General features: G+C 31.8%; 108 protein-coding genes (2 of these 108 cut by a window edge). 15 read left to right on the top strand and 93 right to left on the bottom strand.

Annotated features, from left to right (window positions below; genetic code table 11):
- The 16 genes from BN4220_RS15980 to BN4220_RS15905 form a co-directional block, all read right to left on the bottom strand.
- Positions 1–1,275, bottom strand: the 5' portion of a protein-coding gene (locus BN4220_RS15980) for an ABC transporter ATP-binding protein (RefSeq protein WP_066718682.1). 600 nt of this gene lie to the left of the window's left edge; the window shows 1,275 of its 1,875 coding nt (coding positions 1–1,275); its start codon is at positions 1,273–1,275; its stop codon lies off the left edge, out of view.
- 62 nt (positions 1,276–1,337) lie between these two features.
- Positions 1,338–3,143 carry an ABC transporter ATP-binding protein gene (locus BN4220_RS15975; protein WP_197467948.1) on the bottom strand — a complete coding sequence of 602 codons (1,806 nt, stop codon included), beginning with the start codon at positions 3,141–3,143 and terminating at the stop codon, positions 1,338–1,340.
- 94 nt (positions 3,144–3,237) lie between these two features.
- On the bottom strand, positions 3,238–4,167 hold the full coding sequence (locus BN4220_RS15970; protein WP_066718670.1) for a hypothetical protein: 930 nt from the start codon (positions 4,165–4,167) through the stop codon (positions 3,238–3,240).
- 260 nt (positions 4,168–4,427) lie between these two features.
- Entirely contained in the window at positions 4,428–4,937 is a 510-nt protein-coding gene (locus BN4220_RS15965) for an NUDIX hydrolase (protein WP_066718667.1), read from the bottom strand.
- Between the two features lie 118 nt (positions 4,938–5,055).
- Entirely contained in the window at positions 5,056–5,598 is a 543-nt protein-coding gene (locus BN4220_RS15960) for a DUF4332 domain-containing protein (protein WP_066718664.1), read from the bottom strand.
- Between the two features lie 573 nt (positions 5,599–6,171).
- A complete protein-coding gene (locus BN4220_RS15955) occupies positions 6,172–6,804 on the bottom strand; it encodes a hypothetical protein (RefSeq protein WP_066718659.1) in 633 nt (210 codons plus the stop codon).
- Between the two features lie 65 nt (positions 6,805–6,869).
- Positions 6,870–7,823 (bottom strand): methionyl-tRNA formyltransferase, encoded by a 954-nt coding sequence (gene fmt, locus BN4220_RS15950; RefSeq protein ID WP_066718656.1) that lies wholly within the window; start codon positions 7,821–7,823, stop codon positions 6,870–6,872.
- A 598-nt stretch (positions 7,824–8,421) separates the two neighbouring features.
- On the bottom strand, positions 8,422–8,805 hold the full coding sequence (locus tag BN4220_RS15945) for a VOC family protein (protein WP_066718653.1): 384 nt from the start codon (positions 8,803–8,805) through the stop codon (positions 8,422–8,424).
- A gap of 164 nt (positions 8,806–8,969) precedes the next feature.
- Complete coding sequence (locus tag BN4220_RS15940) at positions 8,970–9,443, bottom strand: hypothetical protein (RefSeq protein WP_066718649.1); 474 nt, start codon at positions 9,441–9,443, stop codon at positions 8,970–8,972.
- Between the two features lie 116 nt (positions 9,444–9,559).
- Positions 9,560–10,492: an alpha/beta hydrolase gene (locus BN4220_RS15935; RefSeq protein ID WP_066718646.1), complete on the bottom strand. Its 933-nt coding sequence runs from the start codon at positions 10,490–10,492 to the stop codon at positions 9,560–9,562.
- 435 nt (positions 10,493–10,927) lie between these two features.
- Entirely contained in the window at positions 10,928–11,326 is a 399-nt protein-coding gene (locus tag BN4220_RS15930) for a DUF3788 family protein (protein ID WP_066718643.1), read from the bottom strand.
- Between the two features lie 147 nt (positions 11,327–11,473).
- Positions 11,474–12,016 carry a hypothetical protein gene (locus tag BN4220_RS15925; RefSeq protein ID WP_066718641.1) on the bottom strand — a complete coding sequence of 181 codons (543 nt, stop codon included), beginning with the start codon at positions 12,014–12,016 and terminating at the stop codon, positions 11,474–11,476.
- Entirely contained in the window at positions 12,017–12,502 is a 486-nt protein-coding gene (locus BN4220_RS15920) for a pyridoxamine 5'-phosphate oxidase family protein (protein WP_066718638.1), read from the bottom strand.
- Between the two features lie 153 nt (positions 12,503–12,655).
- Positions 12,656–13,081, bottom strand: a complete 426-nt coding sequence (locus BN4220_RS15915; RefSeq protein WP_066718635.1) for a VOC family protein — start codon at positions 13,079–13,081, stop codon at positions 12,656–12,658.
- Between the two features lie 86 nt (positions 13,082–13,167).
- Positions 13,168–14,409, bottom strand: a complete 1,242-nt coding sequence (locus BN4220_RS15910) for a DNA glycosylase AlkZ-like family protein (protein ID WP_066718632.1) — start codon at positions 14,407–14,409, stop codon at positions 13,168–13,170.
- Between the two features lie 291 nt (positions 14,410–14,700).
- Positions 14,701–15,408 carry a hypothetical protein gene (locus BN4220_RS15905; RefSeq protein ID WP_066718629.1) on the bottom strand — a complete coding sequence of 236 codons (708 nt, stop codon included), beginning with the start codon at positions 15,406–15,408 and terminating at the stop codon, positions 14,701–14,703.
- 88 nt (positions 15,409–15,496) lie between these two features.
- Between BN4220_RS15905 and BN4220_RS15900 the strand changes: the two genes are divergently transcribed.
- Positions 15,497–16,006, top strand: coding sequence for a DUF3888 domain-containing protein (locus BN4220_RS15900; protein ID WP_148401754.1), 510 nt, complete (start codon positions 15,497–15,499; stop codon positions 16,004–16,006).
- 96 nt (positions 16,007–16,102) lie between these two features.
- On the opposite strand, the gene BN4220_RS15895 is transcribed toward BN4220_RS15900, so the two are convergent.
- The gene (locus BN4220_RS15895; RefSeq protein WP_347477118.1) at positions 16,103–16,432 is read right to left on the bottom strand and encodes a nucleotide pyrophosphohydrolase; all 330 of its coding nucleotides are present in this window, start codon (positions 16,430–16,432) and stop codon (positions 16,103–16,105) included.
- A gap of 378 nt (positions 16,433–16,810) precedes the next feature.
- Between BN4220_RS15895 and BN4220_RS15890 the strand changes: the two genes are divergently transcribed.
- Positions 16,811–17,179 (top strand): ArsR/SmtB family transcription factor, encoded by a 369-nt coding sequence (locus BN4220_RS15890; RefSeq protein WP_066718616.1) that lies wholly within the window; start codon positions 16,811–16,813, stop codon positions 17,177–17,179.
- A gap of 207 nt (positions 17,180–17,386) precedes the next feature.
- Positions 17,387–19,738 carry a heavy metal translocating P-type ATPase gene (locus tag BN4220_RS15885; protein ID WP_066718607.1) on the top strand — a complete coding sequence of 784 codons (2,352 nt, stop codon included), beginning with the start codon at positions 17,387–17,389 and terminating at the stop codon, positions 19,736–19,738.
- A 219-nt stretch (positions 19,739–19,957) separates the two neighbouring features.
- On the opposite strand, the gene BN4220_RS15880 is transcribed toward BN4220_RS15885, so the two are convergent.
- From BN4220_RS15880 to BN4220_RS15840, 9 genes are all read right to left on the bottom strand, one after another.
- Complete coding sequence (locus tag BN4220_RS15880; RefSeq protein WP_066718603.1) at positions 19,958–20,452, bottom strand: GNAT family N-acetyltransferase; 495 nt, start codon at positions 20,450–20,452, stop codon at positions 19,958–19,960.
- 223 nt (positions 20,453–20,675) lie between these two features.
- Positions 20,676–21,725, bottom strand: coding sequence for an ACR3 family arsenite efflux transporter (arsB, locus tag BN4220_RS15875; RefSeq protein WP_066718601.1), 1,050 nt, complete (start codon positions 21,723–21,725; stop codon positions 20,676–20,678).
- 15 nt (positions 21,726–21,740) lie between these two features.
- Positions 21,741–22,058 (bottom strand): ArsR/SmtB family transcription factor, encoded by a 318-nt coding sequence (locus BN4220_RS15870; RefSeq protein ID WP_242867842.1) that lies wholly within the window; start codon positions 22,056–22,058, stop codon positions 21,741–21,743.
- A 247-nt stretch (positions 22,059–22,305) separates the two neighbouring features.
- Positions 22,306–23,457: a metallophosphoesterase gene (locus BN4220_RS15865; protein ID WP_242867806.1), complete on the bottom strand. Its 1,152-nt coding sequence runs from the start codon at positions 23,455–23,457 to the stop codon at positions 22,306–22,308.
- Positions 23,458–23,663: 206 nt separating this feature from the next.
- Positions 23,664–24,182 carry a methyltransferase family protein gene (locus tag BN4220_RS15860; RefSeq protein WP_066718586.1) on the bottom strand — a complete coding sequence of 173 codons (519 nt, stop codon included), beginning with the start codon at positions 24,180–24,182 and terminating at the stop codon, positions 23,664–23,666.
- Between the two features lie 213 nt (positions 24,183–24,395).
- Positions 24,396–25,166, bottom strand: coding sequence for an aminoglycoside adenylyltransferase domain-containing protein (locus tag BN4220_RS15855; protein ID WP_066718584.1), 771 nt, complete (start codon positions 25,164–25,166; stop codon positions 24,396–24,398).
- A 100-nt stretch (positions 25,167–25,266) separates the two neighbouring features.
- Complete coding sequence (locus BN4220_RS15850; RefSeq protein ID WP_066718582.1) at positions 25,267–25,731, bottom strand: VOC family protein; 465 nt, start codon at positions 25,729–25,731, stop codon at positions 25,267–25,269.
- 152 nt (positions 25,732–25,883) lie between these two features.
- Positions 25,884–26,369 carry a GNAT family N-acetyltransferase gene (locus BN4220_RS15845; RefSeq protein ID WP_066718580.1) on the bottom strand — a complete coding sequence of 162 codons (486 nt, stop codon included), beginning with the start codon at positions 26,367–26,369 and terminating at the stop codon, positions 25,884–25,886.
- 231 nt (positions 26,370–26,600) lie between these two features.
- Positions 26,601–28,079: an L-fucose/L-arabinose isomerase family protein gene (locus BN4220_RS15840; RefSeq protein ID WP_066718577.1), complete on the bottom strand. Its 1,479-nt coding sequence runs from the start codon at positions 28,077–28,079 to the stop codon at positions 26,601–26,603.
- Positions 28,080–28,469: 390 nt separating this feature from the next.
- Between BN4220_RS15840 and BN4220_RS15835 the strand changes: the two genes are divergently transcribed.
- Entirely contained in the window at positions 28,470–28,976 is a 507-nt protein-coding gene (locus BN4220_RS15835) for a pyridoxamine 5'-phosphate oxidase family protein (RefSeq protein ID WP_066718574.1), read from the top strand.
- 347 nt (positions 28,977–29,323) lie between these two features.
- On the opposite strand, the gene BN4220_RS15830 is transcribed toward BN4220_RS15835, so the two are convergent.
- On the bottom strand, positions 29,324–30,304 hold the full coding sequence (locus BN4220_RS15830; RefSeq protein WP_242867805.1) for a phosphotransferase enzyme family protein: 981 nt from the start codon (positions 30,302–30,304) through the stop codon (positions 29,324–29,326).
- Positions 30,305–30,590: 286 nt separating this feature from the next.
- Between BN4220_RS15830 and BN4220_RS15825 the strand changes: the two genes are divergently transcribed.
- Positions 30,591–31,523, top strand: a complete 933-nt coding sequence (locus tag BN4220_RS15825; protein WP_066718571.1) for an aldose 1-epimerase — start codon at positions 30,591–30,593, stop codon at positions 31,521–31,523.
- Between the two features lie 106 nt (positions 31,524–31,629).
- Here the strand turns inward: BN4220_RS15825 and BN4220_RS15820 are convergent, their stop codons facing one another.
- The 17 genes from BN4220_RS15820 to BN4220_RS15745 form a co-directional block, all read right to left on the bottom strand.
- Positions 31,630–33,033 (bottom strand): M28 family peptidase, encoded by a 1,404-nt coding sequence (locus BN4220_RS15820; RefSeq protein WP_066718568.1) that lies wholly within the window; start codon positions 33,031–33,033, stop codon positions 31,630–31,632.
- Between the two features lie 130 nt (positions 33,034–33,163).
- Entirely contained in the window at positions 33,164–33,370 is a 207-nt protein-coding gene (locus tag BN4220_RS20525; RefSeq protein WP_242867804.1) for a hypothetical protein, read from the bottom strand.
- Between the two features lie 165 nt (positions 33,371–33,535).
- Positions 33,536–35,203, bottom strand: coding sequence for a M20/M25/M40 family metallo-hydrolase (locus BN4220_RS15815; RefSeq protein WP_066718561.1), 1,668 nt, complete (start codon positions 35,201–35,203; stop codon positions 33,536–33,538).
- A 349-nt stretch (positions 35,204–35,552) separates the two neighbouring features.
- On the bottom strand, positions 35,553–36,065 hold the full coding sequence (locus BN4220_RS15810) for a hypothetical protein (RefSeq protein ID WP_066718559.1): 513 nt from the start codon (positions 36,063–36,065) through the stop codon (positions 35,553–35,555).
- A 126-nt stretch (positions 36,066–36,191) separates the two neighbouring features.
- Complete coding sequence (locus BN4220_RS15805; protein ID WP_066718556.1) at positions 36,192–37,613, bottom strand: PQQ-dependent sugar dehydrogenase; 1,422 nt, start codon at positions 37,611–37,613, stop codon at positions 36,192–36,194.
- A 268-nt stretch (positions 37,614–37,881) separates the two neighbouring features.
- A complete protein-coding gene (locus BN4220_RS15800; protein ID WP_066718552.1) occupies positions 37,882–38,997 on the bottom strand; it encodes a cysteine desulfurase family protein in 1,116 nt (371 codons plus the stop codon).
- Between the two features lie 74 nt (positions 38,998–39,071).
- Complete coding sequence (locus tag BN4220_RS15795) at positions 39,072–39,761, bottom strand: hypothetical protein (protein ID WP_066718551.1); 690 nt, start codon at positions 39,759–39,761, stop codon at positions 39,072–39,074.
- Positions 39,762–39,843: 82 nt separating this feature from the next.
- Entirely contained in the window at positions 39,844–41,004 is a 1,161-nt protein-coding gene (locus BN4220_RS19900; RefSeq protein WP_082812342.1) for a helix-turn-helix transcriptional regulator, read from the bottom strand.
- Between the two features lie 422 nt (positions 41,005–41,426).
- Positions 41,427–43,244: an ABC transporter ATP-binding protein gene (locus BN4220_RS15785; protein WP_066718548.1), complete on the bottom strand. Its 1,818-nt coding sequence runs from the start codon at positions 43,242–43,244 to the stop codon at positions 41,427–41,429.
- On the bottom strand, positions 43,234–44,976 hold the full coding sequence (locus BN4220_RS15780; protein WP_066718546.1) for an ABC transporter ATP-binding protein: 1,743 nt from the start codon (positions 44,974–44,976) through the stop codon (positions 43,234–43,236). The genes BN4220_RS15785 and BN4220_RS15780 overlap by 11 nt, the downstream gene beginning before the upstream one ends.
- Positions 44,977–45,092: 116 nt before the next feature.
- Entirely contained in the window at positions 45,093–45,542 is a 450-nt protein-coding gene (locus BN4220_RS15775; protein WP_066718544.1) for a MarR family winged helix-turn-helix transcriptional regulator, read from the bottom strand.
- 461 nt (positions 45,543–46,003) lie between these two features.
- Positions 46,004–46,756, bottom strand: coding sequence for an amino acid ABC transporter ATP-binding protein (locus tag BN4220_RS15770; protein WP_066718542.1), 753 nt, complete (start codon positions 46,754–46,756; stop codon positions 46,004–46,006).
- A 2-nt stretch (positions 46,757–46,758) separates the two neighbouring features.
- Positions 46,759–47,481 carry an amino acid ABC transporter permease gene (locus BN4220_RS15765; RefSeq protein WP_066718541.1) on the bottom strand — a complete coding sequence of 241 codons (723 nt, stop codon included), beginning with the start codon at positions 47,479–47,481 and terminating at the stop codon, positions 46,759–46,761.
- A 20-nt stretch (positions 47,482–47,501) separates the two neighbouring features.
- Entirely contained in the window at positions 47,502–48,197 is a 696-nt protein-coding gene (locus BN4220_RS15760) for an amino acid ABC transporter permease (protein WP_066718538.1), read from the bottom strand.
- 24 nt (positions 48,198–48,221) lie between these two features.
- Positions 48,222–49,205: a transporter substrate-binding domain-containing protein gene (locus tag BN4220_RS15755; RefSeq protein WP_066718535.1), complete on the bottom strand. Its 984-nt coding sequence runs from the start codon at positions 49,203–49,205 to the stop codon at positions 48,222–48,224.
- Between the two features lie 187 nt (positions 49,206–49,392).
- Positions 49,393–50,409: a uroporphyrinogen decarboxylase family protein gene (locus BN4220_RS15750; protein WP_066718532.1), complete on the bottom strand. Its 1,017-nt coding sequence runs from the start codon at positions 50,407–50,409 to the stop codon at positions 49,393–49,395.
- A 559-nt stretch (positions 50,410–50,968) separates the two neighbouring features.
- Complete coding sequence (locus tag BN4220_RS15745; protein ID WP_066718530.1) at positions 50,969–51,493, bottom strand: TetR/AcrR family transcriptional regulator; 525 nt, start codon at positions 51,491–51,493, stop codon at positions 50,969–50,971.
- A gap of 249 nt (positions 51,494–51,742) precedes the next feature.
- Here BN4220_RS15745 and BN4220_RS15740 point away from each other — a divergent pair, with 249 nt between their 5' ends.
- The gene (locus BN4220_RS15740; RefSeq protein WP_197467947.1) at positions 51,743–52,600 is read left to right on the top strand and encodes a poly(ethylene terephthalate) hydrolase family protein; all 858 of its coding nucleotides are present in this window, start codon (positions 51,743–51,745) and stop codon (positions 52,598–52,600) included.
- A gap of 259 nt (positions 52,601–52,859) precedes the next feature.
- Here the strand turns inward: BN4220_RS15740 and BN4220_RS15735 are convergent, their stop codons facing one another.
- Entirely contained in the window at positions 52,860–53,042 is a 183-nt protein-coding gene (locus BN4220_RS15735) for an ATP-binding protein (protein ID WP_066718527.1), read from the bottom strand.
- A 595-nt stretch (positions 53,043–53,637) separates the two neighbouring features.
- Between BN4220_RS15735 and BN4220_RS15730 the strand changes: the two genes are divergently transcribed.
- Entirely contained in the window at positions 53,638–54,060 is a 423-nt protein-coding gene (locus tag BN4220_RS15730; protein WP_066718525.1) for a hypothetical protein, read from the top strand.
- Positions 54,061–54,303: 243 nt separating this feature from the next.
- Here the strand turns inward: BN4220_RS15730 and BN4220_RS15725 are convergent, their stop codons facing one another.
- From BN4220_RS15725 to BN4220_RS15705, 5 genes are all read right to left on the bottom strand, one after another.
- Complete coding sequence (locus BN4220_RS15725; protein WP_066718522.1) at positions 54,304–54,972, bottom strand: ABC transporter ATP-binding protein; 669 nt, start codon at positions 54,970–54,972, stop codon at positions 54,304–54,306.
- Between the two features lie 14 nt (positions 54,973–54,986).
- Positions 54,987–56,285, bottom strand: a complete 1,299-nt coding sequence (locus BN4220_RS15720; protein ID WP_066718519.1) for an FtsX-like permease family protein — start codon at positions 56,283–56,285, stop codon at positions 54,987–54,989.
- Complete coding sequence (locus BN4220_RS15715; protein ID WP_066718516.1) at positions 56,278–57,264, bottom strand: hypothetical protein; 987 nt, start codon at positions 57,262–57,264, stop codon at positions 56,278–56,280. The genes BN4220_RS15720 and BN4220_RS15715 overlap by 8 nt, the downstream gene beginning before the upstream one ends.
- A gap of 113 nt (positions 57,265–57,377) precedes the next feature.
- Entirely contained in the window at positions 57,378–57,620 is a 243-nt protein-coding gene (locus tag BN4220_RS15710; RefSeq protein ID WP_066718513.1) for a hypothetical protein, read from the bottom strand.
- A 333-nt stretch (positions 57,621–57,953) separates the two neighbouring features.
- Positions 57,954–58,580 (bottom strand): hypothetical protein, encoded by a 627-nt coding sequence (locus tag BN4220_RS15705; RefSeq protein ID WP_066718511.1) that lies wholly within the window; start codon positions 58,578–58,580, stop codon positions 57,954–57,956.
- A 517-nt stretch (positions 58,581–59,097) separates the two neighbouring features.
- Between BN4220_RS15705 and BN4220_RS15700 the strand changes: the two genes are divergently transcribed.
- On the top strand, positions 59,098–60,066 hold the full coding sequence (locus BN4220_RS15700) for a tyrosine recombinase XerC (protein ID WP_066721076.1): 969 nt from the start codon (positions 59,098–59,100) through the stop codon (positions 60,064–60,066).
- A gap of 70 nt (positions 60,067–60,136) precedes the next feature.
- Here BN4220_RS15700 and BN4220_RS15695 read toward each other — a convergent pair whose 3' ends face one another.
- The 3 genes from BN4220_RS15695 to BN4220_RS15685 all read right to left on the bottom strand — a co-directional run bounded on the left by BN4220_RS15695 (position 60,137) and on the right by BN4220_RS15685 (position 62,945).
- The gene (locus tag BN4220_RS15695; RefSeq protein WP_066718509.1) at positions 60,137–62,011 is read right to left on the bottom strand and encodes a heavy metal translocating P-type ATPase; all 1,875 of its coding nucleotides are present in this window, start codon (positions 62,009–62,011) and stop codon (positions 60,137–60,139) included.
- Positions 62,012–62,295: 284 nt separating this feature from the next.
- Complete coding sequence (locus BN4220_RS15690) at positions 62,296–62,568, bottom strand: metal-sensing transcriptional repressor (protein WP_066718507.1); 273 nt, start codon at positions 62,566–62,568, stop codon at positions 62,296–62,298.
- Positions 62,569–62,648: 80 nt separating this feature from the next.
- Positions 62,649–62,945: a metal-sensing transcriptional repressor gene (locus tag BN4220_RS15685; RefSeq protein ID WP_066718505.1), complete on the bottom strand. Its 297-nt coding sequence runs from the start codon at positions 62,943–62,945 to the stop codon at positions 62,649–62,651.
- Between the two features lie 251 nt (positions 62,946–63,196).
- Between BN4220_RS15685 and BN4220_RS15680 the strand changes: the two genes are divergently transcribed.
- Positions 63,197–64,525, top strand: coding sequence for an MATE family efflux transporter (locus BN4220_RS15680; protein WP_066718502.1), 1,329 nt, complete (start codon positions 63,197–63,199; stop codon positions 64,523–64,525).
- A 233-nt stretch (positions 64,526–64,758) separates the two neighbouring features.
- Here BN4220_RS15680 and BN4220_RS15675 read toward each other — a convergent pair whose 3' ends face one another.
- Positions 64,759–65,316: a TetR/AcrR family transcriptional regulator gene (locus BN4220_RS15675; RefSeq protein ID WP_197467946.1), complete on the bottom strand. Its 558-nt coding sequence runs from the start codon at positions 65,314–65,316 to the stop codon at positions 64,759–64,761.
- Positions 65,317–65,564: 248 nt separating this feature from the next.
- Between BN4220_RS15675 and BN4220_RS15670 the strand changes: the two genes are divergently transcribed.
- Positions 65,565–66,410, top strand: a complete 846-nt coding sequence (locus BN4220_RS15670; RefSeq protein WP_066718497.1) for a DegV family protein — start codon at positions 65,565–65,567, stop codon at positions 66,408–66,410.
- 112 nt (positions 66,411–66,522) lie between these two features.
- Here BN4220_RS15670 and ltrA read toward each other — a convergent pair whose 3' ends face one another.
- The 27 genes from ltrA to BN4220_RS15535 all read right to left on the bottom strand — a co-directional run bounded on the left by ltrA (position 66,523) and on the right by BN4220_RS15535 (position 95,436).
- Positions 66,523–67,935 (bottom strand): group II intron reverse transcriptase/maturase, encoded by a 1,413-nt coding sequence (gene ltrA / locus BN4220_RS15665; protein ID WP_066713335.1) that lies wholly within the window; start codon positions 67,933–67,935, stop codon positions 66,523–66,525.
- Between the two features lie 539 nt (positions 67,936–68,474).
- Positions 68,475–69,833 (bottom strand): MATE family efflux transporter, encoded by a 1,359-nt coding sequence (locus BN4220_RS15660; protein WP_066718492.1) that lies wholly within the window; start codon positions 69,831–69,833, stop codon positions 68,475–68,477.
- Between the two features lie 24 nt (positions 69,834–69,857).
- Positions 69,858–70,160 (bottom strand): ArsR/SmtB family transcription factor, encoded by a 303-nt coding sequence (locus BN4220_RS15655; RefSeq protein WP_066718490.1) that lies wholly within the window; start codon positions 70,158–70,160, stop codon positions 69,858–69,860.
- A 608-nt stretch (positions 70,161–70,768) separates the two neighbouring features.
- Positions 70,769–70,972 (bottom strand): hypothetical protein, encoded by a 204-nt coding sequence (locus tag BN4220_RS15650; protein WP_066718489.1) that lies wholly within the window; start codon positions 70,970–70,972, stop codon positions 70,769–70,771.
- 71 nt (positions 70,973–71,043) lie between these two features.
- The gene (locus BN4220_RS15645) at positions 71,044–72,057 is read right to left on the bottom strand and encodes a phosphotransferase (protein WP_066718488.1); all 1,014 of its coding nucleotides are present in this window, start codon (positions 72,055–72,057) and stop codon (positions 71,044–71,046) included.
- A gap of 394 nt (positions 72,058–72,451) precedes the next feature.
- Positions 72,452–73,357: a D-isomer specific 2-hydroxyacid dehydrogenase family protein gene (locus BN4220_RS15640; RefSeq protein WP_066718486.1), complete on the bottom strand. Its 906-nt coding sequence runs from the start codon at positions 73,355–73,357 to the stop codon at positions 72,452–72,454.
- 11 nt (positions 73,358–73,368) lie between these two features.
- A complete protein-coding gene (locus tag BN4220_RS15635) occupies positions 73,369–74,154 on the bottom strand; it encodes an aspartate dehydrogenase domain-containing protein (protein WP_066718484.1) in 786 nt (261 codons plus the stop codon).
- A gap of 215 nt (positions 74,155–74,369) precedes the next feature.
- Positions 74,370–74,972, bottom strand: coding sequence for a pentapeptide repeat-containing protein (locus BN4220_RS15630; RefSeq protein ID WP_066718482.1), 603 nt, complete (start codon positions 74,970–74,972; stop codon positions 74,370–74,372).
- A 118-nt stretch (positions 74,973–75,090) separates the two neighbouring features.
- The gene (locus tag BN4220_RS15625; RefSeq protein WP_066718479.1) at positions 75,091–75,705 is read right to left on the bottom strand and encodes a YdcF family protein; all 615 of its coding nucleotides are present in this window, start codon (positions 75,703–75,705) and stop codon (positions 75,091–75,093) included.
- A gap of 204 nt (positions 75,706–75,909) precedes the next feature.
- A complete protein-coding gene (locus BN4220_RS15620; protein ID WP_066718476.1) occupies positions 75,910–77,922 on the bottom strand; it encodes a glycosyl hydrolase 115 family protein in 2,013 nt (670 codons plus the stop codon).
- A gap of 363 nt (positions 77,923–78,285) precedes the next feature.
- Positions 78,286–78,498: a cysteine-rich CWC family protein gene (locus tag BN4220_RS15615; protein ID WP_066718473.1), complete on the bottom strand. Its 213-nt coding sequence runs from the start codon at positions 78,496–78,498 to the stop codon at positions 78,286–78,288.
- Between the two features lie 296 nt (positions 78,499–78,794).
- Positions 78,795–79,742 carry an alpha/beta hydrolase gene (locus tag BN4220_RS15610; protein WP_066718470.1) on the bottom strand — a complete coding sequence of 316 codons (948 nt, stop codon included), beginning with the start codon at positions 79,740–79,742 and terminating at the stop codon, positions 78,795–78,797.
- A gap of 44 nt (positions 79,743–79,786) precedes the next feature.
- Positions 79,787–80,383 (bottom strand): Crp/Fnr family transcriptional regulator, encoded by a 597-nt coding sequence (locus tag BN4220_RS15605; RefSeq protein ID WP_066718467.1) that lies wholly within the window; start codon positions 80,381–80,383, stop codon positions 79,787–79,789.
- A gap of 210 nt (positions 80,384–80,593) precedes the next feature.
- The gene (locus BN4220_RS15600; RefSeq protein WP_066718464.1) at positions 80,594–82,240 is read right to left on the bottom strand and encodes a putative polysaccharide biosynthesis protein; all 1,647 of its coding nucleotides are present in this window, start codon (positions 82,238–82,240) and stop codon (positions 80,594–80,596) included.
- Between the two features lie 218 nt (positions 82,241–82,458).
- Entirely contained in the window at positions 82,459–83,349 is an 891-nt protein-coding gene (locus tag BN4220_RS15595) for an HAD family hydrolase (RefSeq protein ID WP_066718462.1), read from the bottom strand.
- Positions 83,350–83,464: 115 nt separating this feature from the next.
- Positions 83,465–83,893, bottom strand: a complete 429-nt coding sequence (locus BN4220_RS15590; protein WP_066718460.1) for a hypothetical protein — start codon at positions 83,891–83,893, stop codon at positions 83,465–83,467.
- 104 nt (positions 83,894–83,997) lie between these two features.
- Positions 83,998–84,483: a DUF3888 domain-containing protein gene (locus BN4220_RS15585; protein ID WP_066718458.1), complete on the bottom strand. Its 486-nt coding sequence runs from the start codon at positions 84,481–84,483 to the stop codon at positions 83,998–84,000.
- A gap of 181 nt (positions 84,484–84,664) precedes the next feature.
- Positions 84,665–85,552 carry a hypothetical protein gene (locus BN4220_RS15580; protein ID WP_066718457.1) on the bottom strand — a complete coding sequence of 296 codons (888 nt, stop codon included), beginning with the start codon at positions 85,550–85,552 and terminating at the stop codon, positions 84,665–84,667.
- Positions 85,553–85,590: 38 nt separating this feature from the next.
- A complete protein-coding gene (locus BN4220_RS15575) occupies positions 85,591–86,601 on the bottom strand; it encodes a phosphotransferase (protein WP_066718455.1) in 1,011 nt (336 codons plus the stop codon).
- 125 nt (positions 86,602–86,726) lie between these two features.
- The gene (locus BN4220_RS15570; protein ID WP_066718453.1) at positions 86,727–87,302 is read right to left on the bottom strand and encodes a hypothetical protein; all 576 of its coding nucleotides are present in this window, start codon (positions 87,300–87,302) and stop codon (positions 86,727–86,729) included.
- Between the two features lie 39 nt (positions 87,303–87,341).
- Complete coding sequence (locus BN4220_RS15565) at positions 87,342–88,037, bottom strand: flavodoxin family protein (protein WP_066718451.1); 696 nt, start codon at positions 88,035–88,037, stop codon at positions 87,342–87,344.
- Between the two features lie 338 nt (positions 88,038–88,375).
- Positions 88,376–89,950 carry a H(+)/Cl(-) exchange transporter ClcA gene (gene clcA, locus BN4220_RS15560; protein WP_066718449.1) on the bottom strand — a complete coding sequence of 525 codons (1,575 nt, stop codon included), beginning with the start codon at positions 89,948–89,950 and terminating at the stop codon, positions 88,376–88,378.
- Between the two features lie 205 nt (positions 89,951–90,155).
- Positions 90,156–91,106 (bottom strand): glycoside hydrolase family 43 protein, encoded by a 951-nt coding sequence (locus tag BN4220_RS15555; protein WP_066718448.1) that lies wholly within the window; start codon positions 91,104–91,106, stop codon positions 90,156–90,158.
- 409 nt (positions 91,107–91,515) lie between these two features.
- Positions 91,516–92,361: a pirin family protein gene (locus tag BN4220_RS15550; RefSeq protein WP_066718446.1), complete on the bottom strand. Its 846-nt coding sequence runs from the start codon at positions 92,359–92,361 to the stop codon at positions 91,516–91,518.
- Between the two features lie 424 nt (positions 92,362–92,785).
- Positions 92,786–93,070, bottom strand: coding sequence for a YdeI/OmpD-associated family protein (locus tag BN4220_RS15545; RefSeq protein WP_066718444.1), 285 nt, complete (start codon positions 93,068–93,070; stop codon positions 92,786–92,788).
- Between the two features lie 180 nt (positions 93,071–93,250).
- The gene (locus BN4220_RS15540; protein WP_066718441.1) at positions 93,251–94,117 is read right to left on the bottom strand and encodes an aminoglycoside phosphotransferase family protein; all 867 of its coding nucleotides are present in this window, start codon (positions 94,115–94,117) and stop codon (positions 93,251–93,253) included.
- Positions 94,118–94,422: 305 nt separating this feature from the next.
- Entirely contained in the window at positions 94,423–95,436 is a 1,014-nt protein-coding gene (locus BN4220_RS15535; protein WP_242867803.1) for a right-handed parallel beta-helix repeat-containing protein, read from the bottom strand.
- Between the two features lie 407 nt (positions 95,437–95,843).
- Between BN4220_RS15535 and BN4220_RS15530 the strand changes: the two genes are divergently transcribed.
- The gene (locus tag BN4220_RS15530) at positions 95,844–96,788 is read left to right on the top strand and encodes a hypothetical protein (protein ID WP_066718437.1); all 945 of its coding nucleotides are present in this window, start codon (positions 95,844–95,846) and stop codon (positions 96,786–96,788) included.
- A gap of 208 nt (positions 96,789–96,996) precedes the next feature.
- Here the strand turns inward: BN4220_RS15530 and BN4220_RS15525 are convergent, their stop codons facing one another.
- From BN4220_RS15525 to BN4220_RS15510, 4 genes are all read right to left on the bottom strand, one after another.
- Entirely contained in the window at positions 96,997–97,695 is a 699-nt protein-coding gene (locus tag BN4220_RS15525) for a nucleotidyltransferase family protein (protein ID WP_066718433.1), read from the bottom strand.
- 161 nt (positions 97,696–97,856) lie between these two features.
- On the bottom strand, positions 97,857–98,168 hold the full coding sequence (locus BN4220_RS15520; RefSeq protein WP_148401753.1) for a hypothetical protein: 312 nt from the start codon (positions 98,166–98,168) through the stop codon (positions 97,857–97,859).
- Positions 98,165–98,974, bottom strand: a complete 810-nt coding sequence (locus tag BN4220_RS15515; protein ID WP_066718427.1) for a DNA (cytosine-5-)-methyltransferase — start codon at positions 98,972–98,974, stop codon at positions 98,165–98,167. Before BN4220_RS15515 ends, BN4220_RS15520 begins: the two co-directional genes overlap by 4 nt.
- Before the next feature lie 101 nt (positions 98,975–99,075).
- Positions 99,076–99,984: a GNAT family N-acetyltransferase gene (locus BN4220_RS15510; RefSeq protein WP_066718425.1), complete on the bottom strand. Its 909-nt coding sequence runs from the start codon at positions 99,982–99,984 to the stop codon at positions 99,076–99,078.
- Positions 99,985–100,182: 198 nt separating this feature from the next.
- Between BN4220_RS15510 and BN4220_RS15505 the strand changes: the two genes are divergently transcribed.
- Complete coding sequence (locus BN4220_RS15505; RefSeq protein WP_066718422.1) at positions 100,183–100,602, top strand: DUF4362 domain-containing protein; 420 nt, start codon at positions 100,183–100,185, stop codon at positions 100,600–100,602.
- 211 nt (positions 100,603–100,813) lie between these two features.
- Entirely contained in the window at positions 100,814–101,032 is a 219-nt protein-coding gene (locus tag BN4220_RS15500; RefSeq protein ID WP_066718419.1) for a heavy-metal-associated domain-containing protein, read from the top strand.
- 146 nt (positions 101,033–101,178) lie between these two features.
- On the opposite strand, the gene BN4220_RS15495 is transcribed toward BN4220_RS15500, so the two are convergent.
- The 5 genes from BN4220_RS15495 to isdE all read right to left on the bottom strand — a co-directional run bounded on the left by BN4220_RS15495 (position 101,179) and on the right by isdE (position 106,187).
- Positions 101,179–102,384 carry a coproporphyrinogen-III oxidase family protein gene (locus BN4220_RS15495; RefSeq protein WP_066718417.1) on the bottom strand — a complete coding sequence of 402 codons (1,206 nt, stop codon included), beginning with the start codon at positions 102,382–102,384 and terminating at the stop codon, positions 101,179–101,181.
- Positions 102,365–102,889, bottom strand: coding sequence for a flavodoxin family protein (locus BN4220_RS15490; RefSeq protein ID WP_066718415.1), 525 nt, complete (start codon positions 102,887–102,889; stop codon positions 102,365–102,367). Before BN4220_RS15490 ends, BN4220_RS15495 begins: the two co-directional genes overlap by 20 nt.
- A gap of 270 nt (positions 102,890–103,159) precedes the next feature.
- Positions 103,160–103,942 (bottom strand): ABC transporter ATP-binding protein, encoded by a 783-nt coding sequence (locus BN4220_RS15485; protein ID WP_066718413.1) that lies wholly within the window; start codon positions 103,940–103,942, stop codon positions 103,160–103,162.
- Positions 103,932–104,915 carry a FecCD family ABC transporter permease gene (locus BN4220_RS15480; protein ID WP_066721072.1) on the bottom strand — a complete coding sequence of 328 codons (984 nt, stop codon included), beginning with the start codon at positions 104,913–104,915 and terminating at the stop codon, positions 103,932–103,934. Before BN4220_RS15480 ends, BN4220_RS15485 begins: the two co-directional genes overlap by 11 nt.
- Before the next feature lie 258 nt (positions 104,916–105,173).
- Positions 105,174–106,187, bottom strand: coding sequence for a heme ABC transporter substrate-binding protein IsdE (isdE, locus tag BN4220_RS15475; protein ID WP_066718411.1), 1,014 nt, complete (start codon positions 106,185–106,187; stop codon positions 105,174–105,176).
- Between the two features lie 146 nt (positions 106,188–106,333).
- Here isdE and BN4220_RS15470 point away from each other — a divergent pair, with 146 nt between their 5' ends.
- Positions 106,334–106,960, top strand: a complete 627-nt coding sequence (locus BN4220_RS15470) for a helix-turn-helix transcriptional regulator (RefSeq protein ID WP_066718406.1) — start codon at positions 106,334–106,336, stop codon at positions 106,958–106,960.
- Between the two features lie 212 nt (positions 106,961–107,172).
- On the opposite strand, the gene BN4220_RS15465 is transcribed toward BN4220_RS15470, so the two are convergent.
- Positions 107,173–107,844, bottom strand: coding sequence for a YoaK family protein (locus BN4220_RS15465; protein WP_066718403.1), 672 nt, complete (start codon positions 107,842–107,844; stop codon positions 107,173–107,175).
- Between the two features lie 29 nt (positions 107,845–107,873).
- Positions 107,874–108,848: a D-2-hydroxyacid dehydrogenase gene (locus BN4220_RS15460; protein ID WP_066718400.1), complete on the bottom strand. Its 975-nt coding sequence runs from the start codon at positions 108,846–108,848 to the stop codon at positions 107,874–107,876.
- A gap of 230 nt (positions 108,849–109,078) precedes the next feature.
- Here BN4220_RS15460 and BN4220_RS15455 point away from each other — a divergent pair, with 230 nt between their 5' ends.
- Positions 109,079–109,750 (top strand): class I SAM-dependent methyltransferase, encoded by a 672-nt coding sequence (locus BN4220_RS15455; RefSeq protein ID WP_066718397.1) that lies wholly within the window; start codon positions 109,079–109,081, stop codon positions 109,748–109,750.
- Between the two features lie 208 nt (positions 109,751–109,958).
- On the opposite strand, the gene BN4220_RS15450 is transcribed toward BN4220_RS15455, so the two are convergent.
- A protein-coding gene (locus BN4220_RS15450; RefSeq protein ID WP_066718394.1) for a glycine rich domain-containing protein crosses the window boundary here: on the bottom strand, positions 109,959–115,343 show its 3' portion. The gene runs 3,306 nt beyond the window's last position; only the last 5,385 of its 8,691 coding nucleotides appear in the window; its start codon lies beyond the right edge, outside the window; the stop codon is at positions 109,959–109,961.

Here is a 115,343-nt window from a genome sequence, read left to right as displayed (position 1 = left end):
GCACAATAATTTAATTAAGGTTGTTTTACCTGCACCATTTTTTCCGACAATGGCAATTTTCTTTCTATCATGTATTTTACATGATATATTTTTCAGAGTATACTGTTCACTATTATTATACTTAAAGGATACGTGATGAAATTCAAACTGAAAACCTGCTAACTCCACATTTTTTATAGAGTATTTCTTGGTTAAACCCATATTTGCCTTGCTTTTCATGTGAAGAAGTTCATAAAAAGCCATTGTAAATTCATTTTGCAGCTTTATTTTCTGTCGTATTTTAACGATGTCTACCAGCGAAGCATGAAATAAACTGATAACTCCTATGTAACCTGATAGCTCTCCAATTGTAATAGCTCCGGATAGCATTTTAAATATAACAATAATATAAGAAAAAAAAGATTGAATAGAATCACTGAACTGGCTTAATGTGTCATAATTTATTTGCTTATCAACATAATACTTCTGATAAAAATCTTTTGCTATCTTCATATTTTTGTGATGATAATGAATTAACAAATCTGACATATGAAAGATACGAATGTCTTTTCCAGTAGAATAGTTGAGGAATACTTTGTCTGTAAAATAATTTAATCTTCTTTCTACTGTTGTTTTCTGTTTAAATACCTCTGAATCATTTCTTTTCATTTTCTTAGCCATCGATGCAGATAAATATAAATTTATAACAGTAAGACCGGTGAGAAAACCTATAGATACAGGAAAAGAAGCTATAAAGTCAACAAATGGGTTACCGCTAATGGATACAGAAAAGCACATGCCAATGATAACAGAAATAGATGTTACCACTCGTAAACTTGATTCAAGTAATTGAATATAATACATGATAAAAGAATAGTATCCGCCCATATACTCCATTGCATATTTCGCATCAGAGATTTTTTTTAACATATGAGGGTCTTCCATCATTTCAAAATCAATTTCCATAACTTTTTCTTGAATTACACCAATCATGTTCTTTTCCATTTTATTTGCTTTATATTGATTTATGGTTTTAACAAAATCAATGAATATACCCAAAACTAAGTTACTAATAATTAGCATTGCAATGAACGGTATCAGTTCGTTTAATTTGCCGGACAATACAAGATCTATTATTCTTGCAATAAAATATATCTCTACAAAGGGAAATGCTGTAGAGAGAATGGATTGTAAAATAGATAAAGGTATCATTGTTTTATCAAGGGTATGCAAGAACAATAAAGCTTTTATACTATTTTTATCAATTCCTAATATGTTTAATCGTTTATCAACCAATGGTATATACTCCTATGCTAGAAAAATAATGTTGCAAAAAATCATTATATTACAGTAATTTATTAAGCCTCTTTTTTATAATAGGATGCCTGCAAACTATATAGTTCTGCATATTTCCCCTTATTCTGCATTAATTCATTATGAGTCCCTTCTTCAATAATACGCCCTTGATCAAGCATTACAATTCTATCGCAAAATTTAGTTGAGTTCAGTCTGTGAGAAATAAATATGCTTGTCTTATCTTTTGTTAAGGAAGCATACTGTTCGTACAACTCATTTTCAGCTAAAGCATCTAATGCTGCTGTTGGTTCGTCTAAAATAATAATTTTTGCATCCTTATAAAGACATCGTGCTAACATCAGCTTTTGAGTTTCACCACCGGATAACACCACACCATCTTCATCCAGTTCTTTTAGCATCATACTGTCTAATCCATTTGCAAATTCATTCACTTTTTCTGAAAGTCCCGCCTTGGCGAGGCAGGAATGTACTTTATTTATATCAATTTTATCTTCCATACAACATGCTACATTTTCTTTGAGAGAAAGTGCAAAAACATTGAAGTCTTGAAAAATTGCAGAAAAAAGATTGGTATAGTCATTATTTGAGACGCTATTAATTTGAGTATTGTCCAAATATATTTCTCCGGATGTAGGGGGATATAGGCCACATATAAGTTTTACCAATGTGGTTTTCCCTGCTCCGTTTAATCCAACAATGGCAACCTTTTCGCCCTTTTTAATTGATAAATTAAAATTATCAAAGATCTTCTTATTTCCGTTGGGAAATGAAAAGGATATATTGTTAAGTCTCAACTTATTTGTAAATGTTAGTTTTTCATTTTCACTTTTTTGAACCTTATTTTGGTCGGTATCCATTTCTAGGCAATGCCTTGTGCTATTTACCAATATATTGTTTGATTGTAAATACTTAATACTATTGAAAATATCCATCGTCCATTGATTGATGCCAATCATCAGCCCCAAAGTGAGCACGAAATCACCCGCAGTTAGTCCATTATTTACTTCATAAAAAATGGCAATGAAGATTATAATATACTTCACTGCTATCAGCAATCTTTCGAAAATCAAGACGATTTGATTTAATTTAGCTTCTTTGCGTGACCAAGATAAGCGATGGTTTATCAGGGTATTGTAAACATCTGAAAGCCATACTTTCATGCGATACATTCTAATATCTTTTGCATTTTCAGATGAAATTGTTTGTGTGGATATATATCTTAGTTTAGTATCAATCTTCGTCCAATTATTTTTATGATTATAAACCCATTTTGAACTCAACATATTTACGAATATTGTGCAAGAAGATACAATTACTAAAATAATAGGTAAAATAATGTTTACTCGGTATGCGGTTAGCACAGAGTATGCAATCAGTCCCAGAACAGCTTGTATAAGAGTTCGCAAATCAAGAAGTATATGCTGAAATCCCTCATGATCCCCATCAAAATAGGAATCAATTCCTGCATCAATTGTGTTTCGTCCTGACTCCGAATCTATATTTTCATAGTTTGTTGATATAATATGCTTGTAATAATCCAATCCTTTAAACATTCGTGTGAAACTAATAGAATTGTCTATACGGCTTTTGAATCGCTCGCTAAAAATACTGATAGCACACATGAAAATAAAATAGATGCTTAATACTAAAAAAATATCAGTGTAATCTTTTTTTAATGATAAAATATTTATAACAAACGCCGGCAAAAGGGTTGTTAAAAACGTTGCCATAATACCGGATAAGATTATTATGGTTGCACAGATTATATATTTGTACAAAGAAGTTCCTAATATATATTTATGCGTGTATACAATGTTTTTAAAGGTGCTGTATTTTTTCATTTTCATATGCTCCTTGCTACAAGTTAAAACATCTGAATAGCAAAAACTAATGTCCTCATGGTTTCTACCACACATATCAGTAAATGGAGTATATATACAATCAGTCTACATCCTTATCAATCGGAATAAGTTCTGGGATTTCAATTCCATCATCGTTCAACAGATACTGAATTTGATAATTTTGCTTTACTTTTGTACTTGTTCCATTTTCATAATAATAATCATATCCTGTAATTATTATATCTTCGTCTTGGTTGTCTATTATATAATCAATAGGTCTTCCCCAAATCCCGGTTACATAATAGGGCTCATCATTAGAGAAACTCCAAAAGTACGTGAATGGTATTTCACCATGCGGTCCTTTTTCTTCCACTAAAATAAATACTTGCTTTTTTTCTTTGCTTCCAAGTATTACTGCATAAATATCACCAGTCGGGTCTACAGCGGTATTTTTTCCATCAATCTCATTGATACGAACAATATAGTCTTGATGGTGAGTGTTGTCTGGATTATAACAAAAAGTGATTGATTCTTCGATTCCATCCATATTTAAATCAAGGAGAACTCCCTCTTTCGGTAATTTAATAATTCCACCATTGTATAATTGTTGTTTTATTTCATTAGATAATGAAACTGTAGGCTTATTGAGCCGACTTTCAGACCAAATTTCAGACCGAATTTTATTAGCTATCTCTTCTCTATTAAATTGATTTATACTATCTACAGATTTTAAAAATAATTCACTTTCACCAATTTCAACTGACTTATCATATAATTCCACATACTTTTCTATCAAGGCATTTAAATCTTTGTATTCATCATTATATAAATCTTCGTTGGAAACTTTGTTTGAAGGTATTTCGTTTGATCCAACATTATATAAATCTTCGTTGGAAGCTTTGTTTGATTCAACAATACTAATTTTTTTTTGTTCTATTTCATTCGTAAAAGTTTGTTTATCATCTTGTTCTAATTTTTTATTACATCCTATTAATAAAAGTGTAAAAATTATACTAAAAAATATATTCATTAGTTGTCTTATAACTATCCACCTCTTGGTATAATAAAGTCATAGCCATAGGCTATGCTAATTCTTAATCATTCACAGCAACCCGGATTTTCTTGCTCGTGCTGCAATAAAAAAGGCAGAAGAGTCCGACTCCATGAAATCTCACACATTTCTTTAGTCCGCCGGAAACTATCACGTTCCGCTCTTCTTTCACCTGAAAGTCTGATTTAAAGGAAACATTTATATGTAATAGGAACTTTAAGCGCTCGACAAATTGGAATTTATTGTTGTAAATATCCTTTTTGATTGAAATAGTTTATATAACGCTTTTTCTGTGTTTCTATCATTCCTTCTGAATTTATAAACGAAATAAAATCTGATTTATTTAACCATTTATACGACATGGTTTCTTCCTTTTGAAGTGTTATAGATGTTTTATCACAATCTGTAATGCACAAGAAAGTATAGAAAATACACTTATCATCATCGTAAACAAAACTGCCAATCTCTTTAAAGTTTTCCGAAATAATTCCCGTTTCTTCAAGTAATTCTCTTTTAATACATGCTATCTTGTCCTCACCTTTAAGTGCAGATCCTCCTGCTGTGGCTTCATAATATCCACCATAATTAGGTTTAGACAAGTCACGTCTCATAAGCAAATAATCGCCGTCCTTATGTTGAACAAGAACTTCGCATGCCATATGATACAAACCATCTGGCAATACAGTTCCACGAACTAAATCTATATTAGCACGTGTTCCATCTCTAAAATATCCATCCCAAACTTCCATCACCAATCCCCCTACAAATTCTGAATTGTTTGTTATTTTACATAATTTATTACTTTAAATAATAATAGGTATCTAACTACTCACCTATTTAGATATGTTGGAATTTGTCGAATCTTCTTTACTTCGCTGCATATTCTGTAAACACTTTTGCCACAGCAATCTGTGTACGTAGCTCTTTGGGTAAAGGTGGGGAGAACGGAAGCGATTCTTGCATGATTATGTTGGCAATTGCGTCTCTCAGCTGTACGGCATCAGAAGCAGCGAGATCTGACAGCGATCTTATTCCACAATGAAAATACAGTTCAGCTCGAATTGCTTTCACGCCGGGCAGACGCATCAATTCCATAAGAGATGATATCTCATCTTTAGTTCTGCATTCTGCATCGGGAATATCCTTAATACCCTTTCCTTTATAATCATAAAGGCACAGAAAACGTCTAAATAGTTCTACCATATCTGAATCGGGCAACCCCGCTTCTATCAACGCTTTATCGGACAAGATAAAACAAGCATTTTTTGTTATACAGCCTTTATCCAAAAGATTATTTAATAGTTGAACTTTATACTGAATCAATGGAAAGTACCGTTGCAAAATGCAATCCTCATTGAGAAGAAGTCCTATGCCCTTAATATGATAATTAGAATTGACATTGTTATTCATTTCTTGATACCTTTCCAAATTTAAATTTCTAAAAGATAGTTCTCTAAACACAATAAATTTAACTATTCTGGTATATTAAATCGTTGTTCCTTTCTATTTCTTTCAACTTATATTGATATAGTTTAATTATCTGGTCAAACTCGTTAATAGGAAGAACCATTTATATGTAATAGGAACTTTAAGTTCTCGACAAATTGGAATTTATCGTTTTCTTTGCAATAATAATTTCAAGCCTAATATAAATACGAAACCACCAAGTAATATAAATGAAAGCCATAGTATATTCCAGTATGGGGAAGTCACATCATACATATTTAATAAGAGTTCATGCCAGAACTTCAATCTTGTCACTATAGCAAATAAGTATTTTCGTTTTTATTAAGATAATGAAAATATCCCACAAACGCTTAAATTTAAAGGGTAAATGGATGATTATAGTTATGTCGTTTATTTTTGGTTATCCCGACTACAACCACGTTGCGCTTACGAATAAAAAGACATACTTTTCAAGCTAAAATTAATCATAATTAAACGGTATATCCATTTCTTTTAGCATGATGATTTGTTCATCTTCTAATAAAAATGTATATGTCTTTCATGTGAGCATATAGAACATATCAGCTGACTTTGTTTGTAAAATCCTGGGTCTTGAAGCATGGTATCATTTTGAAAGCAATTCGTTTTATTTAATTCTCCATGTTGAATTAAATAATCAATCATATTCTGATCAATTATAAATTCGTATATTTTATATAATCCTCCTATTGTACAATGAGAATTTACTGTGAATTTCGATCCTATAAAACTTTCATTTGGCAATGTCATTGTACCTCTATACTTGGTGTTTCTCCTATTCTTTAAATATTGTTTTAACGTTTTATTTATCTTCTCTAGTTCAATATTGTCATAAACCTTTAATCGGTCAAAATATTCATATACATTTTCTGAAGTATGAAATTTATTGAGTAACTCATTTTGATAGTGTATATCATCAACAAATTTTGCTCGTCTTATTTCATCTTCTATAATAAATTCATTAGAAAAATCCTTCATTGCTTTTGAATATTCTTCATAATTTAAATCATAATCATCATCAAGGAGTATTGCATAAGTAACGATATCACAATAATTTTTTAAAAAAACAATTATTTTTCTTCTATATTGCTCATTAACCATTACATTATTATCTATATATATTTTTTTCATTTATTTACCTCTCCCATATAATATGATATGGCATATAAAAAATATAGACTATTAATCAATTATGATTATGATAATACAATGCCTTTTTCTAATTTATTTCCTTTTAAAAATTCTTTTACCTCAAGAGGTTTCCCCCCTGGAAACTGTAATATTTCTATCATTAGAATACCGTTATTGGTGGCGACTGCAATTCCTTCATCATTTGCATCTATGATATAACCAGGTGGGTTCATAATATTTGCCTCTATTGACTTGGATTTGAATATTTTCATTGGAATATCTTTATAATAAGTATAAGCAGTTGGCCATGAGTTTATATTTTTATATGGCCAGGAACTCAATCCCCTTATTAAATTATGTATGTTAATACTACTGTCATTCCAATTAATCTTTGCCATTTGCTTGTTTAACATCTGTACATAAGAACTTCCATCATTCTGTTGTTTTACCCCACAAATTTTACCTGTAATAATTCCATTTATTGTTTCCTCTAACAGTTCAGCACCGTTTATTTTCAATAATTCGTACAATTCTCCTGCTGTCATAGATTCAGATATGTCAAACTCACTTCTCATAAGAATATCACCCGTATCTATACCAGTATCCATTAGTATAGTTGTATTTCCAGTTGCTTTTTCCCCATTTATTAAAGTCCAATTTATTGGTGAGGATCCTCTATACTTTGGGAGGAGAGATGCGTGTAGATTAATGCATCCGAGTCTTGGTATATCAAGTATTTGCTGAGTTATGATCTGACCATATGCTACAACAATAATAAAATCAGGTTTTATTTCTTTTAATTTATCAATAATTACAGAGTCTGTTTTTATTTTTTCGGGCTGAAAAATTGGAATTTGATTCAATAATCCAACCTCTTTGATTGGTGAAATTGCTACCTTATTGCCTCTTCCACTTGGTTTATCAGGTTGTGTTACAATCGCACTTACATCATATTTTTCTATCATTTTTTTTAATGAGGGAACTGCAAAATCAGGAGTTCCCATAAAAACTATTTTCATTATTGATACCTCCCTTTGATACTACAAAATATATTTTGTAGTTGTTCATTAGTTACACAATTATCCCCCATAAATAAAGACAATAAATTGAAATAGTGAACAATAGCAAATAACTGTGGATTATTCAAGTTCTCGACAAATCTTATTTTTCTATTACTATGCGGATTTTATTTCAAAATATAATTGGTAACGCATTACTCTTCTATTTAATCATTTATAATAGTTAATTTAGTATGTATTTTTAATATATCATTTAATGGGAAAGATTTCAAATTATTTATAGTGAAAGATTTCCTTTTTTCTGAAGAATAAATGATGAAACGACAAAACTAATTAAAGTTTATCTGTAGTTTTTAATAATTCTTCGACATTATAAAGACAATATCAATTGCCGTTTTAGCAGTAATGTTGATATTATTAATATAATGAAAAAACCCTTCAAACACTTAAGTTTAAAGGGGGAATGAATGATTTGTGATTTACTAAATTTGTTTTAATCTTATATAAAGAAAAATCAGTATAAGGAAATTCTAACCATAACTTAAATTGCCTGGTATTTTCTATGCCAAATTCTGATAAGGCAAGCAAAAAGAAATTTCTATTTCTCTTTTATTCCAAATGCAATCCAACGTCCATCAATATCTTCAACAATAAACTCTCGATTATTATAATCTGTTTTTTGAAGCTCTCGAACAATTTTTGCTCCTTTTTCTATAAATTCATTTTGAAGTGCTTCTTGTTCGTCTGTAATAAAATATGCGTCCTCCCCATAACCGTACAATTCTCTGTTCGGATATACCTTGTCAGTACGTGCCACTGTCAAAATAATTTCAGTATCATCACGGTATAGGCAAATATGTGGCTCTTTTACATCTAAATATTTTACTGCGCGGAATCCCATTACTTTCTCATAGAATTCAGACGTTCGCTCAATATCAGGAGTAGGAAAAACAGAAAGCACACTATAAAGATACTTTTTCATACTATATAAATCCTCCATTTGTTTAAAATATAAATAATCACAAGTTCGTAATTGTAAAATATTGTAATCTTGATTGTTATTATTTTTCGACTATAATTTTTTCTGTTTTTTTCTATTTCTATATTCTAATCAAATGCTTCTATCAAATTTAAATTATTGATATATTAATTCTTTGTTTCAGGGTAAGGCTTAATCATATTTGGTCGTATCCGTTCAGGAATTTCATATGATTTTTTATGTATGAATTTTTCTAAAGTTTTATTTCCAAATACATCTACTTTATAAGTGATTTCATCATCACCTACTTGGATATGTGCACCTACAAAGGGACTTCCTTCAAAGGTAATGTAAATCCTTACTGGTTCACCCTCTTTTTTAATTTGTTTAATTTTATATTCAAAATTAGTATATCCTAATCTTTCTGAAAAATAATTATCATAAAATTTACTGCTATCTGCTTCAATATTGTCCATAAATAAAGCAATTATTAACTCATCTTTTGTTTCGGATTCGGTAGTTTGAGATTGTCTAAATGTTGGCATGTTGTGATTTTTTTGTAAATAAATGACCATTTCAAAGAGTAATATACCCGATAAAACCAGTATGCCGATTAATTGACATTTTTTATCATGATTCATGACTTCACCTATGGAATCTATTCATTACAATATATTAAAGCCTAAAATAAATATTCACTTTAGTAACCAACAGTGAGCCATTCAAATTTTCGACAAATGATTCATTGTCTTTTACTTTAAAACATACTTATATATTTTAGAATAAAATCATTACATTTTTTTCCTTCTTCACTACTAGGATAAGCAATATTAAATACATGCTCTGCCTGCGGACTTTTTTCAAAATACAACTCACAGGCTCTTCCTTCTTCTTTAAGAAAATCGTACAGTTTAAGTGTTTGATAATTATATAGTGTATCCCCTTGGCTTGTAATCAGTAGAATTGGCGGAACTGTCGTTTCTTTACGAATATATTGAATTGGGTTAAAACTGTTTAAATATAGCTCATCATTAATATATTTCTTTCCATAGATCATTCTTTGCAATTCTGGAATAGCAATAAATTTAGATAGAATAGGATTATTAGGTAAATTTCCTGCCATATCAATATAACAAACGCTATGATTTAACACCAGACATTTTACAATAATGTCTACATGCTTTACAGAAAATATTTTTTGAAGCTTCTCGCTTTGATTGATACAGTACACCAGTAAAGCAAGTTGCCCTCCTGCACTATCTCCCATAAGCGTAACATCATTAAAACTTATATCCAATTTGTCACTATTGTCTTTTATAAAATGAAGATAGTCAAAAATATCTTTTATTTGCTCCTTAATTGTGCAACGGTCAATCGTTCTATATGATAGTGAGGAAACAGTATATCCGCCTAGTGCGAGATGATAATTAAAGTTATTATTTGTATCCTTATCTCCACAAATCCAACCACCGCCATGTATGTCAATAATTAGAGGGAAGTGTTTTGTTTCCTGCACATCTGCCATTTTGTATAAATTAAACTGATGTAATTCATCTCCATCATTTGAATAAGAATAAGTAGTTTTTGTAATACCTGTTGGTAGAATTTCTTTTTCAAAACGTTCTTTATTTATCGCTTCAATATCTCGTTTTATGCTGAGATATTTTTTTCTGAAAATTTTGTAAAACATATATGTATTCTCCATTATCTCTTAATTTATAGGTATGACTCAATATCAACAATAGTAATCAATGAGTCACGCTGTAAATACTGCAATGCTTTTTATGTATAACATTAAAATAATATATCGTACTTTACTTTTGCCATTCCTTTTTCTTCTGAAAAATGTAACATTGCCGTATTCTTTGATATATCTTCCTGTATTTTTTATTTATCTAATATTTGATTATCATGTATAAAGTATATCATAAATTGGTATCAATTTTAATTAACATTAAGAGTTTTCTTTTATAAAAAGTATAACAAAATATAAAAAAGAAATATAAATTACAGTAAAACTGATTTTTATATTTCTTTTAATATTTATATATGATTTAGTTATTAAATTAAAGATGTGAATCGATGTTTTCTAAATATTTTGCAATTACTATAAGCTACTTGAGCTTTATTTTTTATTTGGTTTTCGCTTAATAAATAACATTTTCTTTAAATCATCAAAAAGAGTTAAATCTTCTAAATAAACATCCATCCATTTACCATCATGAAAAGTATTTGATTCATTATAAATTGTTTGTATTTTATGGGAATAATGCTCTTGTTCAAGTTCAAATTTTTCTCTCTCTTTTTTTCCAAATACAATTTGTACGCACAAACTTACATCATTTGCGAATAGAGTACAAAGCGTTTTACCACCTCTACGGTATTTGCAAACGTATCTCCAATTGTTCCATTTAGTCGTATCCAATTTTCGTTCCATTTCGTATAAACTCTCTACTAAATCACAGAACTGTGTCCAAATTTCAAATTTATCTGCAGGTAGTAAATTTTGTAATTCATGATCCATGTATTATCACCTCATATAGTAGTTTAGCACTTAAAACTGACAGATATATGCCCTATTACCAAATATAAATTATCTGTAGTTCGCCTTGGTGAAATATTGTGTAAGAAGTTTACTGAAGAGCAATGACTTATTTGGGAATAAATTGCACTAATCCACTATTTCAAAAGTAAATACAACGGGATTTACAATATTGTCGCTAAGGGGAGATACATCAACTGACTTAATCTTCAGTTTTATTCCCAATGCTTTTTGGTATTCATACAAACGTCCACCGGCGCATCTTTCAAAATATGTTTCAATTGATTCCGGAAATCGAAACATTCCTTTTGGCGCATGTTTGTAGTATCCATGCTTACAGGCAAAAGTGACAGTGATTGTATTATCATCATTTAAAACAGCTGTTCTGCCAGAGGTATTTGTGAATAGTTCTAGTCTTTCGGCAAGGGGCTTGTCAGCGTGTTGAAGTGCGAAGGCTTTGCGTGCTTTATCGTATCCAGTACCGCTACAACTTCCGTTTTGCTCGTATAGCCGGAAGCGTTGCTCCTTGGTAAGATGTTCTTCCATCGCTTTTAAAAATCTTTCTTCACATTCGTCACCTTTATATGTTTGAACAATATCCTCAAACAAAGGCAATATATCATCAGGAATTTCGTTTTTACGCATTCGCATACTTTTCAGCATAGTTTTCATTTACATTGCTCCTTTTGCTGTTTTATTGATAAAATCAATTTCATACTTCCATATACCGTATTTTCTTTCGTGGTCGATAATAGTACCCTCTGTAAGTGTGATACGAAGAACGATTGAATTCGGATTGTCTTCATCGCCATCTTCATCGAACCAATTGAAGATTTTTTTAAATTTCGCTCTGATTTCCGCATTCTTCTCGTCTTTGACCCAACCTAGATTATCAGCCGTGCCATGTAAAGAGTACCAACCAAACCCAGCGACGGAAACCTCGTTGTTCTTCTCAATTTGAAGCATTTTATTCTTTCTTGCGTCCGTAGAAACATAAAATATGCCGTCTTCATAATAAGCGCAAACCATACGGACAGCTGGCCGGGGATTACCGGCAGCGTTTGGAGATAATGATATTGACGCAAGGCCAATAACTTCCTCTTTGTCATTTCCACAGCGTTCCTCCAGAAGTTTCATTGCATTTTCGTAATTGCTCATTTTAGAAATTCTCCTTTTATATGTTTATTTTATGTTATAACTATAGCCAGAACATTGGTCCAAGATTTATAATTCTAACTTTCACCACAAAGCGGGACGACCATAGCTTATACATTTGCAATCGCTGATTTTGTTTCCCAATACCGTGATTTTCTATAATAACGCAAAATGAGCACTCTCGATAATTGATTTCATTTGACATAAGCAAAAAGGGTGTCCCGCGGGGTCAAACATAACTCTCCAATCATTAGAAAATTGTTTATCTGCGATTGTTGCTCCACAATGGAGTGCATATTGAACTGCTTTTTCTAAATCATTAACGGCGAAGTCTATATGTGCCATTTGCTGTTGAGCTTTAGGCACTTCTGGCCATACAGGCGGTTTATACTCAGGATTCCGTTGAAACAATATATTAGGATAAGTTCCTTGATTGGTTCCTGGAGCGTATACACAAGCCCATTCTTCACCCATGAACATTATTTCCCACTTAAGCAATCCCGCATAAAATTCTGCTAGTTCATGCGGGGCTTTGCAATCCAACGTAAAAGAGTACATTTTGATTTTCAATTCATCATTCATAACGTGAATACCTCCATTTATCGTATCTTTGTTAAATCGTCCATATATTCTTACCAATTCATACATTCCAGAAAGGTACTCACGAACTATGGCAGAGATTTCTTATTACTATTCAAACATTTATTTTCAAAATCTTCTTTATTCACATTTTCTGCCCCTAAATAATTGCAAAATTGATTAAAAGCTTCTTTTAATGCAAATTCCAGTTCTTCTGTTAACGTAATATCTTCTTCCCACCACCACTCTTTAATACGCAATTCTCTTTCTCCACGATACATCTCTGGTTCAAATCTCGCAACAAATCGATTATTATATAGAACAGGCAATACATAATATCCATACTTTCTTTTATTCACCGGTAAATAAACTTCCCAACTATAGTCAAAATCAAAAATACTCTTAATCATAGTCCTGTCCCATAATAAATTATCTAAAGGAGCTATAAATTTCATCACATTCTTATCTGTATCTGTAAGATCATTCAGGAGATTCAAATCTTCATTTTTAATATAAAAAGGATATTTATTATCCTCCACATAAAACTCTTTAATCTCGTCCTTCTCCAATAAAGCCTTTATTGCATTATTACGTATTTTACTATTTGATATAAAATGACCTAACCAAGCACTTCCATTTCGTGACCACAGCATGCCAATAGAGCAAATTCTTCTTTTGACATACCATTCATAGAACAGCTCATCGGATTCAAAAGGGTCTTCTTGATTCAAAATGTCCGAAGGTAATAAGTTTTCAATGATATCATATACTTTTTGTGTATTTATTTTTTTATAAATGCCTAACTCACCAATCGTATATAAATAGTCCAAAGCAGCACTTGATAGTTTTCTGTGTCCCCAACTTCCTGGATTATTACTTCCGATATCTATTTTATTGGATTGTAACGGACCGTCTTCAATTACTATATTTTTCACCTGTTCTAAATAATCAAGTGCCTGAGTAGCATTTCTGTGAGCTAGCACATTCTTAAGATCATTTCCACATTCTTTTCTTACACGTTTAAAATAAGGCCAATCGGTCCTAAGATAGATAGCCATCATCTTATCCCAGCCATCAATTAAACACCGTTTTTCATATAGTAAATCAGTTAAAATAGACGATTTATAGTTTTTTATCCTTGACTGCAGCACCAAATCGGCATTTCTCCCAACAATATTTAACGGATCAAATTGAATACATCCGACCTTCTTAAAATAATCCAAGACTGAATTCTCATCTTGGCTGTTACCATCATGATTTAATCCTTGATATGTGATAAGAAATCTTCTTGCTTCGTTTAAAGAAATCTTATTGGCTGCTAACTCTTTCATAGTTTTTCCTCCTTATATAGTTCCATATTGTAAAGAATTCTGAATTGGCATATAAATATTGTACCATTAATTGACATTAATTACCATATGCTTATATAGAATGTAATGGGAAAGAATACCTAAAGCATTACATGATAAAATCAACACATTTGATGTTTTGAGGTATTCTTAAGATAAAATGAAAGAAGTGTTCAGTATACGGTTTTGTTTATTTAGTTAGTTGTTTATCTGCTTTCTTGTAATTATTTTTTAAATACCTTTTATTGATAAGCACACTAGATAAATTAAGATTCACAATCTAAATTTAAATACATTATTTATAGATTCCATATCAAACGTTTTTATAGCCATTTTGTACATTGCCTTTGCATGTATTCTATCATGCCATATAAAACGTCTTAGTACTTTTCTTAATGACCATAGCTCATTATTGCTTCCAATTACAACTTTATTATCCAGATAACTCAAATTCTGCTCCAATCGATCAAATCCCTTTTTTCTACACTCAAATATAGTTCCATTATTATCTACATCCACTCCTATTTCACCAAAATAATAGGAATTTACACTTTTCGTATGTTCATACATCTCATTTGCAGTTCGTGGGACTTCACCATAAAAAGTTTTTCTTTTAGGTAAAATACTTTTGTTCTTATCTGGAATTTCATCGTACAATTTCAAAAAATCTTCTGCGGATTTTAAAGCTAATTCTTTTAATTGTGTATATTCCTCTATTGATAAAGGCTTTTTTTCTTCATCAAATAGTACATCTGAATCTGCATCACATATTTGTAAAGTGCTTTCTTTCTGTTGTACAATCTCAGTAGTTAAAGATTCTGGAAGTATTTCACCCTTCCAATTAAGATATGTATTTACTTCTTGCTGCATTTTTGCCAAAGCAGACTCTTTTGTTTCACCTCTGGTAAATGCACCAATGTAATTGTCAGAATACATGATTGTATCATTCCCATTATGTTCCCAAACACATCTGATTATCATACTTAGTCTCCTCCTTGAAGTCCTTATTTATCTTAGGGTAATTTAAATAATCATAATAAAATTTAATTTCTACTTTAACGTGATAATTGTGTGGAATCTTTATAGCTTTATATTAGTATACTACATAAAGGAAACTGTAAAATGGCGTGAGTCTATGAAAATAAAGAGAATTTTAGTTGTTACTATATTTATTTTAATTGTAGTTGTCATTACCATAAAAATTTCATCTGTTAGCACCACAGTAAAGAAAACGGAAGAAGAGGTTCAAGATATATTGTATCAGGATGTTATCATTACTGCTCTTGCACCTACGATTGATATAGCAATAAGTGAATATTATAGAACTATTTTGACTGAGTCACCATTCTATGATAGTACATCAATAAAAATTTTGGATATTGAACGACCGAATGGCGATCGTACTTCGCTTTTTATAATAAATATAGAAGTTAAACCATTTATCGGACCACACATAACGGAGGGTAAAGACAAGATTTCAATAGGTCTTTCGTACCCAGGAAGTCAAGAAATACTAAAATTTGAACATATAAAAGACTATCCGTTGCCAGAGCGTTATAAGAATCTATATTTACATTAAAGTCCAACCTTTTTTATAGAAAGCTTGTTTATAGAGAATTGGAAATAAACAAGCTTATTGGAATTAAACTTTATTGGGACTAAACTGCAAAATAAACTACCATCGTTTCATGTTCTTTTGATGTTTATCCAGATATACCTTTTCTAATTCTTCAGGTGTAATAGAATAACAAAGCATTACATCATTTAAATACATAAAAACATCACAAATTTCTTCGATAAAATGATTTCGTACTTCATCATCATTTATGATTTTCTTATCTCCATCCTTTTTTATTATATCGGCTACTTCCCCTGCTTCAATCATCATCCAGAGCAATTTATCTCTTCCTTTTTCCGGAGATAACCCACCCCACTTATCCCTGTATTTTTCCTGTAATTCCATTTGTATTGTTTGCATTTCATTGAATCCAAAACTGCTCATCATTGCGTTCTCCATTTCTTTGTATAACTATTTAAGTCAGTTTTTCATTGCTAAGAATTGTGACAAATATATATAAATTATACTATGATTTTCTATTTATTTAAATATTTTGAAAAAATGTAGATAAAAATTAATTGTTATTCTATTTCTAATATTTCATAACAATTATCTTTCGTATAATAACATAATCCGGTACATTCAGTTAATTGATTTAGGATATTAATTAAACGATAATTCTATATCAACCTGTACTTTTGTAATAAACTATAAAGGTATGAATTTTACAAATCACATAAGAAAAACACATTGACAAATAGTTTCTAAAGCATATAATATAGATGAAAAGTTATTCAACTGTTAATCTATAAGGAGGTTATTTACATGTGTGCATACTCTGCAGATATTGATCGATGCGATTGTAATATCATTCATGAGGAAGTGGTAAAAGACGTACGTGAACATATGCCTGATGATGATATTTTACTGGATTTAGCCGATGTCTTTAAAATATTTAGTGATTCAACCAGAGTGAAGATTCTTTATGCTCTGTTTAAAGCTGAAATGTGTGTTTGTGATATCGCGGTTCTTTTGGGTATGACCAAATCCTCCATCTCTCATCAGCTTCGTATTCTAAAGCAAGCGAAACTCGTAAACTACCGTAAAGATGGGAAAATAGTTTATTATTCCCTTGCAGATGAACATGTTAAAACTATATTTGACCAAGGATTAATTCACATATGTGAAAAATAATACTCTTGAATGAGTATTATTCCTGGTCATTAATTTTTGGATTGTTAGTTGAATATATACTCAATCATTCAATTATATTAATTATAAGTAAAGGAGATTTGATCTATGGAAATCACAAAAAAACAATACATACTTGAAGGACTTTGTTGCGGTAATTGCGCAAGAATTGTTGTAAAGGAAGCTTAATGAAAGCAATGGTGATCAAAAATGAATTCTACAATTAAAAAAGAGTATGTTTTAGAGGGATTATGCTGTGGTAATTGTGCTGCTAAAATAGAACGAGATGTCAACAAACTAAATGGTATATCTTCAGCAAATGTCGACTTTGTTTCTAAAACCTTAACTATGGAGATTACTGACAGTTCCATTGTAAATAGCCTCGTGACGCAAATCGATGCTATCGTAAAGAGACATGATTCACAAGTAATTATGAGTGAAAAAGAACTTGCACAACCTGGGCAAAAAATATTATATCTGTTAGGCTTGTGTTGCGCAGACTGCGCAAGAAAAATCGAGGAACAAGTCAATCGTATTGAGGGTGTTAAAACAGCTTCATTGGATTTTGTTTCTCAGAAACTAACGATTGAAGCTCTTGATAAGAAAAATCTACCTTCTATCATTCGCCAAGCTACCCAGATTGCATTAGATATTGAACCTGATATCCAGATTTCATATACAAATCAAAAACCTGCAGATGAGGGGAATACCAATATTAAAAAATGGATTTACCGTTTGAGTCTTTGCATGGGAACAGCTCTCTTTGTGATAGGAAACATTATTCACTTCCCACAATCTGTTCGATTTATTGTATTTCTTATCAGCTACCTTTTGGTTGGTGGTGAAGTTGTGTATCGAGCTCTAAAAAATATTTCGAAGGGTCAGATATTTGATGAGAATTTCCTCATGAGTGTGGCTACCATCGGTGCTTTTGCCATTGGTGAATATCCAGAAGGTGTGGCAGTTATGCTCTTCTATCAAATTGGAGAAGCATTTCAACGTATTGCAGTTAACCGTTCACGTAAATCAATTTCTAACCTAATGGACATCCGACCTGACTTTGCAAACCTTAAAATTGGAGATGAGATACGTAAGGTTACACCAGAGGAAGTCAGTATCGGTGATTTTATCTTAATAAAACCTGGAGAGAAAGTTCCACTAGACGGTCGTGTGGTAGAGGGCTACTCTGCTTTAGATACCTCTGCCCTTACAGGGGAAGCACTTCCGTTAGATGTAGAGCCAGGGAGTGAAATCTTATCGGGTTCTATCAATAAAAATGGAGTTTTAGTGCTTGAGGTAACCAAAGAATTTGGTGAATCTACGATCTCCAAGATTTTAGAGCTTGTGCAAAATGCTAGTAGCAAAAAGGCCCCAACTGAAAATTTCATAACGAAATTCGCAAGGTATTATACCCCAATCGTAACTTTTGCAGCTTTAGCGTTAGCTGTTATTCCTCCACTTGTTATTCCTGGAGCAGACTTTAACGACTGGATTTATCGAGCACTTGCCTTTCTGGTTGTATCCTGTCCATGTGCATTGGTAATTTCCATTCCATTGAGTTTCTTTGGGGGAATCGGTGGAGCTTCTAAAAATGGTATTTTAGTGAAAGGTAGTAATTATCTTGAGGCACTCAACAATATTGATACTATCGTGTTTGATAAAACAGGTACGTTAACAAAAGGAATTTTCAAAGTTACTAAAATCGAAGGAGCAAACAACTGGTCAAAGGAAGATCTTCTGACTTATGCCGCCCACGCAGAAAGCTTCTCAAATCATCCGATTGCTCTTTCCATACAAAAAGAGTACAATCAGAAAATTGATTCCACAAGACTTACTGAACAAGAAGAAATTCCAGGACAGGGAATCAAGGTGAAAATTGATGGTAAGACCGTATTAGCTGGAAACGGAAGACTTATGGAAGCCGAACACATTTCATGGAATCCTGTGGAGGCTTTAGGAAGTATTATTTACTTGGCTGTTGACGGCATTTATGCGGGATATATTGTGATTTCTGACGAAATAAAAACAGATAGTAAAAAAGCAATCAGCGATTTGAAAAAGCTAGGAATAAACCGTACGGCTATGCTTACCGGTGATAGTAAAGCTGTTGGAGAAAGCATTGCCCGTGAAATTGGACTAGATACTGCTTATGCCGAATTGCTTCCGCATCAAAAGGTTGAGCAATTGGAGAAATTGGAAACAAGTAAGAAGTCAAAAGGAAAGTTGGTTTTTGTTGGTGACGGTATCAATGATGCACCTGTGTTGGCAAGAGCCGATATTGGAATTGCAATGGGCGCTTTAGGATCTGACGCTGCGATTGAAGCAGCCGATGTGGTATTAATGACCGATGAACCTTCTAAAATAGTAACCGCAATTAAAGTTGCCCAAAAGACAAGAAAAATCGTATGGCAGAATATTATATTTGCAATGGGTGTAAAAATTGTTGTTCTTATTTTAGCAGCATTCGGAATCGCCACCATGTGGGAAGCTGTTTTTGGCGACGTTGGTGTTACTATAATTGCAATTTTAAATGCAATGAGGGCTATGAAAACGGTCAAGTAGAGATATTTTATTTTTATATAATAACTTAAGGTAGCAATATTCTAATAAGTAAAGCTGATAAAACTAACGATTTATCAGCTTTATTAAATTTTTACCACTTTAAGCTTTATCAACATAACTTTAATCAATATTTATCTAAAAACCTTAACCAATATAAAACTATCAAATATGTACACAGTTTCATTATATAGCTACGATAACATATAAAAAATAAGGCTACTATAAATATTCTTTCGATCTTCGTTCCATTAAAACGGTATTTCTCCATACACCAAATCTATCTTTTGCTATGCTCTCACGGTATCCAACCATTCGAAAACCACAGGCTTCATGAAGCTTTATACTTGCTATATTATTTTGCATAATACCAGATTGTAATGTCCATATGCCATTTTTCTCGGAATCGTTACAAATATGATTCAAAAGTAATTTACCAATCCCTTTGTTTTGTGTTTCTTGATCGACATAAATACTAACCTCAGCGACACCTTTATAAACGCACCTACTAGAAACCGGGCTTAATGCAACCCACCCTATCACTCTATTATTAGTTTCAACAATAAAGCGAAAATCTTTTAGATGACTACTATCCCAACTTTCATAAGTGGGTATCTCTGTTTGAAATGTTGCTAAATTTGATTCAATTCCTTGAAGGTAAATTTCTGAAACTCTTTCCCAATCTTTCTCTGTCATTGGACGTATATTATAATTCAAGTCGAAAAACCTCCTGTTTCACATTTTTTGTAAAATTTGATATACATTATACTCTTTTATATATAACTTTCAAAGAAAAATTTATATTATATACCAATAATATTATAGAAGAAGTAATACGAAAACACATTTACTCATGGCTTCTTTTATTTACTAAACAGTAAGCAAGTTTTCACCTTTTATATTATCCGCTCTCCAACTAATTATAGCAAATTGACCATTATTATGATTGTGGAAACCAATGTTTTGTTTTATTAACAAATTTAACAAGCATTAACATTACTGGAACTTCTGTAAGTACCCCTACGGTACAAACAAGAACTACTGGGGAATTTGCACCAAAAATTGTGATTGCTACCGCTACAGATAATTCAAAAAAGTCGGATGCACCAATAAGTGCTGCAGGTGCTGCAATGTTATGTGGCTGTTTTAATAATTTACAAATAATATATGCAAATGCAGATGTTATTACATTTTGTAATATCAGCGGAATTGCAATTAAAAGCACATGAAATGGATTTTCTAAAATTGTGTCACCTTGAAAGGAAAAGATAATTACTAATGTTAAAAGTAGCCCAATTGTTGTAATATTATCAAATTTCGTAACAAATTTTTCATTAAAGTAATCAAGTCCTTTTCTTTTAATCATCCATACTCGTGTAAATATGCCTGCAAGTAAGGGTACTACAACAAATAAAATGATAGAAAAGATAAGCGTATCCCATGGAACTTGAATATTATTGATACCAAGCAAAAAGGATACAATAGGTACGAAAAGTACAATTATCAATAAATCATTGATTGAAACTTGCACCAATGTATGTGCAGGATCACCTTTTGTTAAGTTACTCCATACAAATACCATTGCTGTACAAGGAGCAGCACCTAAAAGTACAGCGCCGGTGACATAGTTTTGAGCTAAATCAGCCGGAATAAAAGCTTTAAAAACTATATTGAAAAACAACGATGCAAGACCAAACATAAGAAAAGGTTTAATTAACCAACTTGTTCCACTAGATACAAGCAACCCTATTGGATTGTTACCAACATTTTTAATTGACTTAAAATCAATTTTCATCATCATTGGGTAAATCATAATCCAAATAAGTACTGCAATTGGGATAGATTGCTGTGCATACTCAAATTTCTCTAAAATAGCGGGTACTCCAGGTAAGTACCTTCCAATTAAAATTCCCGTAACCATACATAAAATTACCCAAAAAGTTAGATATTTTTCAAAGAAACTGATGCCCTGCGTTTTTTTATCGCTCATAACATTCTCTTCTTTCTAACAAAGATTTTGGACTTTTACCATTTTAAATGCTTTATAATCTGCCTCATATGTTGGTATTTCTTTCAATTTGATTTGTAAATATCCCCATAGTTCTTTATGTTCTTTCTTAAATGTTTCGTTGATTCGATAATAAGCCCACTGTGCAGTTTTGTAACTTTCTAGTATACCAGATTTTTTTAATGCAGTTAGATGCCTGGATGCATTCGACTGTGTCATCTTTAAACTAGCTTCAATTTCACACACACACATCTCTTCTTCTAATAATAGAGCTAAAATTCTTAATCTACTTTCTTCAGATAATGCTTTAAACATCTCAATCAATGTAATACCCCCCTTTTCCTTACATTATTATATGAGCATATACGCATATAAAGTACTAAATAAAAAATTATTTAGTTTATTTTTTGCTTTTTTAATTGTTCATTACCAACAGATAGGTTATAAACATAAGAAATTACGTTATTTAAAAGAATATTTTGAAGTGTTGATTTGCTGTTAGCCTCTATTACAACCATTTAAGAGTTTCATTTCCTTCAAACAAACCTTTCATAAGCATTTATTAATGTAAAATAATACTTACAATTTCACTGTTCGAACCGACTCGCATTGGCATCCACCATGTACCTGCACCTGATGTAACAATAAAATTGGGACTGTCAGCATCCTTTTGATAATGGCCACAATCTACAACAAATACAGCATTTGTTATCAAGTTAGCCGGAAACAGCTGCCCCTTGTGTGTATGTCCAGAAAGAACTAAATCAACTTCTGACCCATATTGTTCAATATTTGAAGGGGTGTGATCCATAACTACAATTGGTATATTGGGATCTATTGATGCGAAAGATTCTGTAATATCTTTTCTTTTTAATCCTCCAAATCCGCCTGGCCCTCCAATTGGTGATGGATCTACACGACCGAATAAAGCCAGCCGTTCATCGATTATCACGTACTCATCATTCAGAAGTTTAATATTGCTCTGCTCAAGGAAATGATCCATTTCGGAAAACGTATTTCCTGAATCATGATTTCCCAAACTAGCATATACGCCATATGAAGCCCTAATACTATTCATCACCTCAATTGCTTCAGTAGGATTTTGTATGGAATAATAATCATCATTAAAAATATCTCCTACAATGCATACAATATCGGGTTCTAAAACATTGATTTCTTGTACTACATTCTTTAGATTTTTTTCAGAATTGGCGGATCCTAAATGCAAATCACTTATTAGTACTATTTTTAGTTCAGAGGATAATTTTCCTGTTTGAATTTCATAGGAAACGTGAGTAATCTTACTTGCATTATATATGCCATAACTAACCAAACCAGTAGTTAATAAAATACATACGAATCCAGCATAAAATCGGATGTTTTGAGGAATTGGAGACGGAATTATATTTATAATTCTTCCGATAAAAAGAACCAAGTCTGCCATGAAAAAGAAAATTAATAGGTATAGAAAAATTCCCAATCCATATGAGCTTATCCCTTTCATGATTACCTTAATTCCATTATTTATTGGTAAACGTGCGATTATCATTGATGAAGCTAATAATATAAATATACCTATGTATATTTTTACATTTATATTTGGAAAAAGAAAAGCAAGACATTGGAACGTTCTTCTTCCAATATAAAAACTTGTCCCTCCGTAAATTAATAAAATAAATATAATAAAAATAACAGTAATGACGCTAGTACTCAATGAAATCCTCTCTTTCTAGACATAAATTCTTGTCCAATTAGCGGTGGTTTTTTATAATCCTTTTGCTCTTTCGTAACTATATTACTTCACTTTAAGATATAATTGTGAAATATATTATCTTCTTATGGATTCATCTCCTTTATAAACATAATAAATAGTTAGAGAAAGGAAGGATTATGAACATTCATGCCTTATACTTGAATATTTTAAATATAACGTCTTACATTTTTCATATAATTTGTGTATTCTTCCCCGAATTTTTGTATGCACCATCTTTCTTCCGATTGGATAATCCAATGCGTTGATATTTGAAAAACTATTAGTATTGTCAGTAATATCAACGACTGAGTAAGAAGTACACCACCTAAAAAGTAAATAAAATATGTCACATACAACGGATTACGGGAAAACTGATAGAGCCCTTTAAGATTGATACCATTCTCTTCTGGGTTTGCAAAATTTGATACTGATAAAAGACATAACAAGACTCCTAGCCCATATATCGTCAAACCTACATAAAACCAGTATGAATTAGTTTTAATCTTGAGAAAGTACAGATATACAAAAAGCATTATGTTTGAAATTTGATAAAACCAGTATGCAACCTTTTCTTTTCCTATCGTTGGAGCAAATAGGGCCGCACGTTTAAGCGCCGCTTTATCTAATATACTTAGAAACACAAACCTTATAAGTAAAAGTGGTATTACTGTAACTAAGGCATTCATTGTATCCTCGCTTTCTTAATCGACTAATTATATTTATAATCTTCCCATATTTCTATTTTATCGCTATCCAAATTAAAAAAAGAAAATGAACGTCCAACATAATCAAATATTTCACCGATTTCTACATTATTGTCAACTAATGTTTTTCTAAAAGTATCAAAATCACTATTGATTTTGTATTATAAAAATATCCACTAATATAAAACGATTTAATTATTCCAAAATGGCCTTACATTCTTCAATTTTATCAATCATATATTCTACATATTCATTAGCTACTTTTGTACTTGCTACCATTTTTCGGTCTGTTTGATAGCAGATCAGCGCTTCCTGTATTAATTCATGGAATTCTTGTGGAAGATTCTTTATTCCCCATTCGCCTCCTGTCTGTTTGGATAGAATTAAATTCTCTTTTAGATAGCCTAACACTCTACAAAGAGTTAGCGTAACATACATAGGATCCGTTAAAATATCTACTTTTGCTTCTTTGATGTCACTCCAAATACTGTCCACATAATTAAGTTTAGGAACATTTCCGAAAACATCCTTGACTTCTGCGCCATATAGTACGACTGCATTTTGATTAATTATTGTGACATGGGCTGCTAAATCCCTATCTGTACCTTTCATCTTCATAATATATTCCTCAGGATTGGTTTGAAACCAACTTTTATGCATATTTGAAAAATGTAGCTCAAAAGGAGTTGGGTAAACAAAAGGATTACAGAATTCTCGCTTAAGAATACTCAGTTCAATTCCTTTCGTAGGAGCCTCTTCATTCATCTTTACCACATTCTTCATAAAAGCCATTTTCTGCTCATCCGAGATGTCATCTTCAATCACGAGAAGTAAATCTAAATCACTTTTCTTGGGATTAAAACAACCTAAGGAATAAGAACCATGAAGATAGATTCCTGTTAAATTGTTACCGAATATATCTTTACTCATTTGAGTAAAATGTAATAATAAATCATCAATACTCATTTTTAACCTCACTTCTACAGTAGAAAAATACCGTACGTTTTGCTTCAGACAGTATAATGCATGAAATCGCGTTAGTACTTTGGAAAAACTTTCTGGTGAATTATATTAGCAATGATTTTATATAATCGATATGTACATGCATGCGCATAGCAGTCTGCTCTACTGTCATACCGCTGTTTATAAATCTCTTTGCTACGATAGCCATATTTTCGCCTACTTCAATAATATGTTTATCTAAGTCGTAGAATCGTACCACACGCTGTCCCCAAGAATGCTCTTTTAATGGATGGACATATTCAACATTAAAATTACTAAGCTTTTGGATAAAAGCATCCATATCATCTTCTTCAAAGTATAGTTCTGCATCATTATTTCCATAGATAATTTCATCCTGTGATTTATGGATAAAGTTCCCCCAAGAGTCTGATCGTTGTAAAGCAAATCCACCTGTCAATGTAACATTAGCACCTAGGTCAGCGATAACCTCTTGGTCTAAAATATCATGGTAGAATTTTTTTGATAGTTCGATATTTTTTACTGCTATTAATGTACAAACGTATTTCATTATGCTCTTCTCTTCATATCTATTCTGCAACTCTATAGTAAACTTTGTTATTTCATTTGAATAATAAAACTGTTTATATACCAGTTTAAATAAAAGATGTTTCTTTCATTCTTTCTAATTTCTAAGAGCATTTTCAATAGCTTTTAAACTAGTTATAAATCATATACATAATCAATGTAATCACCAGTAATATCTGTAGTACTTTCATTTTTTCTTCTTTGATACATCTTAAATCCAACACTTTCATACATTCTCTGTGCAGGAATTAATGCATCATTTGTGGTTACTATTATTTTTTTTACATCACTATGAATAATCCGATTGACCGCTTCTTGAAGCTGAATTTTGCCGTAGCCATTACCTTTGTGTTTTGAAGCAATGCAATTGTGGCCAATTTCCGCATATTCAGGAATATTCCTTGGATCCCATACAACAAATCCGATCGCTTCATCGTTTAGTGTTGCTATAAATCCACATTTATCTGCAATTTCTAAATTATCAAAGAAAAAGTTGTCACAAAATTTCCAATCAGAACTACAACGTTGTTCAATAATGCAATCATAGGAATACGCATCTATCAACATTTCAAGTAGTATTCCCCGATTAAAGTCACTTATTTTTTTAAATTTAATTCTCATACAGTGTTTCCCTCTGCTATTTTGCCTACATAAATAGTATTTCTTATAGAGTTATTTATTTCTCTAATCAGAATGAGCATATGCCTGCTTATTTTAAATATTATAAAGTTCACTTCATCCTAATAATTTGCAACTAATTAATACTATACCATATTTTGTAAAAGATGAAAATAAAAAGTGGAACAAGATTTTAACATCCTGCTCCACTTTTTAAATTATTATTTTATGAAATTAAAATGCAAAAGGATTTTCTGTTTTATATAAAACACCTTTTGGTTGATTATAGCCAATTTCTTCTACAGGTACACCAACATATTTAAACACTTCGTAGATTGTCTTACCAAAATGTCCGAAAGCCACCGCACCATGATGAGGATAATTTTTTTCCAATAATACATGACGATAGAATCTTCCCATTTCAGGAATTGCGAAAATACCAATACCACCAAAGGATCTTGTTGCAACTGGTAATACTTCACCTTGTGCAATATATCCTCTTAAGATACCGTCGGATGTACTTTGTAAACGGAAAAATGTAATATCTCCAGGCATAATATCACCTTCTAAAGTACCCTGAGTTACTTCTTCTGGAAGATTTCTTGCCATTATCATTTGATATTTCATGGAACAGAAGGATAACTTACCTGCTGCTGTATTTCCACAGTGGAATCCCATAAAAGTATCTTTTTGTGTATAATTATAATTGCCTTTGATTTCTGATTCATACATATCTGCAGGAACCGTATTGTTAATATCAAGTAATGTTACAACATCATCACTAACTACGGTACCGATGAATTCACTTAATGCTCCGTAAATATCTACTTCACAAGATACTGGAATTCCCATTGCTGTTAAGCGGCTGTTAACATAGCAAGGTACAAAACCAAATTGTGTCTGGAATGCAGGCCAGCATTTACCTGCAATTGCAACATACTCTCTGCTGCCTTTATGTGATTCTACCCAGTCTAATAAGGTAAGTTCATACTGAGCAAGTTTTGGAAGAATTTCAGGTTTAAGATTGCCTTCTCCAAGTTCCTTTTCCATACTTTTAACTACATCAGGTATTCTTTCATCTCCAGCATGCTTATTAAAGGCTTCAAATAAATCTAATTCTGAATTTTCTTCAATTTCAACACCTAAATTGTATAATTGTTTGATTGGTGCATTACATGCTAAGAAGTCTTGAGGACGAGGTCCAAAGGAAATAATTTTTAAGTTGTTTAATCCAATAATAGCTTTTGCTAAAGGAATAAACTCTCCTATCATATCCGCGCACTCGCTTGCTGTACCAACAGGATATTCTGGTATGTAAGCTTTAATATTACGAAGCTTTAAGTTATAACTAGCATTTAACATGCCGCAATAAGCATCACCACGTCCACCAATTAAGTTATCTCCAGTTTCTTCTGCTGCTGCAACAAACATAACTGGACCGCCAAATTCCTTTGCTAATAATGTTTCTGCGGTTTCTGGTCCAAAGTTTCCAAGATAAATTACCAGTGCATTACATCCAGCTTCTTTTACTTCAGCCAATGCTTTTCTCATGTGGATTTCATTTTCAACGCATGTTGGACATTCATAAATTTCTCCATATTTCTGGGTGAATTCTTTGACTACTGCTTTTCTTCTAGAAACAGATAAATCCATTGGAAAGCAGTCACGGCTCACTGCTACAATACCCAACTTTACTAAAGGTATATTCTTCATTTAATTTCCTCCATGTAGTTAGAATTAATAATGTTACTAATTAAATTTACTCACTAAACTATCTTATAACTTTTAGCAGAAATATTCAATATCATAATGTATTTTTCTTAGAAATTAGGCAAATAAAGATAGCTACAATAACGGATACAGCTATTCCAAAGATGATACCCCTAAGAAAAACTTTAAAATGATAGAGCTTCCTGCTATTTATTTCATCAATAGGTGATTCCGCACGTCATACTAAAGTATAAACATTGACTACACGATTTAAGTATGCTATATTAGCGAGGTATATAATTTGCTACCGGGCAAGCGTCTTTTTTCATTCTATTAGGTCTTTGTAGGAATGGAAATAAGGCGCTTTATTATATTTAGAAAGGAGTATTTATTATGTTTAGAGAGATGCGTCGTAAAAAACAGGTTTTAACTTTAGAGGAGAATATTCAAATCTTAAATCGTGGAACATCGGGTGTGTTAGCTGTATCTGGTGATGATGATTATCCTTATGCGGTACCACTTAGTTATGTATATCATGATAATAAAATTTACTTTCATTGTGCAAAAGCTGGTCATAAAATGGATGCTATCGCTAGAAATGAAAAGGTTTCTTTTTGTGTCATTGATAAAGATCAAATAGTTCAAGAAGAATATACTAGTTATTTCCGCAGTGTTATTGTCTTTGGTAAAGCGCGGGTTTTGGAGAATGAAGAAGAAAAAAGAAAGGCTATTGAAATCTTAGCAGCTAGATATTCACCTAATCAAGAAGAAGTCCATCGTATGCAGGCGATTGATAACGAATTTAACATAGTGCGCATGATAGAGCTTACCATTGATCACATAAGTGGTAAAGAAGCCATAGAGTTGGTGAAAGAAAAGCAGCTTCAAGCCAAGAAATAGGCTTAGGAAAAAGGCAAGAATCTGATGATTGTTACTATTTGATGTTACTATTTGATATTTGATAATAAAAGCAGTAAATTTTACGTAGTTTACTGCTTTATTATCCATGAAGAAAAAAGTAGCTTGTTATAGCTGTAATATTCTTTATTTATAATTTATTACTACATACTTCTGAGTAATAAAAAGATTCATTTATGTATTCCTTTGCTTTATATTCATATTACTTAATATTTATCATAATAGGAAAATAAGTCATTAAGATAATTAAGATATAATACAAAATGGCTCTTTACATGAATAAATCTCATGGAAAAATCCGTTATATGGGATATCATCTTCTAAACACTTTATATGGTACAGAGCTCATCATCGATATCAGTTTCTTCTTCATTGTTACGCATTACCTCGAATGCATCTACAATATATTCAATCAAACATACTTGGATAAACATCGATAATTTATCTAAAATTGATTCTTCAATATTGGTTTCTGAACGGTATCCAGCCAGGATTGTATTAAAATAATCATCCATAAATTGCTTGCGCTTATTAACATTCTCCTCAAATTGCACCCAACCCACCCCATGAACCCAAAGGTTTGCAAGGTCATATAGATACCAACAGAAACATGAATTATCGAAGTCAAAGACAGTAATCTGTCCTGTATCAAAATCGATCATATAATTCCCATCACTGTAATCAAAGTGGACCATACCAAAGGTATCATTTTCTTTATCCATCGATTCCAACGCTACAAGTAACTCTAGAATTTTCTTCTTAAGTAAAGTGAATGATTCAGGAATCAGTTCCTTAATATATTGTGGATTAAATTTGTCAAACATACTATATCGACGGTGAACCGGTTTATATGACTTCGATAGTTGATGCATTTTCCCTAGAACTTTACCACAGTTATAAAAATATTCGGAAATAGGAACCCCCTCACGATACCGATAATTATTTTCTACAAGGAGTTTTCCCTTAGCTTTTTCAAACAGGCAGATATAGAAGGTGTGATTATTAAAAGCAATCTCCTCTACTAAGTTCCCGTTACAAGAACTATTTACATTAGAAACATCTGCTCCATGATCATATAAATAGCGTATATATTCGACTTCCCAGAATAAATCTTCTAGGCTTCGATCATTTAAGAAGACAATTCTTAGTATTTTTGATTTCGTTCCTTCTTTTTCGCAATTGTAAGCAATATTTCTACCACCCTCATGTGGCTTTATACGTATGATTTCATAGTCCTTTAACTCGTACAATTCTATTGCGTGTGAAAGTAAAAAGCTTTCAGCGGAGGTAATTACCTCGTTATACATCATAATAGATTCTCCTATCAACTTTTTTATAGTACTTAACAATTCCTTTACGCTGTGATAATATCTTATTTAAATGTAAATGTGTAGGTATAAGACTTTTATAATTAATAATATACCTTAGTAATTAATCATTATAAACTATATACCATTTTATGGGATTTTCTTCAATTGAATTATGTCTTAATAAGATTCATAATGAATCAAACGGATGTAGTTTTATTGTCCAATTAAATTACTTTTGTTATAATACTCTTATACGAAAAAAACACTTAAAAGAAAAGGAATTCCTATGATAACAAAACATGAATCTCAAACTCAGACTACTTATATGATCTCAAACAAGTTTCTTAACGTTACGTTAAACCCTTCTGATGGAATGAATCTATATGAAATAAACTACATGGATACTCCTATTGTCAAATTCTATAAGGATCGGTTGTTGGAAGGTAAAACTTGTAGCGTTATGACCTTATTTCCAACACCAAATCGTACGAAAGACTTAAGCTATCACTTTGAAGGCAATACATATTCTACCTTAAATCATGGGGTTGTACGACATGCACCATTTACAGTATCGGAGATAAGATCATCTGAAGATGGCGGAGTAATCCGTGCTTATTTAGAATTTCATTCTAAGACTGAACAAAATGTTGTAAAAGAACTCTCCCACTTTCCTTTTGATTGCCGTCTAACAATTGAAATCGAGTTAAACCTTAATTGCTTAACTTATCGTTATTACGTTGAAAACAAAGGGGAGAAAGTCTTTCCTTATGGAATTGCAATCCATCCATTTTTTGAGACAAATGGAGAAAATCCAAGTATAACAGTACATGCAGATCATAGAATGCTAACAGATGAAAATAAACTACCAACAGGCCAGTTAATGGAAGTAAAAGATGCTTATGATTTAAGACATCCCCAGAAGTTAAACTCTTTGTCTTTAGATGATGTGTACACTTCTATTTACCAACAACCAGTAGCAGAAATCAATTATCAAGATAAAGTTATTCATTTATCAACGAGTGATGAATTTAAAAAAGTGGTTGTCTATACTCCAAACGAACCTCAGTTTTTTTGCATTGAAAATCAGACTTGTTCTACCGATGCTATTAATCTTCATAATCGTGGTTTTGAACAAGAAGCAAGTGTATTGGTTGTAAGACCAGGTGAGATAAAAGAGGGTTTTATACAATTTACATTCTTAGAAAGAACAAGTGATTAAATTAGGACCACCGGATTAGCCGGTGGTTTATTTTTATAGCGATATAATTAAGTAATAAAAACGCCTTATTGAACACGTTTTTAAAAATATCTATTTAAATGTGTTGTCATTTGTTTATTGTTTCTTCATTGATTAAGTCAATACGATTTTTTATTATTTCGAGCGCAGTATTTAAATCAATTTTTCCTACTAGTTCACCATAATTATTGCTAGTATATAAATCTTGATAATAAATTACTATCCCGTTATTATTGTCTTGCTTCACATAGTATTTTACTTGTTCTTCATATAACAAGTAATTCTCAATTTCACATATTCTCGAATTATCTAAGAAGCGGATATCTTCTTCTGTTATTACAATATTCGTACCATTGTTATTACTTAGTTTATATTGCTGTTTTGAACCGCTGCCATCCTCTTTTAAGACCTCTTTAGCTTCTATTAGTGAGTAACCTAGTATATCCTTTTGATTGGAATTTATAAAGTAGTTTTCACTATACTCATATTTTAGTAGTTCATCGTACTCTTTTAAATTTAGATTAGAAAGAAACTTACATAATATTAGTGCAAGTTCTTTCAGTTTATTAGTATCAATGTTATCTAATGGAGAACTATCCTCTTTCCTATTATTTATATCATCACCAAAATAAATTACAGGTATACCACCCATGTAGAATGATCTGTGGTCACTAGCAGAACCAAATCCATGTACGAAATTATAGGACCTATCCATTAATACAGATAATACATTTATCTGATTAGAAATTGTTTTTAAAATTATTTCAGGCTCTCCAATTTGGCCTACTAAATCAATATTAATACAACCGATTGAATTACTTTTTTCGTTCTGTGATAGTTGAGATACATAGTATGTTGAACCCTGTAATGCAAATTCTTCTGCACTAAAAAATACAACTTTAAGATTAAATGGTAAATCTATATTTTGTAGCTGCTTAGCAACTTCTAAAACGACTATAACTCCTGATCCATTGTCTACAGAACCGAAACTATTTTTGGTTGTATCATAATGTGCTACTAAATAAAGATCCTTTTTGCCATTGTTACTAGATATAGTGAGTATATTTTTTCCATTACCAAGGAATTCATCTTTATCGACTTGAAAGTATTCTGCTATAGATGTTGCATGTAACGCATCTAATATATTTCTACTATAAACATTGAATTCTTGAAATTCAGTTTCATAACCATAAGAGATTAATTTTTGATTTAAAAAAATAGCGGCTTTTTCTTCACCTTCAGTTCCAAAGCGCCTTGAACTTTCACATAATGTAGTTAGATTTTTCGTCATTTCATTCGTATCAATGACAAATTTATAATTCTCTAATATAAATTGATCTGTTGTTGGAGCTATACTAATATGAGGGATAGTACTATAATCTCCTTCTATATTAAGATCACTAATAGAATTGTTCGTATTGTTGGCCTTAACACAGCCTGTAATCCCTAATATTAATAATAACACGGATATCCCTATTTTAATTCTTTTCATTAAATTCCTCGTTTCATAAATAGATGATGGGACGAAATGCATTGTACATTGTCATATCTAAGTCTTATGTACGTTACTAATCCTAACCAAGAACGGAAGAATTTAAACTCGATGTTCTGAGTTCTTGATTTCACCATTTCGTGGATACGCTCTCGCATAATAAGAAGAAATCAAAGAACTTCCAACATAATTTCCTACAATATTTTGCAAGGTAAATAATAACCAAAAGTAAAGGGATTGTTACCATCACATCAATATTTGCAAACTTTTCATAAGAATAGTATTCCAGTGAAATACCGACGATTGAGTAATCTGGTATGTAACCGTTTGTTCTCATTATCTTCTCTGTTTTTATATGAGCTCCTTTTTCGAGATTCGAAGTATTCCCTTGTATCCAACCAATTCCCATTAGACAATCAGGAATGTCACGATAAGAGTATCCATATTACCTTAAGATATTGTAGGTGAAGAAAAGATACAGCAACTATGTCTATAGTTTTTATCATTCGTTAAGCTTGCTGTAAGAATTGATATACCTTTTAGCTTTTTTACTTTCAAGTAAAACCGAAAAAGGACTAGCAATTGAATAGATAAAGAAAGCTTCAACAATAGTGAAATAATAAGCATATTCAATAAATCGATTATAAACGAACAGTGCTTGGTATACTACCAACGTTATTGGAGTCAACAAAATCATAATGACAATAGCAGAAACCGATAACATAATAATTCCTATCGTAGTTTTGTACCTACCCTTATACCACTCATAGTATATGATAAATACTAGTTGTAAAAATAACGGTATTGAAAATAGATATGTAATACTAGGGAAGTAAATTGTTGTTACTGCAGTCAAGAGCCATAAAACTGGCAATGTACCAAGGCTTCTGCTGCCGATTGTTCCCTGCCAGCGATTACTGAACCACATCCATAATGATACAAATAATATGATACAAATCATTAATACAAGATTCATCGTTGCTCTTATCTGAAATACATTTTCAGAAGTAAGCTCACCAAATAGATTAGAACTGTTTGCTAGTTTATTCAAAAGCCATACAAATCCTACACCCGCACAAATTGATACAATCGTCCCAAACAGTGAGAACATTGTTTTAACGTATGATACTCTTTTCTTTAAGAATAAATAAATGAATAAACCCAAGGTTGATATTAATAAAAATATGTTCCCTACGACAGTTAGAGTTTGTGATACTATAACTATATTACCTTTTAACATTGGAAAATAAACGGCGTTTTCTGAAGATTCAAAGTTGTTTAAATCAGCATTGGAAAGATACGTAGCTAATTCCTTAGTAGTCTTATAAAACATATAAGCTGTATCACGATCTAGATTCTCAAAGTTATCCATCGCTGTATGATAATTTTCGCCACCATCTACTACCGCAAAGTTAATGCCAGGATAACCTTCCTCAAAAAATTCAGTTAAATCTGTATTATTAGGCATCGTCTTATATACGGCAGCAGAAAAAGAAAAGGCAGTTATATCACTTAATGCATTATTAAGCATTTGAATAATGGCTTTGTTGTTATCTGAGGTTTCAAACATCAAAAGGGTACCTTCATTGCCACGTGCCTCTAAATTCACAACTAATTTGATTTTGTCCTTATATTCCATGTATTTTTCTGTAAAATACTTAGCCCCCAGCATCCACTGTTCTTCACCATCGGTGAAAAGAAAATAAATGTCATTTTTCAAATCCGTTGTATCTGACATCTGACGGATTGTCTCTAGCATTGCTGCTACACCAACTCCATCATCTCCTGCCCCAAAAGAGGAATTAACGCTGTCATAATGGGATACAAACATGACTCCGGTATCAGTATCCTTTGCATCAAGTTTTACTAAAAAGTTCGTCAGATTAAAATTCTTTGAAAACTCATTTTTTACAATGAATGAATCCGTCTCATAGGTACAACCGATTTTATCAAACTCCTGCACTAAGTATTCTCTAACCTTCTGGATTGCAGGACTATTAGAAGGATGTTTTTCCTTTGAAATAGCTTCTATATCTGAAAGGAATCTTTGATAACCATCGTCTTCAGTAACCGCTCTCGTAGGACGCATTGTCCAATAACCGCAAAATAATCCTCCTAATAATACTGTTATTAGTATTACTGTTATAAATACGTTATAAAATTTTTTCATCCTCACCCTCGTTTTTCTATATAAGTATAATTTTGTCTAAAAATTCAGCATCTATTTTCATCTTTGTTTATAAAGATTCTTGGAGGTTAAAGAACAATAGATCCGGTCTAATTCTTTAATATTAAAACTTCTACCTAGCTAATATACCATATTATGGAAATTAATAAAATAGTAATTGTAAAAATTAAACATAGTTAAAGCATCGCCACTTCATATGACGATGATTTATGAATTGATTCGGTTCAAATAACCATTCTAATACTCACATATGCTAGCTTAAACTTCATAAAAGTCTATACCACTTTACTTAAACTGCAATGAATTACCGAATAAATCAACCTTATAAAAGTTATGTAATCAATTTAATTTTTATAAGATAATTCATGAATTTTTTAAAGCAAATATTCCAGATACACGCATAAATAAATGAAAAGGAAAAGTAAGCCAAAAAAATGATAGGAGTTGAAATCAATCTTGTAAGATCTACAAAAGCCGAAATACCTATTATATAAGTTAAACATATCATTCCAAGTGATAATGCTACGCTTGATACTAATATTGATATTTTAATTCCTTTTCTATAAAGTAAAGTTCCAATCACGATACCTAGCACTCCTGTAGTAAAAAGAAGTATGATAGTTTCTTCTACACTAACTATAACAAGAATTAATACGGACGCAAAAAATACAAGAAATCCAAGTGAAATGTTGATTACAGCAGCTATTGCAATCGGTAAAGTACTGAATGGACTTAACGCTAATCCAATCGAGGGTAAAAATACAGGTGCGGATTGGAATATTACAGTAAGTGCTACTAATATTGCTCCAATACAAATAAACCTGCTAGTATTTAGTTTTTGCAATTAAATACCTCCTATCAGGTATTATGTTTTATGAAATCGTATAAAAGAATTCATTCACCATTAAGTCTAAATTTCACTTCAGCATATAGAAGAATTTTAAAAACGGTACTTTGGTTAAATTTTGACTTAAGCATCCGGAACAATTTCATAAACTGTACCTTGATTAAAATTAGTTACATTACTTGAGCCGTAAACCCCTAAATACAGTCTGCTTTGATCAAAATTTGTACCTAAACTAACATAATAAGCGGATTCTGAACCAAAATTATAGTCAGGTTCAATAATACCAAAATCATTTAATTTACAATCCATTCTCATCCTAGTATAAGCTAACATACCTCTTACTGGAGGTGGAGAATCCTCATTACGTGCAAAATCAGTAAAAACTACGCTTTCTGTTAAATCAGGGATCTCACTTCCCATATATGATTGAACGCCAGTAAGTGCTGTTCCACCATATTTATCAGGACGTGGCTCTTTATGAAAATAACAAGTTAGAGGTGGTAGTCGATGCACGGAAGTCTTTACTGCCTCTTCATAATAAGCAGTTATATATTCATTAAGCTCCTGATTTGCAGTGCATTCCCTTATGATAATAGAAGGAAATACACCTTCCCATCCCCTCCAACCAAAGTTTATAAATCCTTCTTCATTAAGTTCAGTGTTCATTAGAGAAGCTTGAATCAGCTGAGTAACCGGGATTGATTTATATTGAACAAATGAAAAAATCGATTCTACCAGATCCTGCCCAACATTTCCTACATATTTAATATATTGATTATAAAATCTTTGAAATGAAATACCAGGTATATTACGTACCCCTTTAGCAATTACTGCAAGCATTTCCTGAAAAGTTTCAGGGAGTTCATCAAAACGTGTAACTACAGGAGGATTCATATTATTAGTATCCTTAGACACATCAATTTCAATAATTTTGCCCGCAATTTCCATATCATTTTGGCTTAAATTAAATGGATCATAACCTGAACCACCATCTCCTGTTGTTAGAATGAGTTTTCTTGTTTCAGGTGAAAAGTTTAAGCTATTGACACCATTATGGTTTAAAAATGGCCTTCTTATATTTAGCAATGTTCGTCGTTTTTGAGGGTGACCATTGGAATGAAAAATCCATTCTTCAACGGTATCAATATGGTCATAATTAATTTCTCTGTCTAACCACTCAAGATTTAATGTATTAAGGTCACATGGATTCGGATGAAAAGATTTAGAAAGAGCACCAGGACCCTGTGTTCCAGCGACTGAATAATGGAGATAAAACAAACCATTATAGTAAAATTCAGGATGAAACGCTAGCCCTAACAATCCCCTTTCATCATATCCACCACTAGTAACACCTAGATTGATAATTTGTGTGCGTATATCCAAAAACAGTTCAACTGTTTCATCTCCTATGTAAAAAATCTCTCCCACCTGAGTTGCAATAAATAATCGTTCCATGGAGTCACCCGGAAGTATTGCAGTTTTTAAAACAGTGGGTAAATTTAACTTACTAACAAGAGGTTGTAAGCCAACTTTAATTTTTTTCAACTTGTTTTATGCTCCTTCTTGTTCTCTTGTTATAAAATATGATTAAAACAATATCGTTAGCACTACATTTAAGGATAAAAAAGGAGCGTTACACAATTTAGTTATTATGTAACACTCCTCATATTTATTAGCGTTTATCTTTGTTTTAGGTTCACATTCTAATCTAATGATAATCCGTAGATTTCGGCAGTAAACTTTAATATGATTTTTCCCCACCTTATACAGTTGATAATAATCTATTATAATATAACATATTATGCGATATAGTCTATTTTAACAATATTTTTTTCAACTCATCAACGGTCTGGTCAATCTCATCTTTGGTGGTAAATCGACCGACACTAAAACGAATCGCCCCATAGGCAATCTCCGGATGAACTCCCATTGCTGCAAGTACAGGTGATATGGTCTTTTCTCCGCTATGACATGCAGACCCTGTAGACGCATTTATTTCAGGAATAGAATTTAAAATACCACTGCCACTCTCCCCTATGAAACTTATGTTAAGAGTATTCGGTAAACTATTTTTATAATCACCATTGAGATGAACTTTATCACCGAATGCGTTCACAAGTTGATGATAAAAATATTCTTTTAATTGAAATAACGTATTTTCTTGTAAATACTTTGAAGCTATTTCTGCTGCAGTTCCAAGGGCAACATCATATGGAACATTTTCAGTACCTGCACGAAGACCTTTTTCTTGTTTCGCACCATGTAATAGTGGTTCTAATTGGGCTCCTTCACGTATATATAACGCTCCGATTCCCTTAGGAGCATAAAGCTTATGGCCAGCGATCGTTAGAAAATCTACATGTAACTGATTCACATCAATAGACACCTTTCCCATAGACTGAGAAGCATCTGTATGAAATAAAACGCCACGTTCCTTGCAAAGCTTACCGATTTCTTGGATTGGTTGTAAGGTCCCAACCTCATTATTGGAATGCATAATAGAAACTAAAATAGTATCCTCTCTCATTGCTTTTTTTATATCTTCTATGTGTACTGCACCATAGGAATCCACTGGTACATAGGATACATCAAATCCATTTTTCTCTAAATATTTTAAAGGCTCCATAATCGCTGGATGTTCAATGACTGATGTTATGATATGCTTACCTTTGAAAGCATTTTTATATGCCACTCCTTTTATTACTGTATTATTAGACTCACTTCCACAACTCGTAAACGTAATCTCATGTGGTTTTGCTCCAATTAAATTAGCGACCTGTTCTCTTGCACGCTCTACAGCTGCTTTTGCTGCTATTCCTAGCTCATAGGTATTCGATGGATTTCCAAACTGAGTTTCAAAATATGTTTTCATTGCCGAATATACTTCTGGGTCTATGGGTGTTGTTGCATTATAATCTAAATATATCATTTATCCTCCCTATTTTGGTCATTATAATCTGTGATTTTCCAGTACTTGTTGTTGTATTCAATCTCAATAATACCTTAGTTTCCATATAGATAATCACTACTAAGCACTAGATTTTCTTCTTTTATTAGTTCATCGTTATTGGAAAAAAATCGTAACTGTATCGGATAGCTAATGTTTGAGTTGGTCCATTTATCTGCTATTCGACCTAACATGAATATTAAATATCCTATGTCTTGACCAATATTAACATATTGATCTTCAATAACAAAATAATATAAGCCATCTGTTAATTTTTGACCCTCATATGTTAATTCTGTTGTAATTTTGTTATCATTTTCGTCTGAATGTTGAAATTGAATTGTCATCACTGCTCTCACCGATTCATTCAAGTTACTAATAGCAAAAATGCCAGCCTTTTGAAAATTAGAAAACGCATACGGTATCACCATGATGTCTCCATGTTGTTTATAACTATTTAGTTTCTCACCTTTCCACATTGAATTATTTTTATAAATCGTACTTATCTGAATTTGGTCTTGATAAGAGGATACTATTACTTTTGTATTCTTACTATTTGGTTCATCCATTATAGTAAGAATATCTGCCGGCCCACTAAGATACGATTTTTCAAGTCTTCGAAACGCTGACTCTGGAGTAAAACTAGCAAAATCAACGGCAATGAACCATAGTATAACTATAGAGAATGATAAAAATAAATTTCGTATGATGCGGTGTTTTCTTTTTAATTTAGGGAATTTAATCATAACGTCCTCCATGTTGCGTTAGGCAGATCAGTTTATTAGCGAAAAGCACCCACTGTGCTTTTTGTTGGTTGAGATGCATTTTTCAACCATCTCCTTCTATTGTTGGTATTTTAAGTTGAAAAGATCTTCCTAAATAATCATATTGTAGTTCAATCCATTCTGCATCTGGAGATAAATCATCAATCCACATTTCAAACTGACTGGAAAAAGCTCGTTCAACAGTTAGATTTCCAACAACACTTGGTTCACTACCATATCCTGATATATCAGAATATTGATTACCGAGATTATCAACTGCTGTAATGTGGTTTAATATCCCTTTTGGGGAATCTAAGAAAGGACTATGTTTTGCTACTAGTATAAATTCGAAAATTTCATCTTCATATTGTTTTCCTTGATTTACGTAAGTAGCTTTTCGATGAAATGCCTTAGGAATAGAAAATTCGTACCCTTCTATCGTTGCTGTACAGTTTGGTGCTAATTCAGCGATTAATTCATAAGCGTTGTCCTCATTATAGGACTGCTGGTTTTCTTCCCAGTAATTCTTTTGTGGTTTTAATCCTTCGATTATATAGCTAATTCCACCATTCTTGAAACAAAAAATGGATATCCAAAGAACAGAAAAAATGAGTAGTACTTGTGAAATTCTTAAAAGATATCCAGAAAGAGGGTTATGAACTTTTTTCATAATGTAACCAATTTGATTTACATCTCCCATTGATTCTATTGTAGAAAGCATAGCATCCTCTCTTTTCATACCAGCAGTTTCTAAATCATTTGTCTTATCATAAAGATGTGTCAATATTTCTTCATAAACCATGTTCCTATCTGGCTTAAAACGAATTTGTTTGCTTACTTCATAACTCCAATGGTAAATGTCAGTTATAGTGTAATTCTCATCATATTCTTTCTTCCCCCTGCCATGTTCCACAAAATTAATCTTATTGGAGGAGTATTCCCTCTCTTCTTGTTTTTTCTCTAAAAATTTCTTTCCTTTCTTTGTTACCTTATAAAGCTTTCGTTTACGTCCATTTTCAACTTCATGCATTCGTGAGCTTATATAATTTTTCTGCTCTAAAGCATAAAGGTGTGGATAGAGTGCACCCTCTTTTAAATGAAAGGCATGATTTAAATTCTTAGAAAGTATTTCAATTATTTGAAAACCATACATTTCTTCATCTTTTAACAAAGTTAAAATCACTTTCGTATTACTATCATTTAGTAAGTTCCTAACTATTTCCATAGAAGCTCCTTTTCGTAAGGCATTTTGTTCGTGTATAAAAAAACTAATAAAACGATTGCTCCGTATATTAAGACGATGCTACATTAACATTTTATTTTATGTAACCTATACCTTATTCGTTTAGATAGATTATATAGGTGCTGTAAATGAAAGTCAAATATATCAATTATTTTCAAACAGAAAGCTCAATATATTGTATCATTTCATTTACAATCCATTCTCTATGAATGCCAGAAGCACATTCTGACCGTAAATACATCTAATAAGCGCAGTACCTTTATCGACATATTGAAGAAGTCATACGCCACCAAAGTATGCGTATGACTATTTAATAATATCAAAGTAACAAGAGATGTTTACTTTTTAGTTCGTATATTCTCCAATAAATTGCGACATATTAACCGCTATATTCAAATTTCTTCCTAAGCAAATTGACTATAGTATAATGATGCATAAGCTCCATTTTTCTGTAAAAGCTCATTATGATTCCCTTGCTCAATAATATTACCATTCTCCATAAACAGAATTTTATCTGCGTCACGGATTGTAGATAGTCTATGGGCAATAACAAAACTAGTTCGACCTTTCATAAGTTTTTCCATTGCTTTGCTTATTTCTATTTCTGTTCTTGTATCTACACTAGAAGTTGCTTCATCCAGGATCAGTATAGGTGGATTACATAAAAACACACGAGCGATGGTTAAAAGTTGTCGTTGACCAACGGATAAGTTAGCGCCATCGTTATCTAAAACTGTATCATACCCTTGAGGCATTGTACGGATAAAATAGTCAACTTTAGCGGCTTTTGCTGCAGCTACAATTTCTTCACGGGTTGCAGAGGATTTTCCGTAAGCAATATTTTCTGCTACCGTACCATGAAACAGCCAAGTATCTTGTAACACCATACCAAAATTCTGACGCAAACCCTTTCTTGTCATATCAGTACTGGAAATTCCATCAATTAAAATTTGTCCTTTATTAATTTCATAAAACCTCATTAGCAGATTAATTAACGTTGTTTTACCTGCACCAGTACTACCAACTATTGCTATTTTTTCTCCTGGTTTCGCGGTAAAACTAATTTCTTTCATTAGTAAATGATCCTTATTATAGCCAAAACTTACGTAATCAAAGGTAATATGTCCTTTGGCACGTTCAAGAATGATAGGGTTTGAAGTATCTACTATTTCTTCTTCGCTATCTAGAAGTTTGAAAGTTCGTTCTGCTGATGCTAAGGCTGATTGTAATGTATTAATCATATAGGATGCTTGCGTTAAAGGCTCTGCTGTTTGATTGATATATTGGAAAAAAGCTTGAACTACACCTATGGTCATAGTACCATTTATCATAGCAAATCCAGCAATCACTGCAATAACAACGTGAGCCAATCTGGTAAGTAAACGGATAAGAGGATTGACACAGTTGGTTAAGAAATCTGCCTTTTGTGAAATGTTTCGATTTGCTTCCGTTGAATCAAATACACGTTTCATACTTTGCTCTTCTTGATTGTACGCTTTGATAATATTTCTTCCAGTGTAAAATTCTTCAACAATCCCCGTTAACTCTCCTAAAGTTTCTTGGCGAAGTGCGGCATACTCTAAATTTTTTGTAGCTACGATTTTTGTAATAATCATACTAAGTATCATAAATACAAGGAAAATACAGGTTAAGGCAATATTGTAATAAAACATGATGATTATTGATCCAATAATCGTTCCGATAGCGACTAAAAATTTTAAAAGTCCGGTTTGTAATGTATCTGAAATTTTATCTAAATCATTTGTTACTTTGCTCAAAATCTCGCCTGATTTATTTTGATCAAAAAATCTCAAAGGTAGTTTGTTTAATTTTTCGCTAATTTGTTTACGAAGAGAAAGTATTAAGTTTTCTGCTACATTAGCCATTAAAAAAGATTGCAGATAATAAAATAGCCATAAAAAGAAATATTGAATCGTTAAAAATGTTAATTCACTACCGAGAGTATCCCATTTAATAGTAAAAGGCAATCCTTGTTCTTTTGAACTTTTAATGCTTTGCCATAGTAGATCAATTACCTGTGCACTACGAAATGGTGTCCATATACTTAATACGGTATAAATTAATATAGATAAAGCAACAATAGATAATCGAATTCGCTGGCTCTTTAGTTGGTGAATTAAACGAAGCAAGGTACCTTGTGTATCTTGAGGTAGTTCAAATTCTGATGATTGTTTCATTTTCTTTTTGTTATTAAATTTCATTGTTTGAATCCTCCTTTGTTTGAGATTTATAGATTTCTTGATATACTAAGCAATGTTTCATAAGTTTATCATGAGTTCCAATTCCAGCTACTTTTCCTTCATCTAATACTATAATCTGATTCGCATGTTGAATGGAACTAATACGCTGAGCAATAATTAACACTGCCGAGTCCTGTGTTTCCTGACTTAATGCTTTTCGTAACGCAGCATCTGTTTTAAAATCTAATGCTGAAAAACTATCATCAAAAATATACAATTCAGGTTTTTTTACTAATGCTCTGGCGATGGAAAGTCGTTGCTTTTGACCACCAGAGAAATTCATCCCTCCTTGAGCAACATAGGAGTCAAGTTTTAGTGGTAATGAGTTAACAAAATCGTAAGCTTGTGCTACTTTTAAGGCATGTTTTAGTTCTTCATCGGTTGCATTTTGATTTCCATATCGCAAGTTATTTGCGATTGTTCCGGAAAAGAGCCATGCTTTTTGTTGTACATATGCCAAATGCTTTCTTAAGTTATGTTGCGTCATGCTTTTAATATCCTGACCATTCAAACAGATTTCTCCTTTTGTAACATCATTAAATCGTAATATTAGGGAAGCAATGGTAGATTTTCTACTACCGTTTCCACCTATAATAGCAGTAGTTTCGCCACGTCTACACGTAAAATTTAAATGACTTAAGGTATCTTCTTCTGCGTCAGAATATCGAAAAGATACATCTTTAAAACTCAATACATCTTTGTTTTTTTCTAAAACTGTGTTGTTGTCCTTTGATACATCATCTCTAATCTCTGGAGTATGTTCTAGAACTGCTTGTACTCGGCGGCAACATTCTAGTGCACGAGGCATCGTCAGTATGATCATTTGTGCCATCATAAGGAAATATAATATTAATAGTGCATATTCAGTGATAGCTGTAATATCTCCAATTTGATAACGTCCTGCACTAATACTTCCACCGCTAATCCAATAAATCATAACCATAAAAATATTAATCGATAGAAAAGAAAGACCGTCTAAACTAGCAAATAATTTGTTGGTTTTAATCGCAGTATTCGCGTAGTCTGAGAATGAATTATCTAATCTATTTTGTTCACTGGACTCTTTATTAAAGGCACGAATTACACGAACTCCAGTAATATTTTCAAGCAATATTGAACTCATTCGATCTAACTTTTTTTGAAGTAATCGGCTTAGCGGTGAGGCCTTTTTCATAATAAATCCTGCAAGAATTATAACAATTAGGACCACAATCAATAAAAGGAAACCTAATTGTATATCCAATCGAAATGATAAGGTAAGTGCAATAACAAATATAATAGGTACTGGTAAAACCATTTGGATGAAGCTAACAATCGCTAATTGAATGTTGGTGACATCAGAAATTGTACGGGTCGTAATGGAAGCAGTTCCAAATTGGCGAAAATCGTAGATTGATAACTGTAGTGATTTCTTATAGATTGAATCCCTGATATCTTTTCCCACTTTTGCGGATAGTATAGAACACACATATCCGCTAAGAAGTGCACCGAAAGCAGATATAATGGATGCTATCGCCATCTTAATACCAGTATTGAGTAATACATTTGGTGTACTACCCATAGTGCCTGCATTCAACATTTTAGCAGCAAGTGTTGGAATGAATAAAGCGCCAGCCACATCTAATGTTAATAAAAAAATTGTAAAAACACATAATTTCCAATAAGGCTTTAGAAAACGTAATATAAATTTCATATAAATCCTCCTAAATGTAAATAAAAAAAGTGCGCCAGTTATTCATAATAACCGAGCGCACCCGACATCTTCTGTTCGACGTTACAATTGCGATTGTAAGTCCTCCGATGAAAAGTTTATTTTTTTTGTTTTTGTAATGCATCTTTCATTAAATCTTTGTACTTACAAATGAGCTTTGTAAGCTGAATCCTTTCTTCTTTTTCTAAGGTTAACCATACTTTCTCCTCTATATTGTGTACGCTGTCCATACATTTTTTTGCGTACTTTTCACCTAACTCGGTTAGACAAGCTTCTTTAATGCGTAGGTTATCCTTAACAGGTTCCAAAGTTACCAATCCTTTTTTTACAAGTAATTTGAATGCAGAATTCACAGTCTGTCTACTAAGTGATAGTTGTTCACTAATATCTCTTTGAGTTGTAGAACCTTCACATATTAAAATTAAAGACCAATATTCAGCATTGGATAAACCATTAATTTTTGAGAACGTAGCATAAACACTCTCCAAATCATTAATAGTTTCACGGAAAGCTTTCAAATTTCCATCATTCAAATCATTATCGTTCATAGTTCACCTCCGATTGTCCGAAATCATACATTACTAAATCGGACTTTTAAAGTATATATAGTATAATTTTATTTGTCAACAGTTTTATAAAAAATTAGTCATAAATAATTTATTAACTAACATAAATCAACCAATTTAGGAATCATCCATTTCTAGCTTGATTAAAAAAACCTCAATTTTCAAAAGAAATTGAGGTAATTTATGATATTTAACAATCAGATGTTAGTACTTTATTGGAAGAGAGCTTTCACAAGTTCGTTATCAAGTGAATGAAATTTTGGAGCAGTTCTAGAAAATTTTGTTCAAAACAATATGTTTATCATTTACTTAATGTTTATCTGAAAAACTGTATGATTCACCTATATTGTTTATCTGGAAAGCTGTCTAATTCATCTATAATGCTTATCCGAAAAGCTGTTTAATTCATCAATAATGCTTATCTGGAAAACAGTTTAATTCGCCTATATAGAATAATCATAATCATTAATAATTCGTCTTAAAAACTGCTTCGTCCTCTCTTCCTTTGGTTTCTTAAAGATTTGATCTGGAGGCCCCTCCTCCACAATAACTCCAGCATCCATAAAAACAATATGATTTGCAACGTCCTGGGCAAAAGACATTTCATGGGTTACAACAATCATTGTAATTCCTTCACGAGCAAGTGATTTCATAACGGCAAGTATTTCGCCGATAAGCTCTGGATCTAAGGCAGAGGTAGGTTCATCGAATAAAATCACTTCTGGATTTACAGCAATCGCTCTTGCAATACCAACTCTTTGCTGCTGCCCTCCCGATAACTTTGACGGATAATAGTCGTATTTATCAGATAGCCCCACCTTATCAAGGGCATGTTTTGCAATGTTAATCGCCTCCTGCTTTCGAATTTTTCTTGCAATAATAAGGCCTTCTGTAACGTTTTCAAGTGCTGTTTTGTTTTGAAATAGATTATAATTTTGAAATACAAATGCTGTCTTTTTTCTAATATTATTAATTTCTTTTTTCGAAGCTTCTGAAAATAATATCCCTTGATTATCAAATACTATTTCACCTGCATCTGCTTTTTCCAGGAAATTAACACAACGAAGGAAGGTAGTTTTCTCTGATCCACTTGGTCCAAGAATTACAACTACGTCTCCTTTATTTACTTTTATTGAAACACCTTTTAATACTTCATTTTTATGAAACGCTTTATGAACATTATTAATTTCTAACATCCCTATACCCCTCCTTTCTTTACTTGTAAACTGCGAAATGTACTAAAATATCTTTCAATTCCTTTATATAATATCTGAACTGCTGTACATACAAGAATATAAATAATAAATATCACTAAATATGCTTCAATATAGTTATAGCCATAAGCAGCATCCATTTTAGCAATCGCTGTAATATCTTTCACGGTCATCAAAAAAGCTAAGGAGGTTCCTTTGATTAAGCTTACTGTAATATTACAGATATTTGGAATTGCTACTACCAGTGCCTGAGGAATAATGATTCTTATATAGGCCTGAACACTAGTCATACCAACGGCTTTCGCTGCCTCTAATTGTCCTTGATGAATGGTTAATAAAGCGGAGCGAAAACATTCGGATAAGCTGGCAATGGAGTTTAAAGTAAATACAATATATGCATATATGATAGGTGGAATTGCAAAGACATTTATCTTGATGTCTAATAGTTTTACAAGGAAATTGAGTAAGCTAGGTATTAAACTGTATATAATCAATATCTGTAAAACCATTGGAGTGCCTCTTACAAATGATACATATAAAGAGAGGAATCTCTTTATTATTTTCACTTCTTGAATCTTGGCTATCGCCATAAAAAACGCAATTGGTGATGCAATAGCAAGGGAAAGAAATGTAATATTTAAGGTGGTTGGAATTCCTGTCAAGGTGTGTACAAAGGTTTTTATCATAAAATCTAAATCAAGGTTCATTCTTATCCCTCCTATCCTCGTTAAATTTTCTTTCCTCTGGACAATCTAGCTTCACATAAAGCAAAGATTTTTTCAATTAAAATGGTCATACCCCAATAGATCAATGCCAATGCAATATATGTCTCTAATGCATACGCTCCATAATGATTTCCAATGATTAATTGTCCTTTTCCCATGAGGTCAATAAATCCAATGGTATAAGCGAGAGCACCTTCTTTCATTAAGCTTACAAGTGAATTACAGAAATTAGGCAGCATAACAACAATACATTGTGGCAACATAATTCTTCGAAAAATTTGTAATTCAGTCATTCCTACACTAGCTCCCGCTTCATATTGGCCCCTATCTATGGATTCATAAGCAGTTCGCATTACTTCTGAAATCGTCGCTGTAAAAAGTAAGGTTAAGGTTATGGTTACAAATATTCCTTTATTTATATTATTGATATTAATTCCAAAGGAGTTATTCATGAATTCTGGAAGGCCATAAAATACAATGAATAATAATACAATCGGTGGAGTACACCGTAATACCAAGGTGTACACTTCTGCCAATTGTTTCAATCCCTTCTTTTTCTTTATTTTAGCGCTGGCTATGGCTGCACCAAAGAGAGAACCAAAGAAAACTGTTCCAAACATAATGGATAAGGTAACACCTAGATAAGGTATCAAATTTATTAGTGCTTCAAAAATAAAGATAGGTTTAAATGGTCTCATCTAGGAATACCCCCTTTTAATTTATTATTTTATATACTGAAAAATATCTTCACCAAAGTATTGTTCTTGTAATTCTAAAATTCTTCCATTCTCAGTTAGCGTTGTAATTGCTTCATCATAAGCATCTGCAAGGTCTTTATCATTTTTGTTAAACAGTGGCCAGGTAGGTATTGCTTGATGTACAACATAAGAGAGTTTATCTGCATAATCGTGGTAAGCTCCATCCTTTGCTAGCACATTATTTTCAAAGGAAACTTTAATTGTAAAAAATGCATCGTATCTTCCTTCAACCACCCAAGTATAAGCATCGGCAACATCAAAAGAATCAGAAGCCTGTAAATCAATTTGATTGTCTGGATGCTCTTTATTGTATTCTTCTACTACGCTATACTGTGCATTTTGAGGGGCGATAGGGACTAACTTTCCACTAAAAGTTGCAAAACTCTCAAGATCTTTGATGACATCAGCATTTTCAGTACGAAATGCGATTCCAATGCTACTAGCAGCGATATAATTCTTAGGAAATACAAATTTTTCAGCTCTTTCTTCAGTAAACCAAGCTCCTTTTGTTCCAATGTTATACTTTCCGGATTCTACACCAATCAACAAATCGTCGTCAGAGGTTGGAACGAATATAAATTCATATTGAGGTAATAATTTATCAACTTCCTTTAACACCTGAACTTCAAAACCATCCGATTCGCCATTTTCATTGACATAATCATACGGAACATAGGTTTGTGTATGAGCTACATATACTTTAGTAACTTCTTCTGCTGTAGGACTTTCGCTGCTGTTCTTTTCTGTATTTGTTTTAGTATTTGAATCTGTATTTGTTTTTGTATTAGTATCTGCTTTTGAATTTAATTCTGTTTTTGAACTTGAATCAATTTTTGTATCTGTCTGAGTTACACTATTATTTTTAGTTGTTGATTTGACACATGCTGTACCAAGTATAGCGATGCTAATAATACTTATGAAAAGTCCGAATAATTTAATTTTTTTCATGTTAACCTCTTTCTGTCATTTATATTATCAAGTTTAAAGTGCTTGATGTCCTAGTAATCAATTAAAGTAGTTAAGTGCCCTCATTTAGCTTAATGAAACTTTATTTCGTTTAACTCCTATCTCAATGTCTAAGCATATATTAAATCAAGATATGAACTATTTTCCATTTAACTCCCCTCTGCATACTTTAAACTACCCTTTCCTTTTGAGATAACTCAGCTGCTTTCTCCCTCACCCATTCAAGATGTTTTAAATCAATATCACTAGGAACTGTACAATCTGCACCTAGAATAATTCCCGTCGTACCAGCCTCATTTAATAATTGTTCCGTGACTTTTTCTATTTCTTCTTTGGAACCACGATATAAAATACCATTTGCCGTATTATCAAATCCACCAATCACAGCACGGTTTCCGAATAATTTCTTTCCTTCGAGGAGACTAACTTTCTCCACATTTACCGCCCAATTGATAACCTTTGCATTATAATCTTTATAAATAGTCAAGTCATTTCTTGCACCTTCATAACCACAAATATGAAGAATATTATTATCACTCACACTGTTCGCCGCCTTTAATACATTCAATTCACTAGGAGCAATGAGATCTAAATAATCAATTGCAGTAAAATCATTCTTTTGAACATTTTGAACGCTTAAATAAATTCCATCTGCCCCGCCTTCCTCAATAACCCTAGTAGCTAGAGCAGCTAGGTCTTCTGATATTACGCTTAGTGCGTATTTTAGTGCTTCTTTATCTTGTTTAAAGTAGTCTGTAATTGTTAAATTCGATTTAGAATTTGTTAGTTGAATCCTTAAAAATGTAGCAGGTGAAAAGATGTTATAAAAAGTTGCTACATCGTTACCAAAGATATCGGTTAAGGATTTTACTAGTTGCACCTGTTTTTCTATCCATATATGATTTTTACCAAGAGGTTTTATTTGTTTTAGCTCCTTCGTTGTACCACCTTTGATAAGTACATCGTTTGGGTATTGGAAAAATCCATCACTCATTAATTTTATAAAATCTGGTTTAAATTTCTCATAAAATGCTCTATGTCCGTCAATATTTTTTTGAATAATTTCCTTACGTTGCACTCCTTGATTAAACTCTTTACCTTCTACAAAATGAAACCAAAAACCTACTGGAACTCGTTCAACTTCTTTATTATTAAATGCATTTAAAACTAATTGTTTTTTTGACATATTTACGCTCCTTTTAATTATACTTTTATAAAATCTAACCTCAGAAACACTTGACCATTTATATATTGTTTAAGTATAACATCGATCACTTTCACAATTTTGTTTTCTTAATTGAATAAATTCCATTAAAATCTCCCTTCAGTTATATAAAAAATATTGATAATTAAATTTGGGTACAAAAAAAGCAGGGTGCTACAAGCCCCTACTTATTTCATTGATATAAATATCATAAATATAGAATCCTTTATGTAATTCTACAATGAAATCGTTCTGTTAACTTGCGCATGAAAGAAGCCATATTATAATTGTTACAACAACATAAACAGCAACAGTTCATATTCACTTGCAAGTTATTAAGATACACGTTCATATATTCTCCTTTCATATATACTATAATCCTATCTGATTAGTATGATTATATGCAGGAGATTTTATTTTGTTGACTAAAATTTGATAAATTTAGTAAATCAATTAATTATTCCTCTATTATGATGAAATGGTAATGACAGCTTTTTAGGTACTGTTTTCATTGTTTGTCATTAATCATAGTTCTCTACCCTTATTTCGATGCAGATAGGACTAGCTTTAGCATACTTTCTGTAATTTTTTTCTGTACAATTTCGATCTCATCGTTAAAATCATTCTTCATTACAGCTCTAACAAGTCCAATCCACAAGCCTGCACCAGCGTATTTGAAGTAAAAGTCTTCATCGTTTTCTTTCGGACCATAAACATATAAAATAAAGGAATCAATGATCTCTATGCTGTTATTGCTTTTCAGTAATAGTAGCTTGACCTTGTTTTCATATAAATAATTTAAGAACATTATATCCTTATCCTTTGCAGAAAGAACACCGTCTTTGCATAACTCATCCCAATGATAAGTAAACCAAAACAACAGAGCTTCATTTTTTCCACTTTTAGAACCAAAATATCGGTAGTAGGTTGTCCTGCCAACGGATGCATTATTACAGATTTCACCTACTCCAATATCCTCCAAGGCGTTGTCCTTTAGTAACGAAAACAACGCATTTGCAATGGACATTCTAATTTCATCTGAACCTTCCTCTGTATACTTTTTCATACTGAAACAAATCCTCCTCTTTGTTCCATTTTTGCGCCATAAACCTGTTTTGGGTTGAAAGTACAAACAGAATTGTGTATAGTAATGCCGTTGGAACAATTGTTTCAGTAAGTTATATCAAACTTCAAAATAAAAGTCAAGGAGAACCAAAATTGTATAAAATGATAAGGAATTGTTCAAACGAGATATTAAATCAAAAAAATGGAGAAGAATAACTGACCAAATAGCCAAATAGAAGGGACTAAAGAAATGAATCTAATGAAGAAGAAACGGAAGTGGGCTCGTATGCTGTTAGTGATTGTACTTACCCCAGTTGTTTTAATCAGTGGATTATTTTTGTGGGCATCTTTAAAACCAGCGGTTGCTGATAAATACTATGAAAAAATAGAAACTGGTGGGGAAATTGAAGCAAGATACTCTGCTTTGGGAGAATATGAGGTCAAATTCGTCAAGTTTAACGCATTGCAAAATTACAAAGCCTATGAGATTTGGTATCCGGCTGATTTGGATAATTGCCAACAGCAATATCCTCTCGTCATAATGGCAAACGGAACAGGGGTTCCTGCTTCAAAATACAAAGCAATCTTTAAGCATCTTGCTTCATGGGGTTTTATCGTCGTGGGCAATGAAGATGAATACTCCTGGAACGGATTTTCTTCAAATATGAGCTTAAACTATATGCTTAAATTAAATAAGAATGTGGATAGCATCTTCTATCAAAAAGTTGATACAGAGAATATTGGTATTGGCGGGCACTCACAAGGTGGTGTTGGCGTAGTGAATGCTGTTACCAATTATGATAACGGTAGAATGTACAAAGCGATATTTGCAGCAAGCCCAACTTGTAATGAATTGGCAGCAGGACTGGAATGGGATTTTGATCTTTCTAAAATCAACATTCCATATTTTTCAGTAGCAGGAACAGGAAAGTTAGATGCAGAAACAATTTCGCCGCTTGATCAAATGAAAGAGGATTTTAAAACGATTCCTAATGTTATGCCAAAGATTATGGCAAGGCGTACTGGTATCGATCACGGACAAACATTATCTCATGCCGACGGATATATGACAGCGTGGTTTATGTACTGGCTTCAAGGCGATACCTAAGCAGGAAACGCATTCTTCGGTGACCATGCAGAAATCCTTGCAAATCCTTCTTGGCAAGATATTGTAAGATACGTGGGAAACTAAATAAATTAAAATAACAAGTATGGTTGTGAGTGTATCATACGGAATCTCGCTATCAGATTTGAAGATTAGGATGATTTTCTCCTAATGTATTAAGAAGTTATTGTTCTTATATAATAACTTAAAATCCCAGAAACATAGCCACTACCTCTCTATGTTTCTGGGATAAACTCCATAATTAATCTAATCTAATAATAAATCTACTTCCTTCGCCAAGCACACTTTCAACACGTATACTACCACCATGTATCTTCACGATTCTCTTAACGATCGATAATCCTAGCCCAGTACCCACACTATCTCTTGCTTTATATACCTTATAAAATCGTTCAAAAATAGGTGCAGTTTGTTCTTTTTTCATTAGAACTTATCATTTTTTATCTCCAAAATTTAAATGTGAACTTAGTATGAGGTATCAACATCAATTTAAGGTCAACTTTTTCACCTTGCACTTAAAAATCATTACCACCGGTATAGCCGGTGGTTTATTTTCTTGCATTACAATTTTAAGAAACTGTAGGAATTTTTCATATAATGGCCACAGCTTTTAATAAACGTTGTATCTTTCTTATTCAAATTTCTCAAATATCCTTTTCCAAAAATGGGTTATAATGCAGTGGTATTTTACATGCCCTTATGCCAATATCCCTATACTAAAAAATAAAAGAACTTGACGATAACATAGCTTTATCTTCAAATTTTATCACATCTGAGATAATCAGTCAAACAATTATCTACCATTAAATAAAAGGAGACATTAAGAATATGAAAAAAACAACTGATAGTATCGAAAATTAAGAGCTAATAGATTAAATGCAAGAAACGCACTTCTTAGAGCAGGTCATTTAGAATTCTAATCACAGGGCTCAGCAAAATGGGCGGACATTACAAAATCAAAAAAAGGACACATTTTAGTTCAAATTGAACACGATGATATTAAGGGTGTTACGCCTAAGATGATTTGCTGGTGGTTCGAAAATCTAGCGGGATTTACTACTTGGAATGGAATGGATTTTAGTGGTCCTGAAGTATCTCTATATCATCTATGGCATCATAGAGATCACGTTGCTGTAACACCACTAACAAATTCACCCGATGGAAAAACGAATCATGGATTTTTAGAAGGAGCAGATAGTCGAATTGAAGAATACTTTAATGAATTTCATTATCATGTGTTCAACCGTATGCATACTACTGTTTTAAATAATCAAGAATTTACTTTTAATATTATGCTAGGTAAAAAAGTTTCTGGAAGAATCAGTCATTACTATAAACAAACCCAAGATGGTTGTAGTTTCTATGCAGAAACAGAGATAGGCATGGATGGGGGGCTTATGGCAACGTTATTTAACAAACTCAATTTCTCGTATCTATACTAAAATAGATGGAGCACATTGGATACATCACAACATTGAAGAAACAGGACGTACACAAGATATTCTACCAATTATTTTTGCAAACAAAGACAAAGTATATTTCAAATAATTAAAGTATCTATAGGAAGGCTTAGATGTAGAAGTTAACGAAGCTATGTCTCTTGGATATAGATTGTAGTACAATCTATATCCAAGTCCTATATTTGTTATATACTTCAGATTCTTGAAGCATATTGTATTTACAACCTATTGTTTATAAATCACACCATCTTCAAGGTGGTAACATTTTTCACAATCATTAACAACTGATTCATTATGCGTTGCCAAAATTACTGTTATCCCAACATCATTTATCTTATGAAGTAGAGAAAGAATAGTTTTGATTGTTTCTTTGTCCAAGGCTCCAGTCGGCTCATCTGCTATTATTACTTTTGGATGGTGTACAACTGCACGAGCTATTGCAACTCTTTGTTTTTCCCCTCCCGATAATTGATTTGGATAGCATCGAATTTTATCACTCATATGAACATCAGCTAATGACTCTAAAATCATCTCATTTCTGATTGATTTTGGGTATCTTCCTTTCAATGGTAATTCTAGATTCTCATAAACTGTTCGACTATGAATCAATGCGTAATCCTGAATGATAAATCCTATGTTTTCGCGCCGAAAGTCAGCCAACTGCTTCTGATTATTATTATGAATCGGCTGACCTTGGTAAAAATACTCTCCTTCTGTACATGGTAATAATCCCCCCATAATGCTCAACAAAGTAGTCTTACCACTTCCGCTTTCTCCAGTTATAGCAATCATATCTCCTTTTGTAATTGTAAAAGAAACATTTTTAAGAGCAGTAACATTCGACTTATTACGTCTATATTGTTTCGTTACATTACACAAATTAATAAAGTCCATATCTCTCCTCCTAATTAACGTAATAATTCCACAATACTTAATTTATTAAATTTCTTTGACGTAATAACAATTGTAAGTACACACAAAACTAGTACAATAATAATGTAAAGTAAACTATTAAATGTTGTGATTCCGAAGGAAAGAGTTATTAGAGCTCCAATTGGCATTCCAATTGACAATGCAATCAAATAAATTGATATAATCTCTAACACTATAATGACATGTAGCTCTTTCATCGTAAACCCATTAATTAACAAAATAGCAAAGTATCTTTTACTTTTGTTTATTTTCATATAAGTATATATAATCGTAAAAACATTAGTTACAACCATAAACAAGATTACGATTTGTAGTGTAAATCCTGCAATCTGAGATAAAGTAGTCTTTAAAATAGCACTTTGCTGATTTGTAGTACCTGTAACATAATAATTTGGAAAAATATCCAGTTCTAAATTGTATTTATTGATGATATCTTGCACAGAATTGGCTGATATTTTGGTTGCTATTACTCCACTGTTTTTATTTAAATACAGACATTCTTGAAACCTTTGATCTTTTTCACCGCTAGGATATTCCTCCATGTTGTACTGAGGAATGATAATACGCCTGTCTAAATTTATTAATCGACCACCTCGATCTATATTGCTTCCGCTTGGTAATATTCCAATTATTTTTGCATTAAAATCTATCGCTGCAAATGGAAAACATAATGTTATAATATCTCCAACTTGGTAAAATTCTTCATATTCAGCTCCAAGTAGTACGACAGAATCTTTCCCATATACATAGTCATAATCTTTTTGTTGAAACAAAGAACCTTTCTTTACTTGAATATTAAACTGTTCAAATACTTCTAACCCCAACCAAACTGCTTGTAGACAATAAAAGCTTTTAATATCTCCATCTTGTGTTTGAACGGATGCACCTCTCTTACTAAACTGCTCATCGTCAGTATAGTATTCTAAAAATTCATCCTTTTTGTATTCAATGCAGTAAATTGGTTGATCATATATCTCTAGATATTGAAACTCTGTAGAATCATGTAACTTTTGATTATAAGCTTTTAATTTTTCCAACCAGTTTCTATCATTAAAAAATGACCTTCCATCATCTTCAAATAAATCTCCAGTATTTAAATACTTCCAATCATCAAATATCATATTATATTCTTTCGTAATCTCATGTTCATATTGGACTAAGTTTCCAGAAAACACAACTCCAGCGACAGCAATAATGTTAAAAAAACTTATGATAAAAAATAAGCTTGATTTAGTATTTACAGAGTAAAAAAATTCACTTATAATTTTATTCATAGAAACTCCTCCCTGTAGAACCAATATGTACTAAGCGATAAATCCACGTGACAATATATATAAGTATAATATTTTCAATATATATTGAGATATAGGAAGATAATTCAATAGCATTTTGGAGCAGAAAGATTTTATGAATAATGAAGCTTATAACAAACGATAATGAATAAAAGACTACTATCTCCGTGCTCGCTTTAAGCCAATAAAATTTTAATCCAATGATAAAATATACTTTTCTTTCTTCTTCCTTTTTATATAACCAGAAAATCAAATTTATTATCATCATAAGAAATAGTAAAATCATAACAATATACAATAATATTACAGTGGTCTTGTCATGATTAATAAAATCATTTAAAAGAGTCTCTCGTAAGTTTTTTATTTTAATATTCTGGTTATGTTCAGTAAGATATCTCTTAAAATTTTCAAGTGATTTTGTTATGTTTTTTTTATTAGATGATGCTAACACAAACAGACTATCACATGCTACATTAGAAATATTTCCCTTAGTATAGAATATGCTTTTATTCAGAGGGATTATTTTACTAACTGGAATCGTACCTATTACAGCATATTCTTCTTGATTAATATATAAAGGACCTTGACCGATACTTTCTTTAACACTGCTACCTATGACAGCTTTTTTTTCTTCTTCTAGAAAATCATTGTTATTAAAATATTGACCATCAAATATATCTTCATGGCCTTGTGTGTAAATTACCTCATAATATAAATTCGTGTTTTTAGTATGTATCATCAAGGTAGCATTTTGAATTATATCCCCTTTTAATAATCTTGATAAATTAATTTTTTCTACGTTATCAATTCTAAAGTAAACAGAATCTTCTGTAATTGCTTCATAACCATAATCGTTTATAGTATAAAGTGTTTCAAATTTTTCTATAGTATGTAGAAACAATATTGTAATTAAAATCATAAGGATTGATTGAACTATTACAGTTTTCTCTATTTTAATCATTCAGCATTTCCTTTATATTGTTATGTTTTTGGAGCGTATTTGTTATACTATTGTATATTGGCCAATTGCCTTGCATAATTCAGTATCGTTTAAATTTTGTAGTATATATGAACTTAAGTATAACGTGTTTTTGATGAATAATAAGTTCCTAGACCTTTCAACACCCAATCGATTGATGCAAGTGCAAACATTGAACTTGCATGTTTGAACATATCTTGCGTTTCATTTTCTGTCCATCCAAAGTTATCATTCTCAACATCATCAATTGGTCTTTGATTCGCATAAACATTGTTTTCACTTGAAAAAGCTGTAATAACTAATGCTACTGCTAATAATAATGACAGTAATTTTTTCATTGATTTTCCCCCTTTCAAATATGTATGCTCTCCAATATTTGTAATTATATATTATATGTTTATTAATGTCAAAATTTAGAAGATTGTATTTGTTAAATATATATAATGATGGGGATTGTTAAACCATTGTATAATAATGGAATTTCCGTAAAATTACAAGATAATAACGCTGGGCGATGACTAGTATTGTAACTGGTGTTGAAGAAAGTAATTATTTTTATACCAATTATCAATATTCTGGAGACAGAATAACGGCAGTTCCAACCGATAGATAACAAGGAGTTAACACATCTGACGGACATTTCATGGGTATCAACTATCATAGTAGTCCCTTCACGTCTTTATCTTTATCATCTCAGATTCAATAAAATCAAGAGAAATATTTTGATACTCTCCATCCACTTTAGGAAAAGACACGGATTTTAACATCTTCGCACTATAAACATGACCTTGTTTAAATTCAGTTATTGGGTAAATTTTAATCACTGCATAACCAACGATATGTTCATTGGAACGGATTATAATATCTAAATAGCTGGTAATATTGAAAAGGAGCTCATTTTCATTATTATTAGATAAATTGTTCCAATAAATTGTAGAGTTATTCGGTAACTCAACTTCTTTCCCATAAAACTTACTTTCACCATTTATGTTACTTCGTAATACACCATCACTTGTTCGCACAGTAAAATTCACATATTCATCGGGATAGGATAGCTCCAAAGGAATTCCTGGGACTACATTAATAGCCATTGTCCAATCTGCTTCTCGTGGAAGTATAACACTATCGTTTAAATCAATTTCTTTCATAGAATCACTTGTTAAAGTAAAACATGTCACGCTTAATAAACTTTCAGCCATAACGTGTTTTCTATTAATTCCGAGAGCTATAGGTATAACAATCAATACGATCAACGCCAAACATATTGCCAATAATAAAATTTTATACTTTTTATACATTAAATATTCGCCCCCCCATTCACAAGTAATTAAATAATTTATAACTGTTATATCTATTATAAGACCAATGGTAAATATTAACAATATTTATAAAAACTATTTCTAATATTAAAAAACCATTAGCACTTCATTTTACATCCATATATTCACATAATTTAGATACAGTTTTATTGAAAAACTTATTTTATATGGCACTTCCTTATATAAGCTCGTAATAGTCGATTTAAGCAATAATAAATTTTAGACATAAAATACGTCATAAAAAATATTTTACCCACCAAAATGAGCCATATACAAAGTCGAATTTTTAAGATTGAAAATATGAGATGTAAAATATCTCCTAAATTAAAATATACTTGGATTTCTTCTTATAATTTATTACGGGAAATATGAATTTCCCGTAATATTTTCTCATCTCTTCTTTTTTTATCTATTTCTTTGTGATATACTATTTATTGACATAAGGAGGTTCATTTTGAAATACAAAAGTAATAATTTACATAAACGTGATGTTCCAATGAGCGTTGATAATTTTCTTATTTATCTAAAAACAATTCGAGGGAAGTCTGCGAATACAATTCAAGCATATAAAAAAGATTTAAAAGTATTTTTTAAATTCATGTTGTTGTGGAAAGATGAAGTGGACGAAGATGTTGAATTTGATGACATAGATATTAGAAAGATTGATATCGAATTCATCTCCCATATCACTTTACAAGATTTACATAGATTTTTATATTATGTAGAAGAAAATCGTGGCAATGGGCCATATGCAAGAGCAAGAAAAGTTGCAACACTACGCTCTTTTTTTAATTACCTATTTAATATAGAAAATAGTATTCCTTCCAATCCGACTTTAAAACTAGAGTCACCAGGTAGAGTCAAAAGACAACCAGTCTACCTGTCCCTAGATGAAAGTAGAGTATTGTTAAATTCTTTAAATAAAGAACGAAAGAATTATGCAAGGGATTATTGTATATTAACTTTATTTTTAAATTGTGGGATGCGATTATCAGAATTGTGTGGAATAAGAATATCAAAGATAAAAGGGGATACCTTAGTTATCCTTGGTAAAGGAAATAAAGAACGTACTGTATATTTAAACCAAGCATGCTTATATGCGATTCGACAGTATTTAGATGTTCGGGCAACGCTAGACGTACCAAAAGAATATGCCGATCACTTATTTCTTTCTACTAGAAATCGTCCCATTGACCAACGTACGGTAGAAAAAATGGTAAAAGATAAAATTATGAATGCAGGGATTGCAGATGGTGAAAAGTACACTCCTCATAAATTAAGGCATACCGCTGCTACCCTACTTTATAAAAATAATGTTGATATACGTAAAATACAAACGATTCTTGGACATTCCAGCATTAGTACGACGGAAATTTATACGCATTTAGAAGATGACGCACTTCGTGATGCAATCAATTCGAACCCGATTGGATTTATCGATTATGAAACAGGACATACGGTATAAATATGAGAAAGGTGTAATTATGATAATTACAAAAGGCAAAGGTATCAAGTTTTGGTACCTTTGCCTTTTATTAAAAATTAGATTTTTTCCATCGCAATAAAAATGCTGAATTAATAATCACTAAAACAGAACCTACATTATGCACCAATGCACCTACCACTGGATTTAAAACTCCGGTAATCGCTAATAAAATAGCTATAAAATTTAACCCCATGGAAAAACACAAATTTAACTTAATGGTAGACATCATTTTTTTAGATAAAGCTAACAAATGTGGTAATTGGCTAATATCATCACTGACTAAAACAATATCAGCAGCATCTACAGCAATATCACTTCCAATGCCACCCATTGCTATTCCAACATGAGCTTTCTTTAAGGCAGGGGCATCGTTTATCCCATCTCCTACCATACAAACAAGTTCCTTTTTCTGATGATAGGCATCAATAGCTTTCAATTTATCTTCCGGTAAACATTCTGCTTTAAAATCCTCAATACCAACAGTTTTAGCAATTTGTTTCGCTGAAGGTATATGATCTCCTGTTAAAAGTACTGGTTTAATACCTAGCGTTTTTATCCTTTGTATCATTGAAGGTGAATCTTTTCGTAAGGTATCAGATAATGCAATAATTCCAGTTAATTTCTTATCGATTGCAATATGAATTACGATACAACCTTTATCTAGAAATGTATTTATAAAAGTCTGTTGTTTAGAAGAAACAATAACACTGTTTTCATATAAAAGATCGTTATTTCCTGCTAAAATATTCTTATCATCAATAACTGCAGATACACCTCTACTTGGTATCATCTGAAATTGATTCGCATCCTGTGATATTTCACCGTATTTTTCAGTATAACTTAAAACTACCGCCTTACCGATTGGATGTTCTGACCGCATTTCAGCTAATGCTGCAAGTCTAAATATCTCATCTTCTGAATATTCATCTGAGAAACTTTTAATATGTATCACATTAGGCTTACCATAGGTTAAAGTACCAGTCTTATCAAAAGTAATCCTTTTTACTTGTGATAACTTCTCCAATGCATCCCCATTACGGACTAGAATACCATATTTCGTAACATTACCAATTGCCGCCATAATCGCCGTTGGAGTGGCTAAAATTAGTGCACAAGGACAAAATACAACTAAGATAGTAACAGCTCTAATAATCTCTCCGGTTACAATACCAGTTATAAATGCGGACACTAAAGCAATTACAACAATCCAAGTTGCCCATTTGTCCATGATTCCAACAATTTTTGCTTTTCCTGCATCCGCGGATTGTACTAATTTTATTAATCTTTGTACGGAGCTATCTTCATCTAACTTCGTAGCTATCATGTCAAAAGCACCAAATTGATTAACTGTACCGCTTGATACTTCATCACCTTTTTGTTTATCAACAGGTAACGATTCTCCAGTCATAATTGATTGGTCTATGGAAGTCTGCCCATCGATAATTATACCGTCCAATGCAATAGTCTCACCTGGTAAAACTCTGATAATATCATCAATTTTTACTTCTTGTGCAGTTACGATAACTTCCCTACCATTTTTTATAACTCTTGCAGTACGAGGGGTAAGATGTACTAATTTTTCAATTCCAGCTCTTGCTTTTGCAACAGTTAACTCTTCTAACAATGCGCCGATCTGCATAATAAAAGCAACTTCTCCAGCTGCAAAAATTTCACCTATTATAACAGAAGCTATTAATGCCAGTGAAACAAGAACATCCGCTTTAATATCAAATCTTGTTACTAATCCTTCTATCCCTTCTAGTATTATAGGTATTCCACATAATATAATGGCAACCCAAGCGATATTAAACGGCAGGTTTACAAGATCAAAAAAGCTTATTACAAGGGAAATACCAGATAAAATAAGAAACAAAATACTACGTTTTGTTTCATCATACATAAAATCTTTAGCTTTGCTAAACATAAAGTTCCTCCTTTATACCCATAGGGGTATATGTATAATATATTATGGTATGTTTTCTTTGTCAAGAACAAAAGTGCACTTCGCACACTTTCGTAAGCAAATACTTATATAGCATACCTTTTGTTCCGCACGCGCAGCTGTGCATCCTTAGCGGAGCGATTTTCAACTGATAGGACAGTAATTTCCTAACAATCAAAAAATAGCCATTTTAAAGGAGAACACGAATAATTTTCCGTGTAACTCACCTTAAAAAGGCTATTTTAACATCTTATTTATCATATTTATTATATATTTGAAAATCTTTCTATTGCTTTTGCAAAGCTTTGTATTGTTCTTTCTGCATCACCGTGCTCAATACCATCTCGTACACAATGTTGCAAATGTCCTTCAAGTACAACTTGTCCCGCTTTATGAAGTGCCGACTTTGCTGCATTTATTTGCATTAAAATATCTTCACAAGGTACATCTTCATCAATCATACGGTCAATAGCATTTATTTGTCCAATAATTTTTTTTAATCTCCTATGTAGATTGTCTGCATCCATACATTGTTTCATTTGCTTTCCTCCTGGTACCTATAGGGGTATATGGTTAATATATCACATTGGGTTTTAAAAGTCAAAAAAGGTATCGGATACTATTTTAAAAATCTTTCAATTGCAACGTTTAAATCTTCTAATTTTTTATTATCACCACTTTGGACTGCATCTACTACACAATGTTCAATATGGTCTTGGAGAATTATTCTACCAATATTATTTATTGCAGAACGTACAGCAGATAATTGTATAAGAATCTCACTACAGTCTCGTCCCTCTTCTACCATTCTTTTTATTGATTCCATATGACCTGTTGCACGAGATATTCGATTGATCACTGCCTTAGTTTGTGTATGTGAGTGTTGGTGAGTAGGTACTTCTTTATTATTATCCATGTTTCTCCTTTCACTACAACGAGATTTTTGCCATTATTAATAACCCCCTATAAGGGATTTAAGAAATAGTATCATATTATATATGATTTTACAATATGAAATTGATGCAATATAAAATAACATCAAAATAAAATGATATGATATAAGATTTTTTTTATAAATTAATTTTATCTAAAATAATGATTGTAATCTTAATATTTTTGTATTATTATATTTCTCATATCCCCCATGGGGGGATAAAGGAGGAAAGAATGAATATTAAGAAAGAGAATTTATTAAACGTTAAAACAATCCTTATTCTTGCAATACCAGTCATATTTGAAAATATATTTCAAATATTTTTAGGTACCAACGATACTTTTTTTGCTGGTCAGCTACATGATAACGCGATTGCAGGTATCGGTGTAACTAATTTAATTGTAAATATTTTTATTGCATTTTATACTGCTGTTAGTGTGGGCGTAACAGCGGTTGTTGCAAGAAACATAGGAAAGAAAGATTATGAACAAGCAAATAAAGCAGTGAAACAATCTATTATTTTAGGCATTGTAATAGGATTTTTGGTTGGTTTTATCAGTCTAATTTTTTGTAAACCACTATTGAAATTATCAGGTGCATCGGATGAAATTTTAGAATATGCGATTCCATACTACATGATTGTGGCAGTACCTTCCATATTTTTATGTTTATCATTGATTCTATCTAGTTGCTTAAGAGCGGCAAAAGACACGAAAACGCCAATGATACTATCCATCTCTTCTAATATATTAGATATCATCCTTAATTTTATTTTTATTAAATTAGGTTGGGGAATTTTCGGTCTAGGTTTATCAACTACATTATCCCGGTGTATATCGGTAGTTATAATGATTATAAAACTTAGCAAAGGCACATCTGGTATAAAATTAGATCTTAGAAATTGGCATTTTGAAAAGGAATATTTTTTTACAATTGCAAGAATCGGTCTACCAGCTGGTATCGAAAAGTTGGTAATGCGTTTCGGACAATTGGTTTATAATGGTATGATTATATCGATAGGAACTGGAGTATATGTTGCACATAACATTGCGGGTAGTATAGAGAGCTATTCCTATATTCCAGCAATGGGATTTGGGGTTGCTACAACCACATTAGTTGGAGTTAGTTTAGGAGAAAAGAATCCAAAGCAAGCTAAAAAGTTAACCTTTTTGGCTGATGGCATATCCACGATTTGTATGCTTGGTATCGGCATTATATTCTTTATATTTGCACCTCAATTAGCAGGAATATTTACGAAAACGAAAGAAATTAAAGATATGATAATTTCTGTTTTAAGGCTTATTGCTCTTTTTCAACCTTTTGTAGCATTAACACAAATATTGACAAGTGCTCTTCAAGGAGCTGGTGATACAAAATTTCCTATGTATGCTACGTTAATTGGTATTTGGGTCATACGAGTTGGTGTAGGTTATATATTAGCTGTACAACTTGGTTTTGGCTTACTCGGCGTATGGTGGGGATATGCTCTTGATCTTTTATTAAGAAGTATTTTATTATTGATACGATTTTTAAGGGGTAAATGGCAAACTATTGTAATTTAGATTTGTAACTTAGATGTAATTTTATAATATTGCTTCATTAAATTATTCGTTTAGCGTAGCTTATTTTAGAAAATGTAATTTAATAGATGTTCAATTGTTTTTAAGGACATAGTATTAAAAAATCCCAGAAGTGATGTAAAGGATAAATTCTTAGCTTTACAATACTTTTGGGATCTTGTTGCTCTATGTACTTATTTTTAGATTTATGCAGTCAAAATCGTCAGCTACAATAATTAGGTTGGTTGTATATCAGTAGCCTTAACATGTTGATACACTATTTCTGCTATTTCTTCTGGTGTTTCTTCCATCCCCGATTCCACCCATTTTATATAGGTATTGCAGATAGCCCCTGCATAGTAGTAAAGTTCATATTTTGAACGATTGGTGGTTGGTAAAACATAAGTATCCATATAGTTATTCAACGCATTGATAATAACGGAATACATATTTGCCTGTATTAAAATCAATATAAATTGGCTAAATTGCTGAAAAAATTGAAAGCAATGGCAAATATGCTTATAATCATGAAGTCCACCAATCTCTGGCTTCTTTTTAGCATCCTCCATATATTCATTTACAATCTCATACATATAATCAGATAAGACTTCTTGCTTTGTTTTGTAATATTTATAGAATGTCATTCTAGACACATTGGCTTCTTTTACTAACTCTGTTATTGTAATATCTTCTATGGATTTTACTTCCATGAGCTTTATTAATGTCTTCGCTATACACATTCTTATGTATTGATTTCTTGCTGTTAGATTCGTGCCACCTTCTGATATTCTCATATTTAACCCCATTTCTACACTTCATCAATTGTATATCAAGTTTGTGACTGCATTTTCAGACGTAAACTTGTTTCATAAAAGTGAAGTTTTCCATTCTTAACTTTATGATTTATAAACATTTTAACCACTTTTGTAAATTGTATCATATTATAGCTTATTGTACAATATGATGTAGTAATAAAAACCACTTTTATATAGTATAATATATTACTCGCCCATAAATGATGGTTATGACAATGGAGGTAACTATGAAATACGGAATAGTCGTTGATTCAGGTTGCGATATGAAAGATTTTAGATCTGATGTAGATAAACTAATTGATTTTACAAGAGTTCCACTAAAACTTGATATTGGAAATAAAGAATTCGTCGATGATTTTAACTTAGATATCGATGAATTTATGAAAGAAATGTACGCTTATAAAGGAAAAACTGGCAGTGCTGCTCCAAGTCCAGATGACTATATAAAAGCATTTGAAAAGTCGGAAAATGTATTTGTAATTACAATAACAGGTGCACTTTCAGCGAGCTATTCCAGTGCTAGAACTGCAAAGGATTTATTTATTGAGAATTATCCAGACCGTAAGATTCATCTTATCGATTCTAAATCTACTGGCCCTGAAATGACTCTTATCGTAAGGAAGTTAACAGAGTTAATGGAGGAAGGATTACGCTTTGAAGATATCGTTACAATTATCGAAGAATATCGTAAAAGCACTCATCTTCTATTTATTTTACAATCACTTGAGAATCTAGTAAAAAATGGACGTGTAAGTAGACTTAAAGCTAGCATGGCAGGAATTCTTGGAATTAAAATGTTAGGTATTGCTAGTGAAGAAGGTACCCTTGAATTGCTAAATAAAAGTAGGGGTAAGCTGACGGTTTATGATAAGGCAATTGAAGAAATGTTATCTAGAAATTATCGAGGTGGCAAGGTGGTAATTGCTCATTGCTTTAATATCGAAATCGCTGAATACATAGCTAATTCCATTAAGAATCAATTTCCATCTTGTGAAATTGAGATTATGAAAACAAGTGGCCTTTGCAGTTATTATGCGGAACAAGGTGGTATTTTAATAGGCTTTGAAGCTTAGATACGTCTCTTCTATCATTTTCAAATAATCGAGTAGGAGGAAATTCATTAATTGAATTTCCGTCCTCTCACACCACCGTACGTACCGTTCGGTATACGGCGGTTCAATAAGATTACCTTATTTGCGAATATCTTTCACTAAGTGTTATAAAACCTTGTTCTCTAAGATATTTATTGGTAAGAGTTGAATTTAAGATTGGGCTATTGGAGATTCTCCAGTAGCCTTTCCTTGTATTCGCATGTTCCCATGCTTTCCAATTCTCTACCCCTAGTTTAACTAAGTTATCATGTTTCGTTTTAATCTTTTTCCACTGTTTCCAGTAACAAAGACGTAAACGTCTTCTTAGCCACTCATCAAGTTCTCGTAAGGTACCTTTCATATCTGCTAGTTTGAAGTAACTTATCCAGCCAACAATTAATTGTTTTAGTTTAATAGCTCTGAGTTCCATACTCATTGCATTACTTCTTCCAGTGATACTCTTAAGTTTTCCTTTTAACTTCTTAACAGAAACTTGATGTACTCTTATTCCCATTTCACCTTTCTTATTGTAAAAGGTATATCCTAAATATTTTAGTTTCCATGGTCGGTCTACCTTACTTTTCTCTTTGTTAACTTTAAGCTTCAAGTCCTTTTCTATAAACTCCGTGATACTTTTCATAACTCGTTCTGCTGATTTCTTTGATTTCACGTATACATTGCAATCATCTGCATAACGGCAGAACTTAAGTCCTCTTCGTTCTAATTCCATATCTAGTTCATGCAACATGATATTACTTAATAGTGGAGATAAGTTCCCACCTTGAGGCACCCCTTCTACAGTAGCACTTACTAATCCCTTTTCCATCACTCCTGCATTTAGATACTTCCTTATCAGTCCGATTACTCGTATATCCTTGACTTCTTTATAAATCAGCCCAATTAACCTATCGTGGTTGACAGTATCAAAGTACTTTTCTAAATCTATATCTACCGCCCATTTATAGCCTTCATCCATGTATTCTTTACATTTTAGAATTGCTTGATGCGCGTTTCGATTTGGTCTAAATCCATAACTATTCTCTGAAAATTTCTTCTCAAAGATTGGCGTTAGTACTTGTGATACTGCCTGTTGTATCACTCGGTCTACTACAGTTGGTATCCCTAATGGTCTTGTTTTCCCGTTATCCTTTGGTATCTCTACCCTTCTTACGGGATTCGGTTTATAACTTCCATCTGCTATGGATTGCTTAAGCTCTTCGCCATGACTTCTTAGATATGGTAGAAGTTCATCTACTCCCATCTTGTCGATTCCATGACTTCCTTTATTCTTCTTTACACGTTTAAAGGCTTCATTTAGATTTTCATTACTAATGATTTTCTCTAGCAATCCATAGTGATATTCTCTTCGGGCGTTCTGTCTGTTATCCGACGTCATAGAAATGCTCGGCGCCTTTGCATAGCTTTCGAGTTCCACTCTATCCTTTTGCAAATGACCTGATTCTGTATTCAGTTGTCTGCTGTCATCACATTTCTTTGTTTCTTTCAAACTTTCAAAACCTCCTATTGTTCAGTCCTTCCCAAAGGTCGTCGACTACCTCCGGTACTATGACCTCTGCTGACTTCTTAGTGTTCAGCCATACATCACTGCATGGGTTGTCATTTCAGAGTTCACTTCCATGACGTATCACTAAGACCTCCCCAGGTAAGAACGCAATCTTCCTCTCCATCTATCTGCCACATTTACATTAATTAATTTCGAGTAGTTATTGGACTTCGATTTGTATAGCAATCTTATCCTTAATTAATGCCTTGTATGTGATTTCTGTTCGTCAGACCAGAGATTTGCCCACGGACTTCCTTCAGATTCGCCCTCACGAACGACACCCTTGTCTTGGGCTATACACTTGCCACTACTAGGCTGTGTTAGGGACTTTAACCCATTAGATTGCGCCCATGCTGGGCACACTATAAAAAAGGATTACTCGATTAATCATCGTAGTAATCCTTTTTATGATTTTTTGAATTCAATAATTTATATTAGCTCATATATAAATTTAAGATAATTCTTTGTTACAATGCGCTATTTCAAGGATTTTCAATCAATCTTTCATCTTCTAATTGCTTTAGTCTTTTTATTTCGAATAGAATATATCCAATACTTATAATTGATGCAATTCCATCGGATAAAGCATTACTAAAGTATATTCCTGTAACTTTCCACTTAGGTGCTAAAAGAATAATCGCTGGGATAATTATGATTCCGTATCGTAAAAATGATAGCACACTACTTTTCGTTGCTTTTCCGACTGCTTGATAATATTGAGAGCTAACAATTTGTATACCAACAAGTGGAATCATACTTAAATACAGCTTTATACCAGTAGCCGTAATCCTTGAAAGTTCTATATCATCGGTAAAAATGTCAACTAAAAGATGAGGGAATAATTGAATTACCGCAAATAATGCAAAGGATAGAATGAATGAGTAAAAAAGAGATAACTCCAAGGATTTTTTTACCCTACCATACTGTTTCGCGCCCCAATTATACCCACAAATCGTATTATTTCCTTGAACGATACCAACAACCACCATATGATAAAAACTAAAAATGCTGGACATAATGGTAACCGCAGCAATATCCATATCTGTACCAACTAAAAGCAAGCTATAATTAATGATCATATTAACAATTGTTGCAAATATCTGAACATAAAAGGATGGCATACCCATCTTTAATAACTCTTTTAATAAGACCCTTTCCTTTGTTACTTTTCTTCTTTTTAAATGAATTAAAAAATCTGTTCTCTTTACAAATGCATAAACGACATAAACCGTTAAAACTGTTTGAGATAATACGGTTGCTATGGCTGCTCCAGCTATTCCTAATTTAAATATAAATATAAAAATCGGATCCAATATAATATTAAGAATTGAGGTAATCACAATGATTTTCATTGAGACCTTTGCTTGCCCAATCGCTCGTAATGAGTTATTCAAACAATATCCAGGGATACCTATAATAGCTCCAACGATGATGATGATAATATAAATTTTTGCATATGGAAGTACATCTTTTGATACTGCTAACAAATTTAAAATCGGATCTAAAAATAGAAGAAAAAGAATTGCAAATCCAATTAGAAACAGTATGATATATTTAAATGCCAGATATAAGGTATCTTCTGCTTCTTCTTTCTTTCCTTCACCTAATTTTATGGATATTAAAGAGGAGGATCCTATTCCTATTAGTAGTATAAATGCCATCTGAAATATTTGTATAGGCATTGTAATTCCAACTGCAGTTAGCGCTAAGGAATTGATTTTACCAACAAAAATTCTATCTACTATATTAAAAATGGCACTACTTAACATACCTAAAATGGCTGGTATACTTAACTGCCATAATAAGTAATTGACTTTTTCTTTCCCAAGATTATGACTCATTTTTTCTCCTAACTTTTTACTTATTTATTTCTTCTCTGTATGGCAAATACAGGATGCTTTATCCGTAGTAATTTGATTCCAAAATTCTTTCAAAGATTCAACGAATTCTTCATTGAGACGATATCTCATCCATGAACCGTCTTTTCTACCTTTTACAAGTCCACATTCAGTTAAAATCTTTAAATGATACGAAAGCGTTGGTTGGGATATCTTAAAATATTCAAGAATGTCGCACGCACACATTTCTCCACAGGATAACATATCTACTATCTTTAAACGTGTTTCATCCGCTAATGCTTTATAAATTGGCACAAATTTTTTGTACATAGACAATAATCTCCTTGAAAGTAAATAAAATGAAAAGTTAAAACATAGTAAGCTAACATATAGAAACTTATCTATATGTAGAGTACTATTTATATAGAGAATTGTCAATATGATTTTTTGAATACCTCCTTTTGTTTAAAACGAATGCTTTTTCATGGTTTATTTGTGATAGTATACAAATATTTCTTGCTATATTTACATATATTGGTTATTATGCTATGTTTAAGGTGCAGGGAGTAATAAAGCGCAGTAAGCAATCAGTATGTAAATGCTGAAAAAGTTAGAGGTTATATGAATGGTGCGCTTGTATGGGGAGTTGAGCCAAAATAGTTAAGATGAGAGAACTTGCATTGATGTAATATGAAGTTGAGAAAAATTGTATCGATAGTCTGAAGGATACATGTTAAAAGAAAGCACTTAGCCTTATAATTATAGGAATACTTATTACAAAAAACTAAAGCCTATATCTTACTTTGAATTTTAGTTTAAGATATAGGCTAATATTTAAGCTTTTAAAACTTGTTGAAAAGATTGTTAAAAGATAGCTAAAAACATTTAATTTGTTATATAAGATGATAACGATCTATAAGCTTCATTTCATACTAAAACTAACTAGAAAAGTTTAACCCATTAATACCTGCCAAAATAATTAACAGAGAAACTGCTGCAATTAACAGAAGTGTTTTACTTGAATTTTTATCTTTTATAATAGACGCAATCCCATGTGCTAATGAAAATACAAATGCAAAAGGCCAGATAAACCATGTCCAATAATAAAAAATACCTATTCCCCACATAAATCGCAATAACATTTTAATATTCTCCTTATTATGAAATTACTACACATTATGACATATTCGAACTACCATTTATAATTACACATTTACTCAATGCTATCTTTTTGTATTCCAAATGCTCGATTATACCAGGTTTTAAAAATCTTAATTCGGAAGTTAAAATAGTCATCATTGTACCAACTACATCCTGCATTCCTATTTATCATATTGGCATGAAGTCCCATAAGCCATAATTCACGTAATGCAGCAAATACAGGTATTGATGAAATTTCTATCTCACTTAATTGACGAATTGAATTATAGCCATTTAAAAATGCTTGCCATTCTTTTGAATCTATGTAACTTTCATTTTTAAATGATTTATTCCAAGCAAAAACACAGATATCATAAGTTCTCCAGCCATATCCCATACAGTCGAAATCAAATATTGTTGGTTCATCTCCATGAAAGAATACATTCCCTGAATGAATATCACCGTGGCAATATCCGTAATAAGGTTTCTCAAGACTTAAATTACTTTTAACATAATTACATAGTTCTTTTGCAGAACTTTTTAAATAGTTAAAATCTTCTTGTCTTTGCTTTAAGTGAGGTTCAATCACTTCTAAAGGTTTTATAGAAAGTTGCTCTAAATCGATTGGGGCTCGATTAACTTCAAAAGCATGTTCATCCGCAACTAGATGTAAACTTGCTAGCATTTTTCCAAGATGAAATAGTTGTTTTTCGGTGTCTTCTGAAGGAGTATTTACTGCTTCATGGAATAATACCGCATATCTAGGTCCTTCAGGTGCATTAATCTTCCATAAATAGTCTCCTTCCTTTGTAGGTAATGGAGTCGCAACTGAAATATCATTTTTAGCTAATGTATTAATAATTTCTAGTTCTTGTTCATAATCGATTTGCTCATGCATACCGGTTTGTGAAATTCTTAAATAATAAACACAATTCTCTACGTTCACTATGTATATATCATTGATACCTGCATCATATAGACTACAATTTATAGGTTCCTTAAAGCTATAACGGGAAATCAGTTCTTTTTGTAACGATTGTGGTTCAAATTGTGAGTATCTTACTTTAATATCGTACGCATTTTCCATCCTATCGGCACTCCTTTGTATTAAATTGTTTATGGACGGCGATAACTCTTAAAACTATTGTTAAGTCCATGTTTGTTAGCAAGTGGCATCAATTCTAAGTGGCATCAATTCTAGGTTGTATCAATTCTAAGTTGTATCAAATAAACGAATCAAAAAATACAATTTATGTAATTATTAGTTTCTATTATACGTCTTTTACAAGGAATCTGTAAATACCTTACAGATAAAAGAATTGAATTGTTTGAATAGGATATGTTATTTCTCTATATTTTGATTTTCTTCTAATTTTGAACATTAAAAAGAAGAGGTATGTGAATACCTCTCCTAAAAAAGGTGTCATGTAATCATCTCCTAATGATATTATACTTAGTTCATTACATGACACGAAATAAATTTACATATTATTGTCTTTTAAAAATTTTTCAATATTATTTAAAACCTTTTCACTTAAACGGTCAAAGGCTTGTTTTGTACGTCCAGTGGATACTTGCATACAGTTTACATGTGGATTCGTAAGAAGTTTACCTGTTTCATCTCCAAGAGCTCCTGCAGTATCACAGAAAAACTCATTATCACCATGTTCAAGCCATTTTTCAAGAGCAGAAACATCATGAGATGGACCAATTGATGTATTGAACATAATTTTGTGATTTCCAAGCCATTCAAATTGCTCTTCATGGAATAAAATAACGTTTTTATTAAGGCAGGTACAAACAACATCAACTGTGTTTAATAACTCTTTTAGTGGAAGGTACTTAATATCTCTTGCTTCTTCTTCTGGTTTACGGGTACGGCTATAATAATACATATCTGCACCGAAGGCTTGAAGTGCAGCAGCAATCATCTGCCCGGAAGTACCAAGACCTACAATACCAACTTTTAAATCAGTTATCTCTATCGGAAGTTCTTTCCATTGTTTTTCGCCAAAACCATGCAAATATCGAACAAGTTCGCTAACTACATATTCAACAACACCTTGATCGCCGTAATCACGTATACCATATACTGTTATGTTTTTAGCATTGGCACTAAGTATATCAACATTAGCACTCTCAGGAGAATAAAGGCTGCAACACATACCGATATAGCGAATATTAGGGCATGCATCAAGAACTTCCTTATCAATTCTACTAGTATAGCTAAGAAGTACAGCATCGGCATCTCCAATACGACGAATAATCTCTTCATTATCCTTTGGAATATCCTCATACATGATAACTTCTTCTGCGTAATCATGAAGTTTTTGTTCTGCTGATGGAATCAGACTTACAGGTTCAATCGCTACTAATTTTTTAAACATATTTATACCTCCTAGAATACAATCGGTGCAACGACATTTTGAAGAACAGCAACTACACTCCATGCTGCTACCTTGCTGGTACGTGAATAGATATTAAGTTCTGTTCGTACCTCATCTCCTTGAATTTCAATCTTATATTCGTCGCCCTTAAAACCAGGAACTGCATCAATATTCATAATTGTATTTTCAGGACCTGCACTTGCAAGAGCAGTTGCTACAGCAACATTCACATGAGTCGGAAGGATAGCGATGGCTTCCTTGGTTGTCCCAGTAAATACTTGCTTTTTTTCTGTAATATCCAATAATCCTTCTTTGTAAAGTGGTGTATAATAAAGTGATCCAGGTGCTTTTTGTGAGCTAATGGATGCTGTAATCGGGCTCATAAGCGCAGCCGTACGTAAAACATCGAAACCTCCAACGGCACCACTTGCAATATGAACTCTACGGTTATTCTTTGCTGCTGTATTTTTTACTCGTTCATAGAATTCCTGATCTGCAAATGCTCCGATGGAAAGCACAACAAGATTTGAGCCTCCGTTTAAGACAGTTTCTGTATAATCTTTTACGGCTTTTACAGATGCTGCCTCAGCTATATAATCTGGTTTCATTTCCATAAGTTCATTGATATCGGCACAGACCTTACAACCAAAATGTTCAGCAAATGCTTTCGCACGATCATAATTTCTTCCTAATACTGCGATAAGTTCATATTCTGGTAAGTAGCCGTCTTTTAGTGCATTGGCTACGATTTCATTGAGATAGCCACAGCCGATTAGTGCTAATTTAAGTTTTTTCATAGTAGTTCTCTCTTTCTCATATTTAAACCTATATACATATGTAGTAAAGTGAATAAAATATCCACTGAAATGGTTTAAATACTATTGTACCATATAAACTTAATTTGGTCTATGGTTCGTGATGTATCAAAGTTTAATCGATATTATTTAAAAGACTAATTTTTATGTTTATGAAGATCTCACCATACGTCCTATGCAAAAGCTTATAAATCTCTCTACACTATTTTTACACCAAGCATATGCACTATATTCATAGATTGAATTGGACTAATTTTTACACCTTGTAATTCAATATAAGTATCAGATACTGTAATTCCTTCAATATTACAGGTAGATAAGTCAATCCCTTTTAATTTTGTTTTGAAAAAATCACATCTAGATAGATTCACCGTACTAAATTCTATTTTTTTTACTTTCATTTCTTGAAAAGCAGAATCACAAAAGTCAGCATTATGTATCATTAGATTATCACATAGACAAGAAGAAAAGTTTGAATAATGATACGATCCGTTATCGATTACTACCCTATGCAATGAACTATGACTAAAGTTACTTCCATCACCTTTACATTCAATTAATCTGGTATCTCTAAAGTAACTATCCTGAAACTTGCAATTAGAGAAATCACAGTTTAAAAATGAGACATTAAGAAAAGAACTGCCACTAAAATCACAATTAATAAATCTGCATTTTGAAAATTCAATACTCTCAAATTCGACCCGATTTATGATCATATCAACAATTATTTCGCCTTTATATTCCTTTCTAGTAATTGTTTCTTCATTATCAATTGCTTGATACACATCGTTCTCTAACATCAAAACCCTCCTGTATATTTATTAAAGTCTACAATGTAGATGTCACAATATAAACTTCCACAGAAGCTTTTATGTTTCCATCCTACCAAGAATGCACTCCATAAATAGTCTGCTATCACTAGTCTAACTCATTATCCTTCAACTGATTAAATTCTGGTGTAAATTGTACTCCTAGTCGATATAATTCTCCAAGTACTTTAGACAAACCTTCTTCATTTTTATACCAATTTTCTTTACTAACTGGTAAACTATGCACAATAGGTACAATAATAAATTGAGTCTCTGGAAAATAAAATTGATAAAACATTAAACATCTTCTTGCATGAAACCCTTTGCAACAGATAATTGCTTTTTGGGGATAAATATTATTATCATCAAGTAGTTTTTTTGTAAACCGAGCGTTGTCTGCGGTACATCCTGATTTATCTTCTCCTATGATACATTCTGACTCAACTCCGTTTATTTCTAATACATCCGTATAAAACTCACATTCTGTTTTATAATCCTTTGCATAAATATCTATATTTGATTTCACACCATTGAATTTACCTGTCTTTATGCTGACTCCTCCTGAAGGCACGACAATTGGGGCATAGCCATTTTTCCATAACTCTGCCGCTTTTTCCGGTAATTCTGGAAAAGAACTACCGGGGATCATTATTACATCTGCTTTTTCTAATGTATCTTCTACAAAAATAAAATTTGATATATCATCAATTATTCTCATGTTCATTGAGATTCCTCCAGTTTTGCATATATAAATTATACGATGTCGCATTCCTATCACTATACGAATCAAATATTAAAAAAATAATGTTAAAATTTATAGTGGTTATTTTAAGACAACTATAGCATAATAAAACTTTTTTTACCATTCATTATTCTTAAATAAAAGAAGTACCGATGATATTGATTTCAACTCACCGATACTTCTTTGTTATGTTGTTTTCATTGCTTTATACAGTTCCCAATCAGTCATATGATTGTCATTAACCAATAGTAAAAATACATCTCTATCCTCAACTGAATATACAGTTTCACGATACCATTTGTCATGTCTAGCATTATCGCCAAATTCACGTATAACACCCATAACTTTTCTTACCATATATGCGGTGTGTTTGATATCGGCAAAACAGTCGTTTTGATAGAAACCTTTCCAAACACCATATTCGGATGCACGCATTTCATTCTCTGCTCGATCAAAGGATTCTGCACATTCACCCATTAGAATAAATGCTTTTTTATAATTTTTATTTGTATATGCCTCATATGCTTCTCCAAATAATTTCACACCTTTTGCACAGTAGTAATGAATTTTTACTTGGAGGAATAGTGTACTATCAAATAATATCTTTGTGAGTCCTTCAAGCTTTAAACTTGTATCCTCACACATTTTATAATACTCATAAAAAGAATCAATATTATTACAAACGTTACATATTGCCTTTACTTGGTCTTCTAATGGTATATCACCAGTAAGCCAGAATAGTTGAGGTGCATTTTTATGTTTATCTACTATGAATTGGTGTACTAAGATACGTATATTTTCAGTATAGTACTGCTCTCCAGCGTGTTCATCCTCGTTTTCGCCATACGGAAACATAAACTTTGGATATTCGTTAAAACATCTAGCAATGAAAGGAAGCAAATCGGAACTATAATAATCCGATGCAAATTCTACACTATGTATTTCATCTGAAATCTCTCTACCAAACCATTTTTTTCTTATAGCGTCAAGATAATAAACATGTGGTCTTACATTGGAACAATTAATTATCCAAAAATCATTTCCACCCTTAGCAATTACTTCTGATAATTCTTTATTTACAAAGTCAACGGAATTTGGAAGCATGGTGATATGATTTGCTGCTTGTAAATCGTAAAATGAAACATGATAGTAAATTCCTTGACAACCGGTGTCATTTTCATCCGGCATAGATGAAATACGTACACTGTGATTATCTCGCCGTCTTGTTACCATTTTACCGTATCCATTATCAGCCTTTACTTTTATAATTTGTGGGTCTAGCTTTATATGACCTTCTTTATATAGTTCCATAATTTCGCCATATAGGTTCGTACAAAATACTGGATGTTCAACGTATTTTCTTACAAGGTCACATTGTTTTTCTATAATTTCACTGATTAGTGCACCGCGTTTCTCTGGGGTATCAAATCGACCACTGGTATCATTTGACCAAAACGGACAATCCCCTTGTCCTCGAAAGCATAAATTCCATATTACATTATAATCTTTTTGTTCAATGACAGCCTCTTCCCAGAGTTTATAAAAAAGTTCAGGATGATCTGTAAAGTTTGGTTCTACTTCTGGATAGGCTCTAACAAACATCTCAGCACCTAAGGGTTCAGCATGATGGTGTGTGAGCCATAAGCCCATATCAGCCGCTAGTTGACGATTTTTACGTGACAATTTATCCGTGCCAGGAATTGTTAGATTTCCTCCACATCTTAAGAGTGCTTCCAATGCCATTCTCCAAGGTTCCTCGCTATCGCCATTTATGTTCCATTTCATAAGAAGCACTTCATCGTTAAAGAACCAACCGCGAAATCGAACTACTGGCTTTGCTGATTCATAATAGCTATATTGTATTTCAACTTTTTCTTTTTTACTAATGTCTTGATCCATCCAAAACCAAAAGGGTTTGATACCTAAATATGTTTCACTTATGTATAAAAGAGCATAGACAAATCCTAAGTCGTCTCCTGCCGTAATTGTAATACTATCATTGATATCTATGGTAAAACTTTCATCCATTAAATTTTCATGGGTTAGATTTTCATCCTTTTTCAAGATAATGAAATTACTTTGATAGTCTGATTTTATAAACACCTTATTTAAATCACGTTTTAAGATATTGATTGCATTATCTACCGGTTTTGAATGATATGGTGATATTATTTGTGTATTCGCGTTTAAAATAAACATTCTTAATACCTTCCCTTCCAGTCATTATCTACTTTAACCGTTTTAAATCATTTCTTTCATCATACTAAAAAACAAGTTAGTTTTCTAAGCCATTATTGATAAAAACATTGCATAAATCATCATTTTAAATTAGTATGCCAATATGGTTTATTATAAATGGTAATAAACTTGATAATTTAGAGAATGGAATCAATAATTTTAATTCTAATCATGAAATTTATTAATACGAAAGACGTATTTCCGCAAATACTGTAAAGACTATACAATTAAATTTATTAATGAAAATAAATAGATTCTAAAAAATGCCCTTATAGCGTCAGTTGACGTTATTTTGGAATTTTAAATTATTCAATTATTGAACATCTAGATAGGTTGAATTTGATGCTCTTTTTTATATTTCATAATACAATCATAACATATACAAGCCTTACCTTTTAATTCTTCAGGTATCTGTTCTCTTAATTCTTTTGGAACCTCCGTCGTAGTGCACCAACATGAAAAATGGTCAGAACCCTTTTCATAACCGCAATTATTTTCTTTTCCACATAAAGGACATAATTTTTTATTTTCGCTCATATTATTTTACCTCTTTATATAATTTAGGCAACTTTAGCAAAAGGTGCTTATTATAAGCTACTTCTGAAAGTAACCTAAGTCTTTCATTTATATATTTACAGTGCTTATTATATATATATTGCAAGAAAATATAAAGCTTTTTTTACATCTCTATAAAATGTTTTAAATCTTAAATATAAATGGCATTCTGTATATAAATACAAAACGCCATTTTAATCATTTTAATATATATTTTTTTTACATGACCCTCTAATTAATTTGATTAAATTAACCAGTACATCAAATAATTAGATTTATTATTTAGTAACACTTAGTTTATTTATAAAATCTAAAATCTCAGCATGTAATTGGTCTAAGGCTGGTTTCTCTACTGGATAGTGTCCCCCATTTTTAAGCTCAACAATTTTAACAGGTACTTTATTTATCTTATCTAGAAAAGGCTTACTTAAGTGTAGAGGTGTCCATCTATCTTTTTCAGGCTGAGTCAGTAAAATAGGACATATATCAAAACTTTCCGGTTCAATGAAAGGTTTAGCTGTCATATAGCTGTGTATAAATTTCATAGTAACACTATTTCCTGCTGAGGATTTATCTTTTAACATTACGTTTAGAGCATCTTTGTTATTACATAGTGTATTCATTTTAGAGCAAATACTCATTTTCATTTTAAATTTTGAAAGACCTATTTTGCATGATAGCCCTGCAAGTGGTACACCAAAATGAGCCCAAAAAAGGTTTTTAGTAGTTTCATTTCTAACGCTTTGATCTCTTTGATCTAAAAATGTCATTCCTATAATCCCTTTTACCTTTTTATTTTTACATGCAACATGATATGTTTCCATACCTCCAGCTGATAATCCATAAAGAAAGATTGGTCTTGGATCTTTGTTTAATTCATAATTTATATAATCATTTCCTAACTCTACCCAGTCTTCGTATGTAATAGTCATGTTGCTATTTACTTTAGTTACTCCATATAGAGGCATATCAATTGCAATAACTTCAAGTCCATCTTTTGCTAATGGTCCCCCAATAATCATAGACATTTGTCTACCGTTTGTACCAACTCCATGGAATAAAATCACCTTTGTTGCTGCGTTAGGATTTCGAAACGTGTCTAAATGAACACGATTACCTTTCCATTCCCACCACTCTTCTTCGGGATGGTAATCTGTAGTAAAATGAAGTTTTTTCGGTAAGAATTTTTCAATTTCTCTCCATTCGCTTTGTTCACGATAATTCATAACCGTACCTTCTTTCTAATTCTATTGTCATCAATATTCTTAGACTAATTTTTATCCGCGACAGTTCTTCGTATTCTGCTTAGTGACTCTGGAGTAATTCCTAGGTATGATGCGATATAACTTTGATTCACTCTTTTATCAATTTCACTATAATTATTTCGGAATTTTATATATCTTTCTGTCGCATTTAACATTTGAAAGCCCCATTCTCTTTCCATTTTATATATTAAATATTTTTCTAAATATTCTATATATGTTCTTGTAAGTATTTCATCTTGTAAAATCAAGTCCTTTAACTCAAATGCTTTAAATTTCAAACATAGTATATTCTCTAATGCTTCAAATCCTTGAGGACTTTTATCATTAGTAAAAAGGCTTTCACCAATACAAAATTCATTTTCTTTTATAAATGACTTAGTAACATCATTTCCATTTTTATCAAGGTAATAACTTCTAACAATACCAGAGATAATCAGATAAATAACATTTTGTTCTTCGAACATGTTTAGTATCATTTCATTCTTGTTAAATCTAACTGCGTTGCTTATTTTAAGAATTTGTTCAATGGTATTCTTTGATATAGTACCTTTACTATTACTAAATACACTTTTTATTATTTCATGTTTTTCGTCTAGTGTCATTCGAATATCAACTCCTAAGTTATATTACAATTTATTTAATTAAAGTTCATTAACATATGTTAATTATTTAAGAATAATTTTGGGGTATGAACAGAAAAAATTAAGTGATCAAAAAGTAATTAATATAGTAAAGGCTCCAATTAACTAAAATCTAAATATTTTAGTATAAGTCGATATAAAACCAAAGAATAATTTTATAACTCTGGAGATTTATTCTATTAAAGATGAAGTGGATGTTTTCAAAATCTTAAATCTCTTGGCAAATGCAACGAGCAGATTTCCTTTCGGTAACTTACTTATCTCCATTTCACTGACTCCTCCAAGCTTAATAATTGTTGCGAAATATACAATTATAGCCATCAATACAGTGATAATTAAGACAATTCGATTGCTTGGATATATTAAATATAATAAAGAATAAATTCCTAACGCAATTGCACCCATAACAAAGGAAGCGATGATTGGATAAATATAAGTAGTTTTAATATCTTGCTTATAACTTAGATATTTTATTACGGTACGTCTATTTAAAATACACATAAGAACAGCATATAAAACCGTTGCTATGGCTAGTGCATAAACGTCTAGGTTTGTAAAAACAAGTAGTATAACAAAAACAATTGTTTGAACAATTAATGCAATAGAAGCATTTACTACTGTCTTTTTTGGCTGTCCCAATGCTTGAAGTACCGCATTACTTAAAGTAGAAATCGATGTTAATATAACATTTAAGCTTAAAATTCTTAATAAACTTGCTGCTAATTCCCATTCCCCTTTTTGGCTATACATGAATCTCATAATAGGACCAGCAAACACAAGGATTCCAACCGCAATTGGAATTACAATAATCATAAGTATTTTAAGAGTATCATTTACTTGTTTTGAAACTTCCTTTTCACCACCTAAAGAATACGTTCCTGCAATGTTTGGAAGTAAGGTAGCTGCCATTGCAGACGCAATTGCAATCGGTACATTTACTAAAACTACTGATTTACCTGAAAAAATACCATATAACTTATCGACAGTTTCTGCATCATATAACTTCACTGAATTTAAAATCTTATCAAATACCATGCCATTTAGGTTTGTATTAAAATTATAGATGAAGGTACTTAATACAATTGGTGTCACTACAGCAATGATTATTTTAAAAGCTGATTGATAGGACTCTTCATAGGTTGTTTTGTCTCTATGAACTTTTCTCTGAATGGATTTACGATTGTATTGATACACGATAATCATAAAGAGAAGGGCTGCTAGGACACCAGCGCCTGTGCCTAAAGCACTGCCTATTGCTCCATTCACAGCGATATTTCTTTCATCCGTTCCACTTGCCAATTGCACAAAAACTGCAGCCAACATAACGCTGATGATAGCATTCATAATCTGCTCTAAAATCTGTGATATACTTGACTGCACCATTGTTTTGTGCGCTTGAAAATAACCTCGATAAACACCTAATATTCCCGAGAAAAATATAGTCGGGCATAATACTCTTAGAACCGCTACAGATTCTTCCCTTACTAGATATGGTGCAATGAAAAATGTTACAATACTTGCGATACCGCCCACGATAATAACATAGATGAATGAACAATGAAATACTCTTTGAGCATTTCGATATTCTTTCATGGCTAAGCGTTCTGCAATAACTTTTGAGACAGCACCTGGTATACTATATGATGTTATTAATAGCACATTTGCATATATTAAATATGCAAAACCATAATATCCATTGCCTAGATTTCCGATGATACCAGTTAAGGGAATTCTATAAATAAAGCCGATTATCCTACTAAGGATACCAGCCATTACTAGGATACCAGCTTGTTTTAAAATTGTATTTTTATTTGACATTTATAGAATAACTCCTTAGTAACTATGAAAATTAGCAATAACTCAAAATCGCAAGAACAAATTTAAATACTATCATAGTTTAATTATATAATCTGTTTTTACATCTTCTGTTTAGTACTGATCAGTCTTACATCTATCAAAATTATTAGCTCTAGCTCATTCGTTTGGATAATAATAAGATTATCATCATATATCTTCATAACATATTGTTTATACTTTTAAGAATTAGCTCCAGCGGCTTCTTTTTTGTCTTTTTCATATATACGCTCCAGCTCTTCATATGCAATTGTTTTATCAATAATCGATTTAACAAGCTTATCCAGTGGTGAAGCTTCCCTATAATCAGCAGGAGCGAAATATTTAATTCGATTTGCATTCATCATTCGGTAAACTTTACTTTTATCATCTTGTTTTGGATCATAAACCCCGATAGAATGCCCACCATTTGCGTGAACTAATTTCATACAAGGAATATCAGTATCACTGTCTCCGATATAGATCATATTTCTAAAAGGGACTCTTAAATCCTCTGGCTTAAAATAATCATTTACAGCAGGATCATTAATATCTAATACACCTTTTTGTATTCTAAATAAAAACTGTGTTTTATTAGTGTAGTTAATTGCTTGAGCTGGCCACTTTGCGACACCTCGGTCATTAAAGTAAAAAGAACTTGCATATATTCTTTCAAATTCATTATTCTTCGCCATTACAGTTCCTTCTATCATTTCTTTTAGGCCTGATGAAATTATGTAATGTTCAATTATAATTCCTTTATTTCGTCCATATTCTCTAATTCTGCTAAACCATTCTGAAACACCATCATATAAAGATACTTTTGCTCCATATTCTTGTAATGCTTCTCTTTTTAAGACAAGTTGCCCTTCTGCTTCTTGCACCATCTTATACATATATGCTAAATTAGAGTCCATATCATTCATTCTAGCTAACAAATTAGACTCTTCCCAAAATTTTTGTACATCATAGCCTACATCTTGAATATAACCTTGTGCTTGCATATCATCTGGAGTTAACGTTTTATCAAAGTCATAACAAATAGCTATGACCGGTTTATCTTCTTTTCCCTTATGTTCATATCTTCCGTTCATAATTATTCTCCTCTAAGCTTATAATAAGTTGATTAATTGTTAAATTATAGCATATTTTATATGTGTTTTCAAAAATATGTCTTCAACTGGGAATTATATTTACGTGATACTATTTTTATCCTTCCACTATCCTGTAATAGGGCACATAGTTATCACCAATTTTGACAAGAACAATATCATCTCGTTCCTTAGTAGAATAAATATCCGTACCTACTTCTAATTTTGTTGCATCAAAATTTTTGAATCTTTTTTTAATATTAGTTCTCTTAATCGTACCAAGTTGATTTGAACTCGTTAATTGTAATTCATTCATCCAGTCAATTCCACTAGCATTGATATACGCGGTATCCCTATATACTAACAAATCAACGGAGTTATCTTTCTTGTACAAAGCTTCTGGCTTAGCATTATTAATAGTAGACGTATGAATTACTTTGAATAGTAAAATTATTATTCCAATCAATATAACAAGTGATAAGTATTTTAAAATACGAGGTGTTAAATGAAGCTTGTTAAAATTAAATTCTTTTTTATTTGCATCCATATGAACCTCCTAGTATAATATTGTTTTAAAATAAGTTATTCATCTGATTTTTTCACGATATAATCCAGTCATATTTGTTTTCCATATGATTTTATGGTATATTGTCAGTCTTTATAGTAATGTTCAGGAAAATCTTTTAATTCAAGGTCTTTTAAGTTATCAGGCAAATGATAACTTAGGAGGTGAACAAAACTTTTCAGCTCTACACTACCTAAATAGTCCGCTGTGAAAGTAATTTCATCCACACCAATGGTATCATGTGGCCCTAAATAAGGCTTGGATGTAAAAGTAATTTGGCTTAATCGACTATCCGAAATATATTCTTTTACGTATATACTATAATAATTTAGAGTTGGTAAAATTCTGTAGTATTCCTTATAAAACTCATCAGATGCCTCTATAATCTTTGTAAGATATGTATTTATCAATAGACTATCACAATTTTTTTCTTGATCCTTTGTTAAATGGGCTGTAATAGTTTTTTTGTCGTTAGCTAAATCACTTTTTATAAATAGACAGCTTGCAAGTAAAATGTCTAAAATTAATAATAATAAAAATATCTTTTTATTATTTTTTCTTAATCTATGCATCTCAATCCCTCCAATAATATATTTATGAAAAGATTTGATACATATTCTATAATTAAGTGAATTATAGATTACAATACAATTACAACACAAAAATGGCATATTATAATAATCTATGTCAATCACATTTACTATATATTAATTAGCATAAGCGAATTAAATGGTTAATAAATAGGGTAATAAATCACTCCAAACGCTCTGCCTTTTTTAATCGATATACATCTTTAATAATTTTATCTGCAACCCACCAATACAAACTAATTGAAACTTCCTTTAAGTATTTATCCTTATCACAGTATGTTAAATCAGCTAATTCCAGATAATTGTCACTTTTCATAACCTCAATTAGTTCGTCCAACTCTTTTTCATCATCATTATTAATTGGTTTATCCTTCAATCGTTCTTTGATTATCTTATAATCAAAGTAATCTTCTAAATTAGCATGTTCAATATAGTGGCTTAGTGTCTCATAGTCATTTATTGCATAACTTAATTCCATGTAAGACCCTAATTCATATCCGCCTTGATTAAAATATTCATTGGCATAATCCTCAAACTTAGAGAGCAAATTATTTGCTATCGCTACACCTTTATTAAATAAATCCGTTTCTTTTTCTGCATATAAAAAAATAATACCTAGAAGTCTTGTAGTAACTGACAGATCATAACCAGAAAAATTTCCACCATGATACTCCATCCAAGGCTCATGAGGATAATTATTATCCAAAGGAATACTCCAAGGCCATCCTTCTTCAGTAAGATAAGCCCCGCTATCAAGATATTTTAAATTACCTTTGACAATGGTACTATCCTTACCAATTCCAAGCTCTAAAAGATCCTCTGGGTTCCACCAACTTGTCTGATATGGCGATGAAAAAGGATTAAAAGAAGCTGGTTCGATTCCATGTCCAATTCCACCATCCTCATTTTGATACACAGACATAACGTCAATAAACAATTGGTTACTCTCATTTTCAATCAAACATTTCCACCATGCGAAATCAAGTGGTCTTGCATACATATAAATCCATGATTTCAAACGTTTATAATCCGCTTTCGGAAGTTTTTTCATCGTATATCCCCCCTTATTATGCATGCTATATTATGAATTTAATATAGTTTATTAAATGTTCGATGGTACCAAAACTTAAAAATATCGATCTGTTGATTTAAATATTCATCATTAAACCAACAACATCCAGCATTACGATTCATTACATCTGAATTAATTCCAAGTAACCAAAGTTCACGCAAAGCAATAAATGCACTTATTGATGATAATTCAAGTTCTGTTAACTGCCTAACGGTATTGTATCCTCTTATAAAAGCCAGCCATTCATCGCTCTCTAAATATGTTTTATTATCAAAGCTTTCATTCCATGCATAGGTACAGATATCATAAATTCGGAATCCATTACCCATACAATCAAAGTCAAAAATTGTTGGATTTTCTCCTTCAAAGAATACATTGCCTTTATGTATGTCCCCATGACAAAAGCCAAAGTAAGGTTTTTCATATTTGAAATTACTCTTAACATAACAATATAGCTCTTTTGCTGCATTTTCTAAAAAATCAATATCTTCTTTACGATTCTTTAAATAAGGTTTTAGCTGTTCAAGTGGTTTAACGGTAAGATTTTGTAAGTCAAGGGGCTCTCTGGTTAGGGTAAAATTCCTGCTATCAGCAATATTATGCATTTTAGCAACCATAACACCAAGATTATAAGTACGAGTTATGTTGTCATTTGATGGTGAGTTTTTAGCTTCTTGAAATAAAACAGCATATCGAATCCCTTCTGGTGCATTTACTACGCTTACATAATGTCCATCCTTGCAACAAACTGGTGCTGCCACGGAAATACCTTGTTCATATAATTCATTAATGATTTGAACCTCTTGTTCATAATCATTCTGATGATGCATACCGGTCAATGAAATTCGTAAATAATAGACTTCTTCTCCTGCATTGATAATGTATATATCGTTCATACCATAATCGTAAAATCTGCAAGTTACTGGTCCTTTTAAATTATAATGAACGAGTAAATTTTCTTTTATAGACTCTGTATCAAACTGAGAATATCTAACTTTTAATGTTGTATTACTTCTATTGTTTATCATATTATTGCTCCTGAAATTAATTTGAGGTTAATTTACTTAATATAATATATAATATTGGATTTACGTAAAGTCGTTATAATTATACCAAAAGAAATCGTGCATCAGGGAATGAATGTAGATTAATATTACTCAATCCGATAATACCCATATATAATGGAACTATTATAGTCCATATAAAAACCATCTGCAAATAAGTCATAATTTTCAATATTAAGACCAAAGCTAAATTGTGAACTAGGACCAAACCCATGTTGGCCAACATCTATAACGGTATTCTCATTATTATAGACATGAAACATATTAATGTTATCCGCCGTAGAGCTAGTTCCATCTTGGTGTATAATATAATGAGATAGAAATTCACCTTCTTTATACCCTACCACTGGAATGGCATCAAAAACAAAATAAATATCATTTCCTCGGTGTATTGTTCTTTCAAGAATGATATTCACATTATTAATTTTACAGAGCTCTTTATTTAGCTGCATTTCTTCACCATTCCTTGTAGGAATCCATTCAGGATCTATAAATACAGTAAACGTTACAGGATTTTGTATTTCATACAACTGGTATCCATCTTGTCGCAAGACCCTGTCATATATTCTATTGGTGTTATATCGATTATAAAGAAATATACCAATCGTAAACATAGCAACACCTATAGTAATTAAAATTCCAATTCTTTTATTTCGTTTTAACATTTTTGCCACCTTTACTAGTTATATTATGTAATACGCTTTCTATTTCCAAGGACGCTTCTTTTGATCCCATCCTTTCTGTTTCCAATAAGTAACATCTACTGAATTCCATCCACTTTTTTGCATAAGTCGCATAATATTAAAATAAACTTTTGTTTTCATAGAAACTCGGACATGCCCATCATTTTTAATGATTTTCTTCGCTAATTTATTAACTTTATTTTCAATTACTGCCCTTTTCTTATTTGAAATCCCCTTCCAGGAAGTCGCATATACAGCAACACCATAGCAATAAATTTTACCAACACCCCAATAAAACAAACTATCTTTAATATCCTTACAAGCCGATTTCATGCCACCGCCTGCTGCTGTTGAAATACAAACTGCTTGTTTTGAAAACATCTTTTCTTCTGGACGATGTACCATCCATCGGTATCCATAATGGTCCAACAAGACTTTCATTGATCCAGTCGCGTGATAAACATATACAGGGGTTGTAAAAATCAATACATCTGCTTCATCTAAAATATTAGTAATCGGATTAACTGTATTATAATGCGGACATAACGTTTCGTCTTTCATAAAACAATTCGTACAACCGCAGCAAAAATGAGGCATATCTTTCGGTAGAAATACCTCCTTAATGTTATCTTCTTTCTCCAGTTTTTCAGCAAGTATTCTACCTATGTGATATGACGAACCTTTATGATTTTGACCATGAATTAAAGCGATTAACATACGATCTCCTTTGCCTAAAAAAGTGGATATTAACAATTCACTAACCTATAAGTGCCTTAAGTTATTTAAAATGTTAAATTTATACATTAGAATAATTATACACTAATTTTCACTATATAAATATATCTTTTTATAAAATATATTTATATAGTAAAGATAACAAGTAAATCTAAAAATAACCACCTTTCGAAATATTTAGGAAGTTAATTTAAGAATACAACACAGACAATCGTGCTTGCTATATGATTATTCAATGTATGAAAAAAGGGATTTGTAATTCTATTTACAAATCCCTTTTAATCCGAAAAAGCTAAATCTTATAATCTTATGACTTATAGTTATTTTGCTTCCACTAAATTATGAAAGACATCGTTTATTTGAGATACCATATTGTCATCTACAAGAACAATCAAATAATCACCAGCATTAATTAGTGTATCACCCTTTGGAATTATTTCATCTTCCCCTCTTCTTATAGACACCAACAAACAATGAGCTGGCAATTTAATCTCTTTAATTTGTTTACCATCAAAAACAGAACCCATACATACGGCAAATTCCAAAAGAGTCTTATGTTTCGTATTACTAGATTTTACGTTTCCCTGATTTTCTAAGAATCGCTCCAACAAAGATTCATAAATAGGTTTCGAACCTAATAAATCAGCTACAACATACGCTGTTACAGATATCAATGAAATGGATAACAAATGTGTAAAAGATCCAGTCATTTCAGTAATCAGAATAATTCCTGTAATAGGTGCTCGAACAATTGCGGTAAAATAACCTGCCATTGCCAATATAATAAAACTATTGATATATATAGGATCTAAGTTTAAAAAATGCACAAGAAATAAACCATATAAATTTCCTGATATAGCTCCAATCGCTAATAACGGTAAAAATATACCGCCAGGTGCCCCAGAACCGTAGCATACCATTGTAAATATGAATTTAATTATCAATACAAATAATAACATCTTAATGGATTGATTCCCATTTGTAAGGCTATTTATGATTAGCTCATGGCCTCCTCCTAGAACCTGTGGTAAATAAAGACCTAATATGATTGATAGAAATAATGGTATAATAATACGAAACTCTTTAGGAATTAATTTGAACTTAGAATATAATTTTTGAGTTTTCAAAATCATTAAATTAAATAAAGCACCAAAAACCCCTATAATTATTCCTAACATAATAATAAGTATATAAGATTTCAGTGGTAGCACAGATAAACTTTCAAAACTTAAGATTGGTTTTAAACCAAAGAAACCGCTAGAAATATAATCTGCAGTTAGAGCTGCCGCTAATGATGATAACAATACGAAGGGGGAAAAATTTTTATGTACTTCTTCTAATGCAAATAATACACCTGCTAAAGGGGCATTAAATGCTGCTGCAAGTCCTGCGCTAGCACCACTAGTTATAAGAAATTTTTCTTCAACATTACTTCGTTTAAAGGCCTTGCTTACACCTTGTCCTACCGCAGCGCCTAATTGAACGGAAGGGCCTTCTCGTCCGAGGGAAAGACCAGATCCTATTGATAATATTCCACCTAGAAATTTACCAATAATAACGCTTAACCAATTCATATGAAGCTTTTTAAGTAAAACTCCCTCAACTTGTGGAATTCCACTACCGCTTATCATTGGCTCTTTCTTAAGTAGCATTCCAACAATGTAAGCAATTAGTATAAAGGCTAACATTAAAATAGGTATAAAATATAACTTGTTACGAAGAAAAGCATAGACCTTAGTTATTATAATTGTTGACTCTGAAAGTGCAAAACGATAAAGTATTACGATAAGACTCGCAAATAAGCCAACCACAATTCCTTCAAGTACTAACCGAAATCTAAGACTCTTCCAATGAAATAATGTGTGATACGTATCCTGTTTGTTTTCTGAATCCATGATTTTAACCTCCCTGCTGCCATAGACAGCTTAATAACAGAGTGAAAATCCACTCCATTCTTTTGTCGATTAAAACGTTTTTATTCATGTTTCAACTGACTAAAATAAAAAGATAGCTGTTAGCATTAAATAATCACTAACAACTATCTATCTTACATCCATAGAACAATATTTTCAAGTAATTTCCATGAAATATCTATCTTAGCTATCGTTCCGATGGCATCTTTTTATACTCTTTTAAACGCTCATATTCTTCCATTGTAATCGTTAAAATAGTGCCATGTTTATAACCATAAGGGAAATCAAAGGCTTCATCAGAACGTATGAAGTTCCCTTCTGATAGACTATCTGCTACAAATGGAACATATCCTTGCTCCTCTGCTTTACAACCATAAAAGTCTAAAAATAAACACCATCTTCCATCTTCAAGTTTCACTGCTGTTGGTGCCTCATAATAGCCCTCTTTAAGGTCAGCCATACACTCATCAAATTTATGTACTCTGCTAAAAGGACCAGTAATGTTCTCTCCTTTAACCAATATGATTCTAGAAGGATCTTTTTCACTTTTTAAGAAACAATAGTATTCCCCATTTTCTTCATACATAGCAGAATCGATGACACTTCCATCCGTCTCTTTACGATATAAAAGTTCTGGTTCTTGAAAGCTTATAAAATCTTTCGTTCTTGTATAATAAATACCTTTGTATCCGTAATTATTACAACTATGAGAAGAAGACCAATGAATCACGTAATCATTGTTTTCTTTGTCATAAATAATATCAGGAGCCCATAAACACCCAAAATCTTCATTTCCAAGTTTAATCATTCGTTGATTGGACCAGTGAATCAAATCATCGGATTCCCAAAGGACTAAGCATTTACTTCCATTTCGTGAAACTTCTTCCCATGAATTGTGATACTGATATGGCATACCATAAGCAAGGCTTAAATCCGTAGCCATAATAATAAACTTTCCTTCTTTTGTTCTTGTAATAGTAAAATCACGAACACCTTTATCCCCTTCATAGCTCCACAATATAGGGTTTCCATCATTTACTTCTTCCCAATGAAATCCATCTTTGCTAATTCCAAAATACACTTGTTCACCATCCGGTGTTCGCTTTTCCTTGAAATGTACAAATAAATATGCTTGCATGTTAACCCTTCTCCTTTTGTAATTGCAGTCACATTAATGTGTTAGTTATCAAACATATCACTTTAAACCCTAATATCCTAATATATGTACAACTAACTTTCATTGCCCTAAATCGAATTTCTTTACAAATAGATACATAATTATTATATAGTTTATGCTATTATAATTGTCAATGCTTTACTTATAAATGATTGAAATGTCTCACTTTTCAAATAAATAAGCTCTGTTAAATAAAAATACTGGTATTACAAGTATTGGTATTTGAACCATTATTAGAAAAAGTATTTGGTGGAATAGGTAAATCATATGAATATTCAATAAGTAAAAATAAATTTATTGAATTAAATGAATAAAGCAAAAAGTGGCTGACGCAAACAAAATCTATTTTGCATCAGCCACTTTATCTACTTTATTTTACTATATCATGCTTTATAAAAGTACCTTTTCGTAATTCACGAAATGCTTCATTTAACTCTTCGTCTGTATTCATTACAATTGGGCCTGCCCAAGCAATCGGCTCTTTTAATGGTTTTCCACCAAAATAAACAAATCTTACTTCTTTATCGGTAGCAGATACTTCGATTGCAGAACCTTCACCAAATAAAACGGCTGTTTTTTCTGCAATCGGTTGATTACCTACTTTACCATCACCTTCAATAAGGAAAATAAACACATTGTCTTCTGGCTTTGTATCGATACGAATGGTATTGCCAGGTTTTACAGTTACATCATAAAGAGTTGCCTTAACATACTTTGGATCAACACCTTTTCCTTTGCCTTTATAATCACCTGAAATAACACGGATGGTTGCATTATCTTCTTCAACAACTGGAATCATATCTTTTGAAATATCAAAATAATGAGGCATTGTCATTTTATCTTCTTTTGGTAGATTTACCCATAACTGAAGGCCTAACATTCTCTCGGAAGCTTTCGGCATTTCTTCATGTAATATTCCGCTACCTGCTGTCATCCACTGACATTCGCCATCTCCAATAACACCTTTGTTTTTTAAACTATCTTCATGCTCGATTTTACCTTTAATTAAGTATGTAACTGTTTCAATTCCTCTGTGTGGATGCATTGGAAAACCATTTGTATAGTCTTTAGGATTAACGGAGTCAAATGCATCAAGCATTAGAAATGGATCAAAATCATATACATCATTGCCACCTAGTACACGAACTAGATTTACCCCTGCTCCATCCACTGCTCTTTGACCTCTTACTGTTCGTTTAATTTCTCGAATACTCATATTTCATCTTCCTTTCTTTTTAATCAACGTACTTTTTATAAAAGTACTTGATATATGTTTCATTTGCCACTTATAATAAACAATAGTACTAATTAGTAATATATTTTTTTAAAAATAAGATGTACTCTTACATCTTTAAATTATAAAGCTTTTTCTATTCCATACATTCATCATATTACTAATTAGTAATAATGTCAATACCATTTAATACTGTTAAGACATAGAAATTCTTTTTGCTATTTCATTTAAGTACTAAGTAATAATTTAATTAATAATGTTCATAATAATATTATGTAAACATATAATGTATAAAAGAATGAATTTATTTAATTTAGATTCGAAAAAAATAAATAGCCTTTTATATATTTTATTATACATAGAAAGCTATTTATTAAAGGCTATCACTTATACTTTTACTTTATTCTTAATAAAACTTATCTTGGTTTGTTTTATTATGGTTTGTTTTATTAATTAATTCGTTTTCTTGATGATTCTTAAGCTTCTGTACCGCATTGATTACTCTAAATTCTGAGTCTTCTCCTGTTTTTGCTTGTTGCATATAATTAATTAATTCTACTTTTTGAGCATTTGATAAGGATCCGAAATTGGCTTTAGCGACAGGCTCTCCTTCTAAGAGCATCCCAAAACCAAGTGGAATATCAGGGCCGTTTGGGTTATGGCCTTGACCTATAAAAACATCATTATTCATAATTGACCTCCGTATGAATTTTCCTTTTATTTTCTAACAAGACTTTATAGTCAACAAAACTTTATAGTATTATGTGTAGAAAAAAAGTATTCATGCTGGTTCCTTTACATAATGCCGAAATCTTTTATATTCAAAGCGAAAAGCTTATAACGTATGTTATTTAAGTATTCAATATCTAATTTAAGAATTAAGAATTCTATGTGCAAAAATGATATTCTCCATCTTTACGCAGTCTCCGCTTTCAGCATTCCATGCTTCAGATAAAGATACTTCCATATAAAAAAGTTGCTTTAAGTCTTTTAGAGGAATATTTAAATGCTGACTCAATATATCAATTACATATATAATTTTATCATACAACTCTGCAGTTATTTCATCTTCCATTTCATTAAGAATGAATCTAGGAATATCGAAAATCGGATGACCAAGTACCCCTTTTGGATCAATAATCGTATAGCTTCCATTATGATTTAGCAGTATATTATCGTGATGCAAATCCCCGTGGAGAAGCATTTTTTGTGGATATTTAAAAAAGAGTTCACTACATATCATCTTAGCGGCCTTCATGTGTATATATAAATCTCTATAATTATCTAATCCTTCTAGATAATTCATCGCATTACTTACCCAGTCAAGGTAAGATGGATATATTTCTGGATTTTTAGGAAATATATGAAGATTCTTATATAAAGTACAAAATACCATCAATCTTTCATCCAGAGATTTCACTTTTCTTAATTCAGTTCCAGGAGAAATTTGCTCTTCGATTAATACTCCATGTTCTAAATCAGCATCAAATACCTTACAAAAACGACTTTGATTATATTCCTTTAATGCGTTATATTCGCTTTTTATATAGGAAGTGTCCATTTGCTGTTTTATTATCACATTTCCATAGATGGCGGAGTCGCATTTAAGAACCAAGCTGTTCCTTTTGTTATCAAGAATTTCAATATCACTAAGTTCCCATTTTGTTATATACTGATTTAAACATAAGTTAATACTCTCGTAGTTAGCTTTATTATCTGCCATTATTTCGTTATGCATGGATACTCACTCTCCCGTTTCATTTCATCGTTATAAAGATTTTAACATTACTGTAATAAGATTTAGTAGTAATTTATCCTAAAAACAGGTACTTTTCGATCAATAAATAATTCATTATGCTATGTCATCAAATATTTTAACAATTTAAATAATTTTCCAATATATATATAATAGCCGCTGAATATCATCATTGAGATTTTATTCAGCGGCTTTCCCTTAATTATTCACTTATAACCCCTAATATCACATATTTACAAATTCTCATTTGTGCGACAAAATTACATTTTCTTATGTGATTTGTTGTTTTATTGATAAAATGAACAATTTGTAACTGTTGCGCCTACAATTTTATCTTTACTAGCTCCACCTGTAGAGATACAACCCGTAAATTTATGTTTCCCTGAAGCTGGTGCTGTTGGAAAGTAAAAGTTTACATTATTTTTTGTACCAGTACAATTTAATAATGTTATATAACCCGTATTGTTATTTTGATCAAATCCTCTGGATCGATTTCCAATGGCAGTACAATTTTCGAGATAATGTTTGTCTGCGGAATAATTTCCACCAACTTTAAACCCATTCCCGTTACCATCTCCGACTCCATTATAAGAAGCTTCACTATCATATACTTTCACTGAATTTTTAGCATCATAAAAATCAAATCCATCGTCTGAATTATAAAGCGCTGTACATGAAGTAAACACATTTCCTGGTCCAATGCTTAATTTTGCAGCAAAACCATCGGCATTCTCTCCATTCGTCTTCTGATCATAATTATAAGTGGATGTAACACGATTGATTGTATTATAAGAACCACCATTACTGATTTGTAAACCAGTATCTCCGCACTTAGTGATAAAACAATCTTGTACTCGGTTATAGTTTCCACTAATGTGAATACCATTATCTCCTGCACCAGTTATCGTCAAACCAGCTATAATCCAATAGTTTCCTGAAATTTGAAAACCTCTTGAGCTATCTGCATATTCTTGGCTAGAGAAATCAATTACTGGAGCATGTCCACTATAATTTAAAATTTTAATTGGCTCAGCTGCTGTACCATTGCTTGTTAATTTAAAGGTAGTGGAATAACTGTAGGTTCCATTTAAAACGAAAATTGTTGTTCCAGCACTTGCCTTGGTTAGCGCTTTTGTAAGAGTTTTGAACGCTGTTGTCTTAGTAGTTCCGTCATTAGAGTCACTTCCCGTAGTTGAAACATAATAATATGTAGTCGCTGCTTTCACAGGTACATAGTGAAATAGACTTACAAACATTACACAAACAATACATAAACTTATCCTTCTCCATATTGTTTTCATGATAACCTCCATACTGCCGTTAGCGGCTTAATTCATGAACAAAAACACTTTCTGTGCTTCTGCTAGTGGAAATGCTTTTTTAACCTAAGAACGTTTTAAATTTTTGTTTGTGAATAATTAAAGGTAGAATGTTTCTAATTTAGACTCTGTTTTATCTTTCGTTTTTGTAAACCCCAACCCTCCTTTTCATATATTCGCTATAAATTAAACTAGTATTTTATACATCCTGTTAACTTGATATTAGCACATTATGTAAGTGGTTACAAGATATGTGAAGGGATAAAATATTAGGTTATTTTTGTGCAATTTAATACGAATGTTATAATATTGACAATCAATTGACATTAAATAGGGGTAAAACAAAATTACATATATTTACATTATTTTTTATTGAAAGGATGTTATTTATGTTTTTAACTAAGAGAACCCTAAAGTCTTTGTTTTTTGCCTGCCTGCTCCTAGTTTTATCATCATGTAAGAAAAACGATGATGCATCTGATAGTACTTCAGTAAGTACGCTCATCGGAGTAAATTCACCAACTGAATCAATAATTAATACACCATTTAGTCCTGATTTTGAGGATTTAGAAAAAAGAGCATACAATAGTGAATTAGTTGAAATACAAAGTGGAGATTCATATGATTTTAATTTAGACGGAAAGAAGGAACCCATAGAATTTAGGTTTATAAAAAATGATATGAATTATATAGAGGATTGTGAAGTAAAAATTGGGGATGTCACTTGTGTAACTGAAATAACTAGGCCCACAGGTAAGGTTTATATCTCTGCACTAACTACATCTCAAGCTTCACTTCAAGTGTTAATTGATGAATATGGCCCTAGTGATGATCCTATGACTACTATTTTATATTACAAAGACAATGAAATAAATGAAGTGGGAAAAGTTGGTGGTCTTGTAGCAAGTTTAAAATCTCTTGGCTATGGTTTATTTCAATCGTATGAGCGTGCGAATACACTACAAACCTGGTATCACCCTAAAAAATTCTATATTACTGAGTCCAGCTATAATAATAATAATAATAATAATAATAATGAAAATTTACCAACTATTATTTATATGCCTAATGAACTTTATGCGGTTGGAACAAGTGTGAAATTATTACTTGATGTGCCTTTGCTAAACTCGCAATCAAATCGTGCAACATCCTCTACTTTAAGTAAAGATAGCGTTGCTACTATTGTAGCGTCCGATGATAATAATTGGATTTATATTAAGGGAAATGACGTGTATTATGCAGGATGGGTTGAAATAAATGGTTTACATGTAATTATTAATGGTAAAGAATATGATGGTCAAGATGTTTTTGATGGCTTGTGGTTATACGATTAATATTAGTTTATTAATAAAAGTCTTTATTAAACCCGTTAATATTCATTGGACCTATGTCATTTTAAATGACATAAGTCCTTTTTTAATTTACTCTTGTTATATGATTTTCCTATTATTAAGTAAAATGCTCAAAGATATTTAAAAAATATTCCAATAAAATTTGCTAAGTTATATTATCAAATCATCATTATGTAATTTCCGAAATGAATTACCAACCAATAACCTCCAAAGTATCCCATTTACTTTTCCACTTTTTACATTTTTCATCATATGTACTTTGTGTAATCAAGCTTTTATTCGCTCTAATGATTTGACCAAACATATCATTTAAACCAAATGGGGCATATACGATTAGATTATTATTCTCTAATCTAACTCCGACTGCGGAAGCTGTCGTTGGCCAAGTATTGATAGCGTCTTCAACCGATAAATAAGGATTAATTGAAATACCAAAACGTTCTTCATACCAAAGATGTACTCTGGCCTGATTTTTGACATCAATATGTACTTGACTAGATTGAGGTATGGTATGTAGATTTTGAATCGTTAAGTCGTTCGTTTTTTGCATAGGCAAAGTGTTCACTTTTTGTATCACCGAGGTATTAATTTTTTGAATCAACGAGTTCATTGTTCTTTTTATCACCTTATCTTCAGCTTCATAGGAAAGATCTGAATTATCAAAATAAACGATATCAAAATCTGATATTCCATACATTAAATCATTTCCATTTTGATAATTCCAAATAGTTTGACAGATACATCCCCCACCAATATAATAATTCTTTAGTTCTAAGTGAGATGCCTGTTCCAAAACATTATATAATACCTTGTTTTCCTTTAATATTACATGTAAAAGCCTAATTTGATTTTCTAAGCTTTCATTAAATCCATTACATTTACGTCTCATACCTATCTCCATAACTTTTGTGCATTATCTATTTATACATTTGTCATTACTCAAGTTATCATATATAAGTTTTATCATTATTTCCTAGTTTTTTGCTAAACTTTTATTTCCTATACTATCCTTTGAGATGCTGGTTCTTCCTTTTCTAATTTAAAAATCATTTATTTCGTACCATAAGAAATTAGAAATCCTCTAAATTGAAGAAATTTTGCATTATCTTTATTAGCCTTTAAATGATTTGTAATTGCATTCTGTTTTCTAACATAAGCTTCTGCCTCTCCTCGATCTAATCCTTTTCCTATAAAAAAGGATATCTTTGATTCATATTCTTCATCATTAATAATATTGTTCCATCCATTGGATTGCTGAAAATTTTGTAAGCATTCATCATAATTATTCGATATTGGAGTAACAAAGTTTACTTTATCATTCATTCTTACATCAACATTTTTTAACCCAATCTCATTCATCATAAAAGGAATACGCATTCCGATTGCATAATCCCGCCAAAATCTTTCAATTCTTCTTTCCACATCTTTTGAAAACCATTTCTAGCGCATAAGTAATCATAATCAATACCGTCTATATAAAAGCCGTCGGATTCAAGTTCTCTACATACTTCAAAACATATCACTAGACCGTCAGATTTAACAGAATTCTTCATTTTACTTAAAATCTCTTTTGGATTACTAAAATATCTTAGAACAGCTTGGCAAATCGCAATATCATATTTCTTCTTAGGCTGATAGGTATATAAATCCTCAAGAATAAATTCGGTTTGAAATTCAGTTTCATTAAAATAATTCTTAGCCTCTTCTAGAAAAGCTTCATTAATGTCAATTCCAGTATATGTACTTCCATGTGGTAAGAAAGGTAATAAAATACTACCCAAATAACCAAACCCACAACCATAATCGATAATATCTACGGCTTCAGTGATATTCCATACTTTTTCAATTAAAATTTGAAAATAGTCCATATTCCAAAAGGAACTTCGAGAACGTTTTAAATAATCAAGCTTAGTCTTCCAGTAATCTAAGGAATCTGTTTTAACTGTATTTGTTTCTAGATATTTTATTGGTTTTAACCCTAATAACTCATCTACCGTAACTTTAAAATAATCCGCAATCACTGGTAATAAATAAATATCTGGCATACAAATATTAGTTTCCCACTTACTAACAGATTGATAAGTAACACCGACAGCATCTGCAAGTTCACGTTGACCTATTCCATAAAACTTCCTTAGTTCTGCTATTCTTAGTTTGATTGACGACATAAATTCCTCCAATGTATTTTATACGTAAAAGTATAGCATTTTACGCATAAAATACTATCACGTAAGATTCGAACTTTATCGGTCAGTGGTTGATAAAACATCTAAAGAAACATACCAATTGCACACTCAGTTTCTTTATAAAATCGATATCCAAGGCTTTGGTATAAAGACATCGCTCTAACATTAGAACTCCATACTTCTAGTCTTGATTCAAAAACATGTAATGATTTGAGCTCTTTCAATGCTCTAAGAAGCAAATTTTTACCTATCCCATTTTTACGAAATTCTTTAGAAACAAAAAAATCATCCACCCAACCGTACTTATTGTTATTTTCATCTTCTTTTACAATCATAATAACATTTCCAACTAAAAATCCATTATGTTTTGCAGCTATACTAAACCATTGCTTTGTTTCTTTGATTTCCTTTAAATCCTCAATGGAATAACCATTTTTAAAGACTTTATGTTGTTCTTGAATTAACTGCAACATCTCATCTTCTGTTTGAAAATTTAATTTTATATAATTTACACCACTATTATTTTGTGTCATATCTCCAATTTGTGTCATATCTTTAGAGTGTGTTATACCTTTAAATTGTGTAAGTTCTACCACATCATTTGTATCAGGAATGTTAAAATTCTCTTCTGAAATATCTTTCTTAATTATGTACATACCTTCGTCGTGTTGAAATCCAGGTTTTGCGGAATAATATTCTATATTTTCAATATTATCTGGAAAACAACAATGATATACTTTCACATCATGGCCATTATATTCTAATTTTAATTCTTTTGAACGTTTCATTATCTCATCAAATAATTGATTTTTTATATCATCCTTATTTTCAATATCTTTAACTTCAATGTTAAAATAGATATTTAATCTCGGATTGTCATATAAATCAGACGGGAAAAATGGTGAAAGTAACGCTTCTCCTACCAAATTGTTTTCCGTATCATATGCTTCAATAGTCTGTCTCTTTATATTTTCTTTTAATGTGTAATTCATTAATTCCTCCAAACGCTAGTCTACAAATGATAGCAGAAAGTTTTTCCTATATTTGTCATTTTATATTACCATATTTTACTATGGACTCATTAACATTTCAAGCATTGGTTTCTAATTTAATGAAAATCAAGCATTACTTGCTTGTCATAAAGTAATGATCAATGAATATGCTAATAAAAAATGAATTGAATTTTAAAAATGGAAAATTATATTAACGATTATTCACTTGAAAATGAATTATCATTATTACCTATCAATTATACAATTGATATAGCCCTTCGCAATAATGACATAATTCATGATCAATTGAACTCCTACAATACGGAGCGTTTCATTAATTTTATTGAAAATTTTGAAAAGGGAATTTTAGATAAAATTAGAATAACAAAATTTGAAATTGACAGTAAAGCAACAACGTCGATTTTACAATTTGATGGTAGCATTATTCAATATACTATCGATGTATCAAGATTTAATACATCTGAAAAATATATAACTTACTTCGGGCATAAGATGTTTTCTCATACTGAATGTATCCATAAAAAAGAGTTCGAGGTTTTTTATCTAATAACTAACAAGAGTAATGTCGTTGATGTCTTTATTGATCTAATGCAGTAAATATTGCATATCCTTTTCGTATTATTATTACCATACTGAAAACTTTTTATATGCAGATAATAAGTATATGCTATTTGTTACAATTAAGTATCTCTTATCATTCGTATGAAAGAAAGGATTTATATGTCGAAGAATACTGGAATTGTAAAATGGTATGATGCTGCAATAATGTAAGTAAATTCACATGATATTTATTTATAAGGAGGGCTCTATGAATAAAGTTCATTATGAAGTTAACGGCTTACAAAATTCACAGACAAAAACACAAGTGAAAAATGTGCTAGACAAAATCGAAGGTATTAAAATGGTAAATGTTGATTTAGGTAGAGGAACGATTGAGGTAGGCTATAATAATAAATTAACAGATGAAAATAGTATTCGGCAAGGAATTGAACAAGTAGGTTGTAAAATAGAATCCTATTTGTCGTAGTGTAAATTAAAATAAGCGATAAAGTCTATGCTTTATCGCTTATTTTAATTAGTTTTTTCTTATTGTCATTTTTATATTTATACCCTTGACTATAACTATTTTAAATGAGAAATGTGCGTTTTTAATATATTAATGAATGTTACACATTAAATTAACTCAGATAATTCTCGTGAAATTGAATTCCCCCAAAAAATACCCTTCGTTGTTAGTTGATATCCATCGTCTTTTTTCACTACCATTTCATTTTCAAGTAATAAATTTAATACTTTTTGATACTCATCTTTGTCCTTATATAAAGTTTCATTTTTTGGTAGATGTATTGTTTGAATGTCACCTTTGAACTTGACTACTTCTTTATAACTTTCTTTAAACTGCATTCCAGACTTTGAATCAAATGCTAAAATGCTTTCTTCATATTCGGATAAACTAATAGGATTCATCATGGCAAGACCATTCATTGAACCACCAGCGCCAGCTCCTAACGGAAGTGTATCTGCTCCTTGATGGCGATTCATGATATATTTATATTTATCATTCTTAACCATCTTTGTAAGTTCAAGAAAATGATAACCCGCCTTTTCCATATATTCGCTGATTGCATGAAACATCTTTTCATCGTTTTCTTGACTTTGTGCTTGATCAATCTTAGTTTCTCTCATATTAATTAGAGAATACATTGAAAATCCATTCAAATCCAAATCAATAATGCGATTTAAGTCTTCATATAAATCATCGAGGGTTTGATCTTTATAATTATAAATCAAATCCATACTTACAGTAATGTTTTCATACTCTTTTAAACGCTTTAATTTTTCATAAGCAGTTAATCCATTGCCAACTCTGCCCATTTGTGCTCTTCCATTATCATTAAATGTTTGAATACCAACGGAAAAACGCGTCACACCTTCTTCTATTAATGCCTGCATTTTTTCATCGGTTAGTTCTGTTACCGTTGTTTCAATTGTGAATTCTGCATCTAGAGTAAAGGAGAGATGTTTTTTTAGAGCTTTTAAAATTTTTCTTAAATCATTTGTAGGTAAGGTCGTCGGAGTACCTCCACCAAAGTATACAGCATCAAACACGGTACTCTTTACATAAGGAAGTGTAGCATATTGTTCAATTTCTTTTACAATAAGGTCTGCATAGGTTTCAATGGGCTTTTGTAAACTTCTTCGCATATTACAAAAGCTGCAGATTTTGCTACAAAAAGGTACATGAATGTAAATAACTGCTTTTCCATCCGCATTCGTATTATATGTATTTAACGATTCAATTACCTTTTTAGGCCCGATTAAGTGTTTATTGCCTTCTGACATTGCACTATGGTGCGTTCTAATTCTCGTTTGAAACATAAAGCTCTAACCTTTCTCTAAATAATTCTGCTGCAGATAAAATATCCGCTTTACTTGGATGTCTTTTCGCAATTTCATAACGCTTACGTTTCTCTTCATTCACTGCATGTGGATTATCTGCAGGTAATTTTTCAAACATTTCAATAATCTTATCGCTAAGCTTTCCTTGGCAGATATATTTTGCAATCACTGTATTATTATCTTTAACGAGTGCTTCACCATTTGCAAGGGAAGTCCAAGCATGTTCCGTGTCTGGCCAATAAGCAAGTGTTGCAAATAAACCTACTTTTTTATCTTTAATCGTAGTTAAGAAATTTTTTGCTTCTTCATTTGGGCCTGACTTATCTACCCAGTAGCCGACTAAAACTATATCATACTCAGAAAGGCTAGTTACTTCTTTTATAGGTAATAAAACCTTATCTTCCATAGGAAGTCCTTCAAAGATACCTTCTGCTAATGATTTTGTGTTTCTTGTTCTACTTGAATATGTTACTAATACTTTCATTCTTCTATTCCTAACAACACTTTGAATGATGTGTTGTTGCCACTTTTTGATGGGTTGACTAATTAATTTTGTGGCTTCCTCTCTTTTTATTTTTCAATCAACCATGTTCTTTATGTTTTTTTATAATTAAATGAATATCAATATATCATTAATTGGATCATTCCTAAATTATCAATAAATATTAATGAATCATTTCCTAATGAGTCTTCATTAAATCGTCATTATATGAATTTAATCACGTGACTCTCAAACATATATGATTAGTTATTTTCATGCGTGCTTGCGTTCCATTAGTGGAACTATATATGGACACCCATTATCTTCACACCATCTTATATCAGCGGTTATCCCATAAACTTCTTTTAACCGCTGCTGGGTTATTCCATCTACTACATTTCCTTTATAAATGATTTTCCCACGCTTCATTATGATAATGTTATCGCTAAATTGTATTGCTTGGTTGATATCGTGTAAAACCATTACAATCGTCATATGATATTTTTCATTTAACTCTTTTACTAGACTTAAAATCTCATATTGAAAATAAATATCTAGATAGGTCGTAGGCTCATCCAAAAATAAAATATCTGTTTTCTGAGCAAGTGACATTGCTATCCAAGCTCTTTGTCTTTCACCACCAGATAGCTCACTGACTTTCTTGTCTTTCATAGCTTCAAGTCTTGTCACTTTAAGTGCCCATGCAACGACTTCTTCTTCCTCATCATCGGTATTCTTAAAGAAACTTTGGTATGGAGCACGGCCAAAACGTACAAGACGTTCCACTGTAAAATCACCTGGTGCTTGATTTTGCTGATAAACAATAGCCATCTTTTTCGCAAGCTCTTTTGTAGACATTGTATTAAGACTTTGTCCATCTAATAGAATCGTTCCAGCGACTGGTTGATTTTGTTTTACTAAAAGACTAAGTAGTGTTGATTTACCAGAGCCATTTGGTCCTATAATTGTTGTTATTTTACCTTTTTCAATTTCAGCTGTTAAATCAACGATAAAAGGATTGTTATTATAGGTAAAATCTATATTCTTAATTTCCATAATTTCCACTATCCTTTCTTAGAAGGTATAAAAAGAACGGACCTCCAATTACAGTCATGATGATACCCACTGGAATCTCATAGGGTGCGGATAATGTACGTCCTAACGTATCGGCTATTAATAGTACTAAAGATCCAAACAATGCAGAAAAAGGAATCAAAATTTTATGATCAGATCCAATTAGCATTCTTGAGATATGTGGAACAACTAATCCGATAAATCCAATGATACCAACATATGCTGTAGAGATTCCTGCTAAAAATACTGCAACCATTGATATTACAATGCGTAATACATTTGGATTAAATCCAAGGCTTTTCGTATTTTTATCACCAAGTGCTAATATATTGCAACTTTTACTTAGTGGTATCGCTAGAACAAGGCCAACCACTGTATATATGAGCATCATTTTAACTTGTAACCAACTTTTATTGCCCAAGCTACCGTTAAGCCACGTTAAAACACCCGATAAACTTTCGCTGTTTAAGATGGAGATCATACTTGTTGCTCCTCCTAGCATTGCATTTACAGCAACACCAGCTAAAATAATTCGTACAGCCATGATTCCATTTTTCCAAGCTAAGAAATATATAAGAATACACGCTAGAATTCCACCTAGAAATCCAAAGAGTGGTATCGCACTAGTAGCTGCTGGAAAATACAGCATAACGATCATAACTACAAGGCCTGCTCCAGAAGAAATACCAGTGATTCCAGGGTCAGCCAAAGGATTTCTCATAACTCCTTGTAACAAAACGCCTGCCACAGAAAGATTTGCTCCAACTAAAACAGCCATGATTACTCTCGGGATACGAATATCCCTTACAATTCCACCTTTCCCACCACTATTATTTATAATACCGTCAAAGATTTCTTTTAAAGAAACGGAAACGCTTCCTACCGATATTGAAAAGAAAATACCTATGACTAGCAATGTGATTAAAAGTATAAATGTACTTCCTTTTTTCTTCATTGTAACACCCATTTCAACTGCCATATTAGGTTGAAAGAAATCCAACAGTTTATGATGCAATCTGTTGTTATGGCAGATCTTTATAATTATTCTTTCAACCTTTGTTTTAAATTAAATATATACTTGATTTTATAATGTCTAATTTATGCGTCTGAAAATATCTAGCTTAGTTCTAACCTTACCAATTTCCGTATCGCTCAGTTCTAGCTTAATATCGTACCTGACTAATTTTATCTATTGACCAATAACTTTGACTTTTTATTCTGTATATAAAATATCTGCTAATTTCTCCATAGCATCTGCTGCTAAAAGGTTTGCACTCATACCAAAGTATTCTGTTTCAAGTGCAACTACATTTCCATTTTTAACTGCATCAAAGTTTTGCCATGCCTTATTCGTCTCAAATTCTTTTTCAAATGCAGCCAAGGATTCTTCTGGATTTGCGTGAGCCATAAATAATATATAATCAGGATTCTTGTCTGCTAAATATTCCATATCTACTGGAATAAAGCTACTAGAGGAATCTTCTAAAATATTTGTAGCTCCAACTCGTTTAGCTAAATCACCAACATAGGAACTTTCAGAAGCAACCATGAAGCTTTGTCCTGCACCAAATATAATTAAAACAGATTTTGATTCCTTGCCTGAAATTTTACTTTCTATTGCTGCTTCTTTTTCTTCAAAGGAAGAAAGAAGTTCATTTGCTTTATCTTCTACTGAAAAACGTTCGCCAAGTTGTGCAATTGTTTCTTTTAAACCATCATAGCTTGAAAGATTTGCAAAGGTTGTTTCAATGTTTAAATTAGCGAATTGCTCTTTTAAATCATTTGATAAAGAATCAACGGAAACAATGATATCAGGTGATAATGAAGCAATGACTTCCATATCAGGTGACATTGCACTACCAATTCTTTCAGCATTTGCAACACTTTCTGGTAGTTCATAAGAACTTGTAGGAACACCAACCATAGGAACACCTAGCGCATCAAGAATTTGAACTACTGCTACAGAAGAAGCAACAACTCTAAGTTCAGATGTTTGAGATGCATCATTTGAAGAATCCGATTGATTTGTGCTATTTGCTTCATTTGTACTAGCTGCGTTGCTTGAACTATCTGTTCCATTTTCAGCATCATTTGATTCAGTTACTACTTTTGTAGGTGAAGTGGTTGCATCTGCACCATTCGTTTTTGTATCTTTGGCACATGCTATTGTAAGTAATCCCATTGCAATCGTTAAGCCAAGAACTAGTGTTTTTTTAAATTTTTTCATATTTCCCTCCAAAATTTTATATGATATTAAACATTTTTTCTCATTAGTTAGCTTTTGCTAACCCTTTGCTATAATAACATGCTATAATAGCCAAGTGTTTCAAATTATTTAGTTGATTTTTAAAAATATTTAGAAAGGCGGATAAAATGAGCGAGCAATTTTTTAATCATCTGGAAATTTATTCTCTTCTTTACAGTGGAAATACAAAGGAAGCTATAAAAGTTTTCAAGAGTAAGGTAGGAGAATTAAAAAATGAATCTATCTTATTACTGCGTTTGTATTTAAATTCTTTAAATCATGGGATTTATAACTATATATTGATGAAAGAATCGATTTCTTTGCATGAATGTTGTTATGAGAATAGCCAGCTGATCCAACAATGCACTAGTAGGACATATATTGATATTGGTATTCAAATAATTACTTCGTTTTCGAATTGTACGGATTATTTAATAGAAAAGCATAAGAATGAACACATCAAAAAAGCAATTGCCTATATACATAATCATTTAAGCGAATCTTTAAGCTTAGATGTGGTTTGTAAAGAAGTGTGTGTAAATCGATGTTATCTTTGTGATTTATTTAAACAAGAAGTTCATATGACCTTTAGTGATTATGTGTTAAAACAGCGTATTTCGCTAGCAAAAAAACTTTTAAAAACCTCAAACATAGGTATTAATGTCGTTGCGTTTAAATGCGGTTTTAGTAGTACTTCGTACTTTAGTACTTGCTTTCGCAAGATTGAAGGAATCTCTCCTTCGGAATATCGATAATGATATTCTTATAAAATTTAAATACCCAGTTAATATCCTTGGATGAATCAAATAATGATTCTCAAAAATAGTTAACTGGGAAGTTTGTGTTATGAATAAGCGTTATGTTATGGATAATCGTTATGATATGGATATTTATTATATTATGGAGATAGTTATATATCATGCATAGTGTTATTAGTCAGGAATATATTTTTTGCTTGTTATATTTTTTATGTCCTATCCTTAACATGTTCAATGAACATTGTACAAAATACGATTACCAGTAAAATGCTACAAATGAAAATAGATTTTTGATGAATCAGTTTTGTAAAAATAGTTCCTAAAGCAACACCAAATACAAAAAATGCAATTATACCAAAATAATTCAAACTTTTATTTAATACTTTTTTATCTTTCGTCTTTAAATAATAAAATAGCATTTCTGTAGCACTTCTTAAGTTTCCTGTGCACATAGTTGTAGCAATAGAATTTCCGTTTACTTTTCGAAAACTCTCAACTTGCATCGCACAAACAAATGTAATTAAAACATTTGCAACCATATTTAAAGCTCCTGTTGGAATAAAACCTACAATTACTAAAATTATAATTTCAATTGCAACTGCGATCTGCCTCCAATGAAGGCCGCCCTGCTCTTTGTACTTGCTCTTAATTAATTCACATATCATAACACCTATAATAAATGAGCAAATAGGTGTTAAATAATAAATTACTTTTCCTATATTTCCTTCTGTGAGATTCATACCAAGAAAAATAAGATTTCCTGTTTGGGCGAAGGCAAACACACCACCTCTTGCAATATATGTATAAGCATCTAGAAAGCCCCCGATAATTGCAAGTAGAGCACACAAAAAGAATGTTTCTGACATTTGTCTTTTGTTCATATTTTCCCCCTAGTAAGTAAGTATTTCTATTAACGTTTGCGATATCCAGTTTTAAAATCTACAATATTTTGTAGATCATCACCTTTTAAAAATCGTTCTAGGTTCTCTATGCTAATTTTAACAATACGTTCTCTTGTCTCTTCAAGATGATAAGCACCTGATACATGTGGTGTAATAACAACACCCCTCGTATTCCATAATTTATGATCTGATGGTAATGGTTCAGGGTCTGTAACGTCAAGTCCAGCTCCTGCAATTACTCCTTTCTCCAATGCTTCACATAAATCATCAGTACAAATAGCATTGCCACGACCAACATTTATAATGATTGCATTCATTTTCATATGCATAAACATTTCTTTGTTAAACAAATGATAAGTCTCCTTTGTATTAGGAAGACTTAAAGCTACAATGTCAGCTCTTGATAATAAAGCCTCTAATTCATCCATCGTACATAATTCATCCAAATACTCAGGTTTTAAACCAGATGTTCTTCGTATGCCAATGGTATAGCTGCCAAGTGCTTTCATTTTCTTTGCAAAACTTCCACCAATATCGCCTAAACCAACGACTAAAGTTGTACTACCCTCTATGGCTGTTACCTTTCCTTCATCTTTCCACTTACGATTTAATTGATTTATATAATAGAGGTTTAATTTCTTCTTAATTTCAAATACCATTCCCAACATATGCTCCGATAAAGCTAGTCCATATGCTCCTGTTGCATTAGTTAATAGGGCATTCTTAGGAAGTACCCCTTCTTCGCAATAACCGTCTGTACCAGCACTATTTAGTTGGATCCACTCTAATTTATTTGTACCTTTAATCATGGTTGGAGAAACATTACCAATAATGATATTTGCTTCCTTTACTAATTCTTCTGTCACTTCTGTTGGTTTACAAAATAGAAAACTTGCTTCTGGCATTTTTGATTTTAGCAAGTCTTTCTCACTCTCATTCATTGGTAGAACTACTAAAACTTGCTTATTGATTGTTTCATTCATTTATTTACGTCCTTTCTATCTCGCATTATTATACATTATAGCATTTATTTTATTAAAATGAAGTTATTAAAATGTAACAAAAATATTTAACAAAAATTTCATTTTTTAGTAAGAAAAAAGCGATATAATGTTTATATCAAATAAAGTCTAAAGTACAAATTTATCATTTATCTAAGTTTTGTTGCATAACATAGTATGTACAAAAAATTAAGAGAAAGCTGGCGGTTTATATGAAGCAATATGATAGTACTACAACACTTTGGGACGAAGTATATAACCAATGTAATTTAGAAGATTTAACGGATGTTGAACTTAGTGTAGAACCAACCTTTGATGCCTGCCTACATATCTTTTCTCAAAATACGAAAAGAGTAATGGATTTTGGTTGTGGTACTGGAGATATTCTATTCCAGTGCGCTCAATATGGTAATCTTTCCTATGGTATAGGAATTGATCGATCCGAAAATGGAATTAAGTTTGCAAATCAAATGGCTAATATAAATCATTTTAAACAACTTAATTTTGTTGTAGGTGATATCACTCACGTTTCACAAATGGAGGATGAAAGTTTTGATGGCATCATTCTTTCGAATGTATTAGACGTGGTTCCAAAGGAAGATGCTGACACTATTTTTAAAGAATTAACCAGACTTTTAGAAAAAGATGGTTTGATGTTCGTTAAATTAAATCCTTACGAAGATGATGATAAAATGAAAGAACTTGGTTTAAATTGCTTTCAAGATAATCTATATGAAAGAGATGGATATTTACGGTTAAGAAGATTAAAGACGGAAGATTGGTTAAGGCAATTTGAGAAAAATTTTATTGTTGAACGGTATATTGAATTTCCTTATCCTTGGCAAGAAGGAATGAATCGACTATTTTTATTAAAAAAGGTATAATATGAAACTTCATTAGAATTTTTGACACATGATTTTTGTATATAAATTTTTGTATATGAATTAGGTATAATATGAATTTTTGTTTCAGATTAATTTTTCAAGATTTTCTACATAGCCAAAAGCATGGATGTAGCCGATATACGTATAAACCAGCCACGGGATGGACTTTGTTCCACCTCATGGCTGGTTTACTATTTACTCTGATTTTTTAATGAGTACCAATAAAATCAATATCAATCGTTGCACTTGTAGAACCTTCATAGACTGCAATTACATTAGGTATATCATTTCCAAAGGTGTATTTCTTACCTTTAATTAGTATCACACCATTATCTACACCTTGATCATATGCTAATGAGTATGTGTTTCCGATTGCATTTATCTGTGCTGTCATAATAATAACGTAATTACCAGTTTTAAACTCATCGATTGCTCTTATTGTATTCCCATCCAATAAAGTTATTGTCTCCATTGGGTCAAGATGTGTCATATTTCTATAAGCGACATAGGCTGCGGATGATGGTAGTCCAAGTTTTAAGTGCCATCTTTGAGCATTGTACATAAAATTATCTGCACCTATGGAACCATTAATATTTGTCTCTTTGCCACCATTTATTTGAACCGAATTAACCTTACTACTTCCAATAAAAGTCCTTGCACGTGTTCCGGCAAGCAACATTTGAGCCGTACCTAATGAGTAGGCATCTCCAAAAGGTATGGTTAAATATTTCTGTGTTAATACATTCCCGCTACTATCGGTTACAAATTCCATTCGATTCTCACCCAAATATTTCGTGATACGCTCCTCTTCTTCTGTATAATTGCGGCGTTTACCTTCCTCATTCCAATCAAGTGATAGAATATAATTATATAACTTGTCTTTTAGTTTGTAATATTCATCAGAGAAGGAATTATCAGCTTCTATATATTCAGATAAAAGTCCAAAATAATTAATCGGTTTATATTCACCTGAGACATTCATGTAAACATCCACTGGTGTTAACACATTTGTATCAATATTTAAGGCGTAGAAATAAGGTACTACTTGAATTTCTCTGTGATAATCTCCAATCGTTGAAATATCAAAAAGTAAGTTATAACCAGCCTTTAATTGCTGATTTCTTAATGCCTCTATCGTATTTTTATCACCACTAAGAGGACCGCTTATTGCATTTGCTGAACTCATCCATCTCATAGTTCCATAAGTATTATACATATCTGTCTTTGAATTTACGGTAACACCTCTAATATCTTTTCCATAAGAGCCATCGTTTTTAAACCATGAAATATAGTTTTTACTTATACTAGTATCCACTTCATGGATAACACCTTCAACAATCCATTGATTATCCTTGGTAGACTGTTTGAATAGATTTGAAAATCGAAAATCATCACTATCTTCAATAATAAAATTACCGATACGTCCAACGATATCCGTGTATAATTGTCGGTAAGCACTGTGATAGGAAGTATAGGTGGAAAACCTATTTCTATTCGTCTCATAAGCGTTGTAAATGTCATATTCACAATCGGCATTGTTAATAGTATCGCCCATATAAGGATTTTCTTTTCCACCTGGCGAACTAGGAGCATTGATAGCCTCTGCTAAAAATTCTACTGTGGCAGCCATGGCTTCTGAATTTGCTAGCAAACAATAAAACTCATAATACTCTAGCTCCTTACCGCCATTTTTAATGGGTAACGTTATCCATTCTCCTGCAGACACTTGTTCCCATACTCCGTTTCGATTGAATAAAACATCATAAGCAAATCGTACTCTTTTTTCTCTTAGCCATTCCAAAGTGCTCATATTATTTACATAGCCTTTTCCGCGGTTGATTGAAATATTAGAGATGCCATGTTCACCATTTCCATAAAAATCACCCACATTTGGGAAATAAACGGTGAAATAATTATCTAAATTAATGAATGTTCCACAATCAATCGTTTCACCATTTGGTTTTGTAACTGTACTTACAGCAGATTTATGATTTTGATCATTTCTACAAGGGTCCCAACAAGTATCGTTGTCGTAGTCATAGCAAAGGCCTTTATGATGTGGTTCTGTGCAATTAAGTGTTTTTATTTCGCCACAAAGTGAAGTACATTCATGTACATTATTTAGGCCATTACAATTAAAGATTGGGTTACAAAGACCATTGATAGTTGATGGTAAGGTACTATATATGCTTTCAATGAAGGATAAGATATCTTCTGCTGTCATGGGTGAAGTTATTTTAGCGATTCCGTTACCTACACTGCCTACTTTTATTCCTCCGTTTTCAGAGGGCATCTGACTATCACCATTTATTGTGATAGCTTTTGCGAGCGTACCAATATAACCTGACCCACCGCCAGCACCACCGTTGTTATTGTTTGAAGCAAATCCTCCATAATATCCACCACCTGCACCACCAGTGTCAACCGCATTTGTGGCGCTTTCGCCAGCTCCATTGGAATAACCTCTTATTTGCGTTCCACCAAGACCAGAAGCAGATAATACAGTTCCTGCTTGCTTATTACAAGTTAATACGGTCTCTATACTAACGACATGTAATCCATCACCAGGTCTACTGTTTTCAGAAGGATTTACTTGTATGGATTGCAGAGTTCCTGACAGTAATTTAAATTTAATAATTAGATTGCTAAAATATCCATCACCTGTACTTAAACCTTTTAAAATGTTCAATGGAGTTGGATAGGCTACCATATAGATTCCATTACTAGCATATCCTGACGGAGTTGATTCACTGGTAGGACCTGCTGCTATAAAACCCTCATTAACAGCTTGTGCTACCGTTAGGTACCTAATCGTACCATTTATATTAATTCCAAGTTTTAAATTGATAAAAGACTGTGAACCAGTCAAACATTGTGCCCTAAGTTCTATTATTACCTCTTTCCCTTCTGCACTTCCTGTTATGTAATTCTCTAAATTATAAATTCTTGTACCCTCATAAATTATTTGTGGACTACCTGGCTCATTGGTAAAACCTCCACTTGGGCTATAACCTCCATTACAAACGTTTGCCTGAATCTTTTTAGGAGTATAACAACTACTATTATGTACGTGAATGTTAGACACATCTACTCCATCTACCTTCGCATTTCCTGCAATTAGTCCACCACCGTAACCACCAGAACCATCATCTTCTACTCCGGTTGCTGTTGTACCAGGATTATCCGCTCCTCCACCGCCTCCAGCAGCTAGTATTATTTTAGATAAATCTAGATTCATAGCTTTTACCTTACTGGTTGTACTATTTGATATTGCTGTGATATATGAATCACTTACCTTATATAGATTTGCTATTAAAATCCTTGTACAGCTATGGCTACATCCTAAACAAACTCCACTTGTTGATTTAGCAACATGGGTATAACCTTCATAGGTACAATCTTCATCATGTTTTCCCAAGGCATAACTAATTAGGCCGTTATTGTAAGTACGACTATTACTATATGTGCCAAGACAAATTCCTTTTTCTTTTGCAGTTTCTAAAGTAATCTTTCCACCAGAACCGGATGTGGAAACATTGTTCCCATTGGCATCGAAGGCATACACATAATTGTTATATTGATATAAATAATAAATACTTCCAGTGATTGGTATGTCTTCTCCAATGGTAATTGTTCTATCATAATCACTATCGGTAGCACTGTAACTAAAGTGTGTCATACCACCGCCGCCATAACCACCAGGTCCACCATAACCACCACCATTATAACCACCACCGGTACCTAATGTTGTACTGTAGGATCCTTTTCCCCCTACATATACATAGATTTTCTGACCTTTATTTAAGTAAATTTCACCAGAAGAATAACCACCAAGACCGCCATGGCTCGTAAGGCTTTGATTATTATTTAAACCATCACCACCAGAGGCTCCCCATGCTTCTAAGTTATACGTTCCAGTGGATGTTGCTGTAAAGGTCTGAACTCCTCCAGTGTATCCAAACGTTTTGTTTTTTCCTTTATAAATAGCTATAAATTTAGAATAATTTTCTTTACCAAGCATTGCTTCTAATAATGAACCATCCCCTTGATTGTATTGATCCATAGCTATCTGAACATTATTTAGATTTATTCCAACCTTTCCATTATGTACATGTTTATTATTTTCAGTCACTATGAACGTACAGTTGCTACTATGTGCGTGATTTAAATCATAAACTCCATTTGTTTTATTACCACAAGTATATTGTTTCTCAGTATCATGATTCTTAATAACATCATAGCATGATTCTGTATGATGATTGACTCCTGCCATCCTTGTAATTGTGAAATTATCAATGATAAAACCTGTTTTAAAGTTATTATTTTTTGTCCAATTACCAATATATAAGTTAAATCCAATCGTTTCTTCATTGATGGAATTACTTGTAGCAGGCGTTGTAATATTCGTAATTTTATTATCATTTACGTATATTTCGCAATCATCAATACTACCAAAGCTAAATACAATGCCAAGCTTAATATGTTTATTTGTAAAGTCATAATTAATCCTTTTTTCTTCTCCATTACCTGTTGTAAATACCCCATAACTCTTTCCAGCGGGAATATAAAATCCTAATCCGTCGAAACTATAAATCATTTTATTTGACGTATTTGAAGAAGGGATAAAAATATTAGACTCTACTTTAACTCTTAGATTTTTATGATAAGAAAATCCAAAATCCGCTAATTCAATTCCTAGCCTTGTTCCTTCCACTGATAAATATCGTCCAGTTCCAAAACCATAACTATCTTTCCTGATACTATATCCTGTAGGTAATTTATAATCTAGCGTTACACCAGCGGAAGACTTTATTAAACTACGAATGATACTAACGTCATCTTCTACTCCATTTTCTAATGCTTCTATCGTACTTACCTTTTCAAAGTCAAAGGAACCTTTCACAGTATTCATAAAAAACTTACAGTTTTTCACTCGAAATTCACATAATGCAGGTGATAGCGGGCAAACCTGACTAGCTGCAATTTTATCAAGCATACTCTCAGCAGAGCCTTCTGGTATTGTAGTTCTTTGGTCCATTTCCTCTGGTAACGATACAACACTTGCATTTGCTACTGATACTGGATTATAGACTAAAATATTATTTATCTTTCCAAATTTACTGTCTGTATTTCGATATCTTGATCGAATGGTATAACCTACTTGCCCCATGGCATTTGTCGTGATTTCTTCACTATGAATATTGGCATTACCCGTTGCTTTCTTATCCGTATAGGATAATATCTGCTTATAATATGCATAGGATTGACCTGTTGTGTAGGAACGATTTCTATTGGTTTGATCTTGCTTAATCTTATCCGTGAAAATTCTTAAATTAGTTGGTCTACTCATTCGATACTGACCTTCTCCCGGACTTGACTTATTAGCAGAACCTGCCGAATAAGTTTTTGTTATTACTATCCTAGCTTTTCCTAGTTCATCGGTAGCTGTAGATTTAACTACATCATTATCAAATGCAGTAATGATCTTAGCATTATTTCCTGTTCCAGTGTATTTTGCTAAAGTATCAAAATACTTACCATTATAACTTCCTACATTTATTGCATTCTCTGTCCAATTCGCAGCACTAAGACC

Source organism: Clostridium sp. Marseille-P299 (genome assembly GCF_900078195.1).
Lineage (GTDB): Bacteria > Bacillota > Clostridia > Lachnospirales > Lachnospiraceae > Lachnoclostridium.
This window is presented reverse-complemented; position numbering and strand designations above follow the sequence as displayed.

Excerpts from the sequence above, each read along its gene's own strand:
- BN4220_RS15975 (WP_197467948.1), bottom strand. The coding sequence starts at position 3,143 with ATGAAAATGAAAAAATACAGCACCTTTAAAAACATTGTATACACGCAT.
- BN4220_RS15970 (WP_066718670.1), bottom strand. The coding sequence starts at position 4,167 with ATGAATATATTTTTTAGTATAATTTTTACACTTTTATTAATAGGATGT.
- BN4220_RS15965 (WP_066718667.1), bottom strand. The coding sequence starts at position 4,937 with ATGGAAGTTTGGGATGGATATTTTAGAGATGGAACACGTGCTAATATA.
- BN4220_RS15960 (WP_066718664.1), bottom strand. The coding sequence starts at position 5,598 with ATGAATAACAATGTCAATTCTAATTATCATATTAAGGGCATAGGACTT.
- BN4220_RS15955 (WP_066718659.1), bottom strand. The coding sequence starts at position 6,804 with ATGAAAAAAATATATATAGATAATAATGTAATGGTTAATGAGCAATAT.
- fmt (WP_066718656.1), bottom strand. The coding sequence starts at position 7,823 with ATGAAAATAGTTTTTATGGGAACTCCTGATTTTGCAGTTCCCTCATTA.
- BN4220_RS15945 (WP_066718653.1), bottom strand. The coding sequence starts at position 8,805 with ATGAAAAAGTATCTTTATAGTGTGCTTTCTGTTTTTCCTACTCCTGAT.
- BN4220_RS15940 (WP_066718649.1), bottom strand. The coding sequence starts at position 9,443 with ATGAATCATGATAAAAAATGTCAATTAATCGGCATACTGGTTTTATCG.
- BN4220_RS15935 (WP_066718646.1), bottom strand. The coding sequence starts at position 10,492 with ATGTTTTACAAAATTTTCAGAAAAAAATATCTCAGCATAAAACGAGAT.
- BN4220_RS15930 (WP_066718643.1), bottom strand. The coding sequence starts at position 11,326 with ATGGATCATGAATTACAAAATTTACTACCTGCAGATAAATTTGAAATT.
- BN4220_RS15925 (WP_066718641.1), bottom strand. The coding sequence starts at position 12,016 with ATGAAAACTATGCTGAAAAGTATGCGAATGCGTAAAAACGAAATTCCT.
- BN4220_RS15920 (WP_066718638.1), bottom strand. The coding sequence starts at position 12,502 with ATGAGCAATTACGAAAATGCAATGAAACTTCTGGAGGAACGCTGTGGA.
- BN4220_RS15915 (WP_066718635.1), bottom strand. The coding sequence starts at position 13,081 with ATGAATGATGAATTGAAAATCAAAATGTACTCTTTTACGTTGGATTGC.
- BN4220_RS15910 (WP_066718632.1), bottom strand. The coding sequence starts at position 14,409 with ATGAAAGAGTTAGCAGCCAATAAGATTTCTTTAAACGAAGCAAGAAGA.
- BN4220_RS15905 (WP_066718629.1), bottom strand. The coding sequence starts at position 15,408 with ATGATAATCAGATGTGTTTGGGAACATAATGGGAATGATACAATCATG.
- BN4220_RS15895 (WP_347477118.1), bottom strand. The coding sequence starts at position 16,432 with ATGATGAGCAGTTTTGGATTCAATGAAATGCAAACAATACAAATGGAA.
- BN4220_RS15890 (WP_066718616.1), top strand. The coding sequence starts at position 16,811 with ATGTGTGCATACTCTGCAGATATTGATCGATGCGATTGTAATATCATT.
- BN4220_RS15885 (WP_066718607.1), top strand. The coding sequence starts at position 17,387 with ATGAATTCTACAATTAAAAAAGAGTATGTTTTAGAGGGATTATGCTGT.
- arsB (WP_066718601.1), bottom strand. The coding sequence starts at position 21,725 with ATGAGCGATAAAAAAACGCAGGGCATCAGTTTCTTTGAAAAATATCTA.
- BN4220_RS15870 (WP_242867842.1), bottom strand. The coding sequence starts at position 22,058 with ATGTTTAAAGCATTATCTGAAGAAAGTAGATTAAGAATTTTAGCTCTA.
- BN4220_RS15860 (WP_066718586.1), bottom strand. The coding sequence starts at position 24,182 with ATGAATGCCTTAGTTACAGTAATACCACTTTTACTTATAAGGTTTGTG.
- BN4220_RS15855 (WP_066718584.1), bottom strand. The coding sequence starts at position 25,166 with ATGAGTATTGATGATTTATTATTACATTTTACTCAAATGAGTAAAGAT.
- BN4220_RS15850 (WP_066718582.1), bottom strand. The coding sequence starts at position 25,731 with ATGAAATACGTTTGTACATTAATAGCAGTAAAAAATATCGAACTATCA.
- BN4220_RS15845 (WP_066718580.1), bottom strand. The coding sequence starts at position 26,369 with ATGAGAATTAAATTTAAAAAAATAAGTGACTTTAATCGGGGAATACTA.
- BN4220_RS15840 (WP_066718577.1), bottom strand. The coding sequence starts at position 28,079 with ATGAAGAATATACCTTTAGTAAAGTTGGGTATTGTAGCAGTGAGCCGT.
- BN4220_RS15835 (WP_066718574.1), top strand. The coding sequence starts at position 28,470 with ATGTTTAGAGAGATGCGTCGTAAAAAACAGGTTTTAACTTTAGAGGAG.
- BN4220_RS15830 (WP_242867805.1), bottom strand. The coding sequence starts at position 30,304 with ATGATGTATAACGAGGTAATTACCTCCGCTGAAAGCTTTTTACTTTCA.
- BN4220_RS15825 (WP_066718571.1), top strand. The coding sequence starts at position 30,591 with ATGATAACAAAACATGAATCTCAAACTCAGACTACTTATATGATCTCA.
- BN4220_RS15820 (WP_066718568.1), bottom strand. The coding sequence starts at position 33,033 with ATGAAAAGAATTAAAATAGGGATATCCGTGTTATTATTAATATTAGGG.
- BN4220_RS20525 (WP_242867804.1), bottom strand. The coding sequence starts at position 33,370 with ATGAGAACAAACGGTTACATACCAGATTACTCAATCGTCGGTATTTCA.
- BN4220_RS15815 (WP_066718561.1), bottom strand. The coding sequence starts at position 35,203 with ATGAAAAAATTTTATAACGTATTTATAACAGTAATACTAATAACAGTA.
- BN4220_RS15800 (WP_066718552.1), bottom strand. The coding sequence starts at position 38,997 with ATGATATATTTAGATTATAATGCAACAACACCCATAGACCCAGAAGTA.
- BN4220_RS15795 (WP_066718551.1), bottom strand. The coding sequence starts at position 39,761 with ATGATTAAATTCCCTAAATTAAAAAGAAAACACCGCATCATACGAAAT.
- BN4220_RS19900 (WP_082812342.1), bottom strand. The coding sequence starts at position 41,004 with ATGGAAATAGTTAGGAACTTACTAAATGATAGTAATACGAAAGTGATT.
- BN4220_RS15785 (WP_066718548.1), bottom strand. The coding sequence starts at position 43,244 with ATGAAATTTAATAACAAAAAGAAAATGAAACAATCATCAGAATTTGAA.
- BN4220_RS15780 (WP_066718546.1), bottom strand. The coding sequence starts at position 44,976 with ATGAAATTTATATTACGTTTTCTAAAGCCTTATTGGAAATTATGTGTT.
- BN4220_RS15775 (WP_066718544.1), bottom strand. The coding sequence starts at position 45,542 with ATGAACGATAATGATTTGAATGATGGAAATTTGAAAGCTTTCCGTGAA.
- BN4220_RS15770 (WP_066718542.1), bottom strand. The coding sequence starts at position 46,756 with ATGTTAGAAATTAATAATGTTCATAAAGCGTTTCATAAAAATGAAGTA.
- BN4220_RS15765 (WP_066718541.1), bottom strand. The coding sequence starts at position 47,481 with ATGAACCTTGATTTAGATTTTATGATAAAAACCTTTGTACACACCTTG.
- BN4220_RS15760 (WP_066718538.1), bottom strand. The coding sequence starts at position 48,197 with ATGAGACCATTTAAACCTATCTTTATTTTTGAAGCACTAATAAATTTG.
- BN4220_RS15755 (WP_066718535.1), bottom strand. The coding sequence starts at position 49,205 with ATGAAAAAAATTAAATTATTCGGACTTTTCATAAGTATTATTAGCATC.
- BN4220_RS15750 (WP_066718532.1), bottom strand. The coding sequence starts at position 50,409 with ATGTCAAAAAAACAATTAGTTTTAAATGCATTTAATAATAAAGAAGTT.
- BN4220_RS15745 (WP_066718530.1), bottom strand. The coding sequence starts at position 51,493 with ATGAAAAAGTATACAGAGGAAGGTTCAGATGAAATTAGAATGTCCATT.
- BN4220_RS15740 (WP_197467947.1), top strand. The coding sequence starts at position 51,743 with ATGAATCTAATGAAGAAGAAACGGAAGTGGGCTCGTATGCTGTTAGTG.
- BN4220_RS15735 (WP_066718527.1), bottom strand. The coding sequence starts at position 53,042 with ATGAAAAAAGAACAAACTGCACCTATTTTTGAACGATTTTATAAGGTA.
- BN4220_RS15730 (WP_066718525.1), top strand. The coding sequence starts at position 53,638 with ATGATTTGCTGGTGGTTCGAAAATCTAGCGGGATTTACTACTTGGAAT.
- BN4220_RS15725 (WP_066718522.1), bottom strand. The coding sequence starts at position 54,972 with ATGGACTTTATTAATTTGTGTAATGTAACGAAACAATATAGACGTAAT.
- BN4220_RS15720 (WP_066718519.1), bottom strand. The coding sequence starts at position 56,285 with ATGAATAAAATTATAAGTGAATTTTTTTACTCTGTAAATACTAAATCA.
- BN4220_RS15715 (WP_066718516.1), bottom strand. The coding sequence starts at position 57,264 with ATGATTAAAATAGAGAAAACTGTAATAGTTCAATCAATCCTTATGATT.
- BN4220_RS15710 (WP_066718513.1), bottom strand. The coding sequence starts at position 57,620 with ATGAAAAAATTACTGTCATTATTATTAGCAGTAGCATTAGTTATTACA.
- BN4220_RS15705 (WP_066718511.1), bottom strand. The coding sequence starts at position 58,580 with ATGTATAAAAAGTATAAAATTTTATTATTGGCAATATGTTTGGCGTTG.
- BN4220_RS15700 (WP_066721076.1), top strand. The coding sequence starts at position 59,098 with ATGAGCGTTGATAATTTTCTTATTTATCTAAAAACAATTCGAGGGAAG.
- BN4220_RS15695 (WP_066718509.1), bottom strand. The coding sequence starts at position 62,011 with ATGTTTAGCAAAGCTAAAGATTTTATGTATGATGAAACAAAACGTAGT.
- BN4220_RS15690 (WP_066718507.1), bottom strand. The coding sequence starts at position 62,568 with ATGAAACAATGTATGGATGCAGACAATCTACATAGGAGATTAAAAAAA.
- BN4220_RS15685 (WP_066718505.1), bottom strand. The coding sequence starts at position 62,945 with ATGGATAATAATAAAGAAGTACCTACTCACCAACACTCACATACACAA.
- BN4220_RS15680 (WP_066718502.1), top strand. The coding sequence starts at position 63,197 with ATGAATATTAAGAAAGAGAATTTATTAAACGTTAAAACAATCCTTATT.
- BN4220_RS15675 (WP_197467946.1), bottom strand. The coding sequence starts at position 65,316 with ATGAGAATATCAGAAGGTGGCACGAATCTAACAGCAAGAAATCAATAC.
- BN4220_RS15670 (WP_066718497.1), top strand. The coding sequence starts at position 65,565 with ATGAAATACGGAATAGTCGTTGATTCAGGTTGCGATATGAAAGATTTT.
- BN4220_RS15660 (WP_066718492.1), bottom strand. The coding sequence starts at position 69,833 with ATGAGTCATAATCTTGGGAAAGAAAAAGTCAATTACTTATTATGGCAG.
- BN4220_RS15655 (WP_066718490.1), bottom strand. The coding sequence starts at position 70,160 with ATGTACAAAAAATTTGTGCCAATTTATAAAGCATTAGCGGATGAAACA.
- BN4220_RS15650 (WP_066718489.1), bottom strand. The coding sequence starts at position 70,972 with ATGTTATTGCGATTTATGTGGGGAATAGGTATTTTTTATTATTGGACA.
- BN4220_RS15645 (WP_066718488.1), bottom strand. The coding sequence starts at position 72,057 with ATGGAAAATGCGTACGATATTAAAGTAAGATACTCACAATTTGAACCA.
- BN4220_RS15640 (WP_066718486.1), bottom strand. The coding sequence starts at position 73,357 with ATGTTTAAAAAATTAGTAGCGATTGAACCTGTAAGTCTGATTCCATCA.
- BN4220_RS15635 (WP_066718484.1), bottom strand. The coding sequence starts at position 74,154 with ATGAAAAAACTTAAATTAGCACTAATCGGCTGTGGCTATCTCAATGAA.
- BN4220_RS15630 (WP_066718482.1), bottom strand. The coding sequence starts at position 74,972 with ATGTTAGAGAACGATGTGTATCAAGCAATTGATAATGAAGAAACAATT.
- BN4220_RS15625 (WP_066718479.1), bottom strand. The coding sequence starts at position 75,705 with ATGAACATGAGAATAATTGATGATATATCAAATTTTATTTTTGTAGAA.
- BN4220_RS15620 (WP_066718476.1), bottom strand. The coding sequence starts at position 77,922 with ATGTTTATTTTAAACGCGAATACACAAATAATATCACCATATCATTCA.
- BN4220_RS15615 (WP_066718473.1), bottom strand. The coding sequence starts at position 78,498 with ATGAGCGAAAATAAAAAATTATGTCCTTTATGTGGAAAAGAAAATAAT.
- BN4220_RS15610 (WP_066718470.1), bottom strand. The coding sequence starts at position 79,742 with ATGAATTATCGTGAACAAAGCGAATGGAGAGAAATTGAAAAATTCTTA.
- BN4220_RS15605 (WP_066718467.1), bottom strand. The coding sequence starts at position 80,383 with ATGACACTAGACGAAAAACATGAAATAATAAAAAGTGTATTTAGTAAT.
- BN4220_RS15600 (WP_066718464.1), bottom strand. The coding sequence starts at position 82,240 with ATGTCAAATAAAAATACAATTTTAAAACAAGCTGGTATCCTAGTAATG.
- BN4220_RS15595 (WP_066718462.1), bottom strand. The coding sequence starts at position 83,349 with ATGAACGGAAGATATGAACATAAGGGAAAAGAAGATAAACCGGTCATA.
- BN4220_RS15590 (WP_066718460.1), bottom strand. The coding sequence starts at position 83,893 with ATGGATGCAAATAAAAAAGAATTTAATTTTAACAAGCTTCATTTAACA.
- BN4220_RS15585 (WP_066718458.1), bottom strand. The coding sequence starts at position 84,483 with ATGCATAGATTAAGAAAAAATAATAAAAAGATATTTTTATTATTATTA.
- BN4220_RS15580 (WP_066718457.1), bottom strand. The coding sequence starts at position 85,552 with ATGAAAAAACTTCCGAAAGCGGATTATAAACGTTTGAAATCATGGATT.
- BN4220_RS15575 (WP_066718455.1), bottom strand. The coding sequence starts at position 86,601 with ATGATAAACAATAGAAGTAATACAACATTAAAAGTTAGATATTCTCAG.
- BN4220_RS15570 (WP_066718453.1), bottom strand. The coding sequence starts at position 87,302 with ATGTTAAAACGAAATAAAAGAATTGGAATTTTAATTACTATAGGTGTT.
- BN4220_RS15565 (WP_066718451.1), bottom strand. The coding sequence starts at position 88,037 with ATGTTAATCGCTTTAATTCATGGTCAAAATCATAAAGGTTCGTCATAT.
- clcA (WP_066718449.1), bottom strand. The coding sequence starts at position 89,950 with ATGGATTCAGAAAACAAACAGGATACGTATCACACATTATTTCATTGG.
- BN4220_RS15555 (WP_066718448.1), bottom strand. The coding sequence starts at position 91,106 with ATGCAAGCATATTTATTTGTACATTTCAAGGAAAAGCGAACACCGGAT.
- BN4220_RS15550 (WP_066718446.1), bottom strand. The coding sequence starts at position 92,361 with ATGAGTATTCGAGAAATTAAACGAACAGTAAGAGGTCAAAGAGCAGTG.
- BN4220_RS15545 (WP_066718444.1), bottom strand. The coding sequence starts at position 93,070 with ATGAATAATGATGTTTTTATAGGTCAAGGCCATAACCCAAACGGCCCT.
- BN4220_RS15540 (WP_066718441.1), bottom strand. The coding sequence starts at position 94,117 with ATGCATAACGAAATAATGGCAGATAATAAAGCTAACTACGAGAGTATT.
- BN4220_RS15535 (WP_242867803.1), bottom strand. The coding sequence starts at position 95,436 with ATGAAAACAATATGGAGAAGGATAAGTTTATGTATTGTTTGTGTAATG.
- BN4220_RS15530 (WP_066718437.1), top strand. The coding sequence starts at position 95,844 with ATGTTTTTAACTAAGAGAACCCTAAAGTCTTTGTTTTTTGCCTGCCTG.
- BN4220_RS15525 (WP_066718433.1), bottom strand. The coding sequence starts at position 97,695 with ATGAGACGTAAATGTAATGGATTTAATGAAAGCTTAGAAAATCAAATT.
- BN4220_RS15520 (WP_148401753.1), bottom strand. The coding sequence starts at position 98,168 with ATGATGAATGAGATTGGGTTAAAAAATGTTGATGTAAGAATGAATGAT.
- BN4220_RS15515 (WP_066718427.1), bottom strand. The coding sequence starts at position 98,974 with ATGTCGTCAATCAAACTAAGAATAGCAGAACTAAGGAAGTTTTATGGA.
- BN4220_RS15510 (WP_066718425.1), bottom strand. The coding sequence starts at position 99,984 with ATGAATTACACATTAAAAGAAAATATAAAGAGACAGACTATTGAAGCA.
- BN4220_RS15505 (WP_066718422.1), top strand. The coding sequence starts at position 100,183 with ATGGAAAATTATATTAACGATTATTCACTTGAAAATGAATTATCATTA.
- BN4220_RS15500 (WP_066718419.1), top strand. The coding sequence starts at position 100,814 with ATGAATAAAGTTCATTATGAAGTTAACGGCTTACAAAATTCACAGACA.
- BN4220_RS15495 (WP_066718417.1), bottom strand. The coding sequence starts at position 102,384 with ATGTTTCAAACGAGAATTAGAACGCACCATAGTGCAATGTCAGAAGGC.
- BN4220_RS15490 (WP_066718415.1), bottom strand. The coding sequence starts at position 102,889 with ATGAAAGTATTAGTAACATATTCAAGTAGAACAAGAAACACAAAATCA.
- BN4220_RS15485 (WP_066718413.1), bottom strand. The coding sequence starts at position 103,942 with ATGGAAATTAAGAATATAGATTTTACCTATAATAACAATCCTTTTATC.
- BN4220_RS15480 (WP_066721072.1), bottom strand. The coding sequence starts at position 104,915 with ATGAAGAAAAAAGGAAGTACATTTATACTTTTAATCACATTGCTAGTC.
- isdE (WP_066718411.1), bottom strand. The coding sequence starts at position 106,187 with ATGAAAAAATTTAAAAAAACACTAGTTCTTGGCTTAACGATTGCAATG.
- BN4220_RS15470 (WP_066718406.1), top strand. The coding sequence starts at position 106,334 with ATGAGCGAGCAATTTTTTAATCATCTGGAAATTTATTCTCTTCTTTAC.
- BN4220_RS15465 (WP_066718403.1), bottom strand. The coding sequence starts at position 107,844 with ATGAACAAAAGACAAATGTCAGAAACATTCTTTTTGTGTGCTCTACTT.
- BN4220_RS15460 (WP_066718400.1), bottom strand. The coding sequence starts at position 108,848 with ATGAATGAAACAATCAATAAGCAAGTTTTAGTAGTTCTACCAATGAAT.
- BN4220_RS15455 (WP_066718397.1), top strand. The coding sequence starts at position 109,079 with ATGAAGCAATATGATAGTACTACAACACTTTGGGACGAAGTATATAAC.